Origin of the sequence: Isoptericola halotolerans, from assembly GCF_013149785.1 — a bacterium.
Lineage (GTDB): Bacteria > Actinomycetota > Actinomycetes > Actinomycetales > Cellulomonadaceae > Isoptericola > Isoptericola halotolerans.
In genome coordinates this window covers 450699-540091 of sequence record NZ_JABEZU010000003.1, presented here as the reverse complement: position 1 = coordinate 540091, position 89393 = coordinate 450699, and the positions used below count along the sequence as shown (strand labels likewise).

Annotated in this window: 94 protein-coding genes, 1 tRNA gene and 1 rRNA gene; 62 read left to right on the top strand and 34 right to left on the bottom strand. The window is 72.5% G+C overall.

Annotation, left to right across the window (positions count from 1 at the left end):
• The 13 genes from rrf to HDG69_RS14670 form a co-directional block, all read left to right on the top strand.
• Positions 1-91 (top strand): 5S ribosomal RNA (gene rrf / locus HDG69_RS14730); the annotation flags it as partial.
• Positions 92-584: 493 nt separating this feature from the next.
• Positions 585-1292 carry a tetratricopeptide repeat protein gene (locus HDG69_RS14725; RefSeq protein WP_343036454.1) on the top strand — a complete coding sequence of 236 codons (708 nt, stop codon included), beginning with the start codon at positions 585-587 and terminating at the stop codon, positions 1290-1292.
• Complete coding sequence (locus HDG69_RS14720; RefSeq protein ID WP_171784562.1) at positions 1289-2299, top strand: HAD-IIA family hydrolase; 1011 nt, start codon at positions 1289-1291, stop codon at positions 2297-2299. Before HDG69_RS14725 ends, HDG69_RS14720 begins: the two co-directional genes overlap by 4 nt.
• Positions 2300-2393: 94 nt before the next feature.
• Positions 2394-2561: a hypothetical protein gene (locus HDG69_RS14715; protein WP_171784561.1), complete on the top strand. Its 168-nt coding sequence runs from the start codon at positions 2394-2396 to the stop codon at positions 2559-2561.
• Positions 2561-3463 (top strand): TlyA family RNA methyltransferase, encoded by a 903-nt coding sequence (locus HDG69_RS14710; protein ID WP_171784560.1) that lies wholly within the window; start codon positions 2561-2563, stop codon positions 3461-3463. Before HDG69_RS14715 ends, HDG69_RS14710 begins: the two co-directional genes overlap by 1 nt.
• Positions 3460-4407 carry an NAD kinase gene (locus HDG69_RS14705; RefSeq protein WP_171784559.1) on the top strand — a complete coding sequence of 316 codons (948 nt, stop codon included), beginning with the start codon at positions 3460-3462 and terminating at the stop codon, positions 4405-4407. Before HDG69_RS14710 ends, HDG69_RS14705 begins: the two co-directional genes overlap by 4 nt.
• A 2-nt stretch (positions 4408-4409) precedes the next feature.
• A complete protein-coding gene (recN, locus tag HDG69_RS14700) occupies positions 4410-6119 on the top strand; it encodes a DNA repair protein RecN (RefSeq protein WP_171784608.1) in 1710 nt (569 codons plus the stop codon).
• 5 nt (positions 6120-6124) lie between these two features.
• The gene (gene steA, locus HDG69_RS14695) at positions 6125-7318 is read left to right on the top strand and encodes a putative cytokinetic ring protein SteA (RefSeq protein WP_171784558.1); all 1194 of its coding nucleotides are present in this window, start codon (positions 6125-6127) and stop codon (positions 7316-7318) included.
• A 42-nt stretch (positions 7319-7360) separates the two neighbouring features.
• Positions 7361-8392, top strand: coding sequence for a copper transporter (locus HDG69_RS14690; protein ID WP_171784557.1), 1032 nt, complete (start codon positions 7361-7363; stop codon positions 8390-8392).
• Positions 8392-9291, top strand: coding sequence for a hypothetical protein (locus HDG69_RS14685; protein WP_171784556.1), 900 nt, complete (start codon positions 8392-8394; stop codon positions 9289-9291). The genes HDG69_RS14690 and HDG69_RS14685 overlap by 1 nt, the downstream gene beginning before the upstream one ends.
• A complete protein-coding gene (gene murJ / locus HDG69_RS14680) occupies positions 9288-10970 on the top strand; it encodes a lipid II flippase MurJ (RefSeq protein WP_171784555.1) in 1683 nt (560 codons plus the stop codon). Before HDG69_RS14685 ends, murJ begins: the two co-directional genes overlap by 4 nt.
• Positions 10971-11052: 82 nt before the next feature.
• Complete coding sequence (pyrG, locus tag HDG69_RS14675; RefSeq protein ID WP_171784554.1) at positions 11053-12741, top strand: CTP synthase; 1689 nt, start codon at positions 11053-11055, stop codon at positions 12739-12741.
• A 56-nt stretch (positions 12742-12797) separates the two neighbouring features.
• Positions 12798-13394, top strand: a complete 597-nt coding sequence (locus tag HDG69_RS14670; RefSeq protein WP_343036453.1) for an NUDIX domain-containing protein — start codon at positions 12798-12800, stop codon at positions 13392-13394.
• A gap of 58 nt (positions 13395-13452) precedes the next feature.
• Here the strand turns inward: HDG69_RS14670 and HDG69_RS14665 are convergent, their stop codons facing one another.
• The 3 genes from HDG69_RS14665 to HDG69_RS14655 all read right to left on the bottom strand — a co-directional run bounded on the left by HDG69_RS14665 (position 13453) and on the right by HDG69_RS14655 (position 16266).
• Positions 13453-14421 carry a COX15/CtaA family protein gene (locus HDG69_RS14665; RefSeq protein WP_343036452.1) on the bottom strand — a complete coding sequence of 323 codons (969 nt, stop codon included), beginning with the start codon at positions 14419-14421 and terminating at the stop codon, positions 13453-13455.
• A 109-nt stretch (positions 14422-14530) separates the two neighbouring features.
• Entirely contained in the window at positions 14531-15307 is a 777-nt protein-coding gene (locus HDG69_RS14660) for an ABC transporter permease (RefSeq protein ID WP_171784551.1), read from the bottom strand.
• Entirely contained in the window at positions 15304-16266 is a 963-nt protein-coding gene (locus HDG69_RS14655; protein ID WP_171784550.1) for an ATP-binding cassette domain-containing protein, read from the bottom strand. The genes HDG69_RS14660 and HDG69_RS14655 overlap by 4 nt, the downstream gene beginning before the upstream one ends.
• Positions 16267-16306: 40 nt before the next feature.
• Here HDG69_RS14655 and HDG69_RS14650 point away from each other — a divergent pair, with 40 nt between their 5' ends.
• From HDG69_RS14650 to HDG69_RS14610, 9 genes are all read left to right on the top strand, one after another.
• Positions 16307-16924, top strand: coding sequence for an HdeD family acid-resistance protein (locus HDG69_RS14650; RefSeq protein WP_171784549.1), 618 nt, complete (start codon positions 16307-16309; stop codon positions 16922-16924).
• Between the two features lie 161 nt (positions 16925-17085).
• A complete protein-coding gene (locus HDG69_RS14645) occupies positions 17086-17832 on the top strand; it encodes a helix-turn-helix transcriptional regulator (RefSeq protein WP_171784548.1) in 747 nt (248 codons plus the stop codon).
• The gene (gene sufB, locus HDG69_RS14640) at positions 17829-19295 is read left to right on the top strand and encodes a Fe-S cluster assembly protein SufB (RefSeq protein WP_171784547.1); all 1467 of its coding nucleotides are present in this window, start codon (positions 17829-17831) and stop codon (positions 19293-19295) included. The genes HDG69_RS14645 and sufB overlap by 4 nt, the downstream gene beginning before the upstream one ends.
• 1 nt (position 19296) lies before the next feature.
• Positions 19297-20502 carry a Fe-S cluster assembly protein SufD gene (gene sufD / locus HDG69_RS14635; RefSeq protein ID WP_171784546.1) on the top strand — a complete coding sequence of 402 codons (1206 nt, stop codon included), beginning with the start codon at positions 19297-19299 and terminating at the stop codon, positions 20500-20502.
• 4 nt (positions 20503-20506) lie between these two features.
• Complete coding sequence (locus HDG69_RS14630) at positions 20507-20854, top strand: Rieske 2Fe-2S domain-containing protein (protein WP_171784545.1); 348 nt, start codon at positions 20507-20509, stop codon at positions 20852-20854.
• A gap of 46 nt (positions 20855-20900) precedes the next feature.
• Positions 20901-21671 carry a Fe-S cluster assembly ATPase SufC gene (gene sufC / locus HDG69_RS14625; protein WP_171784544.1) on the top strand — a complete coding sequence of 257 codons (771 nt, stop codon included), beginning with the start codon at positions 20901-20903 and terminating at the stop codon, positions 21669-21671.
• An 11-nt stretch (positions 21672-21682) separates the two neighbouring features.
• Positions 21683-22993: a cysteine desulfurase gene (locus HDG69_RS14620; RefSeq protein WP_171784543.1), complete on the top strand. Its 1311-nt coding sequence runs from the start codon at positions 21683-21685 to the stop codon at positions 22991-22993.
• Positions 22994-23006: 13 nt separating this feature from the next.
• Positions 23007-23513 (top strand): Fe-S cluster assembly sulfur transfer protein SufU, encoded by a 507-nt coding sequence (gene sufU / locus HDG69_RS14615; protein ID WP_171784542.1) that lies wholly within the window; start codon positions 23007-23009, stop codon positions 23511-23513.
• Positions 23506-23871 carry a metal-sulfur cluster assembly factor gene (locus HDG69_RS14610; RefSeq protein WP_171784541.1) on the top strand — a complete coding sequence of 122 codons (366 nt, stop codon included), beginning with the start codon at positions 23506-23508 and terminating at the stop codon, positions 23869-23871. The genes sufU and HDG69_RS14610 overlap by 8 nt, the downstream gene beginning before the upstream one ends.
• A gap of 92 nt (positions 23872-23963) precedes the next feature.
• Here the strand turns inward: HDG69_RS14610 and HDG69_RS14605 are convergent, their stop codons facing one another.
• Complete coding sequence (locus HDG69_RS14605) at positions 23964-24512, bottom strand: hypothetical protein (RefSeq protein WP_171784540.1); 549 nt, start codon at positions 24510-24512, stop codon at positions 23964-23966.
• A gap of 78 nt (positions 24513-24590) precedes the next feature.
• Here HDG69_RS14605 and HDG69_RS14600 point away from each other — a divergent pair, with 78 nt between their 5' ends.
• Complete coding sequence (locus tag HDG69_RS14600) at positions 24591-25169, top strand: 3'-5' exonuclease (protein WP_171784539.1); 579 nt, start codon at positions 24591-24593, stop codon at positions 25167-25169.
• A gap of 51 nt (positions 25170-25220) precedes the next feature.
• Here the strand turns inward: HDG69_RS14600 and HDG69_RS14595 are convergent, their stop codons facing one another.
• From HDG69_RS14595 to HDG69_RS14585, 3 genes are all read right to left on the bottom strand, one after another.
• Positions 25221-25967 carry an SAM-dependent methyltransferase gene (locus HDG69_RS14595; protein WP_171784538.1) on the bottom strand — a complete coding sequence of 249 codons (747 nt, stop codon included), beginning with the start codon at positions 25965-25967 and terminating at the stop codon, positions 25221-25223.
• Between the two features lie 90 nt (positions 25968-26057).
• The gene (locus HDG69_RS14590; RefSeq protein WP_171784537.1) at positions 26058-26591 is read right to left on the bottom strand and encodes a DUF1697 domain-containing protein; all 534 of its coding nucleotides are present in this window, start codon (positions 26589-26591) and stop codon (positions 26058-26060) included.
• A gap of 46 nt (positions 26592-26637) precedes the next feature.
• Positions 26638-28137 (bottom strand): DUF2809 domain-containing protein, encoded by a 1500-nt coding sequence (locus HDG69_RS14585; protein ID WP_171784536.1) that lies wholly within the window; start codon positions 28135-28137, stop codon positions 26638-26640.
• A gap of 123 nt (positions 28138-28260) precedes the next feature.
• Here HDG69_RS14585 and HDG69_RS14580 point away from each other — a divergent pair, with 123 nt between their 5' ends.
• Entirely contained in the window at positions 28261-29859 is a 1599-nt protein-coding gene (locus HDG69_RS14580) for an ABC-F family ATP-binding cassette domain-containing protein (RefSeq protein WP_171784535.1), read from the top strand.
• A gap of 75 nt (positions 29860-29934) precedes the next feature.
• On the opposite strand, the gene HDG69_RS14575 is transcribed toward HDG69_RS14580, so the two are convergent.
• Genes HDG69_RS14575 through HDG69_RS14565 form a run of 3 tightly spaced genes read right to left on the bottom strand, consistent with a single transcriptional unit; the run spans position 29935 to position 31441 of the window.
• Complete coding sequence (locus HDG69_RS14575) at positions 29935-30819, bottom strand: SURF1 family cytochrome oxidase biogenesis protein (protein WP_343036451.1); 885 nt, start codon at positions 30817-30819, stop codon at positions 29935-29937.
• On the bottom strand, positions 30816-31055 hold the full coding sequence (locus HDG69_RS14570) for a hypothetical protein (protein WP_171784534.1): 240 nt from the start codon (positions 31053-31055) through the stop codon (positions 30816-30818). The genes HDG69_RS14575 and HDG69_RS14570 overlap by 4 nt, the downstream gene beginning before the upstream one ends.
• Positions 31055-31441, bottom strand: a complete 387-nt coding sequence (locus HDG69_RS14565) for a DUF3099 domain-containing protein (RefSeq protein WP_171784533.1) — start codon at positions 31439-31441, stop codon at positions 31055-31057. The genes HDG69_RS14570 and HDG69_RS14565 overlap by 1 nt, the downstream gene beginning before the upstream one ends.
• A gap of 175 nt (positions 31442-31616) precedes the next feature.
• Between HDG69_RS14565 and fabG (HDG69_RS14560) the strand changes: the two genes are divergently transcribed.
• From fabG (HDG69_RS14560) to HDG69_RS14545, 4 genes are read left to right on the top strand one after another with little or no spacing between them, the layout of a single operon-like run.
• On the top strand, positions 31617-32339 hold the full coding sequence (gene fabG / locus HDG69_RS14560; RefSeq protein ID WP_171784532.1) for a 3-oxoacyl-ACP reductase FabG: 723 nt from the start codon (positions 31617-31619) through the stop codon (positions 32337-32339).
• A gap of 59 nt (positions 32340-32398) precedes the next feature.
• Complete coding sequence (fabI, locus tag HDG69_RS14555) at positions 32399-33166, top strand: enoyl-ACP reductase FabI (protein ID WP_171784531.1); 768 nt, start codon at positions 32399-32401, stop codon at positions 33164-33166.
• Between the two features lie 10 nt (positions 33167-33176).
• The gene (locus HDG69_RS14550; protein WP_171784530.1) at positions 33177-33740 is read left to right on the top strand and encodes a histidine phosphatase family protein; all 564 of its coding nucleotides are present in this window, start codon (positions 33177-33179) and stop codon (positions 33738-33740) included.
• A 43-nt stretch (positions 33741-33783) separates the two neighbouring features.
• Positions 33784-34620 (top strand): hypothetical protein, encoded by an 837-nt coding sequence (locus tag HDG69_RS14545; RefSeq protein ID WP_171784529.1) that lies wholly within the window; start codon positions 33784-33786, stop codon positions 34618-34620.
• Positions 34621-34657: 37 nt separating this feature from the next.
• Here the strand turns inward: HDG69_RS14545 and serB are convergent, their stop codons facing one another.
• Together serB and HDG69_RS14535 are read right to left on the bottom strand one after the other, a co-directional pair.
• Positions 34658-35401, bottom strand: coding sequence for a phosphoserine phosphatase SerB (serB, locus tag HDG69_RS14540; protein WP_246256623.1), 744 nt, complete (start codon positions 35399-35401; stop codon positions 34658-34660).
• Positions 35394-36638, bottom strand: coding sequence for a glucose-1-phosphate adenylyltransferase (locus tag HDG69_RS14535; RefSeq protein ID WP_171784528.1), 1245 nt, complete (start codon positions 36636-36638; stop codon positions 35394-35396). Before HDG69_RS14535 ends, serB begins: the two co-directional genes overlap by 8 nt.
• Before the next feature lie 80 nt (positions 36639-36718).
• Here HDG69_RS14535 and glgA point away from each other — a divergent pair, with 80 nt between their 5' ends.
• Positions 36719-37933, top strand: coding sequence for a glycogen synthase (gene glgA / locus HDG69_RS14530; RefSeq protein WP_216645750.1), 1215 nt, complete (start codon positions 36719-36721; stop codon positions 37931-37933).
• 4 nt (positions 37934-37937) lie between these two features.
• Here the strand turns inward: glgA and HDG69_RS14525 are convergent, their stop codons facing one another.
• Positions 37938-38705, bottom strand: a complete 768-nt coding sequence (locus tag HDG69_RS14525) for a hypothetical protein (protein ID WP_171784526.1) — start codon at positions 38703-38705, stop codon at positions 37938-37940.
• Between the two features lie 118 nt (positions 38706-38823).
• Here HDG69_RS14525 and HDG69_RS14520 point away from each other — a divergent pair, with 118 nt between their 5' ends.
• The 3 genes from HDG69_RS14520 to HDG69_RS14510 all read left to right on the top strand — a co-directional run bounded on the left by HDG69_RS14520 (position 38824) and on the right by HDG69_RS14510 (position 41487).
• Positions 38824-39621 carry an ABC transporter ATP-binding protein gene (locus tag HDG69_RS14520; protein ID WP_171784525.1) on the top strand — a complete coding sequence of 266 codons (798 nt, stop codon included), beginning with the start codon at positions 38824-38826 and terminating at the stop codon, positions 39619-39621.
• 104 nt (positions 39622-39725) lie between these two features.
• A complete protein-coding gene (locus HDG69_RS14515; protein ID WP_171784524.1) occupies positions 39726-40220 on the top strand; it encodes an NfeD family protein in 495 nt (164 codons plus the stop codon).
• 67 nt (positions 40221-40287) lie between these two features.
• Complete coding sequence (locus HDG69_RS14510; RefSeq protein WP_425484038.1) at positions 40288-41487, top strand: SPFH domain-containing protein; 1200 nt, start codon at positions 40288-40290, stop codon at positions 41485-41487.
• A gap of 70 nt (positions 41488-41557) precedes the next feature.
• Here the strand turns inward: HDG69_RS14510 and HDG69_RS14505 are convergent, their stop codons facing one another.
• Positions 41558-42082: a GNAT family N-acetyltransferase gene (locus HDG69_RS14505; protein ID WP_343036450.1), complete on the bottom strand. Its 525-nt coding sequence runs from the start codon at positions 42080-42082 to the stop codon at positions 41558-41560.
• Positions 42083-42143: 61 nt separating this feature from the next.
• On the opposite strand from HDG69_RS14505, the gene HDG69_RS14500 reads away from it, so the two are divergent.
• The 3 genes from HDG69_RS14500 to HDG69_RS14490 are packed head-to-tail and all read left to right on the top strand — an operon-like array spanning position 42144 to position 45527.
• Positions 42144-43373 (top strand): alpha/beta hydrolase fold domain-containing protein, encoded by a 1230-nt coding sequence (locus tag HDG69_RS14500; RefSeq protein ID WP_171784522.1) that lies wholly within the window; start codon positions 42144-42146, stop codon positions 43371-43373.
• 24 nt (positions 43374-43397) lie between these two features.
• A complete protein-coding gene (locus tag HDG69_RS14495) occupies positions 43398-44666 on the top strand; it encodes an endo-1,4-beta-xylanase (protein WP_171784521.1) in 1269 nt (422 codons plus the stop codon).
• A gap of 12 nt (positions 44667-44678) precedes the next feature.
• The gene (locus HDG69_RS14490; protein ID WP_171784520.1) at positions 44679-45527 is read left to right on the top strand and encodes an RNA methyltransferase; all 849 of its coding nucleotides are present in this window, start codon (positions 44679-44681) and stop codon (positions 45525-45527) included.
• Here HDG69_RS14490 and HDG69_RS14485 read toward each other — a convergent pair.
• Positions 45475-45981 carry a DUF4188 domain-containing protein gene (locus HDG69_RS14485; RefSeq protein ID WP_171784519.1) on the bottom strand — a complete coding sequence of 169 codons (507 nt, stop codon included), beginning with the start codon at positions 45979-45981 and terminating at the stop codon, positions 45475-45477. The genes HDG69_RS14490 and HDG69_RS14485 overlap by 53 nt on opposite strands.
• Positions 45982-46065: 84 nt before the next feature.
• On the opposite strand from HDG69_RS14485, the gene HDG69_RS14480 reads away from it, so the two are divergent.
• Entirely contained in the window at positions 46066-46686 is a 621-nt protein-coding gene (locus HDG69_RS14480; protein WP_171784518.1) for a MerR family transcriptional regulator, read from the top strand.
• A gap of 122 nt (positions 46687-46808) precedes the next feature.
• Positions 46809-47741 (top strand): siderophore-interacting protein, encoded by a 933-nt coding sequence (locus tag HDG69_RS14475; RefSeq protein WP_246256686.1) that lies wholly within the window; start codon positions 46809-46811, stop codon positions 47739-47741.
• A 26-nt stretch (positions 47742-47767) separates the two neighbouring features.
• On the opposite strand, the gene HDG69_RS14470 is transcribed toward HDG69_RS14475, so the two are convergent.
• Together HDG69_RS14470 and HDG69_RS14465 are read right to left on the bottom strand one after the other, a co-directional pair.
• Positions 47768-48352 carry a YbaK/EbsC family protein gene (locus HDG69_RS14470; protein ID WP_171784516.1) on the bottom strand — a complete coding sequence of 195 codons (585 nt, stop codon included), beginning with the start codon at positions 48350-48352 and terminating at the stop codon, positions 47768-47770.
• The gene (locus HDG69_RS14465; RefSeq protein WP_171784515.1) at positions 48349-48759 is read right to left on the bottom strand and encodes a YbhB/YbcL family Raf kinase inhibitor-like protein; all 411 of its coding nucleotides are present in this window, start codon (positions 48757-48759) and stop codon (positions 48349-48351) included. The genes HDG69_RS14470 and HDG69_RS14465 overlap by 4 nt, the downstream gene beginning before the upstream one ends.
• A gap of 191 nt (positions 48760-48950) precedes the next feature.
• Here HDG69_RS14465 and HDG69_RS14460 point away from each other — a divergent pair, with 191 nt between their 5' ends.
• Genes HDG69_RS14460 through HDG69_RS14445 form a run of 4 tightly spaced genes read left to right on the top strand, consistent with a single transcriptional unit; the run spans position 48951 to position 52046 of the window.
• Positions 48951-49691, top strand: a complete 741-nt coding sequence (locus HDG69_RS14460) for a glucose 1-dehydrogenase (protein ID WP_171784514.1) — start codon at positions 48951-48953, stop codon at positions 49689-49691.
• Positions 49692-49702: 11 nt separating this feature from the next.
• Entirely contained in the window at positions 49703-50287 is a 585-nt protein-coding gene (locus tag HDG69_RS14455; protein WP_171784513.1) for a TetR/AcrR family transcriptional regulator, read from the top strand.
• On the top strand, positions 50284-51279 hold the full coding sequence (locus HDG69_RS14450) for an NADPH:quinone oxidoreductase family protein (RefSeq protein ID WP_246256622.1): 996 nt from the start codon (positions 50284-50286) through the stop codon (positions 51277-51279). Before HDG69_RS14455 ends, HDG69_RS14450 begins: the two co-directional genes overlap by 4 nt.
• 20 nt (positions 51280-51299) lie before the next feature.
• The gene (locus HDG69_RS14445; RefSeq protein WP_171784512.1) at positions 51300-52046 is read left to right on the top strand and encodes an SDR family NAD(P)-dependent oxidoreductase; all 747 of its coding nucleotides are present in this window, start codon (positions 51300-51302) and stop codon (positions 52044-52046) included.
• 169 nt (positions 52047-52215) lie between these two features.
• On the opposite strand, the gene HDG69_RS14440 is transcribed toward HDG69_RS14445, so the two are convergent.
• Positions 52216-52968, bottom strand: coding sequence for an SDR family oxidoreductase (locus HDG69_RS14440; RefSeq protein ID WP_171784511.1), 753 nt, complete (start codon positions 52966-52968; stop codon positions 52216-52218).
• Between the two features lie 63 nt (positions 52969-53031).
• Here HDG69_RS14440 and HDG69_RS14435 point away from each other — a divergent pair, with 63 nt between their 5' ends.
• Entirely contained in the window at positions 53032-53505 is a 474-nt protein-coding gene (locus HDG69_RS14435; protein WP_171784510.1) for an RrF2 family transcriptional regulator, read from the top strand.
• A 19-nt stretch (positions 53506-53524) separates the two neighbouring features.
• Here the strand turns inward: HDG69_RS14435 and HDG69_RS14430 are convergent, their stop codons facing one another.
• Positions 53525-53683 carry a hypothetical protein gene (locus HDG69_RS14430; RefSeq protein ID WP_171784509.1) on the bottom strand — a complete coding sequence of 53 codons (159 nt, stop codon included), beginning with the start codon at positions 53681-53683 and terminating at the stop codon, positions 53525-53527.
• A 157-nt stretch (positions 53684-53840) separates the two neighbouring features.
• Here HDG69_RS14430 and HDG69_RS14425 point away from each other — a divergent pair, with 157 nt between their 5' ends.
• Genes HDG69_RS14425 through HDG69_RS14405 form a run of 5 tightly spaced genes read left to right on the top strand, consistent with a single transcriptional unit; the run spans position 53841 to position 58576 of the window.
• Entirely contained in the window at positions 53841-54572 is a 732-nt protein-coding gene (locus HDG69_RS14425; RefSeq protein WP_171784508.1) for an ABC transporter ATP-binding protein, read from the top strand.
• Positions 54569-55336 (top strand): ABC transporter ATP-binding protein, encoded by a 768-nt coding sequence (locus HDG69_RS14420; RefSeq protein WP_171784507.1) that lies wholly within the window; start codon positions 54569-54571, stop codon positions 55334-55336. The genes HDG69_RS14425 and HDG69_RS14420 overlap by 4 nt, the downstream gene beginning before the upstream one ends.
• Positions 55336-56214, top strand: a complete 879-nt coding sequence (locus tag HDG69_RS14415) for a branched-chain amino acid ABC transporter permease (RefSeq protein WP_171784506.1) — start codon at positions 55336-55338, stop codon at positions 56212-56214. Before HDG69_RS14420 ends, HDG69_RS14415 begins: the two co-directional genes overlap by 1 nt.
• The gene (locus HDG69_RS14410; RefSeq protein ID WP_171784505.1) at positions 56211-57287 is read left to right on the top strand and encodes a branched-chain amino acid ABC transporter permease; all 1077 of its coding nucleotides are present in this window, start codon (positions 56211-56213) and stop codon (positions 57285-57287) included. Before HDG69_RS14415 ends, HDG69_RS14410 begins: the two co-directional genes overlap by 4 nt.
• 5 nt (positions 57288-57292) lie before the next feature.
• On the top strand, positions 57293-58576 hold the full coding sequence (locus HDG69_RS14405; RefSeq protein ID WP_171784504.1) for an ABC transporter substrate-binding protein: 1284 nt from the start codon (positions 57293-57295) through the stop codon (positions 58574-58576).
• 73 nt (positions 58577-58649) lie between these two features.
• Here HDG69_RS14405 and HDG69_RS14400 read toward each other — a convergent pair whose 3' ends face one another.
• The gene (locus tag HDG69_RS14400; RefSeq protein WP_171784503.1) at positions 58650-59852 is read right to left on the bottom strand and encodes an acyl-CoA dehydrogenase family protein; all 1203 of its coding nucleotides are present in this window, start codon (positions 59850-59852) and stop codon (positions 58650-58652) included.
• The gene (locus HDG69_RS14395) at positions 59852-60913 is read right to left on the bottom strand and encodes a phosphotransferase family protein (protein ID WP_171784502.1); all 1062 of its coding nucleotides are present in this window, start codon (positions 60911-60913) and stop codon (positions 59852-59854) included. Before HDG69_RS14395 ends, HDG69_RS14400 begins: the two co-directional genes overlap by 1 nt.
• 135 nt (positions 60914-61048) lie before the next feature.
• On the opposite strand from HDG69_RS14395, the gene HDG69_RS14390 reads away from it, so the two are divergent.
• Positions 61049-62020 (top strand): squalene cyclase, encoded by a 972-nt coding sequence (locus tag HDG69_RS14390; RefSeq protein WP_171784501.1) that lies wholly within the window; start codon positions 61049-61051, stop codon positions 62018-62020.
• 7 nt (positions 62021-62027) lie between these two features.
• On the opposite strand, the gene HDG69_RS14385 is transcribed toward HDG69_RS14390, so the two are convergent.
• The gene (locus HDG69_RS14385; protein ID WP_171784500.1) at positions 62028-62441 is read right to left on the bottom strand and encodes an acyl-CoA thioesterase; all 414 of its coding nucleotides are present in this window, start codon (positions 62439-62441) and stop codon (positions 62028-62030) included.
• A gap of 34 nt (positions 62442-62475) precedes the next feature.
• Positions 62476-63129, bottom strand: coding sequence for a QsdR family transcriptional regulator (locus HDG69_RS14380; RefSeq protein WP_171784499.1), 654 nt, complete (start codon positions 63127-63129; stop codon positions 62476-62478).
• 92 nt (positions 63130-63221) lie between these two features.
• On the opposite strand from HDG69_RS14380, the gene HDG69_RS14375 reads away from it, so the two are divergent.
• Together HDG69_RS14375 and HDG69_RS14370 are read left to right on the top strand one after the other, a co-directional pair.
• On the top strand, positions 63222-64439 hold the full coding sequence (locus tag HDG69_RS14375) for an acyl-CoA dehydrogenase family protein (protein WP_171784498.1): 1218 nt from the start codon (positions 63222-63224) through the stop codon (positions 64437-64439).
• A gap of 49 nt (positions 64440-64488) precedes the next feature.
• Positions 64489-65712 carry an acetyl-CoA C-acetyltransferase gene (locus tag HDG69_RS14370; RefSeq protein WP_171784497.1) on the top strand — a complete coding sequence of 408 codons (1224 nt, stop codon included), beginning with the start codon at positions 64489-64491 and terminating at the stop codon, positions 65710-65712.
• A gap of 108 nt (positions 65713-65820) precedes the next feature.
• Here the strand turns inward: HDG69_RS14370 and HDG69_RS14365 are convergent, their stop codons facing one another.
• The 4 genes from HDG69_RS14365 to HDG69_RS14350 all read right to left on the bottom strand — a co-directional run bounded on the left by HDG69_RS14365 (position 65821) and on the right by HDG69_RS14350 (position 68956).
• A complete protein-coding gene (locus HDG69_RS14365; protein WP_171784496.1) occupies positions 65821-66300 on the bottom strand; it encodes a pyridoxamine 5'-phosphate oxidase family protein in 480 nt (159 codons plus the stop codon).
• Positions 66301-66526: 226 nt separating this feature from the next.
• Positions 66527-66988: a MaoC family dehydratase gene (locus HDG69_RS14360; protein ID WP_171784495.1), complete on the bottom strand. Its 462-nt coding sequence runs from the start codon at positions 66986-66988 to the stop codon at positions 66527-66529.
• 85 nt (positions 66989-67073) lie between these two features.
• A complete protein-coding gene (gene fabG, locus HDG69_RS14355) occupies positions 67074-67835 on the bottom strand; it encodes a 3-oxoacyl-ACP reductase FabG (RefSeq protein WP_171784494.1) in 762 nt (253 codons plus the stop codon).
• A complete protein-coding gene (locus HDG69_RS14350) occupies positions 67832-68956 on the bottom strand; it encodes a zinc-binding dehydrogenase (RefSeq protein WP_171784493.1) in 1125 nt (374 codons plus the stop codon). Before HDG69_RS14350 ends, fabG (HDG69_RS14355) begins: the two co-directional genes overlap by 4 nt.
• A 201-nt stretch (positions 68957-69157) precedes the next feature.
• Between HDG69_RS14350 and HDG69_RS19130 the strand changes: the two genes are divergently transcribed.
• Genes HDG69_RS19130 through HDG69_RS14335 form a run of 3 tightly spaced genes read left to right on the top strand, consistent with a single transcriptional unit; the run spans position 69158 to position 75178 of the window.
• Complete coding sequence (locus HDG69_RS19130; protein ID WP_246256621.1) at positions 69158-70024, top strand: hypothetical protein; 867 nt, start codon at positions 69158-69160, stop codon at positions 70022-70024.
• Entirely contained in the window at positions 70021-71658 is a 1638-nt protein-coding gene (locus HDG69_RS14340; protein ID WP_171784492.1) for a Y-family DNA polymerase, read from the top strand. The genes HDG69_RS19130 and HDG69_RS14340 overlap by 4 nt, the downstream gene beginning before the upstream one ends.
• Positions 71651-75178: an error-prone DNA polymerase gene (locus tag HDG69_RS14335; protein WP_171784491.1), complete on the top strand. Its 3528-nt coding sequence runs from the start codon at positions 71651-71653 to the stop codon at positions 75176-75178. The genes HDG69_RS14340 and HDG69_RS14335 overlap by 8 nt, the downstream gene beginning before the upstream one ends.
• Here the strand turns inward: HDG69_RS14335 and HDG69_RS14330 are convergent.
• Entirely contained in the window at positions 75108-75584 is a 477-nt protein-coding gene (locus HDG69_RS14330) for an ArsR/SmtB family transcription factor (RefSeq protein ID WP_171784490.1), read from the bottom strand. The two genes, HDG69_RS14335 and HDG69_RS14330, sit on opposite strands and share 71 nt — an antisense overlap.
• A gap of 1 nt (position 75585) precedes the next feature.
• Positions 75586-76230, bottom strand: a complete 645-nt coding sequence (locus HDG69_RS14325) for an SRPBCC family protein (RefSeq protein WP_171784489.1) — start codon at positions 76228-76230, stop codon at positions 75586-75588.
• 112 nt (positions 76231-76342) lie between these two features.
• Here HDG69_RS14325 and HDG69_RS14320 point away from each other — a divergent pair, with 112 nt between their 5' ends.
• The 3 genes from HDG69_RS14320 to thpD all read left to right on the top strand — a co-directional run bounded on the left by HDG69_RS14320 (position 76343) and on the right by thpD (position 78767).
• Complete coding sequence (locus HDG69_RS14320) at positions 76343-76942, top strand: GNAT family N-acetyltransferase (protein ID WP_171784488.1); 600 nt, start codon at positions 76343-76345, stop codon at positions 76940-76942.
• Between the two features lie 38 nt (positions 76943-76980).
• Entirely contained in the window at positions 76981-77703 is a 723-nt protein-coding gene (locus tag HDG69_RS14315; RefSeq protein ID WP_171784487.1) for a hypothetical protein, read from the top strand.
• Positions 77704-77867: 164 nt separating this feature from the next.
• A complete protein-coding gene (gene thpD, locus HDG69_RS14310) occupies positions 77868-78767 on the top strand; it encodes an ectoine hydroxylase (RefSeq protein WP_171784486.1) in 900 nt (299 codons plus the stop codon).
• Positions 78768-78878: 111 nt separating this feature from the next.
• Here the strand turns inward: thpD and HDG69_RS14305 are convergent, their stop codons facing one another.
• The 3 genes from HDG69_RS14305 to HDG69_RS14295 all read right to left on the bottom strand — a co-directional run bounded on the left by HDG69_RS14305 (position 78879) and on the right by HDG69_RS14295 (position 81376).
• On the bottom strand, positions 78879-79751 hold the full coding sequence (locus HDG69_RS14305) for an RIO1 family regulatory kinase/ATPase domain-containing protein (RefSeq protein ID WP_171784485.1): 873 nt from the start codon (positions 79749-79751) through the stop codon (positions 78879-78881).
• 246 nt (positions 79752-79997) lie between these two features.
• Positions 79998-80837 carry a metal-dependent hydrolase gene (locus HDG69_RS14300; RefSeq protein WP_171784484.1) on the bottom strand — a complete coding sequence of 280 codons (840 nt, stop codon included), beginning with the start codon at positions 80835-80837 and terminating at the stop codon, positions 79998-80000.
• Between the two features lie 62 nt (positions 80838-80899).
• Complete coding sequence (locus tag HDG69_RS14295) at positions 80900-81376, bottom strand: pyrophosphohydrolase domain-containing protein (RefSeq protein WP_171784483.1); 477 nt, start codon at positions 81374-81376, stop codon at positions 80900-80902.
• Between the two features lie 149 nt (positions 81377-81525).
• Between HDG69_RS14295 and HDG69_RS14290 the strand changes: the two genes are divergently transcribed.
• The 5 genes from HDG69_RS14290 to HDG69_RS14270 all read left to right on the top strand — a co-directional run bounded on the left by HDG69_RS14290 (position 81526) and on the right by HDG69_RS14270 (position 85408).
• Positions 81526-81610: transfer RNA gene (locus HDG69_RS14290), tRNA-Leu, on the top strand.
• Positions 81611-81807: 197 nt separating this feature from the next.
• On the top strand, positions 81808-82632 hold the full coding sequence (locus HDG69_RS14285) for a nuclear hormone receptor family protein (protein ID WP_171784482.1): 825 nt from the start codon (positions 81808-81810) through the stop codon (positions 82630-82632).
• Positions 82633-82761: 129 nt separating this feature from the next.
• Positions 82762-83541 carry an SDR family oxidoreductase gene (locus HDG69_RS14280; RefSeq protein WP_171784481.1) on the top strand — a complete coding sequence of 260 codons (780 nt, stop codon included), beginning with the start codon at positions 82762-82764 and terminating at the stop codon, positions 83539-83541.
• A 48-nt stretch (positions 83542-83589) separates the two neighbouring features.
• Complete coding sequence (locus HDG69_RS14275) at positions 83590-84762, top strand: AI-2E family transporter (protein ID WP_171784480.1); 1173 nt, start codon at positions 83590-83592, stop codon at positions 84760-84762.
• Positions 84763-84805: 43 nt separating this feature from the next.
• Positions 84806-85408 carry a GNAT family N-acetyltransferase gene (locus HDG69_RS14270; protein ID WP_171784479.1) on the top strand — a complete coding sequence of 201 codons (603 nt, stop codon included), beginning with the start codon at positions 84806-84808 and terminating at the stop codon, positions 85406-85408.
• Positions 85409-85477: 69 nt separating this feature from the next.
• On the opposite strand, the gene HDG69_RS14265 is transcribed toward HDG69_RS14270, so the two are convergent.
• Entirely contained in the window at positions 85478-86857 is a 1380-nt protein-coding gene (locus HDG69_RS14265) for a lytic polysaccharide monooxygenase (protein WP_171784478.1), read from the bottom strand.
• 395 nt (positions 86858-87252) lie between these two features.
• Between HDG69_RS14265 and HDG69_RS14260 the strand changes: the two genes are divergently transcribed.
• Positions 87253-88596 (top strand): M20/M25/M40 family metallo-hydrolase, encoded by a 1344-nt coding sequence (locus HDG69_RS14260; RefSeq protein ID WP_171784477.1) that lies wholly within the window; start codon positions 87253-87255, stop codon positions 88594-88596.
• A 3-nt stretch (positions 88597-88599) separates the two neighbouring features.
• Here HDG69_RS14260 and HDG69_RS14255 read toward each other — a convergent pair whose 3' ends face one another.
• The gene (locus HDG69_RS14255; protein ID WP_171784476.1) at positions 88600-89379 is read right to left on the bottom strand and encodes a fructosamine kinase family protein; all 780 of its coding nucleotides are present in this window, start codon (positions 89377-89379) and stop codon (positions 88600-88602) included.
• Positions 89380-89393 lie beyond the last annotated feature (14 nt).

The window sequence follows — 89393 nt, the reverse complement described above, 5'->3', positions numbered from 1 at the left end:
GCCCGGTCCCATACCGAACCCGGAAGCTCAGCCCTTCAGCGCCGATGGTACTGCCCTGGAGACGGGGTGGGAGAGTAGGACGCCGCCGGACACCCTTCACAGCCAGGCCCCCCACACCACACGGTGCGGGGGGCCTGACTGCATCCACCACACCTGCCGGCGACACGTGGGAGAATCTCTCACTGACCTGGAACGAGAGGACGACCGTGAACGACACGCCGCGCGAGGACCGTCGTGACCGCGAGGACGGCGCATCCCGGCGTCCGCAGCGCTCGAGCTCGGGTGAGGGCGGACCGCGTCGCCAGCGGGACGGCCAGCCGGGTGCTGCGAGCGGGCGAGCGCAGGGCGCGCGGCGCGAGGGGCCTCGTCGAGATGCGTCGGAGTCCCGTGGGAGTGAGCGCAGCGGCGGTCGTGCGGGCTCTGCCCGCGGTGGCAAGGGAGGTCGGGACGGTGCCCACGGTGGTGACCGGGGTCGGCGCGACGACCGGCACAGCGGGGCGCGCGGCGGAGCGTACGGCCCACGTGGCGGTCAGCAGCGAGCGTCGGGCAAGGATCGCCCGGAGCGCCCTCGTGACCCGGATCGCGTGCCGGACCCCGAGATCCCGGAGGGCGTCGACTCCCGCCAGCTCAACAAGGAGGCGCGGGCTCGTCTGCGCGGGCTCAGCAAGGACAACGCGGAGGGCGTGGGCGCACACCTGGTGATGGCCGGGCGCCTCCTCGACACTGATCCGGAGCAGGCGTACCTGCATGCGCAGGCGGCGGTCCGACGTGCCGGTCGTATCGACGTGGTACGCGAGGCTGCAGGGATCGCGGCGTATCGCACCGGCCGGTATGCGGAAGCGCTCCGTGAGCTGCGCACCGTGCGGCGTCTGAACGGCTCCTCGGAGCACCTGCCGCTCATGGCGGACGCGGAACGTGGCCTGGGGCGCCCTGAGCGCGCGATCGCGTTGGCGCAGTCCGAGGAAGCCTCCACCCTGGAGGCCGAGGCCCGGACGGAGCTCGCCATCGTGGTCAGCGGCGCACGGAGCGACCTGGGTGACCATGACGCGGCGTTGACGGCACTCGACCGCATCCCGGCATCCGAGCGCCAAGGGGATCTCGGGCTGCGAGTCCTCCAGGCGCGGGCGGTCGCGCTGGAGGCGGCCGGTCGTCCCGAGGCAGCGGCGGAGGTGCTCGCCGGTGTCGACCCCGAAGCCCTGGGACGTGCGCTCGGTGCCGGGGAGGATGACGAGGACTACGTCGTCTACGACGTCTTCGACGAGACGGCGGACACCGACGAGGACGAGGCGTGACCGCAGGCCTTCTCGGCAGCGAGATCCCGCTGGCGGACGCGCACGATCTCGCGCTCGTGGACCTGGACGGTGTTGCCTACCAGGGACACCTGCCGATCGCTCACGCAGCCGAGTCCCTCGACGAGGCGCGGCGCCGCGGGTTGCGCCTGATGTTCGTGACCAACAACGCGTCGCGTGAGCCCGAGGACGTCGCGAGCCAGCTCAGCAGCCTGTCCATCCCCACCGAACCTGACGAGGTGATGACGGCCGCACAGGCGTGTGCGCAGGTCCTCACCACTCGCCTCGCGTCCGGTGCGAGAGTCTTGGTGATCGGTGGCCGTGGCCTGGTCACGGCGGTGCGGGAGGCCGGCTTCGAGGTGGTGTCCTCGGCCGACGACGCCCCCGAGGCCGTCGCGCAGGGGTTCGCGCCCGAGCTCGGCTGGAGCGACCTCGCCGAGGCCGCCTACGCGGTCGCCGGCGGCGCATGGTTCGTGGCCAGCAACCGCGACATGTCCTTGCCGACGGCCCGCGGTTTCGCCCCGGGCAACGGAGCGTTGGTCGGTGCTGTCGTCGCGGCGACCGGCGTCCAGCCGGCGAGCGCCGGCAAGCCGTCGCCGGCGATGTACGACATGGCGGTGGCGCGGCGTGCCGCGCAGCGCCCGCTCGTGATCGGTGATCGCCTGGACACCGATCTCGCCGGTGCGCGCGCCGGGGGCTACCCGGGGCTGCACGTCCTGACCGGGGTCTCCAGCGCGCGGGACGCCGTCCTCGCTGAGCCGGGCCTGCGTCCGCACTACATCGGTGCCGACCTGAGGGCGTTGCTCGGGCCGCACCCCCGACCGTTCTCCGAGGGCGGCTGGTGGCGGTGCGGTGAGCGGGCCGCCCGTGTGGTCGACGGCACGCTCGAGCTCGACGGCTCGGAGCTGTCCGGCATCGACGGCGTGCGGGCTGCGTGCGCCGCGGCCTGGGCGGCGGCCGACGCCGGTGCTGCGCTCCACCCCTCCGGGGTACCGGACCTGGGGGCCTGAGACGTCGACCGACCGGTCGACGGCCCTGCCTCGGCGGGGCCGTCGCACCCACCAGGTAGCGTGGTCACGGACCGACGACCAGCGAGGAGGGGACATGCCGCACGACGCGCAGGAGCAGCGCGCCTCTGACTCCGTGCTGGCGCCGCTCGTCGGTCTCGACGATCTGCCGACCGACGAGCACGTCGCCCGGTTCCAGGCTGTGTACGACGGGCTCAGTGCGCAGCTCGACAGCAGGGCGACGGACGACGGGGCGGGTGACTGATGGCCCAGCGTGCCGACGCCGAGCTCGTGCGGCGCGGCTTGGCCCGGTCGCGCAAGCATGCCTCGGCTCTCGTGGCGGCCGGCCGCGTCCGCGTGGACGGCGCGGCGGTGCGCAAGCCGTCGTCGCCGGTCTCTCCCGGGCAAGACGTCACCGTCGAGGCCGACCCCGACGAACCCGGTTACGCGTCGCGCGCCGGTGAGAAGCTGGCCGGGGCGCTCGACGGGCTGGCCGGCGACCCGTACGGACGAGTGGTGAGCGATCGCGTGCCCGGCGCGGTCTGCCTCGACCTCGGTGCTTCGACCGGCGGGTTCACGGACGTGCTGCTGCGGCGCGGCGCCGCACATGTCACCGCGGTCGACGTCGGCCACGACCAGATGGTCCCCGCGCTGCGGGCGGACCCCCGGGTGACGGTGCGAGAAGGCTGCAACGTGCGGCACCTGACGCTCGACGACCTGGACGCGGCACCCGACGTGGTGGTCGGGGACCTGTCGTTCATCTCCCTGCGGCTGGTGCTGCCGGCGCTCTCGGGCGTGATGTCCGATGGTTCGCAGGCGCTGCTGCTCGTCAAACCGCAGTTCGAGGTCGGGCGAGACCGTCTCGGCAGTGGCGGCGTGGTCCGAGACCTCGCACTGCACGTCGAGTCGGTGGTGGGCGTCGGACGGGCCGCGATGGCCGCCGGGCTCTCGGTGCACGCCGTCGTACCGAGCGCGTTGCCCGGGCCGAGCGGCAACCGGGAGTACTTCTGCTGGGTGAGCAGCAGCGGCGCAGCGTCGACCGATCTCGCCGCGCACGCGACCGAGGCGCTCGAGATCGCGGCGCGGACCGCCGTGGCCTGGCGGCCGGACGCTATGCTCCCGCCCGTCGCGTTGGTCCCGACGGACATCTACGGAGGTGCCGCATGACCCGTCGCGTGCTGATCGTCACGCACGGCGGACGTCCGCAGGCCGTGGCGGCGATGTCCGAGGCCGTCGACGAGCTGGAGAGAGCCGGTTTCGAGGTGGCTCTGCACGACGACGACCTCGCGGAGACCTTCGGTGACGAGATGGCCGCCGCGCGGGCGAGGGAAGGCGTGAGCGAGTCCGAGATCGTCATGGTCCTCGGTGGAGATGGCACGATCCTGCGGGCGGCGGAACTCACCCACGGCACGGACGTGCCGCTGCTGGGCGTCAACCTGGGGCACGTGGGCTTCCTCGCCGAGTCGGAGCGCGAGAACCTGCACGACGCCGTCCGGCGGGTGGCGGCTCGTGAGTACGTGGTGGAGGAGCGCAGCGTCGTCGACGTCGTCGTGCACCGTCCGGGGGAGGACGAGCCGGTCACGGGCTGGGCGTTGAACGAGGCCACGGTGGAGAAGGCGCAGCGGGACCGGATGATCGAGGTGGCTGTCGCCGTCGACGACCGTCCCGTCAGCTCGTTCGGGTGCGACGGCGTGGTGATCGCGACGGCCACAGGATCGACGGCGCACGCGTTCTCCGCCGGAGGCCCCGTCCTGTGGCCGGACGTCGACGCGGTGCTGCTGGTCCCGTTGTCCGCGCACGCGCTGTTCTCGCGGCCGCTCGTCATCGGGCCACGGTCGGAGTACACGATCGACGTGCTCGACAGGAGCCCGCTGCCGGGCGTGCTGACGTGCGACGGGCGTCGCAGCATCGATCTCCCGGTGGGGTCACGGGTCCAGGTGCGCCGTGGCACGGACCCGTTGCGGTTCGCACGGCTGGTGCACGCCCCCTTCAGCGACCGGCTCGTCTCGAAGTTCAACCTGCCCGTCATCGGGTGGCGCGAGGCGGCGGACGACGCAGCAGCCCGCCGTGCGGCCCGGTCGGCCGCGGACGAGCACGACAAGGAGGGATGAGGGTGCTCGAGGAGATCGCGATCGAGGATCTCGGAGTCATCCGGACCGCACGGGTGCCGCTGGCCTCGGGACTGACGGTCATCACCGGAGAGACCGGTGCCGGCAAGACCATGGTGCTGACCGGTCTCGGCCTGCTGATGGGCGGCAAGGCTGACCCCGGGGCCGTCCGACCAGGTGCGGAGCGCGCCGTGGTGGAGGGCCGGTGGGACCTCACCCGCCACCCACAGGCCGCGCACCGGGTCGACGACGCCGGGGGCGCGGTCGACGACGACGGCACCGTGGTCGTGCTGCGGACCGTCGCGCAAGGTCGGTCCCGCGCCCATCTCGGCGGCCGTGGTGTCCCGCAGGGTGTCCTCGCCGAGATCGCGGCCGACCTCGTCACCGTCCACGGCCAGTCGGAGCAGCTGCGCCTGCGCACACCGGGCAAGCAGCGCACAGCCTTGGACCGGTTCGCTGGTGCCGCCCACGCAGGTCTGCTCGCCGACCATCGCGCGGCATGGGCCGAGCGAGCGGGACTGCAGTCCGAGATCGACGACCTGACCGCTCGGGCGGCCGAGCGGGCTCGGGAGGCCGAGCTCCTCCGGCTCGGGCTCGCCGAGGTGGAACGGGTCGACCCTCAGCCCGGCGAGGACGTCGAGCTCGGCGCGCTCGTGGCGCGGCTGGGCAACGCCGAGCAGCTGCGCCAGGCCGCTCAGATCGCGCACGACGCCGTCGCCGGCGAGGACATGGAGACCGAAGGGTCCGCGGTGCACGCGGTGGAGCAGGCCCGGCGTTCGCTCGAGGGGGCCGCCGCCGACGACCCGGCGCTCGGCGAGCAGGCGAAGCGCCTGGCGGAGGCGGGCTACCTGCTCGGCGACGTCGCCACGGAGCTGTCGGGGTATGTCGCCGATCTCCAGGCCGACCCTGCCGCGCTGGAGGCGGCGCACACCCGACTCGCCGAGCTCGGGGCGTTGACCCGGAGCTACGGCAGCACGGTCGACGAGGCGCTGCAGTGGGCCTCCGACGCCGGGCTCCGGCTGCTCGACCTGGACGACGGCGGTGACAGGGTCGAGGCGATGCGCGCTCGTGTCGCGGAGCTCGACGAGCAGGTCGCGAGCCTCGCCGCCCGGCTCACCGCCGGACGCCGGTCCGCCGCCGTCCGGCTTTCCGAAGCGGTCACCGCCGAGCTGTCGGGCCTGGCGATGCGCGGGGCACGACTGGAGATCGAGGTGACCGACTCCGACCCCGGCCCGGCCGGTGCCGACCACGTGGCGTTCCTGCTCGTGCCGCATCCTGGCGCGCCGGCCCGACCTCTCGGCAAGGGAGCCTCGGGCGGTGAGCTCTCGCGGGTGATGCTGGCGGTCGAGGTGGCGCTCGCCACGGCTTCCGACGACGAGGCCGGCTCGGTCCTCCCCACCTTCGTCTTCGACGAGGTCGACGCCGGGGTCGGCGGGCGGGCCGCCGTCGAGGTCGGTCGCCGGCTCGCCTCGTTGGCGCGCAGCACCCAGGTGGTCGTCGTGACGCATCTCGCACAGGTGGCCGCGTTCGGTGACACCCACCTGGTGGTGACGAAGTCCGCCGTGGACGGCGACGCCACCGTCACGGGCGTCCGCGCCGTCGACGATGACGAGCGGGTCCGGGAGCTCGCCCGCATGCTGTCCGGGCAGGACGAGTCCGAGACCGCACGTCAGCACGCGCTCGAGCTTCTCGAGTCCTCGGCCGTGGGACGATAGGGCCGATGAGACTGACCCTGCGCCGGGCCGAGCGTGCCCCTGACACCAACGACGACGCGTCCGAGTACTGCGGTCCGGCGCGTGTCGGCGCGCGGACGAAGGACCTGACCAAGCGGCTGTCCGCCGGGGACGTCGCCGTCATCGACCATGCCGACATCGACCGTGTCGCCGCCGAGGCGCTGGTGGCCGCACGGCCCTCCGCGGTGCTGAACGCCGCGGCGTCGACCACCGGCCGCTACCCGAACGCAGGTCCGGGGATCCTGCTCGAGGCGGGCATCGTGCTGGTCGACGGCCTCGGAGCTACGGTGATGGATCTGCCCGAGGGGGCCAGGGTCACGATCGACGACGCGACGGTGCTGGTCGAGGGCAAGCCGTGGGCGACCGGCGCGCGGCAGACGCCCGAGACGGTGGAGACAGCGCTTGCAGAGGCTCGCGACGGGTTGTCCGACGAGATCGAGCGGTTCGCCGAGAACACCATGACGTACCTCCGGCGCGAGCGGGACCTGCTGCTCGACGGCGTCGGTGTCCCGGACGTGCGCACCCGGTTCGCAGGACGGCACGTCCTGATCGTGGTGCGTGGCTATCACTATCGAGAGGACCTGGCGATGCTTCGGTCCTACATCCAGGAGAACCGCCCGGTGCTGGTGGGCGTCGACGGCGGTGCCGATGCGATCCTCGACGCCGGGTGGCGTCCCGACATGATCGTCGGCGACATGGACTCGGTCTCGGACAAGGCGCTGAGCTGTGGCGCGGAGATCGTGGTCCACGCCTATCGCACGGGGGACGCCCCGGGTCTCGAGCGGGTGCGGGCGCTCGGCGTCGACCCGGTGGTCTTCCCGGCGACAGGCACCAGCGAGGACATCGCCATGTTGCTCGCCGACGACAAGGACGCCGAGCTGATCGTCGCGGTCGGGACGCACGCCACGCTCGTCGAGTTCCTCGACAAGGGGCGGGCCGGCATGGCGAGCACCTTCCTCACCAGGCTGCGGGTCGGCGGCAAGCTCGTCGACGCCAAGGGCGTCTCGCGGCTGTACCGCACCCGCATCTCGAACCTGCAGCTGACGCTGCTGTCGCTGGCAGGCGTGGCCGCCGTCGTCGCGGCGTTGTGGTCGACGGCGGCCGGTCAGACCGCTTTCGGTCTGGTGGGTGCGCAGCTCGACGACATCGTCTCGTGGGTCGGTAGCCTCTTCGGCGGCTGACACCTCAGCGACCACCACTGAACCAAGGAGCACCCGCACGCCGTGATCGACTTCCGCTACCACCTCGTCTCGCTGATCTCTGTGTTCCTCGCGCTCGCGGTCGGCATCATCCTCGGAGCAGGTCCGTTGCAGAACGCGATCGGTGACCAGCTCACCGACCAGGTGGAGGCGTTGCGGGCGGAGCGCACGGAGCTGCGCGAGAGCCTCCTCGAGACCGAGTCCGAGCTGTCGGACCAGAACGCCTACGCGCTCGCCGCGGGGGCGGAGCTGGTCGACGGCTCGCTCGACGGCGTCACCGTCGCCGTCGTCGACGCCGAGGAGGTGACGGACGCTGTCGAGGCCGACATCGTCAACCAGCTGGAGGCCGCAGGTGCCCGCATCGTGGCCCAGGCGTCGTTGACGGAGTCGTGGACCTCGGTGGACGACGCGGTGCTGCGGGGCACGGTGGCCGACGGGCAGCGTGAGCAGCTCGAGGACATGATCGACGAGGAGACGACCACCGCGGGTGTGCTCGGTGCGGCCCTGGGCCTGGCGTTGACCGAGACCGGTGCGCAGGGCGACTCGGTGCGGAGCGACCGCTCGGTGGAGCTGTACGAGCTCTTGTCGCGCGTGGGTCTCGTCGAGTCGCGGTTCGAGCCCTCGGGGCCCGCTGACGTGGTGCTCCTGCTCGGTGGCGCACCGGTCACGGAGGCCGCGACGACGGGTGCGAGCGAGCAGGGCGAGGACGTCGACGTCGTCGCCCTGGTCGCGGGGCTGCAGGAGAGCGCGCACGACGTCGTGGTGGCGGGACCGACGACCGGGGACGGAGGCATCGTCGCCGACGTCCGTGCCGACGAGGACCTCGCGGCGCTCGTGACGACGATCAGCGGGACCGAGCGTGCCGTGATGCGCCTGAACGTCCCGCTGGCGGCGGCGGCACAGCTCGCCGACGAAGGGGGGCACTTCGGGTTCGAGCCGGACGCGGTCGTGGTGCCGCCGGTCGTCGAGCTGCCTGACGACGAGGACGAGGCCGGTGACAGCGGGGCCGGTGACAGCGAGGACGAGGCCGGCGTCGACGACGACGGGGACGCCTGATGGGCGTCGGGCGGTTCGCCGCTGCCGGGGTGGTCGCCGCAGCGGTGACGGCGGCTGCGCGGCGCGTCCTGCAGGCAGGCCCGCCGGGTGGCGCGGAGAGATGGACGCGGACCAACCATGGCGGTGAGCCTGTCTCGATGCTGGAGGGGCCCGCGGTGGCCGCCGGACTGGTCGCGGGGGCTGCGGTCTCGGGAGGCCCCCCTCGGGTCCGGACCGCCGTCGCGCTGGCGTGTGCCGGGGCGGGGGCGCTGGGGGTGCTCGACGATCTGGCGGAGGACACGTCCACGCGCACGAAGGGCCTGCGCGGACATCTGGGGGCGCTCGCCCGTGGCCGGCTCACCACCGGCGGGCTGAAGGTGGTGGGCATCGGTGCGTCGTCGCTGGCCGCTGCTGCCGTGGGCACGCCACGGCACGGTGGCGGGGCCGGCCGAGCGCTCGACGTCGCGGTGAACGGTGCCTTGATCGCCGGGGCAGCGAACCTCGTCAATCTGCTGGACTTGAGGCCCGGGCGGGCGCTCAAGGCTTCGGCCTTGCTCGCGGCACCCGTCGCGGCGGCCCACGGTGGTGGCGCGACAGGAGCGTTGCTCGGCGCGGCAGCTGCTGCCGCTCCCGAGGACCTCGCGGAGCGGGACATGCTCGGCGACGGTGGGGCGAACGCCCTGGGCGCCTATGTCGGGACCTGCTGGGCGCTCGGTGCCCCACGCACCGTGCGCGTCGTGGCCCTGGCCGCGGTCGTGGGGCTGACGTTGGCGTCCGAGCGGGTCAGCTTCTCGGCGGTGATCGACCGGACGCCGTGGCTGCGCACGCTGGACCAGGTAGGCCGTCGTCCCGTCCCGGCGGCCGCCGAGGTCGAGGAGGGCGGCGCCGCCCTCGCTCCTGGCGAGGATCCCGCGGGGTGAGCCGGCCCGGCGGCCGGCGGGCCGTCACCACGATCGCCGGCGCGGCGGTGCTCATCACCGTCGTGACGCTGGCGAGCAGGGTCGTCGGGTTCGGTCGGTGGCTCGCCCAGGCGCACTACGTCGGGACGGGGGGAGTGGACGGTCCCCTCAATGCCGCGAACTTCCTGCCGAACGTCCTGTTCGAGGTGGCTGCCGGCGGAGCGCTCGCCGGGTCGGTCGTGCCCCTGCTGTCAGGGTTCCTCGTGCGGGGGGACCGCGTCAACGCGTCCCGGACCGCTTCCGCGCTGCTCGGCTGGACTCTCGTGGTGCTGGTGCCCCTGGGCGGACTGGTGGCGCTGCTCGCCGACCCGCTCGTCCGTCTGACCGGGCTCAACGACCCGGTGAACGTCGCCGTCGCCGCGGACTTCCTGCGTGTCTTCGCGGTGCAGGTGCCGTTGTACGGCGTCGCCGTGGTCCTCGGCGGGATGCTCCAGGCGCACAACCGGTTCTTCTGGCCGGCCTTCTCGCCGCTGGTCTCGAGCCTCGTGGTCATCGGGGTCTACGCACGTTTCGGTGCGTTGGCCGAGGGCAACCAGCAGGACGTGGCCGAGCTCAGCTCGCAAGCGCTGGGCTGGCTGGCCTGGGGGATGACCGCAGGCGTGGCGTTCCTCGCGCTGCCGCTCGTGGTGCCCGTGCTGCGGACCGGGCTGCGTCTGCGCCCCACCTTGAGGTTCCCCGCCGGCGAGGGGCGTCGGGCGGCGCGGCTCGCCTCCGCGGGGCTCGGAGCGCTGGTCGCCCAGCAGCTCGCCCTGCTCGCCACGATGAAGGCCGGCAACGAGGCGGGCGGTGACAGCACGTGGACGATCTTCCTGTACGCCCAGAACGTCTACTTCCTGCCCTACGCGGTGCTGGCGTTCCCCATCGCGACGAGCGCCTTCCCCCGGTTCGCCGAGCTGGCCGCGCAGGGTCGCCGCGACGACCTGGCGCGGCTGGTGTCGTCCACGACCCGGGTCCTGGTGGTGGTCTCGGCGGCAGGAGCGGCCGCGCTGGTGGCCGCGGCGCCGCTCGTGCAGAACGTGTTCGACGGCGTGGCGAACGGTGACGCCGACGGCCTGGCGGCCGCTCTGACCTGGATGGCTCCCGGCCTGCTCGGGTACGCGCTGATCCTGCAGCTCTCACGGTTGCTGTACGCGGTCGGTGCGGCGAGGGCTGCCGTCGTCGCGACCGCCGGCGGGTGGCTGGTGGTCATCGTCGGGGTGATGCTCGCCATCCCCGTCTTCGCCGACCATGTCCCGGCGAGCGGTTCGACGCAGACGCAGGTCCTGGCGTGGCTCGGTGGTGCGACGACCGTGGGGATGACCGTCGCAGGAGGGGCGCTGCTGCTGGCCGTCCGTCGCGCGGTCGGTGCTGCGGCGCTGTCGGGTGTTCTTCGGACCGTCGCCGTCGCCGTCGTCGCAGGGGCGGCGGGCGCGGTGGCCGGGCGGTGGCCCGTCCCCGTCGTGGACCGGGCGGTGGCGACGGGAGCGCACGGGACACCGGTCGAGACCCCGTTCGAGGTGGGCGCCTTCGCGACCGACGTCGGCCTGGGCCTGCTCGCGGGTGCGGTCGCGATGGTCGTGGTCGTGGTCGTGGCGGGACTCACCGACACGGCGGTGCGCGCGCGCCTCGCGACCGTCGGGCGCCGGCTGCTGCGCCGCTGAGAACTGCTCTGTGCCGCATCCCACGCCGCCGCGGGCGCGCCCGGGACGCCGCGGCGTCTTCTCTCGGATAGCATGGAGTTCCGTGGCTGACACCGTGAACCGAACGTCCTCCCGCTCCTCCAGCCGCGCCGGTGCGACGCACCAGACGCGCCACATCTTCGTGACGGGTGGTGTGGCCTCCTCCCTCGGCAAGGGTCTGACGGCGTCCTCGCTCGGACGCCTCCTGCGGTCCCGTGGGCTGCGGGTCACGATGCAGAAGCTCGATCCCTACCTCAACGTGGATCCGGGCACGATGAACCCCTTCCAGCACGGCGAGGTCTTCGTCACCGAGGACGGCGCCGAGACCGACCTGGACATCGGGCACTACGAGCGGTTCCTCGACATCGAACTGCCGGCGTCCTCCAACGTCACGACCGGTCAGGTGTACTCGCGGGTCATCGCCAGGGAGCGCCGCGGCGAGTACCTCGGCGACACGGTGCAGGTCATCCCGCACATCACCGACGAGATCAAGCTGCGGATGCGCGACCAGGCGGGGCCCGAGGTCGACGTGATCATCACCGAGATCGGTGGCACCGTCGGCGACATCGAGTCCCAGCCGTTCCTCGAGGCGGCGCGCCAGGTGCGCCACGAGCTCGGCCGTGACGACTGCTTCTTCCTGCACGTGTCGCTGGTGCCGTACATCGGTCCCTCCGGTGAGCTCAAGACGAAGCCCACGCAGCACTCCGTCGCAGCCCTGCGCTCGATCGGCATCCAGCCCGACGCGATCGTGCTGCGCTCCGACAGGGTGGTGCCCGAGAGCATCAAGCGCAAGATCGCGATGTCCTGCGACGTCGACAACGAGGCCGTCGTCAACGCCGCCGACGCCCCGAGCATCTACGACATCCCGCGGGTGCTTCACTCCGAGGGCCTGGACGCCTATGTGGTCCGGCGCCTCGACCTGCCGTTCCACGACGTCGAGTGGGGTGGCTGGAACAGGTTGCTGGAGCGGGTCCACGAGCCGGAGCACAAGGTCGAGATCGCGCTGGTCGGCAAGTACATCGACCTGCCGGACGCCTACCTGTCGGTCACCGAGGCGCTGCGCGCCGGCGGGTTCGACAACGACACCCGGGTGACGATCCGTTGGGTGGCCGCCGACGACTGCAGCACGCCGGCCGGCGCGCAGGATGCGCTCGAGGGTGTCGACGCCGTCCTGGTACCCGGTGGCTTCGGGGTGCGTGGTATCGACGGCAAGATCGGCGCGCTGCGCTGGGCGCGCGAGAACCTGGTGCCGACGCTCGGCATCTGTCTCGGCCTGCAGTCGATGGTCATCGAGTACGCCCGCAACGTCCTCGGTCTGACGGAGGCGTCCTCCACGGAGTTCGAGCCCGACACGAAGACGCCCGTCATCGCGACGATGGCGGAGCAGCTCGCGATCGTGGGCGGCGACGGCGATCTCGGCGGCACGATGCGTCTGGGTGACTACCCGGCGGCGCTGGCCGAGGGGTCGGTGGTGTCGCAGGCGTACGGGGCCACGACGGTCACCGAGCGCCACCGTCACCGGTACGAGGTGAACAACGCCGTGCGTGACCAGCTCGAGGAGGCCGGGCTGCGGTTCTCCGGCACCTCGCCGGACGGCACGCTCGTCGAGTTCGTGGAGCTGCCCGCCGACGTCCACCCGTACTACGTGAGCACGCAGGCGCACCCGGAGTTCAAGTCACGCCCCACGCGCTCGCACCCGTTGTTCGCCGGGCTGGTGGCCGCGGCGCTGACCCGGCAGGGCACGACGGCGTGACGGGAAGGTCGCCGCACGAGGACCGGGTCGAGGACCGGGTCGCGTCCCGTGCCGTCGTGGGACGGAACACCGTCCACGACGGCCGGATCTTCGACCTGGTCCGTGACGACGTCGACCTCGGCGAGGCCGGCATCGTCACCAGGGAGTACCTCGACCACCCGGGTGCCGTCGCCGTCGTGGTGCTCGACGGCGACGAGCGCGTCCTGCTCCTGCGCCAGTACCGCCATCCGGTCCGGGCGGAGATGTGGGAGATCCCGGCCGGGCTGCTCGACGTCGACGGCGAGCCTGCCGTCGAGGCGGCGGTGCGCGAGCTCGCGGAGGAGGCGGACCTGGCTGCCGGCCGGTGGGACGTGCTCGTCGACTTCGCCACGACCCCCGGGGCGAGCAACGAGGCCCTGAGGGTCTTCCTGGCCCGCGACGTCCGCGAGGTCCCGCACGCGGACCGTCACACGCGTACGGGCGAGGAGTCGGAGATCGTCACGCGCTGGGTGCCGTTGGACGAGGCGGTGGGGCGCGTCCTGGCCGGCGGGCTGCACAACCCGTCGGCCGTCGTCGGCATCCTGGCGGCTGCCGCGAGCCGTGCCGACGGCTGGACGTCGCTGCGGCCCGTGGAGGCGCCGTGGCCGTACCGCCGGGGGAACCTGCCGGCCTGACACACCGCGGCGTGCCTGACACGCCGCGGCCGTGCGGGGCCGGTCGCGGTCGGGCCGGTCAGGCCCGGGTGCGCAGCCGCAGCACCGCGTTCGCCGCGGCCCACACCAGCAGCCCGGCGCCGAGCATGTGGAAGCCCACCAGCAGCGCGGGCAGGCCGGTGAAGTACTGCGTGTACCCGATCGCCCCCTGGGCGAGGGTGACCACCACGAGCAGCCAGGCGCCGCGTCGCGCCCGCAGCACGACGCCGTCGGCGGGCAGGCGGTGCAACAGCACGACCAGTGCGGCGAGCACGCCGCAGAAGACCCACACGGTCCAGGCGTGCGCGCGCGTGAAGGCGAGCGGGTCCACGGCGAGCCGGTAGCCGACGTCGGCGTCCCCGGAGTGCGGGCCGGAACCGGTGACGATCACGCCGAGCACCACGATCGGGACGGTCAGCAGGCCGAGGACGCTGCCCGCACGCCGCACCGATCGTGTCCCGACCGGTACCGGCGCACCGTCCCCCTCACCGTGGCGGTGCAAGAGGTAGGCGGAGACCCACACCAGGGCGGCCGAGAGGACGAAGTGCAGCGACACCCATCCCGGGTGCAGCTCGAGCAGGACGACGATGCCGCCGATGACGGCCTGCAGCGCGACACCGGCCAGGGGGACGATGCCCAGCGCCCGGTAGGTCTCCGACCGGCGGCGGTCGGTCAGCACGAGGAGCAGGACCGCGACGGCGATGACGGACAGCACCCCGGTCATCAGCCGGTTGCCGAACTCGACATACGGGTGGAAGGTCGCCGCGTCGTGGAAGACGGGGGTGAACTGGCCGGGCTCGCACATCGGCCACGTGGAGCACCCCAGCCCGGAGGCGGTCAGCCTGACCGCGCCCCCGGTGACGATGATGGCGATCTGGGCCACGACGTTGGCGACCAGGACGGCCCGGGTCCAGCCGCGGAACCGGGCGAGCCGGTCGGGCCGGTCGTCCGTGGTGCGGTCGTGCTCGGGCGAGGTGCCGGTGGGTTCGGCGGGCGCTGACGTGCTCACGGGACCACGGTAGCGGCCGGTGGAGCGCCACCGGCCCGCGACGACGGCCACCGGCTGTGACATTGGCCCTCGTGGAGGGGACGCGCGGCGCCCGGGACCGTCGCCGGGGTCAGTGCCAGCGGAACAGCTTGCCGGCACCGGCGCCGAACGCCGCGGTCCAGGCCAGCAGGACGACGATGCTCAGGGGCGGCACGCCGGTGCCGAGGAAGGCGCCGCGCAGTCCTTCGCCGAGCGCGCCCGAGGGCAGGAACGCGGCGAGGTGCGAGAGCGGTCCGGGCAGCTCGGAGGGCGCCATGATCAGGCCACCGCCGACGACGAGCAGCACCAGCACGAGGTTGGCCACCGCGAGGACGCCTTCGGCGCGCAGGGTGCCGGCGAGCAGCAGTGCCAGCGCGGTGAAGGCCGCAGTGCCCAGGAGGACGAGCCCGAGGGCGGGCAGGATCCCCGCGAGGGACGGCTGCCAGCCGAGGGAGAGCGCGACGGCACCGATCACCACGACCTGCACGACCTCGACGCACAGCACTCCGAGGATCTTCCCGGCCAGCAGCCCGCCGCGCCCGAGCGGTGTCGTGGCCAGCAGGCGCAGCACCCCGTTGCGCCGGTCGAACGCCGTGGCGATCGACTGGGAGGTGAACGCGGTCGTCACGCAGGCGAGGGCGAGGATCCCCGGGGTCACGAAGTCCACCCGCGCGACGCCACCGGTGTCGAGGTCGACGACGGAGGTGCGCACGAGCCCGACGAGCAGCAGCACGGGCACCACGATGGTGACGAGGAGCTGCTCGCCGTTGCGCAGGATCGCGCGGGTCTCGAACGAGGCCTGAGCGGCGATGCGGCGTCGGGCCGGAGCCGGGGCGGGTGCAGGGTCGGCCGAGGGAGAGGTGGTCATCGCAGGTGCCGTCCGGTGAGGTCGAGGAACACGTCTTCGAGCGTGCGGCGCCCCACGGTGATGCGGGTGGCCAGGACGTCGTGCCGGGCGAGCCACGTGGTCAGCGCCGTGAGCGTGGTGGGATGCACAGGTCCGGTGACGACGTACTCCCCGGGCTCGTCCTCCGTGACGGTCCATCCGCCGTCGGGCGCGGCGTCGTCGAGGTGCGTGGCGAGCACAGCGACCGGGAGACCTGGTCGCGCCCCGAAGCGCAGTCGCGGGGACCGGCCGGCGGTTCCGTCCGAGAGCAGGTCCGGCACGTTCCCCGAGGCGATGACACGACCGTGGTCGACGACGTGGACGACGTCGGCGAGATCCTCCGCCTCGTCCATCAGGTGGGTGGTCAGGACCACCGCGACGCCGTCGGCGCGCAGCTCGCGCACGAGGTCCCAGACCGCGTGGCGCGACTGGGGGTCCATCCCCGCGCTCGGTTCGTCGAGGAACACGACCTCCGGGCGGCCCACGACGGCGGCGGCCAGCGCCAGGCGCTGCCGTTGCCCGCCGGACAGGCGCCGCACCGTGGTCCGGCCGAAGGCCGGCAGCCCGAGCCGTTCGGCGAGCCCGTCGACGTCCCGCGGGGCGGCATACATGCGGGCGACGTGCCGCAGCATCTCCATCGCGCGCACGCCGGTGGGCAGCCCGCCGTCCTGCAGCATCACGCCGACCCGGGGGCGCAGGGCGGCCGCGTCCGTCACGGGGTCCAGACCCAGGACGCGGACCGTCCCGCCGTCGGGGGAGCGCAGCCCTTCACAGCACTCGACGGTGGTGGTCTTGCCGGCCCCGTTGGGCCCGAGCACCGCGGTGACCGTTCCGGCGGTAGCCTGCAGATCGAGGCCGTCGACGACGTCGCGGCCGCCGTAGGTCTTGCGCAGGCCGCGCACGTCGACGGCGCCGCCGGGTCGCGTATCGGTGGTGGGCACCAGAGGATTCTACGGACGCGTCGAGACACCAGGAGTGACGATGACCTTCTACACCTTCGCCCAGCCGTCAGATCTCGCCCAGCTCGCGCGACGTATCTGGTACTGGCCGGTGATCCGTGGGGTGCTGGCCGTGGCCTTCGGGCTGCTGGCGATCCTGCTGCCGGACAAGACGCCGGGTCTGCTGGTCCAGGTGTTCGGGGTCTTCGTGATCGTCGACGGCCTGGTCTCGCTCGTCGACGGGATGCGCCGCCGGGGGAGCCAGACCGGATCGGTGAGCGTCGGCATCGGCGTGGTGGCCATCGTCTTCGGTGCGGTGCTGCTGTTCCTGCCCGAGCTCGCCCTGGGCCTGGTCCTCGCGCTGATCGCGGTCTGGGCCCTGGTCTTCGGGCTGCTGCAGATCTTCGGGGCGTTCGCGATCCGCACGCGTGGCGGGACGTCCTGGTTGTGGACCCTGGTCTCGGGCCTGCTCTTCGTCGCCCTGGCGATCGTGTGCTTCACGAACCCCGGCGGGACCATCGAGGTGATGTCCGTGATCATCGGGATCTTCGCCGTGGTCATCGGCGTCGCGCTGGTCGCGCTCGGGGTCAAGCTGCGCGCGATGGGTTCCACGGGCCCGGGGGACGGGGACGTCATCGACGGCGAGGTCATCGAGGGCTGATCGGGCGAGCCGTCCATGAACAGCCTGTGAAACATGTGTGACGTGCGTCGCACGAGGCCCGCTGACCTGCGGCGCTGCGTGTTCGGTGAGGCATGCCTTGCTTGACATCCTCGATTACGCAACAAGGATGTTCTGTATATCGACGCACGGGAGGTGAGCACATGACGAGGACCACGGACCCCTTGAAGGCCCAGGGCGTCGTCGCGCACCCCCACGTGGAGGGCGACGGGACCCGCCGTCGTGTGCTGGAGCTCGTCGCCACCGAGGGGCCGGTCACGGCCGGTCGCCTCGCCGACGTGCTGAACCTGACCCAGGCGGCCGTCCGTCGGCACCTGGCGGGCCTGGAGCACGACGGCACGATCATGGTGCACGAGGGCGGCACGGGCGCCGTGCCCGCCCGACGGGGGCGGCCCGCACGCCACTACGTCGTGAGCACCGCAGGGCAGGCCGAGCTCGGCGACCACGACAGCGAGCTCGCCACCCAGGCGATGCGGTTCCTGCGTCGTACGGCCGGTGACGAGGCCGTCGAGGCCTTCGCCACCGAGCGCAACGACGCCGTGGTGCGTCGGTACGCCCCCCGGCTGACCGCGACCGACCCCCAGGAGCGGGCCGCGCAGCTCGCCGACCTGCTCGCCGCCGACGGCTACGCCTCGTCGGTGCGTCCCGTCGTCGGCCCGGTGGCCCCGACCGTCCAGCTGTGCCAGGGGCACTGCCCCGTGCAGCACGCCGCCGAGGACTTCCCCGAGCTGTGCGAGGCCGAGGCGCGCGCGTTCTCCGAGCTGCTCGGCACGCACGTCCAACGACTGGCCACCCTCGCAGGCGGCGCGCACGCCTGCGTCACGAACATCCCGCTGACTCCCCCCACCCCCGCCAGCCGCTCCGGCGGCACGCAGGAAGGATCACGATGAGCGCTCCTACCCAGGACGCCGCCGCCCAGGCGGCAGTGGCACCGAACGCCGACAAGCCCTCCGACGAGGAGATCATCGACTCGATCGGTGCGTACGAGTACGGCTGGCACGACACCGACGAGGCGGGCGCGATCGCCGAGCGTGGCCTCGACGAGGCGGTCGTGCGCAACATCTCGGCCCTGAAGAACGAGCCCGAGTGGATGCTCAAGGCCCGTCTCAAGGCACTGCGCCTGTTCGGCAAGAAGCCGATGCCGAGCTGGGGCGCCGACCTCACTGGGATCGACTTCGACCGGATCAAGTACTTCGTGCGGTCCACCGAGAAGCAGGCCACCAGCTGGGAGGAGCTGCCGGAGGACATCAAGGCCACCTACGACAAGCTCGGGATCCCCGAGGCGGAGAAGCAGCGCCTCGTGGCCGGCGTCGCGGCCCAGTACGAGTCCGAGGTCGTCTACCACCAGATCCGTGAGGACCTGGAGGAGCAGGGCGTCATCTTCGTCGACACCGACACCGGCCTGCGCGAGTACCCCGAGCTGTTCGCGGAGTACTTCGGCACGGTCATCCCGGCCGGCGACAACAAGTTCTCCGCGCTGAACTCGGCGGTCTGGTCGGGCGGCTCGTTCGTCTACGTCCCGCCGGGCGTGCACGTCGAGATCCCCCTGCAGGCCTACTTCCGGATCAACACCGAGAACATGGGCCAGTTCGAGCGGACGCTGATCATCGCCGACGAGGGCTCGTACGTGCACTACGTCGAGGGCTGCACGGCGCCGATCTACTCGTCGGACTCGCTGCACAGCGCCGTCGTGGAGATCATCGTCAAGAAGAACGCCCGCGTGCGCTACACGACCATCCAGAACTGGTCGAACAACGTGTACAACCTCGTGACCAAGCGCGCCACGGCCGAGGCCGGTGCCCAGATGGAGTGGGTCGACGGCAACATCGGCTCCAAGGTCACCATGAAGTACCCGGCGATCTACCTCATGGGCGAGCACGCCCGCGGCGAGACGCTGTCGATCGCCTTCGCGGGCGAGGGTCAGCACCAGGACGCCGGCGCCAAGATGGTGCACGCCGCGCCGCGCACGTCGTCTTCCATCGTCTCCAAGTCGGTGGCCCGTGGTGGTGGGCGCACGTCCTACCGCGGCCTGGTCCAGGTGCTCGAGGGCGCCGAGGCCTCCGCCTCCAACGTGCTGTGCGACGCGCTGCTCGTCGACCAGATCTCCCGGTCCGACACCTACCCGTACGTCGACGTCCGCGAGGACGACGTGTCCATGGGGCACGAGGCGACGGTGTCCAAGGTGAGCGAGGACCAGCTGTTCTACCTCATGTCCCGAGGAATGGACGAGACCGAGGCCATGGCCATGATCGTGCGCGGGTTCGTCGAGCCCATCGCGCGCGAGCTGCCCATGGAGTACGCGCTCGAGCTCAACCGCCTCATCGAGCTGCAGATGGAAGGGTCCGTCGGCTGATATGACTGCCACCACCACCGATCACTCACGCGCCGTGGCCGACGGCGCGCACTCGCACGGGCTGGTCCCGGCCGGCTCCCGTGCCGAGCGCGTCACCTCCTTCGACCTCGCGGACATCCCGGTGCCCTCCGGCCGCGAGGAGGAATGGCGCTTCTCACCGGTCGCGCGGCTGCAGCCGCTCTTCGCCGAGACGCTCGCCTCCGACGGAGTCACCGTGACCGTCGAGGCCGCGCCCGAGGTCAAGGTCGAGACGGTCGCCCGTGACGACGCCCGCCTCGGGAAGGCCGGCAAGCCCGGCGACCGCACCGCGGTCAGCGCCTGGAACGCCGTCACCGAGGCCACCGTCGTCACCGTGCCCGCCGAGGCCGTCGCGTCCGACGTCACCTCGGTGCGGATCGACGGCGTCTCGAAGGACGCCACCGCCCAGCACCTGCTGGTGCACGCCGAGCGGCACTCCGAGGCGGTCGTGGTCATCGACCACCGCGGCGACGCGCTCCTCAACCAGACGGTCGAGGTCGTCGTCGAGGACGGCGCGCAGCTGACCGTGGTCTCCGTGCAGGACTGGGCCGACGGCGCCGTCCACGCGGCCGCGCACCGTTCCACGGTCGGGCGCGACGCCAGGCTCAAGCACGTCGTGGTGACCTTCGGCGGCGACGTCGTGCGGATCACCCCGGACGCGACGTTCACCGCCCCCGGCGGCGAGGTCGAGATGGTCGGCCTGTACTTCGCCGACGCCGACCAGCACCAGGAGCACCGCCTCTTCGTGGACCACGGCGTGCCGAGCTGCAAGTCCCGGGTCACCTACAAGGGTGCGCTGCAGGGCTCAGGGGCTCACACCGTGTGGGTCGGGGACGTCCTCATCCAGGCCGAGGCCGAGGACACCGACACCTACGAGCTCAACCGCAACCTCGTCCTGACCGACGGGGCGCGCGCCGACTCGGTGCCGAACCTCGAGATCGAGACCGGCGAGATCGCGGGAGCGGGCCACGCGTCGGCGACCGGCAGGTTCGACGACGAGCAGCTCTTCTACCTCATGGCTCGCGGCATCCCCGAGACGGACGCGCGCCGCCTCGTGGTGCGGGGGTTCTTCGCGGAGCTCATCGACGAGATCGGGGTCGCGTCCGTCGAGGAGCGGCTGCTCGCCTCGATCGAGGCCGAGCTCGAGAAGTCGATGAGCGTCATCACCGGCGCCCCGGCGGCGGAGTGACGGCGTGACCCAGCAGATCGTCGCCTCGACGACCGACCTGGAGCCCGAGGAGGCCAAGCTCGTCGAGCTCCAGGCCGCCGACGGTGCCATGGTGCCGGTCGCGCTCGTCCGGGACGCCGACGGTGACTTTCACGCGATCAGCGACATCTGCTCCCACGGGGCGGTCTCGCTGTCCGACGGGGAGGTCGAGGGCTGCCGGGTCGAGTGCTGGCTGCACGGCTCGCAGTTCGACCTGCGCACCGGCAAGCCGCTGCAGCTTCCTGCGACCCGGCCGGTGCCCGTCTACCCGGTGACCGTGGACGGCGACAAGGTGCTCGTCGACATCGACGCCCCGCTCGCCGCCGTGTCCTGACCTCCCTGAACCACAGACTTTCGAACAAGACCTGGAGAACCACCTGATGCCCACCCTGGAGATCCGCGACCTGCACGTCAGCGTCGAGACCAAGGAAGGCCCGAAGCCGATCCTGCGCGGCGTCGACCTGACCATCGCCTCCGGCGAGACGCACGCCATCATGGGCCCCAACGGCTCCGGCAAGTCGACCCTCGCCTCCGCCCTCGCGGGCCACCCCAAGTACGAGGTCACCTCCGGCACCGTCACGCTCGACGGCGAGGACGTCCTCGCGATGAGCGTCGACGAGCGCGCTCGCGCCGGCCTCTTCCTCGCCATGCAGTACCCCGTGGAGGTGCCCGGTGTGTCCGTGGCCAACTTCCTGCGGACCGCCAAGACCGCCATCTCCGGCGAGGCCCCCGCCCTGCGCACCTGGGGCAAGGAGGTCAGGGGCGCGATGGAGAACCTGCGCATCGACTCCTCCTTCGCCGAGCGCTCCGTCAACGAGGGCTTCTCCGGCGGTGAGAAGAAGCGCCACGAGATCCTGCAGATGGAGCTCTTCAAGCCCCACTTCGCGATCCTCGACGAGACCGACTCCGGCCTGGACGTCGACGCGCTGCGCGTCGTCTCCGAGGGCGTGAACCGGGCCAAGGAGACCACCGACGTCGGCGTGCTGCTCATCACGCACTACACGCGCATCCTGCGCTACATCAAGCCCGACTTCGTCCACGTCTTCGTCGACGGCCGGATCGCCGAGGAGGGCGGCCCCGAGCTCGCCGAGCGTCTCGAGGCCGAGGGCTACGACCGGTACGTGGGTACCGGCGCGACGATGTCGGCCTGACGGAGACCTTCATGACCACCGACACCGTGCGCCCGGCGCCTGCCGACGACGGACTCACCGCGAGCGAGCTCGCCGCGGTGCGGGCCGACTTCCCGCTGCTCGGGCGCACGGTGCGTGGTGGTCGGCCGCTGGTCTACCTGGACTCCGCGGCGACCTCCCAGAAGCCGAACGTGGTGCTCGAGGCCGAGGTCGAGTTCTACGAGCAGCGGAACGCGGCCGTGCACCGCGGCGCCCACCAGCTCGCCGAGGAGGCCACGGAGGCGTTCGAGTCGGCGCGCTCCGCCGTGGCCTCGTTCGTCGGGGCCGACGACGGCGAGATCGTCTGGACCCCGGGCGCGACGGCGGCGCTCAACCTCGTGGCCTACGCGTTCTCGAACGCCACCGCCGGTCGTGGGGGAGCGGAGGCCGTACGGTTCCGGCTGGCACCCGGTGACGAGATCGTGGTCACCGAGGCGGAGCACCACGCCAACCTCGTGCCGTGGCAGGAGCTGTGTGCACGCACCGGCGCCGTGCTGCGTTGGCTCGGCGTGGACGACGACGGCCGGATCGACCTCTCGGACCTCGGGACCGTGATCACCGAGCGCACGCGGATCGTGGCCTTCGGCCACGTGTCGAACGTGACCGGTGCCGTGGCGCCGGTGGCGGAGCTGGTCGACGCCGCACGTCGGGTCGGCGCGTACACCGTGCTCGACGCCTGCCAGTCGGTGCCCCACCTGCCGGTGGACGTGCGTGCCCTGGGCGTCGACTTCGCGGCGTTCAGCGCCCACAAGATGCTCGGCCCGACCGGGGTCGGCGCGCTGTACGCCCGCCGCGAGCTGCTCGAGGCCATGCCTCCCGTCACCACCGGTGGGTCCATGGTCGAGGTCGTCACGATGGAGGCCACCACGTACGCCCCGCCGCCGCAGCGCTTCGAGGCGGGCACGCAGATGGTCGCCCAGGCCGTGGGCATGGGAGTGGCCGCCGAGTGGCTCGGTGAGCTCGGGATGTCGCGGGTGGCCCGGCACGAGCAGGAGCTCGCCACGGAGCTGTTGCGCATGGCGGAGATCCCCGGCGTACGGGTCGTCGGGCCGACGGACGCGGAGGACCGCCTCGCGGTCGTGTCGTTCGTCGTCGACGGTGTGCACGCCCACGACGTCTCCCAGGTGCTCGACGACTCCGGCATCGCGGTGCGCACCGGCCACCACTGCGCGCAACCGCTGCACCGGCGCTTCGGGGTGGCGGCGACGACGCGGGCCTCGGCGTCGGTCTACACGACCGTCGAGGAGATCGCGGCGTTCCGGGAAGCGTTGACGGGTGTGCGCGCGTTCTTCGGTGCAGAGTGAGTCAGGAGGACCCATGAGCAGCTCGTTGGAGCAGATGTACCAGCAGGTCATCCTCGACCATGCGAAGCACCCGCACGGCCGTGGCCTGGCCGAGCCCGTCGAGGGACATCTCGGTGGGGAGTCGCACCAGGTGAACCCGACGTGCGGGGACGAGGTCACGCTGCGCGTGGACGTCGCTCCCGGCCCCGGCCGCGACACCGTGGTGTCGGGCGTCTCCTGGGAGGGGGAGGGCTGTTCCATCTCGCAGGCGTCCGTCTCGGTGATGACCGAGCTCGTCACCGGTCGGAACCTGGCCGACGTCCGTCGCCTGGACGAGGCGTTCCACGCCCTGATGGGATCGCGCGGCAAGGGGCTGGACGACGAGGCGTCGCTCGACGCCCTCGGCGACGGCGAGGCGTTCACCGGCGTCTCGCAGTACCCCGCCCGCATCAAGTGCGCGCTGCTCGGCTGGGCAGCGCTGAAGGACTCGCTGGCGCGCAGCGGCGCGCTGGCAGACTCGACCGGAGGAACCGATGACTGAGAACACGACCGAGACGGCCACGCCGGCCCCGGCCGGCCCGACACCGGGTGCGACCACCGCGGCGGACGTCGAGGAGGCGATGCGCGACGTCATCGACCCCGAGCTCGGGATCAACGTCGTCGACCTCGGGCTGGTCTACGGCGTCGAGGTGGACCAGAACAACCACGCCACCATCGACATGACGCTGACGTCGGCGGCGTGCCCGCTGACCGACGTCCTGGAGGACCAGTCCGCGCAGGCCCTCGAGGGACTCGTCACCGGTCACCGGATCAACTGGGTGTGGATGCCGCCGTGGGGTCCGGAGAAGATCACGGACGACGGTCGTGAGCAGCTGCGGATGCTGGGCTTCAACGTCTGAGGTTGCGAGTCAGCCCCTCTGACCTGCCGCCGCAGGTCGGAGGGGCTCCTCAGGTCTGCGGAAGGTGCCGTGCCCGCCTCGAGGCGGCGAGGTCAGTCGCCGGACAGGTCGTCGCTGCCGCTCGCTGCGGCGAGTGCTGGAGCCCTGCGCTCAACCGTAAGGCGACGGAGGCGTGCTGCGGGGGCGTCGCCGTGGCCCAGATGATGCCCCGCCAGGACCCACCTCGTGCCGACCTCGTCGCGGCGGATCTCGCCGGAAATCGTGAACGCACCACAGCCCTCGAACTCGAAGCCCGCAGTGACGACGTCACCGGCGGCAAGTGTCGAGACCACGTCGCGCAGGTCGTCGACCTTGGCCACGCCGGGCCCGGCCGGGGCATCGCCCGCGTCCGTCGTGACGAGACTCTGCAGTTCCGCGACGGGCTCGGTGCCCTTGCCCGTCGTCAGATCCCACCAGCCCACCTTGAACGCGGTGTCGGTCAGGTCTCGACGTACACGACCGGAGACGTTGAACCGTCCGTGTTCAGCGGTGCGCAGTGCTGCGGTGACCAGCATGCCTTGATGAACCGCCTTGAGGGCAGTCCTCAGGCTGGCCAGGTCGCGACGAGCGGTGGGAACAGCGAAGCCAAGGTCATCACGCACGATCCGCATCGTACCGCCTGCTGACCTGCACCGGCGCCTCGACCGAGCGTCCGCGTCGATGGTGGTGGGCTGTCTATCATGTCCACCATGTCGCACATTGCTCTCGAGGGTCTGTCGTTCACCGCGATCGATTTCGAGACGGCCAACCCGAAGCGGGCGTCTGTGTGCTCGGTCGGCCTTGCCAAGGTCCGGGACGGCGTCGTCGTGGACACGCTCGAGACGCTGGTCCAGCCCCCCTCCGGGGTCCAGTCGTTCAACCACTACAACGTGGCCGTGCACGGCATCACGGCGCAAGCCGTGCTCGGAGCGCCGACCTGGGACGTCGTCTATCCGAAGGTCGCAGAGTTCGCTGGCGCGGATGCGCTGGTTGCGCACAACGCCGCCTTCGACCGCTCGGTCCTGACGCAGGCGAGCGCGGCCTGCGGCATCGTGCTTCCCCGCACCCGTTGGCTCTGCACGCGCGACACCGCCAGGTCGGTGCTGGATCTTGCCTCCTACAAGCTGCCCGATGTCTCGACAGCGCTGAACATCCCGGACCACGACCACCACGACGCCGGAGCAGATGCACGCCAGTGTGCGCTCGTTCTGATCGGACTGTGTCGCAGACTCGGCACGGACGGGCAGAGCCTGGTGCGGCAGCACTCTCGCACGTGGTGAGCGGAGATCACAGTCGGGCGGGTTCGTCGGTCGCAGTGCATCCGGAGGCAGCTATGCGGGCATCGACGTACGCCCGATCAGCCGGACCAGGGCGGCGCCGGGCTGGTGCAGCTCGACGTCGAAGCCTGCCGCCGACAGCTCGCGGCGGAGCCGGGCAGGGCTGAGCCTCTCCCACGACCCGACGAACCGCTCTGATCGCAGCAGCCTTTCGGCGTCGTGCACCTCGTACTCGCTGACGAACCGGCGCTCGTCCGTCGCCGGCAGGTAGCGCGCGACGTAGCGCAGCGAGCCGACCCAACGTTCCTGGACGAAGGCCTCGCCCGCGGGGCCTTCGTCACCCGCCGGCTCGATCGTCATGACACCGACGGCCTCGGGCGTCATGAGGGATCGCAGCCGGGCGAACGTCGCGCTGCGCTCGTCCTCCGACAGGTGGCCCACCATGTGTGCCGCGACGAACCCGTCGACGCGGCCGACGACGTCGTCGAGGGCGCCGGGCAGCAGGCCGGCGCGCACGGTCACCCGCCGCGACAGGTCCTCGTCGTCGGCGACCCTGGCGGTCAGCACGGCCCGCATGGTGCGCGAGGGCTCGATCGCCACGATCTGCGCACCGGTCACCGAGGCGAGCGTGCGCGTCCCGAGCCCGGTTCCGGCACCGAGGTCGAGGAGCGTGTGCTGGGGGCCGAGGTCCGCGAACGCCGTGGTGAGCGCGGGGCGCAGCCCGGCCCAGGGCTCGTCCATGAAGAGGTCGTGGAACTCGCCGAGGTCCTGGTAGACGTCCGTGCTGGCGTCGTTCTGCATGGTGGTTCCTCCGTCGGCTGGTGGCGGTTGATGAGAATCATTCTCACACCTTCCCGCCGTGACCGAGGTCAGAGTGCCCGTCGTCGGCGATCAGCTCGCCTCCGCCGCGAGCGCGGCCAGCCTCGTCACCGTGTTCATGTTGCGCGTCGTCGCGCGGCCGGCGCTCGGGGGGAGTCGGAGCCGGCTGCGGCCCATCCCGTCCGGGTAGTGGACGTAGATCTCCCGGGCGCCGAGCGCGATCTGCTCGCCGGTCGCCCCGGCGGCACGCTCCGCGGTGTCGGTCTCGGGCGGGGCGTCGAGGAACGTGACTCCGACCCGGCTCGGGACGGCACCGGCGAAAGGGTTGGCGTCCCGGACGCGCGCCAGCTCGCCCGGTGTCCTGATCAACGCGCCCACGGGCTTGCCCGCGTACTCCCGCAGCGCGTCCTCGAGGACGGTCCGCGCACCGTCGGCACCGAGCCTGGCCGTGAACACGACGTTCCCGCTGGCGATGTAGGTGCGGACGGCGCCGAACCCGACCGACGCGCACAGATCGCGCAGGTCGCTCATCGGCAGTCGGCCGGTGCCGCCGACGTTGACCGCGCACAGCAGCGCCACGAACGGCGAGGCAGTCGGCTCGGTCACGACTCCACCGTAGGGCGACCCGCCGACGTCGGCCGGACGGAGCCCGTCAGTACGCGACCGGTGTCTCCACGGACTCCCAGTGCCACGGTTCCGGGAGCCGTCCGCCGGGCCCGGCCCAGTCCGGGTGCGTCCAGCCGTACTGCTCCGCGTTGGCCTTCATCCAGGAGAACCGGGCGCCGTCGAACCCCTCGGGCCCCATGCTGACGTCGACGGCGGTCCCCAGCCCGTGGTTCGAGCAGCCGGGCGGCGCGGCGAGCGGGTTGGGGTTCGTCGGGTCGTGCACCGCGAGCTGGTCGTCGTAGGAGCGGTAGGCGGAGTTGACCGTGAGGTGCTGCCCGAACTCCGCCCGGTACGCCTCGTCGAGAGCCACCAGGCCGTCGACGAGATCGGCGCGCACCGCGTGCTGCGGTGCCCAGGGGATCGGGGCGAGGTCGTCGTCCGAGAGTCGGCCGCCCTCGGGGAACCAGAGCTGGTCGGGCTCCGGGCAGACGACGGCGTCCTGGGCGGTCATCAGTGCCGTGGTGGCCCCGACGACCTCCTCCCGGAGGGCGGCCAGGTCGGCAGCGAGGTGCTCCAGCTCGCCGAGCGCCATCCCGTCCAGACGGTCGGGCCCACTGCTCGCGAGCAGGTCGTCGGTGGCGCCGACGGCGTCGCGCAGGGCCGTCCGGACCCGGCGGCCTGCGCCGTGTCCCTCGTCGGCGAGCTCGTCGGTGGCCGCCAGCACCGTCGCGGCCGCCTGCCGCGCGGGTGCGAGCGGTCCTCGGGCCTCCGTCGCCGCGGTGATCGCGAACGCTCGGCGGGACTCCTGCACCGCCGCGACGGATCTCTCGACCTGTCCGCGGATCTCGACGGCGTCGCCGGGACGTCGTTCGAGGACCGGCGTCGCACTCAGCACCGACTCGGCCTCGTCGAGCGTCCCGGACAGCGCCGACCGGACGGAGTCGTCGGTGACCCGATCGGCCGAGTCGTCGAGCACGACGCGCGCGGCATCGACCTGTGCGACCAGGGCCTCGGCCTCGATCGACAACGTGCGTCCGACGCCGGCACCGGCGGCGACCACCGTGCCCACCAGGGCGAGCGGTACGAGGACCGCGGCGACGCGCCTCCCGACGGCGGGGGCCGGCTCCGCACGCACGCGCCGCAGCGCGTCGTCGACGGCCGCCGCCCGCGGGGAGACCACGACGAGAAGAGCCCCGGCCAGGAACGCACCGAGGCCGTACCACGCGAGGTCCGCCGCCCCGAAGGTCGTGCCGAGCACGTAGCGCGCGGCGGGCACACGCTCGAGGATCCCGGCGGGCACGTCGGTCAGGTGCGACACCTCGATCGCCGTGCACACCGCGAGGGCGATCGCGGACGTGAGGAGCCGCGGCGAGCGGGGGAGGAGGAGAGCGACGAGCCACACGAGCAGCATCGCGTACAGCATGTCGCCCACCGGTCCGCCGACCGGGGTGGGGAGCAGCGCTCGCGCCGCGAGGCCGGCGAGCACCGTGGCGACGGCGAGGACGGTCGACGTCGTACGCGGCACACGGGCCTCGGCGGGGGGCACGGTGGGAACCCTATCGACCCGGAGGGCCGCTCCGTCGCGCGTGTGACGTAAGTCGTCGCCAGCCAGGAACGGGACCACTAGACTCGCCGGAGCCCCCACCCTCTTTCTGAAGGACACTCTGCCTTGATCACCGCCCACGGCGTCGAGCTGCGCTTCGGCGCCCGCGTCCTGCTGCACGAGGCCACGTTCCGCGTGGCTCCGGGCGACCGCATCGGCCTCGTCGGCCGCAACGGCGCCGGCAAGACCACGCTCACCAAGACCCTCGCGGGCGACAGCCTGCCGACGGGCGGCACGATCACGCGTGGCAACGAGATCGGCTACCTGCCGCAGGACCCCCGCACCGGCGACCTCGACGTCGTCGCGATGGACCGTGTGCTCAGCGCCCGGGGCCTGGACAAGATCGTCGCGAAGATGCGGGTGGCGGAGAAGGAGATGGCCAGCGAGGACCCGGTCGTCCAGGAGGCGGCGATGGAGCGCTACCCGAAGCTCGAGACCCGCTTCCTCGCGGCCGGCGGCTACTCCGCGGAGTCGGAGGCGCACCGGATCACCAGCAACCTGGCGCTCGACGACCGCATCCTCGCCCAGCCCCTGCACACGCTCTCCGGCGGTCAGCGCCGCCGCATCGAGCTCGCGCGGATCCTGTTCTCCGGCGTCGACACGCTGCTGCTGGACGAGCCCACGAACCACCTCGACGCCGACTCGATCGTCTGGCTGCGTGAGTACCTCAGGTCGTACTCGGGCGGTTTCATCGTGATCTCCCACGACGTCGAGCTGCTGCGCGCGACGGTGAACAAGGTCTTCCACCTGGACGCCAACCGTGGCGAGCTGGACCAGTACAGCCTCGGCTGGGACGCCTACGTCGGTCAGCGCGAGCAGGACGAGCGCCGCCGTCGCCGCGAGCGCGCGAACGCCGAGAAGAAGGCCGGCACGCTGCTGGCCCAGGCCAACAAGATGCGGGCCAAGGCCACCAAGGCGACCGCCGCGCAGAACATGATCAAGCGTGCCGAGCGCATGCTCGCCGGCACCGAGGGCGAGCGGCAGAGCGACAAGGTGGCCGCCCTGCGGTTCCCGAAGCCGGCGCCCTGCGGCAAGACGCCGCTCATGGCGCGCGGGCTGTCCAAGACCTACGGGTCGCTGGAGGTCTTCGCCGGGGTGGACCTGGCGATCGACCGCGGGTCGCGTGTGGTGATCCTCGGGCTCAACGGTGCGGGCAAGACGACGATGCTGCGGATCCTGGCCGGCGTCGAGACGCCCGACACGGGCGAGGTGCTGCCCGGCCACGGGCTCAAGATGGGCTACTACGCCCAGGAGCACGACATGCTCGACATGGACGCCACCGTCGTGGAGAACCTGCGGCACAGCGCTCCCGACCTGACGGACACCCAGGTGCGCACCACGCTCGGCTCGTTCCTCTTCAGCGGGGACGACGCCGACAAGCCGGCGCACGTCCTCTCCGGTGGTGAGAAGACCCGTCTCGCGCTGGCCACGCTCGTCGTCTCCAGCGCGAACGTCCTGCTGCTGGACGAGCCGACCAACAACCTCGACCCTGCCTCGCGGGCCGAGATCCTCGGGGCCTTGAACACCTACGAGGGCGCCGTCATCATGGTCACGCACGACGACGGCGCGGTGGACGCGCTCAACCCCGAGCGGGTGCTGCTGCTCCCCGACGGCGACGAGGACCTCTGGTCGGACGACTACGCCGAGCTGGTGTCCCTCGCCTGAGCCGGAGGCGCGGCGCCGGTGAGGGCCGAGGTACGAGGTGCTCGCCGGGGGTGAAGCCGCAGGCTCGGGCGACGACTACTCGGCCTGAACCGCGTCGACGAGGGCGTCCTCGTGCTCCTCGTCCGTCCGGCGGGACGCGCGGCGCTCACGGCGGGGTCGTGACGCGCCGTCGGGCTCGTCCGCCGCGATGAGCTCACCGGCCGTGACGCTCGCGACCCGGGTCTCGCGCCGCCACAGCAGGACGAAGCCACCGACGGCGCCGAGCGCGAAGATCCCCCACTGGAACGCGTAGCTGAGGTGCGACCCCGGGTCGGTGTCCGGACGCGGTGCCGGGACCAGGGCCTCCGCGGCCGCGGGGTCCTCGGAACGCATCTGGCCGTACGCGCCGACCGTGGCGTCGTCGGCGACGACGCTCGCCCCGCCGTCCACGGCGGCGGCGAGCACCTGGTCGTTGTTGATCCGCGAGACCGTCCCGGCCTCGGCGCCACGGTCCGCGGCCGGTTCGTCCGGGCGCAGGGTGACCGTGACGGCGATCTCGCCGACCGGGGGAGCGGGGACGGACGCCGGTTGGCCGGCGTCAGCGCCGAGCGGCACGAAGCCGCGATCGACGAGGAACACCACGGACTGCCCGTCGAGCACCGTGCGCAAGGGCACGATCAGGTGGAACCCGGGCGTCCCGTTGACCGGCCGGTTGCGCAGCAGCACCGTCCCGGACGGCACGTACTCGCCGACGACGACGACGGGCCTCCACTCGTCCTCGGCAGCCAGCGTGGCGCCGGGGGATCCGACGACGCCGGCCAGCGGCACCGGCTCTGCGGTGTAGTTGGCCTCGACGAGGGCGATCTGCTCGACACGGTCGGTGTAGCGATGCCACTGCCAGAACGCTGCCAGCACGCACAGGGAGGCGAGCAGTACCGCGGCGAGCCCGAGCGTGACCCACTGACGACGGGTCCGTCTCACACGTGCTCCAGTTCCTCGACGGCGACGGTCTGGCGCCAGAACGACCGCATCCCCAGGAACTGCTCGAGGTGTTCCCGGTGGGCGTCGCAGGCGAGCCACACCTTGCGGCGTTCCGGGGTGTGGAGCTTCGGATTGTTCCACAGCAGCCCCCACCGGGCCTCGGCCCGGCAGCCCTTGGCCGAGCAGACCAGTGCGTCGGGGTCCACCGGGTCGGCGCCCAGCCCGAGCACGTCCATCAGCGGTCCTCGGGGTCGGCGGGGGAGTCGGCAGGGGTGCTGGACGGTGCGTCCACGTGGTCGACGACGCGGATGTGCGGCTCCTCGGTCGCGGGGGCGGTGGCCTCGATCTCCGGGGGCGCCAGCGGAGGCGCGCCGGAGGACTCGTGCGAGCTGCGGTCCCGACCGGCGTTGGCGAGCAGGACGGCCGAGTAGGGGAGCACGACGGCGCCCGCGAAGCAGACCCACATGAGCCAGCCCTCGACCAGCAGGGCAGCCGCGAGGATGAGCACCAGGCGCAGACCCATCTGGAACAGGTACTGGCGCAGGCGCCGGTTCTGGTCCGCGGCGAGGCTGGCCGGGACGCCCGTGATCGAGGGGACCTCGTGGGGCCGGGACGTGCTCACCCGACCAGTCTACGTCCGGCGCGGCGAGCTCCGGTCTTTGGAGGAAACCGACAAACCCGTTCGGCGACCTGTGCCTCCTCGTCAGCGCGGGACCGGTCGGGGTGCGGGGTACGGTCGCACCGGCGCACCACCGTGCACCCGGGTCGCGACGGCCCGTCGTCGAGAGGAGCATCCCGTGGGAGAACAGGCAGCAACCGGTCGAGTGGTGGTCGTGACCGGGGCCGCGCGCGGTATCGGTCGCGCGATCGCGGAGCGCTTCGTCGCGGCGGGCGACGTCGTCGCCACCGTCTATCGCGGCGGAGACCTTCCGGAGGGCGTCCACGGGTTCGTGGCGGACGTCACGGACAGTGCCGCCGTCGACACCGCCTTCGGCGAGATCGAGGCCCGGCTGGGCGCTCCGACCGTGCTCGTCGCCAACGCGGGCGTGACCCGCGACCAGCTCCTGATGCGGATGAGCGACGAGGAGTTCGAGCAGGTCGTCGACGTCAACCTCACCGGCACGTTCCGCTGCGTGCGACGGGCCTCCAAGGCGATGATCAGGGCTCGGTCCGGTCGTATCGTGCTGATCGGTTCCGTCGTCGGCCTCTACGGCGGACCGGGTCAGGTCAACTACTCCTCGACGAAGGCAGCGCTGGTCGGCATGGCGCGCTCGATCTCCCGCGAGCTCGGCGGTCGCGGCATCACGGCCAACGTCGTGGCACCGGGCTTCGTGGAGACCGACATGACCGCCGCCCTGCCGGAGGACACGCAGAAGAAGTACCGGGCATCGATCCCTGCGGGCCGCTTCGCGACTGCTGACGAGGTCGCCGGCGTCGTGGAGTTCCTCGCGTCGGACGCCGCCGGGTACGTGACCGGCGCGGTCGTCCCCGTCGACGGCGGTCTGGGCATGGGTCACTGAACTGTCCAACGGGCTCAGGGCCCGATACGCTCCCACCAGAACTTCACTGAAAGGTCACCATGGCTCTGCTCGACGGCAAGAAGTTGCTCATCACGGGCGTCCTGACGGACAGCTCGATCGCGTTCCACGCCGCCCGGCTCGCGCAGGAGGAAGGCGCGGAGGTCGTCCTGACCTCGTTCGGGCGACAGATGAAGCTCACCCAGGCGTTCGCGAAGCGACTTCCCGTGACGGCACCGGTCGTCCAGCTCGACGTGACCAGCTCGGAGGACCTGGACTCCCTCGCGGACCAGGTGCGCGAGCACACCGACCGTCTCGACGGCGTCGTCCACTCCATCGGGTTCGCGCCGCAGAGCGTGATGGGTGGCAACTTCCTGGCCGCCGAGTGGGACGACGTCGCCACCGCGGTCCAGGTCTCGACCTTCTCGTACAAGTCGCTGATCACCGCGGCCCAGCCGCTCATGGCCTCCGGCGGCGCCTACGTCGGCCTGACCTTCGACGCCGGGTTCGCCTGGCCGGTCTACGACTGGATGGGGGTGGCGAAGGCCGGTCTCGAGTCCGCCAACCGCTACCTCGCCCGCGACCTCGGGCCCTCCGGGATCCGGGCGAACCTGGTCTCGGCCGGACCGATCCGGACCACGGCGGCCAAGTCCATCCCCGGTTTCGAGGCGATGGAGGACGCGTGGCCCCGGCGCGCGCCCCTCGGGTGGGACCAGACGACGGCGGAGCCCGCCGCCCGCGCGGTGGTGGCGCTGCTGTCCGACTGGTTCCCGGCGACGACGGGCGAGATCGTGCACGTCGACGGTGGCGTGCACGCGATGGGTCAGTGAGCGAGCGATCGTGAAGCAGCCGAAGCACCCCGCCGACGTCCCGGAGAAGGGGCGTCGGCTGGTGCTGCTCCGGCATGCGAAGGCGGAACCTGCCGCGGGGCCGGTGCCGGACGTGGATCGGGCCCTGGCGCTCAACGGACGCAAGCAGGCCGGCCGGGTCGGTATGGCACTGACCTCGGTGGGCCTCGTCCCGGACCTGACGCTCGTGTCGTCCGCTCTGCGCACGCGGCAGACCTGGGAGCTGGCTCGGGCACACCTCGGCAACCACGGGGGCCGCAGCCATCTGGACTTCGAGGTGCGCGACGAGCTGTACGCGGCGAGCGTCGGCGACGTGCTCGAGCTGCTCCGCTCCGTGGCCCCCGAGGTCAAGACGTTGCTGATCATCGGTCACGAGCCCACGATGGCGGCGACCGCCGCCTATCTGGCCGACAAGTCGTCGGACGACGCCGCGCTGGCCCAGGTGCGCGTCGGGGTCCCGACGGCGACCTACTCGGTGCTGCACGCCGCCAAGCAGCCGTGGTCCGAGTGGACCAAGAAGTCCGCGACGCTGCTGCGGGTCGGCCGCCCGAGCTGAGAGCCCGCCGCGCGAACCTTCCCACGGATGGTACTCATGGTCGGTGGATGCCAGGGCGAAGCGGATCTTGTTCCGGACCTACTGGTCGAACGGGTGGATCGACGACGGTGACCGGCAGACGGCGCCGGAGGATCTCGCCTACGCCAAGGATCATGGCGTGATGTTCGATCCGGTGACCTGGACCCATGACGAGAGCGTGTCGCGCATCCAGCGGCTCCGGGACACCGGGCTCGGATCCGTGGTCGCGAACGGGTTCGTCGCCAGCCTGTCGTCACGACGGCTGGACCGGCGCTCCGCACTGGCCTCGTGGTCGATGGTCGAGCGGCTGACCCCCCACGCCTTCCAACCCGTGGTCGCGGGAGAAGGCCTCGACGACGGCGGGACGGTGACCCGCTCCGACGTCGTGTGCGAGACCTGCCGCGACGCACCCGCGGACGGGCAGCTGACGGCACGACAGGTCGACCGCGACATCGACCTCAACGTGCTCAGCTTCGAACGGTTGAAGTGGGGCGGCGTGCGGCACGACGACCTGGTGTACGCCCGGTTCGACCTCGAACAGCTCGCGCGGACTGCTGCGCACGATCCGACAGCGGAGGACCGGACCCTGCTGCAGCGGGTCCTGGCCGTGATCGAGGACCTCGACCCCGAGGCGACGGCCGGCGGGCTGGTCCGCGCGCTGAGGCCGGTCCTGCCGGGCACCGTGGCCGAGCACCGAGCGTTCGTGGAGATCCTGGGCACCGCCCGGGTGCTCCGCCCCCGCGGCGCCGAACGCCCTGAGCACCTTCGGTCGGACTGGGGCGCCGCGGGACAGTGGCGCGGTGGCGACCGCTACGACGTGCACCGCGTCCGGCAGCTGTTCCCGGGCGCGGTCCAGGTGTGATGTCCAGGGACGTGTCCGCCAACCACGTCCCTGGACATCACCTCGAGAGCGTGTCCTCCGCGCCGTCGGTCGCCGGACGTGCGTGCCGTTCGCCGAGCTCCACGTCGTCGATGATCTGCAGCACCTCGTCGAGCCGCGGTCCGTCGATGCTGTACGGCGCCTCGGCGCGCACGAGCGGCTTGGCGGCGAAGGCGATGCCGATGCCGGCGGCGCCGATCATGTCGAGGTCGTTGGCGCCGTCGCCCACCGCGACGGTGTCGGCCATGTCCAGGCCCAGCTCGGACGCCCACTCGCGCAGGGTGACCTCCTTGTAGGCCCGGTCCACGACCGGGCCGACGGTCCTGCCCGTCAGGACGCCGTCGGTCACCTCGAGCTCGTTCGCCCGCCAGCGGGTGATGCCGTGCGCCGCGGCGAGGGGGGCAAGGATCTCGGCGAAGCCGCCGGAGACGAGTCCGAACTCCCAGCCACGGCGGTGCACCTCGGCGACCAGCTCCGCGGCACCGGGCGTCAGGACGACGGCCTCGCGCACCGCGTCCAGCGCGGACACGGGGACGCCTGCCAGCGTGGCCACCCGCTCCCGCAGGGAGGCGGCGAAGTCGAGCTCGCCGCGCATGGCCCGCTCGGTCGCGGCCGCGACCTCGTCGCGGGTGCCGGCGTGCTCGGCGATGAGCTCGATGACCTCCTGGGTCAGGAACGTCGAGTCGACGTCGGTCACGACGAGCCGACGACGGCGGACGGACAGGTCGGTCGGGAGCGGCGCGGCAGGTGCGCGGTCAGGCAACGTGAGAACCCTTCGGGACGACGGTGATCCCCGACTCGGTGACGGTGAAGCCGCGCGCCCGGTCCTCCTCGTGGTCGACCCCGATCCGGGCGCGTTCGTCCACCACCACGAACTTGTCGAGGATGGCGCGGTGCACCTGGGCGTGCCGGTGCACCTGGACGCCGTCCATCACCACGGAGTCGGTGACCGTCGCCCAGGAGTGCAGGTGCACGCCCGGCGACAGGATGGACCCTGCGACGGTCGCACCGGAGACGAGGACACCAGGTGAGACGATCGAGTCTGCGGCGTGCCCCAGGCGGCCGGGCCCGGCGTGCACGAACTTCGCCGGCGGGAGCCCCGTGTACCCGGTGTAGAGAGGCCAGTCCTCGTTGTACAGGTTGAACACCGGCTGGACGGCGATGAGGTCCTTGTTGGCGTCGAAGTAGGCGTCGATGGCGCCGACGTCGCGCCAGTAGGCGCGGTCGCGGTCCGTGGAGCCGGGCACCTCGTTGCGGATGAAGTCGTAGACGCCGGCCGTCCCCTCCCGGACGAACGCCGGGACGATGTCCCCGCCCATGTCGTGCCGTGAGTCGGGGTCCGCGGCGTCCTTCGTGACGGCCTCGACCAGGGCGTCGGCGTCGAAGACGTAGTTGCCCATGGAGGCCAGGACCTCGCGGGGCGAGTCCGGCAGCCCCACCGGGGCGACCGGCTTCTCCAGGAAGTCGCGGATGCGCGTCGGGTCCTGGGGCTCGACGTCGATGACGCCGAACTGGTCGGCGAGCGCGATCGGCTGGCGGATCGCAGCGACGGTGGCGCGCGCGCCGGACTCGACGTGCGCGTCCACCATCTGCGAGAAGTCCATGCGGTAGACGTGGTCCGCGCCGACCACGACGACGATGTCGGGACGCTCGTCGTCGATGATGTTCAGGCACTGGTAGATGGCGTCGGCGGACCCGAGGTACCAGTGCTTGCCGACGCGCTGCTGTGCCGGGACCGAGGACACGTAGTTGCCGAGCAGCGGGGACATGCGCCAGGTCTTGGAGATGTGCCGGTCCAGCGAGTGCGACTTGTACTGCGTCAGCACGATGACCTGGAGGTACCGGGAGTTGATGATGTTGGACAGCGCGAAGTCCACGAGCCGGTAGATGCCGCCGAAGGGGACCGCGGGTTTGGCGCGCTGGGCAGTCAGCGGCATGAGTCGCTTGCCCTCTCCGCCGGCGAGGACGATGGCCAGGACGCGGGGGTTTGACGACGCCATGCCCTGACCCTAGGACCTCAGGGCCACGCATGCCGCGCGACGCGGCGGTGAGCGCTACGTTGGCTCTCGTGAGCTCCCCCCTGAGGATCGACCTGCTGACCCGAGAATTCCCGCCCCACGTCTACGGCGGCGCCGGCGTGCACGTCGCCGAGCTGTCGGCCGTGCTGCGTCCGCATGCCGACGTGCGCGTGCGCTGCTTCGACGGCCCCCGGCCCGACGCCGCCGGTGTCACCGGGTACGAGGAGCCCGCCACGCTGTCCGGGGCCAACGCCTCCCTGCGCACGCTCGGCGTGGACCTGGCCATGGCGGACGACGTCGCCGGCGCGGACGTCGTGCACTCGCACACCTGGTACGCGAACATGGCCGGCCATCTCGGCGGGTTGCTGCACGGCGTGCCGCACCTGGTCACGGCCCACTCGCTCGAGCCGCTGCGCCCCTGGAAGGCCGAGCAGCTGGGTGGCGGGTATGCCGTCTCGAGCTGGGCCGAACGCACCGCCTACCTGGGCGCGTCCGGGATCGTCGCCGTCTCGGCGGGGATGCGAGCGGACATCCTGCGCTGCTACCCGGAGCTGGACCCCGAGCGGGTGCACGTGGTGCACAACGGGATCGACCTGGACGGCTGGGTCAGGCCGTCCGACGAGGAGATCGCCCGGGTGGCGGTGGACCACGGGATCGACCCGGCGCGCCCGGCCGTGGTGTTCGTCGGGCGCATCACGCGCCAGAAGGGGCTTCCCGACTTCCTGCGAGCCGCGGCGCGGCTGCCGCGCGAGGTCCAGGTGATCCTGTGCGCGGGAGCCCCGGACACCCCGGAGATCATGGCGGAGGTCCGGTCCCTGGTCGACGACCTGCGCCAGGCACGTGGAGGCACGGCCGCCGGCGTGGTGTGGATCGAGGAGATGCTGCCCCGGCCGGAGCTGTGCGCCGTGCTCGCGGCCTCGACGGTCTTCGCGTGCCCGTCCGTCTACGAGCCCCTCGGGATCGTCAACCTCGAGGCGATGGCCGTGGGCCTGCCCGTCGTGGCCACGGCGACCGGCGGGATCCCCGAGGTGGTCGACGACGGCGTCACGGGGGTGCTCGTCCCCCTCGAGCAGGCGGACGACGGCACCGGGACCCCGCTCGATCGCGAGCGGTGGGTGAGCGATCTGGCCGCCGCGCTCACCGCCGTCGTCGACGATCCGCAGCGCGCCGCCACGATGGGGGCGGCAGGACGGCGCCGCGCCGAGGAGCACTTCGCCTGGACGGCGATCGCCGAGCGGACGATGGACGTGTACCGCTCGGTGCTCGCGCGCCCGTGAGGGCTCAGGGCACGGTGGCGTAGGTCGCGGCGCCGAGCGCGCGCCGGGCGGTGCGCTCGACCTCTCGCAGCGCCGTCGACCGCTGGTCGACCTGCCACAGGTTCACCGCGGCGCCGTCGTCGTCGGTCGCGAGGTCGACGATGGCGAGCAGACGGGTGGCGAGCTGCATGACCCTCGCTCGCCGCCCGTCGAGGTCCGGCACGGGCCAGCGGTCGGTGGTCGAGCTGCGCACCCGTTCGATGGCGTCCGCGGCGTCGTCGCGCCAGCGTGCCACGTCGAGGGCGTCGAGGGCCTCGGTGGCGGTCACGAGGCTGGTGCGCAGCTCGCGCTCCGCGTCCGCCAACGACCCCAGCGCCCCGGCCACCAGGGTGGACCACGGGGGGACCTCGACCACCTCCCACGTGACGAGGTGACCGGTCTCGAACGTGCTGCCGAAGGCGGTGATGCGAGGCACGGCGGCCCACGCACCGTCAGCGGTGCTGACCAGCAGGCACTCACCGGCCTCGGTGGCTGCCGCTGCGGCCGGAGCGGGGACGCCCGAGGGGTCACCCGGGGCAGGGAGCACCGCGCAGACCTCGCGAGGTCCGTCCGCGAAGGTCGCGACGAGCTCCTTGAGCGTGACCTGACCCGTCCCGGCGCCGGGCAGCCCGACGACGGTGTGCGGCTCGTCGTCGTCGGTGACGGACCGGACCGCCAGGCCGTGCGGGACGCCGAGCGACTGGAGCCACAGCGCCAGGACGACGCTGCGGGGCAGGGTGTTCGACTCGCTCACGCTTCGCACGATAGACGCCGGAGCAGGACCGGCGCCCGTCGCGCCGCTTCGTGGACCGGGTGGCCAGAGCCTCGCGGGCGGTCCGGTGGTCGTCCTCGCTCCGGTAGGGTCGGGCACCATGAGCGCGGTACTCGACCTGCAGGGCGTCACGGTCCGACGCGGAACCTCCACGATCGTCGACGCGGTCGACTGGACCGTCTCCGAGGGGGAGCGCTGGATCGTGCTCGGCCCCAACGGGGCCGGCAAGACCACCCTGCTGCAGATCCTCGCAGCGCGGTCCCACCCGACGTCGGGGACGGCCGACCTCCTGGGTGAGCGTCTCGGAAAGGTCGACGTCTTCGAGCTGCGTCCGCGCATCGGCTTCTCCTCGGCGGCCCTCGCCGACAAGATCCCGCACCACGAGAGCGTGCGCGACGTGGTGCTGACCGCCGCGTACGGGGTCACGGGACGCTGGCGCGAGGAGTACGAGGAGCTGGACACCGAGCAGGCGCTGGCGCTGCTGGGGGCGTTCGACGTCGCTGACCTCGCCGACCGGCGGTACGGCACCCTCAGCGAGGGCGAGCGCAAGCGCGTGCAGATCGCGCGGGCGCTGATGACCGATCCCGAGGTCCTGCTGCTGGACGAGCCGGCCGCCGGGCTCGACGTGGCGGGGCGCGAGGAGCTCGTCGGGGCGCTCGCGGAGCTCGCCGGGGACCCGTCCTCGCCGGTGCTCGTGGTCGTCACCCACCACGTCGAGGAGATCCCCCCGGGCTTCACGCACCTGCTGCTGCTCGGTGACGGCAAGGTCGAGGCGTCAGGACCCCTCGAGGAGGTCCTCACGTCCGAGAACCTCTCACGCGCCTTCGGCATGGATCTGCTCGTGGCCCACGGCGGCGGTCGGTGGTTGGCCAGGGCGGCGCGACCCGCCGGACGGTAGGCGTACCCGCCGTGCCGCGGAGTTGGTAAAGTTCGAGCAAAAGACCGTGCGTGCGGCCTGTTCGGGGTCGTGGGCTCCCGAGAACCTCGAGACCGGAGGAACCGATGGATGCTTGGCTCTGGTGGCTGATCGGGGCGTTCGTCCTCGCGGTGATCGAGATGTTCGCCCTGGAGCTGGTCTTCATCATGCTGGCCGGCGGAGCGCTGGCCGGCGGGGCGACGGCCGCAGCCGGGGGGCCGGTGTGGTTGCAGATCATCGTGGCCTGCACCGTCTCGCTCCTGCTGCTGGCCCTCCTGCGGCCGTGGCTGGTGCAGAACCTGCGCCAGCGCACCCCGCTCGTCGAGACGAACGCCGCCGCGCACGTCGGCCGGACCGCCGTCGTCGTCGCGGAGGTCACCGAGACCGGCGGGCGGGTCAAGCTCGCCGGCGAGGTGTGGTCCGCCCGCCTGGTGGACGACGGCCTGCCCAACAGCTCGGGCCGTGTCCCGGCGGGCGTCGAGGTCCGTGTGGTGACGATCGACGGGGCGACCGCCGTCGTCGCCCCTGCCGGCACGCCGAGCTCGAACCCTGACAGCAGCGGGACCGGCCTGCTGCCCTGATCGACCGTCCGGGGGCGACCGCTGCGCCGCGGTCCCCGGAACGATGCCTACAACGGAAAGAGAGCTCGTGGAACCAGAACCGGGAACCATCGTCCTTTACATCTTCCTGATCGCGCTGGCCATCTTCGTCATCGTGACCCTCTTCAAGGCGGTCCGGGTGGTCCCGCAGGCGACCGCCCTGATCGTGGAGCGGCTGGGTCGGTACAACAAGACCTTCGCGCCGGGCCTGAACTTCCTGTTCCCCTTCGTCGACAAGGTGCGTGCCGGCGTCGACCTGCGCGAGCAGGTCGTGTCCTTCCCGCCGCAGCCGGTGATCACCTCGGACAACCTGGTCGTCAGCATCGACACGGTGATCTACTTCCAGGTGACCGAGCCCAAGTCGGCCGTGTACGAGATCGCGAACTACATCAGCGGTATCGAGCAGCTCACCGTCACGACGCTGCGTAACGTCGTCGGTTCGATGGACCTCGAGCAGACGCTGACCAGCCGTGACCAGATCAACGGCCAGCTCCGTGGTGTGCTGGACGAGGCCACCGGGCGCTGGGGCGTCCGCGTGAACCGTGTCGAGCTCAAGTCGATCGAGCCGCCGGCCTCCGTGCAGGGCGCGATGGAGCAGCAGATGCGCGCCGAGCGTGACCGTCGCGCCGCGATCCTCACGGCCGAGGGTGTCAAGCAGTCCGCGATCCTCACGGCCGAGGGTGAGAAGCAGTCGCAGATCCTCAAGGCCGAGGGTGACGCCCAGGCACAGATCCTGACGGCCGAGGGTGAGTCGCGCGCCATCCTGCAGGTCTTCGAGGCCATCCACCGGGGCAACCCCGACCCGAAGCTGCTGGCGTACCAGTACCTGCAGATGCTGCCGGAGATCGCCAACGGGTCCTCGTCGAAGCTGTGGGTGGTCCCCACCGAGTTCACCGCGGCGCTGGGTTCGATCGCGAAGGGCTTCGGCGGCACCCCGGGCACCCCGGGCATCCCCGCCGAGCCGGGCGACGACGACAGCGACGGCGGGGTGAGCAGTGCGCTGCAGTCCGCGCTCGGCCAGTCCGGCCTGCAGGACCCGGGCGAGGCTCTCGCCGAGGCCCGCCGTCAGGCCCAGGCCGCCACGGCCGACGCGACGAGCTCGGGCACCCGCTCCGGGTCACCGTTCGAGCCCGGTGCAGAACGTGGTCAGCGGCCCGCCGGCGAGCAGCCGCCGGCACCGCCGGTGCCGCCGCAGCCCCGCACGCTCGGCACCGACGACCAGGGAACGCCTCCGCCGCCGCAGCCGTGAGCTGAGCACCCGCTGTCACCTCGAGGCCCCGCCGTCCGCTCCGGACGGCGGGGCCTCGTCGTGCGTGGGGTCAGGGGTCGGGCAGCACCATGAGCCGAGCGGGCGGGGCGTCCTCGCGTTGCCAGTCGAACCGTGCCTCTGCCACGACCTGCCACCCCCGGCGCAGATAGACGGCGTGCGCCACGCCGTCGCGATCGTCGACGTCGAGCACGGGGGTACGTCCGGTGCGGTGGATCCACCCGGTAGCGGCGTCCAGCAGGCGACCGCCGACCCCGTGGCCCTGGGCCTCGGGATGGACGAAGAGCACCGAGACGCACCCGAGCTCGGCCACGGGACGTCCGGCGCCGGCCGACCACAGGGCACCGTGCTCGTCGTCCGGCACCGTCGTGACGCTGACGTGCCCGCGCGCCCGGCCGTCGAGCTCGGCGACCCAGGCGCGCTCCTCCGCAGGGCGGGTGATGAACTCCTCGGCGGCGAACGGCAGCGGCCACCGGTGCGGGTAGCCCGAGGTGGGTTGCTGCGCGCCGAGGGCCTCGACGAGGTCGGGCAGGTCGCTGTCGGAGCGGTCGCGGATCGTGACGGTGTGTCGCAGCACGCCCGGAAGCGTAGGCGACGACGGGTGCGCTCGGGCGGACCTCCGTGCCAGAGTGGCCCCCGTGACCGCCCACCGACCTCATCACGCCGCAGGTCCGGCCGCCGGAACCACGGACGGCGGCGGCGCGACCCGTCGCCGCCCGAACGTCGTCGTCGGCCTCCTCGCCGTCCTGGCGGTGCTGCTCGCCGTGGTGTCGGCCGGCGCCTTCCTGCCGTCCGTGCCCTGGTGGGGGCACGTCGGTGGCTACGCGGCAGCCTGGGCGCCGTGGATGGTCGTCCTCGGGCTCGCGGTGACCGTGGCGGCGGCCGTCGCGCTGATGCGCCGTGGCTCCGTGACCCGGGTCGTGGCCGTCGCCGGCGGGCTGCTGGCCGCCGGGCTGTCTTTCGCGGTGGTGACCCAGCAGCTCCGGGTGGCGCAGGAGCACGCCGTCGGGATCCGGATCGTCGAGCTCTTCCGGGTCACGCCGGGGGACGTCGCGCCGGACGTCGACGCCCAGTACGGCGACGACGAGGGCGACCCCCAGAACCTCTCTCTCTGGCTGCCGGAGGGAGGGCCGGACGGCCCTGCGCCGGTCGTGGTCCTCGTCCACGGCGGCGGCTGGGTCTCGGGGGAGCGGACGCAGCGCACGACGGCGTCGCACGCGGCCTGGTTCGCCGGTCAGGGCTATCTGGCCGTCAGCATCGACTACCCGCTCTCGAGCGACGAGCGGCACCGCTGGGACGCCGTCGAACCGCAGGTGGCCTGCGCCCTGGCCTGGGTGGGCGAGCACGCCGCCGATCACGGCGGCGACCCGGGCCGTGTCTTCCTGGCCGGTGACTCCGCGGGTGGCAACCTGGCGCTCGAGGTCGCGTACCGCACCGCGTCGGGCGACCTCGACCCGGAGTGCGAGGGCTCGGTGCCTCCGGTCTCGGCGGTGAGCACGCTGTACCCGGTGGCCTCGCCGGTGGGCGCCTACGACAACGACGACCCCGTGATGGGGGACGTCGGGCGGTCGCTGGCCGAGCAGTACACGGGCGGTTCCCCGGAGCAGCACCCGGACCGGTACGCCGCGATCACCCCGGCCGGGCACGTCACCCCCGGTGCACCTCCGACGCTGATGGTGGTCGGCGCGTCGGACCACCTGGTGCCACCCGCCGGGGCCGAGGAGCTGGCCGGGGTGCTGACCGGCGCGGGCGTCGCCCACGAGCTCGTGGTCCTCCCCGCGGCGACCCACGTGTTCGACGCGGCGCCCGGTGGTGTGGGGACGCAGCTGTGGCGTGAGCTCACGGTGCGGATGTTCGACCACTCCTGACGCCGGGTGGGGCACGATGGGTCTGTGACTCTCTTCACTGCACCGACCGACCACGTCCCCGACCCCACGCTCGCGCACCGGCGCGCCGATGAGCTGGTGACCGTCCTCGCGCCGGACGGCACGCCGCTCGCCGACACCGACGTCGTCGTCGCCCAGACCGCGCACGCCTTCGGGTTCGGCTGCATCGGCTTCGAGCTGGTGGACCACGCGAACGACCGATCCTCCGACGCGACGTACGACAACGATTTCGCGAACCGCTGGCTCGACGTCTTCAACATCGCCACCCTGCCCTTCTACTGGGGCACGTTCGAACCCGAGGAAGGCGCTCCCCGCACCGAGGAGATGCTGGCCGCGGCCCGGTGGTTCGCCGATCGCGGCGTCTCGGTGAAGGGCCACCCGCTGGTGTGGCACACGGTCCAGCCGCGCTGGCTGCTCGGCCGGGCCCCCGAGGAGGTCGAGCGGCTGCAGCGCGAACGTATCCGGCGCGACGTCGGCGGCTTCGCCGGGCTCGTGGACACCTGGGACGCGATCAACGAGGCCGTGATCATGCCCGTCTTCACTGCCGAGGACAACGCGATCACCCCGCTGGCACGGCTCAAGGGTCGGGTGGAGATGATCCGCCTGGCCGTCGAGGAGGCACGGGCCACCAACCCGGACGTCACCCTGCTGCTCAACGACTTCGACATGTCGACGGCGTACGAGTGCCTCGTCGAGGCGGTGCTCGAGGCGGGCATCCGCATCGACCGGCTCGGCCTGCAGTCCCACATGCACCAGGGCTACTGGGGCGAGGAGAAGACGCTGCGCATCCTGGACAGGTTCGCGCGGTACGGCATCCCGATCCACTTCACCGAGACCACCCTGCTGTCCGGCGAGATCATGCCCGCCCACGTCGTGGACCTCAACGACTGGCAGGTGGAGTCCTGGCCGTCGACGCCCGAGGGGGAGGAGCGCCAGGCCGACGAGGTCGAGCGGCACTACCGCACGCTGCTCAGCCACCCGGCCGTGGAGGTCGTCAACTACTGGGGGCTGGGTGACCGCGGGATGTGGCTCGGGGCTCCGGGCGGTCTGCTGCGCGCCGACGGCTCGCCGAAGCCGGCCTACGACCGGCTGCGCTCGCTGGTCAAGGGCGAGTGGTGGCACGCCCCCACGACCCTGCGCACCGACGACGCCGGGCAGGTGCGGGTCGGCGGGTTCCTCGGGGACTACGAGGTGCGCCTGCCCGACGGGGCCACGGGCTCCTTCGCGCTCACGGAGCCGGGGGAGCAGGCGACGCGGGTGCGGCTCGCGGGCTGAGAGAATCCCCGGGTGAGCTCGCCCGCCGAACCCCGCCCCGCCGTCGTCCGCGTCGCCGACCCGTCCGACCCGCGCCTGCACGACTACACCGGCCTGACCGACGTCAAGCTGCGCACCGTGCGCGAGCCTGCCGAGGGCCTGTTCATGGCCGAGTCCTCGAACGTCATCCGGCGGGCGCTGGCGGCGGGGCACCGGCCCCGGTCGTTCCTCATGGCCGACAAGTGGCTCGACTCGATGGCCGACGTGCTCGATGCCCACCCCGAGGCGCCCGTGTTCGTCGCCGACGAGCAGGTGCTGGAGGCGATCACGGGGTTCCACCTGCACCGTGGGGCGCTCGCGGCCATGCACCGCCCGGTGCTGCCCAGCGTGCACGACCTCGTCGCCGGCGCGCGGGGCGGTGCTGGTGCTCGTCGTGTCGCGGTGCTCGAGGACATCGTCGACCATACGAACGTCGGGGCGATCTTCCGTTCGGCCGCCGCCCTGGGTGTCGACGCGGTGCTGGTCTCGCCGCGGTGCGCGGACCCGCTCTACCGGCGCAGCGTGCGCGTCTCCATGGGGGCGGTGTTCCAGGTGCCGTGGACCCGGTTGGAGACCTGGCCCGAGGGTCTGGACGGGCTGCGTGCGGACGGGTTCACCGTCGGGGCGCTGGCCCTGGCCGACGACGCCGTCTCGCTCGACGACCTGGTTGCGGACGCTCCCACGCGGCTGGCCCTGGTTCTCGGCACCGAGGGGCACGGTCTGTCCCGCGGTGCGGTCGCCGCTGCCGACATGGTGGTGAAGATCCCGATGGCCGACGGCGTCGACTCGCTCAACGTGGCTGCGGCGTCGGCGGTGGCGTTCTGGGCGACCCGGACGCCCTGAGGCGTTCCCGTGCCGTCCGTCCCTTGTGCTGGGCGGGGACGGGTGTGGTGGCCCGGGCGAGCCCGAACGGGGGCATGTCCCCGTACAGGGACTCGTGCCCTCCCGCGCCGACGGCGTAGGTCTCGTGCCAGATCCCGACCGCGCCGGGCGCCTTCCTGGCGCGCCGGTGGAACTCGATCCAGGCGGGCCGATGGGCAAGGTCGTCGTCGTTCGCGTACCGGTAGATGTCCTCGACGCTGCGCCAGTACTGGATGACCGTGGGCCCGCGCAGGCCGAAGGTCGTGCGGGCGCCCAGGAACCCGGTCTCCGGGGTGCGGTGCAGCTCGGCGAGCATCGGCCCCATGGCGGCGTAGGTCGGGACCCAGGCGTCGGGCCGCCAGAACTTGTTGATCCGTGCACCGATGAGGAACACGGCGAGGGCGCCGTCGTGGTGGTGCGTCATCAGGGTGGTCATGGGGTTCCTCCTGCATGTTCTGGATAGTGCCACTACCCATTATTGGGGAGTGTTAGTCTCCAATGTCAAGAGCGGAGGGAACGGATGCGGATCTCAGGGTTGGCGGCAGCCACGGGAGTCTCGGTGGCGACGCTGAAGTACTACCTGCGCGAAGGGCTCCTGCCGCCGGGGCGGGCTACGTCACGCACCCAGGCGAGCTACGACGACACCCACGTGTCGCGGGTGCGGCTCGTGCGGGCGCTCACGGAGTCGGCCGGGCTGAGCCTCGGCGCCGTGCGGGATGTTCTCGCCGCGCTGGACGACCCGCCGGCATCGCGCCACGACCTGCTCGGGTCCGCTCACCGTGCGCTGGTCGCGGCGGAGGGCGGGGTCCCGTCCGAGGACGAGGAGTGGGACGCGGCCCGGCATCGGGCCGTCGAGCTCGTGGCGGAACGCGGTTGGTGCGACGACCCGCTGCTCGTCGACCGGCTGGCCGAGCAGCTCCGGGCCGCAGGCGCCGCGGGCGTGGACCTGCCGGGCGACTACCTCCGCTCGCTCGCGGCGGCGGCGGACGTCGTCGCGGCTGCCGACCTGACCACGGCCGGTCCCGAACCGGAGGCCGCGCTGCGGCAGGTCGTGCTCGGGACCCTGCTCACGGACCCGATCGTGCTCACGCTGCGGCGCATGGCTCAGGTGCGGGCCAGCCAGGAGGCTTCCGGGGTGTGACCCCGGTCACGGAGGTTGCCCTGACCATGCCAGGTGAGGTTAGGCTGACCTGCGTGACCGAGACTGCTGCTGCCGCCACCGAGACCGAACCGACCGGCGTCGTCGCGCCGCAGCCGTGGCGCATGTTCGACGTCGAGGTCCAGCGGGTCACGCGGCTCTGTCCCTCGTTCATCCGGATCACCTTCACCGGTGCGGACCTGCACGAGTTCGCCGACAACGGGTGCGACCAGCGGATCAAGTTCCTGCTGCCCGCACCCTGCGGTGGTTGGGAGTACCTCGACCGGCAGAACCCTGACTGGTTCACGTCGTGGCGAGCCCTTCCCGAGGAGCGTCGCAACCCGCTGCGCACCTACACGGTGCGGGCGGTGCGCCCGGAGCGGCGCGAGGTCGACGTCGACATCGTCCTGCACGGCGACACCGGACCCGCGTCGCGGTGGGCGAACGGAGCCCGACCGGGTTCGCCCCTGGTGATCATGGGTCCGAACGCCGCCTACGACGGCGCTCACGGCGGCCTGGAGTTCGCCCCGCCGCGGTCCAGCCACGCCCTGCTGCTCGCCGGTGACGAGACGGCGGTGCCCGCGATCGCGTCGATCTGCGAGGCGCTGCCCGCCGATGCGGTCGGTGAGGTCTTCCTCGAGGTCCCGCACCGGGAGGACCGTTGGACGCTCGCTGCACCCGCCGGCGTCCGGGTCACCTGGCTGGCCCGCGAGGACGGCGAGCACGGTGATCGCCTCGTGCCGGCCGTCCAGGAGGCGGCCGACCGGATGCTCGCGATGGGTGTGCGGGCATCGATCGACGACGAGCCCGTCGCCCTCGGCGCCCGCGAGCCGGCCGGGGAGCTGGAGGATGTCGACATCGACAACGAGATCCTCTGGGAGGTCCCGGTCGACGCCTCGGGCAAGCCGCTGGCGCAGGACACCGTGCTGTACGCCTGGTTCGCCGGCGAGGCCGGCGTCATCAAGACGCTCCGCCGCTACCTGGTCGGGACCAAGGGCGTGGACCGCAAGTCGGTGGCCTTCATGGGCTACTGGCGGCGCGGCCGCGCCGAGTGCTGAGCTGAGGCGGCAGGACTTCGCCGGGGTCAACCGCGCACGACGCCGAGCCCTGGCACGACCTCGACCCACGGCGCCGAGCACAGCAGGTCGCCCGGCATCAGCAGCTTGGAGCGCCGCACCCCTGAGCCCATGAGCGCGAGGGCGTCGGGCGTCGCGAAGCGCTCGTCGACCAGCACCCGCCAGCCGGCAGGGAGCCCGACCGGGGTGATGCCGCCGTACTCCATGCCGGACTCGCTGGTGGCGCGGTCCGTCGGCAGGAACGACGCCTTGCGGGCGTCCAGCAGCTTGCGCACCCGGGTGTTGACGTCCGCGGAGGTCGTGGCGGGCACGACGCAGGCCGCCACGCGCTCGACGTCGCCGCGCCGTCCGGCGACCACCACGCAGTTGGCAGAGGCCTCGGGCGGCAGGCCGTGGACGTCGTTGAGCGTGGCGGTGTCCGCGTGGTCGGGGTCGATGGGCGCCACCGCCACCTGGGTGCGCACCCGGTCGTCGCTGGCGGCCCAGTCGTGCAAGGCTGCGGCCACCGGTGCGGCCAGCAGGTCGGTGCGGTCCAGCGCGGGGTGCCACGCGAGGTCCCCGAGGGTGGGCAGCTCGTCCGTCGTCCCGCTCATCGCTGGTACGTCCCGGTCAGCGTGGCGCGTGCGATCGTGTGGAAGTAGGCGTTGAACGCGGCCTGCGCGTTGGTGCTGTCCGTGGTCAGGCCGAGCGAGTCGACGTCCAGGGCGTGCACGGCGAAGACGTAGCGGTGCGCGTGGTCCCCGGGTGGTGGTCCGGCGCCCTCGAAGCCGACCTGACCGCCGTCGGAGGTGAGCTGGAACGCTCCGTCGGGCAGTGCGGCTCCGTCGTGCGCGCCGGCGCCGCGGGCGAAGCTCGTCACCGAGGCCGGGACGTCGAGCGCGTGCCCGTGCCAGTAGCCGGACGGCGCCGGAGCGTCGGGGTCGAAGCAGCTCACCACGAACGTCGCCGGGACGGGCGGGAGCGAGTAGGGGTCCGGGGGCAACGGGCGCGTGAGGTCCATGGCCCCACTCTGCTGCGGACGACGGCTCGGGGCAACGTCGCCGTCGGGCGGGTCCCCTGGGCGCGGAGGGTGCCGAGAAACCCCGGTGCGTGGTAGCGTGCGGACAACAAACCGACCGGGCGGTACGTCCTGCGGCGCGAGGACGCGTCGCGGTGCCGGGTCGAGGACGACGACGTTCGAGAGGTGGCGCGGTGCGCAGGTTCGCGGGGCAGGTCACGGTCATCACCGGGGCGAGCCGGGGCATCGGTCTGGCGGTCGCGCACCGCTTGGTCGCCGAGGGAGGCCGGGTCGTGCTGACGGGCCGCAAGCAGGAGGCCCTCGACGAGGCCGTGGAGTCCCTGGGCGCGGAGCACGCCTCCGCCGTCGCCGGGAAGGTCGACGACGCCGCGCACCGCGAGCACGTCTTCGCGCACGTCGCCGAGCGCCACGGTCGGCTGGACCACCTGGTCAACAACGCCGGCATCAACCCGGCCTGGGGGCCGGTGCTGGAGATCGAGCCGTCGGTGGTGCGCAAGATCGTCGACGTCAACGTGGTGGCAGCCCTGGAGTGGACGCGGGACGCCGTCGCGGCCGGCCTGACGACCTCGATCGTCAACACCGCCTCGATCTCCGGAACCTCCACGAGCCCGAACATCGCCTTCTACGGCGTCTCCAAGGCGGCGCTGATCAACCTCACCGCCCAGCTCGCCCACGAGCTCGCGCCCCGGCTGCGCGTCAACGCCGTGGCGCCGGCGGTGGTCAAGACGAAGCTCTCGCGGGCGTTGTACGAGTCGCGCGAGGAGGAGGTCGCGGCCGGCTACCCGCTCGGCCGCCTCGGGGTGCCCGACGACGTCGCCGGGCCGATCGCGTTCCTGCTGTCCGACGATGCCGCGTGGGTCACCGGGCAGACACTCCGGATCGACGGTGGCGCGTCCGTCGCGCCCGTCGGGTGAAGGATGGGGCCATGAAGACCACCAACGTCGCCGACTCGGTCCTGAAGGCAGCACTCGACCTCTTCTCGACCCAGGGCTATGCCACCACCAGCGTCCAGCAGATCGTCGAGGCCGCCGGCGTCACCAAGGGCGCCATGTACCACTACTTCCAGTCCAAGGACGATCTGCTCTTCGCGATCTACGACCGGATGCTGTCGCTCCAGAAGCGTCGCCTCGAGGAGATCGTCGCGCGCGGCGGTGCCACGACGGACGTCCTGCGGGCGGTGTGCACCGATGTCGTGGAGACGTCGATCGACCTGCTGCCCGAGGGCACGGTGTTCTTCCGCAGCATGCACATGCTGACCGAGCCGCGCCGCAAGGAGGTCACGCGTCGACGGCGCGAGTACCACGACGAGTTCGCCGCGCTCGTCGCCCGCGGCCAGGACGAGGGAGCCCTGCGGACCGACGTCCCGCGGTCGGTGCTGATCGCGCACTTCTTCTCCGACGTCCACTACCTGTCCTACTGGTACTCGCCGGCAGGACCCGAGACCAAGACCGAGGTCGCGCAGCAGCTGACCGACCTCTTCCTACGCAGCATCACCGTGGAGGACCGATGACCCGGACCATGCGCGCCTGGCGCGTCACCGATCACGGCGAGCCGACCGAGGTCATGCGCCTCGACGAGGTCGCCCGCCCCGAGCCCGGAGCGGGCGAGGTGCTCCTGCGCACCCGTGCCGTGGCCGTGAACTTCCCCGACGTCCTGCTCGCCCGCGGCCAGTACCAGGTGCGTCCGGAGCTCCCGTTCGTCCCCGGCATCGAGCTGTGCGGCGACGTGGTCGCGGTGGGCGAGGGGGTCGACGACGACCGGCTCGCCGTCGGCACGCGCGTCGTGGGCTCGGCCATCGGGGTGCTGTCCGAGTACGCCGTGCTCCCGGCGGCGTCGTGCCGCCCCGCACCCGTGCCACTCGACGACGCCCAGGCTGCTGCCCTGACCATCGCCTACCAGACTGCCTGGTTCGGGCTGCACCGTCGTGCCGGTCTCGCGGCCGGGGAGAGCCTTCTCGTGCACGCTGCGGCCGGGGGTGTGGGCACCGCCGCCTGTCAGCTCGGTGCTGCCGCGGGCGCCACGGTGATCGGGGTCGTCGGCAGCGAGGCCAAGGCGGACGTCGCCCGGGCTGCCGGCGCGAAGCACGTGCTGCTGCGGTCGCAGGACGTCGCCGCGCAGGTCAAGGAGCTCACGGGCGGCGTGGGGGCCGACGTGGTCTTCGACCCGGTCGGGGGCCCCTCCTTCGAGGCCTCGACCAAGTGCATCGCCTTCGAAGGGCGGATCGTGGTCGTCGGGTTCGCCAGCGGCGAGATCCCCCCGGTCCGGGCGAACCACGCCCTGGTGAAGAACTACGGGGTGCTGGGCCTGCACTGGGCGCTCTACCAGCAGCGGGACCCGGGGCTGGTCGACGCCGCGCACGACGAGCTCACCCGGCTCGCCGAGGCGGGCGCGGTGCGTCCCGTGGTGGCGGACGTCGTGCCGTTCGACCGGGCCCCCGAGGCCGTCGCGCTGCTCGCCGAGGGTTCGACGACGGGACGCCTGGTCGTCCACGTCGCCGACTGAGCGCTGTGCGGAGGAGAGCCATGGTCAGTCGTCTCGCCGATCTCACCGACCGGGTCGCCGTCGTCACGGGCGGGGCCCGGGGGATCGGTGCTGCCTACGTCCGCGCGCTGCACGACGCCGGTGCGCGCGTGGTCGTCGCCGACCTGCTCGAGGACGCCGGTTCCGCCCTGGCCGCCGAGCTGGGTGAGCGGGCGCGTTTCGTCGCGCTCGACGTCACCGACGAGGACCGGTGGCAGGAGGTCGTCGCGGACACGGTGGAGGCCTGGGGTGGTGTGGACGTGCTGGTCAACAACGCCGGGATCGCGAACGCCGGCCCGATCGAGCACTACCCGCGCGCCAAGTGGGACGCCGTGATCGCCGTGAACCTCACCGGCACGTACCTCGGGTGCCGCGCGGTCGTGCCGGCGATGAAGGCCGGCGGGGGAGGATCGATCATCAACATCTCCTCGGTCGAGGGGATGCGGGGCAGCACCCACCTGCACGGCTACGTCGCGTCGAAGTTCGGGGTACGGGGCCTGACCAAGTCGCTCGCGGTCGAGCTCGGCGAGGCGGGCATCCGGGTCAACTCGGTGCACCCCGGGTTCATCGACACGGAGATGACCGCCAAGATCGACCCGTCCGGGCTGCCCATCCCGCTGCGCCGCGGTGGACGCGCGGAGGACCTCACCGGGACGGTGCTCTACCTCGCCGGGGAGTCCTCGGCGTACGTCACCGGGGCCGAGATCGTCGTCGACGGCGGCATGATCAACGGCGTCGGGCACCTCTGAGCGATCACACTCAGGTCGCGGCTCCCCGCGGACCACCGCTGTCACCTGTCCGCGCAGCAGTCCCAGGTCGAGTGCAGCGCCTCGTCGACGTCGTAGCGGATCGCCCCGTGGCCACCTGGGGTAGGGCGAAACTGCGACAATGCTCCGGGGCGTCGCGGGGGGCGTCCGCTCACGTGCGGCTGATGCCCGCGAGCCAGGCGTCGAACGACGTGGGGGCGATGTGGGCGCTCTCGGACGGGAGGAGGGCGTCGCCAGCCATCTCCACTCCGAAGATCCCCGTGTGCCAGCTCGGGATCAGCTGGACATCACGACCGCGAGCGGCGACGGTGCGCCGCGCCATGTCGACGAGGTCCTCGGGCCCGGGCCCGGCCACCTCGACGTGCCGCCCCCGGGGATCGGTGGTGGCTACGCGGGCGAGGATCTCCGCTACGTCGGATGGGGCCACCGGCTGGACGAGCAACGGGGGGACCAGAGCCACGCCGTTCTCCTCGGTCCATGAGGCGACCATCTCGGCGAAGTCGTGGAACTGTGTCGCGGGCACGATCGTCCACGGAACGTCGCCCGCCACGACGGCGGCTTCTTGCGCTCGCTTGCCCGCGTAGTGAGCGTTGCCCCTGACCCGGGACAGCCCGGCGATCGACAGGATGACGTGGTGCCTGACGCCTGCCGAACGCTCGGCGGTGAGCAGGTGCTCCGTGGCGGTGCGGAAGAAGTCCTCGGCTGCCCGCTCGTCCGTGACGGTCGTGTTGGTCACGTCGACGACGACCTCGACGCCGGTGAGCGCGTCGTTCAGGCCCTGCCCGGTCACGACATCGACGCCGCGCGCACGGCTGACCGGTACGACATCGTGGTGATGGCGCTCCAGCGCGCTGTGGACCAGGCGCCCGATCCGCCCCGTCGCACCGACGACGGCTACTCGCATGGCTCTCCTCCTCAAATACGGATATCCAGGGTCGATGATAGTGGCAATAGGTAGGATGGCACGATGAAGCTGCCAGAGAGTGCGGAGTGGGCCTTGCACAGCGTGACCGCGTTGGCCCAGGTGCCGAGCGAGGCGGTCAGCGCCCGCCGGCTCGCCGAACACTTCGGGCTTCCCGCGCCCTACCTCTCGAAACAGCTCGCCCTCCTCGTGCGCGCGGGTGTGCTGTCTGCGTCGACCGGACCCCGCGGCGGTTTCAGGCTGGCTCGCTCCGCCTCGAGCCTCACGCTCCTGGACGTGGTCGAGGCCATCGGCGGGTCGGCCGACCCCTACACCTGCCACGAGATCCGCCAGCAGGGCCGCGGAGCAGCGCCTCCCGAGGAGTGCATCGAGCCATGCCTCCTGGCGCAGAAGATGCGCGAGGCCTACCTCGCCTGGCGGGAGAGCCTGCGTGCCGTCGTCATCTCCGAGCTCGTGGGATCGCTGTCCGACGAGGTCGTGGCGCGCACTCGGGCGTCTCTGACTCGGACCGCGGGCTGATCGAGTCGGCTCGATGTCGTCAGGGTGGGGGCCACCTCGCCTCGAGGAAGGCGCGGACGGTGGTGTCGGCCGTCGTCCGGTCCCCGGTCAGGCGCAGCTCCCACAGCGCGTCCAGCATCACGGCGACACACGTGCGGGAGGTGGGGAGCGCCTCCTCGTGCGGTTCCCCGACAGCCATGAGGCGCGCCCAACCGTCGAGCGCGGACCTGCCTGGCCCTGCGCTGGTGCGTCGTCCAGCGACTCCACGTCACGTCCGTGCAACAACTGGCGAGATGACATACCGGCCAGTCGGTTTATGCGCTAGGGTTTGACGCACCCGACACGAAGAGGTGCCGATGTCCAGCACGATCCCCCGACTCGAGATCGACGGCCTGACGGTCGCCTTCGGCGGCCTCACCGCTCTCGACGATGTCAGCTTCACCGTGGGCGAGGCCGAGACGGTCGCCCTGATCGGCCCCAACGGCGCCGGCAAGACGACGGTGTTCAACGCCGTCTGCGCACTGCTGCGGCCCCGCTCCGGAACCATCCGGATCAACGGTGAGCCGGCGCCGTCGTCGACCACTGGGCTGTCCGCCCGCAAGGTCTCACGCACCCTGCAGGGACTGGGTCTGTTCGAGTCCATGAGCGTCGTCGAGAACCTTCTCGTGCCGCTGTCGAGCCTCGACCTCGGTGCCGAGCAGAGGCTCGGCAAGGCGCGACGGACGCTGGCCCGGCTCGGGCTCGCCGAGCACGCGCGCAGCCCTGTGGCCTCCCTGCCCTATCCCGAGCGCAAGCGCGTCGCGCTGGCGAGGGCCCTTGTCACCGACCCTCGCCTGCTCCTGCTCGACGAGCCTGCCGGCGGGCTGGGCAGCGAGGACATCGACGCCCTGGCCGAGACCGTCCGCGGGCTGGCCGGTCAGGGGTGCTCCGTGCTCCTGGTCGAGCACCACGTCGACTTCGTGATGGAGGTGGCGGACCGCGTGGTGGTCCTGGACTTCGGCCGGGTCGTGGCGTGCGGGACCCCCGACGAGGTGCGTCACGACCCGGCCGTCGAAGCCGCGTACCTGGGGCTGGAGGCAGCCGCATGACCGCCGACGCACGCGCCGCCGAGGCTGTGACCTCGCACGGGACGACACCAGCGATGCTGGCCGTCGAAGGTCTCGTCGTCGGGTACTCCGGGGCCCCGGTCATCGACGGCATGCAGCTCAGGCTGCCCCCCGGCCAGGTCGTCGCCCTGCTGGGCGCCAACGGTGCCGGCAAGACGACCCTTCTGCGGACCGTCTCCGGTCTGGTCGCGCCGCGCAGCGGTCGGGTCCGGCTCGATGGCGAGGACGTCACGCAGACCACCGTCGAGGACCGCGCACGCCGTGGTCTCGCCCAGGTCCCCGAAGGTCACAGCATCGTCACCGAGCTGACCGTGGACGAGAACCTGCATCTCGGCGGCCTCTGGCGGTTGCCGGGGACCAAGGCGCGCAGGGCCGCCGTGGACGAGATGTACCAGACGTTCGAACCGCTGGCGCGCCGGCGGGCCAGTCTGGGGCACCAGCTATCGGGCGGGGAACGACAGATGCTCGCGCTGGCCCGGGCGCTCATCGCCCGCCCTCGCGTGCTGCTGCTCGACGAGCCGTCGCTCGGCCTCGCCCCGCGGGTGGTGGCCCAGCTGTTCGCCATCCTGCGGGACGCGGCCGAACGGACCGGCCTGACGGTGCTGCTCGCCGAGCAGAACGTCACCAGCGCGCTGTCGATCGCCGACCGCGGCGTCGTCGTCTCCCTCGGGGCGATCGTCGCCGACGCCCCGGCGGAGAAGATCGCCGCCGACCCTGCCCTCCGGCACGCCTACCTGGGGTTCTGATGGACCGTCTCGCCTTCCTCCTCGCCACCGGCCTCGCGCGCGGTCTCGTCATCGCGCTCTTCGCCCTGTCCCTCGTCATCATCTGGCGTGCCGCCCGCATCGTGAACTTCGCACAGGCCGCCATGGCGACCGTGGCGGTGTACGTCGCCTACGCCGTCGTCACGTGGACCGGCTCGTACTGGCTCGCCCTGGTCGCGGCCGTCGTGACCGGCATGCTCGTCGGGTTCGCCGTCGAACGGTGGCTGATCCGGCGCGTGCCGCGCGACAACCCGCTGCCCGGCATGATCGTCGCGATCGGGCTGGTCATGATCCTGCACTCCGTGATCGGCATCCTCTTCGGCCCGCGGCACGTGCCCATGCGGGCGCCGTTCAGCCGTGAGCCGCTGTACGTCGGTGACGTCGCGGTGCTCTCGCCGTACGACCTGTTCGTGCTGCTGCTCGCCCTCGGCATCGTCGTGGCCCTGGCCGTGCTGTTCAACCGCACCACGCTGGGCCTGCAGCTGCGCGCTGCGGCGACCGCACCGGAGGTGTCCCGGCTGCTCGGGATCCGGGTACCGCGGATGGTGACGATCGGCTGGATGCTGTCGTCGGCCGTCGCGGCCGTCGCAGTGCTGCTGCTGATCCCCACCGAGCTCGGTCTCAACGCCCACAGCGCCGACATCCTGTTCGTCCACGCCTTCACCGTCGCCGTCCTGGGCGGGCTCGACTCGCCGGTCGGCGCGATCGTCGGGGGAGTGGCCGTCGGCGTCCTCATCACTCTCGTGACCGGGTTCCTCGGAGCAGGGATGGCGCCGATCGCCGTGCTCGCGCTGCTCACGCTCGTCCTGCTGGTGCGACCCGGCGGCATCTTCGCGGTCAAGGAGGCCCGAGCGGCATGACCATCAAGAACCTGTCCAGGATCCAGAAGATCGCCCTGCGCGGCATCGGTCTGGCCGCGGTCGCGGTCGCCGTCACCTTCGTCCTGAGCCCTTACCAGAACTATCAGCTGGCCTTCGTCGCGGCCGTCTTCTGCGCGACGGCGGGCCTGACGCTGCTCATCGGGCTGACCGGTCAGCTCTCGCTCGGCCACGCCGTCCTGATGGCGGCCGGCGGCTACGGGTATGCGCTGGTCGCCGGACCGATGTCCGCCGCCGGGATCGGCGGGCCTCTCCCGCTGCTCGCCGGCCTCCTCGGGGCGCTCGCCCTGGCCGGGGTGGTCGGCGGCCTGCTGGGACTGGCCGGCGCCAGGCTCAAGGGGCCCTACCTCGCGGGACTGACGCTGGCGCTGGTCATCGCGCTGCCGGCCTTCACCTCGCAGATCCCCGGCCTGGGCGGCGACCAGGGCATGCGGGTGCCGTTCGTGGGTGTGCCCGACGGGCTGCGGCCACTGGTCGGCGTCGAGCAGTGGCACGCCTGGATCGCGGTCGTCATCGCGCTGCTGGCGGTCACGCCGCTGGCGATCATCCGCACCGGGCGCACCGGCATGCGCATGCGGGCCGTGCACGGCGACGAGGTGGCGGCGAAGCTCGCCGGTGTCTCACCGGCACGGGTCAAGACCGGTGCCTTCGTCGTCGGCGCGCTCTCGGCGGGCCTGGGAGGCGCCGTGCTGGCCGTCCTCACCCAGAACGTCAGCCCGGGCGCCTACGACCTCAACTTCTCCCTGCTGCTGCTCGTGGCCGTCGTCGTCGGTGGTCTCGGCAGCCTGGTGGGGGCGGCGGTGGGAGCCTTCCTCGTCGTCCTGCTGCCCTGGCTCATCGACACGGCCACCGGGGCCATGGGCCTGTCCACCGAGCTTGAGCAGCGACTGTCCGGAGACCTGGTCGTCCTCGTCTTCGGCGCGCTGCTCGTCCTCGTGACGATCGTCTGGCCGGGCGGGCTCTCGAACGCCCTCTCCGGCCGCTTCTCCTCACTGGTCGACCGCTTCCGACCCCGGGTCGACCAGCCCGCACCGCAATCGCTCACAGAGAGGTGACTCCCATGCGGACCACTCCCACCCCTGCACGCCACCGCGTGCGCACCGTCGCGGCGGCATCGAGTGCCGTCGCCGTCGGGTTCGTCCTGTCCGCCTGCGGCGGAGCCGACGAGGCCGCCCCCGGCGTCGCGGAGGACTCGATCACCATCGGGACCCATCAGCCGCTGACCGGCCCGGCCGCGTCGGGGTACGCCGGCATCTCCGCCGCGACGAAGGCGTACTTCGACTACCTCAACGACAACGGCGGCATCCACGGGCGCACCATCGAGTACCTCGTCAAGGACGACGGGTACAACCCGGCGAACACGCAGACCGTGGTGCGCGAGCTCGTCCAGCAGGACGAGGTCTTCGCGCTCCTCAACGGGCTGGGGACCCCCCCGCACTCCTCGGTGCTGGACTTCCTCAACCAGAACGAGGTACCCGACCTGTTCGTCGCCTCGGGCGCGGAGCTGTGGAACCAGCCCGAGGAGTACCCGTACACCTTCGCCTTCAACGTCGACTACGTCGTCGAGGGTGCGGCACTCGCACAGCACTTCCTCGACGCCGACCCCGACGCCGTGGTCTGCGTGCTCGGCCAGGACGACGACTTCGGCGAGTCCTTCCTCGCCGGCGTGAAGATCGCGACCGGCGAGGACGGCGTCAGCGAGTACCAGACCTACTCGACGTCGAACCAGGACGTCACGGCGCAGCTCGGTGCCATGCAGGCCGCGGGCTGCGAGGTGAACCTGCTCGCCACCATCAACGGCTTCACAGCGCTGTCGGTGGGGACCGCGGCCCAGATGGGCTACTTCCCGCAGTGGGGTGCGTCGTCGTCGGGCGGGGACTACCCGACCCTGGTGGAGCTCCTGGGTGAGGACGTCGCACCGCAGCTGCTGCAGGGCTTCGTGTCGCTCAACTACCTGCAGAACGCGCCGGGCAACGAGTGGACCGAGCTGTTCGAGGAGATCAACGCCGAGTACAACGGCGGCGCGATCTTCGACGGCAACGTCGTCTACGGCATGAGCGTCGGCTACACCTTCGCCGAGGCCCTGCTCAAGGCGGGCGAGGACCCCACCCGGGAGGCGCTGCTCGAGGTGATCGAGTCCGGCGAGCTCGTCGGCAACGGGAGCTTCCCGCTGACCTACTCGGCGGACAACCACGCCGCGTACGACAGCGTGCAGATCGCCGTCGTCGACGCCGGCGTGCAGGACTTCGTCGAGGGCGCGGCCTACCGTGTGGCGGACGGTGCCGTGACGCCTGTCGAGCCGCAGCACGTGCCGCTGACCAACGACGGTGTGCCCTCCGAGTGACCTGAACCGCACGGCACGACGGCCCGCCTCCCGATCGGGGAGGCGGGCCGTCGTGCCGTACGGCGGTGGCTGTTCAGGCGCGCAGCTGACGTCGGCCCAGCGAGGCCAGATGCACCTCGTCCGGGCCGTCCGCGATCCGCAGGGCGCGGGCGCCGGCGAACATCTCGGCCAGCGGCTGGTCGCCGGAGAGGCCGGCGGCGCCGAAGACCTGCATCACCCGGTCGAGGATCTGCTGGACGGCACGGGGCACTGCGATCTTGATGGCCTGGATCTCCGTCATGGCCCGGCGGTTGCCCACGGTGTCCATCAGCCAGGCGGTCTTGAGCACGAGCAGGCGCAGCGCCTCCAGCTCGACGCGCGCCTCGGCGACCCACTGGCGGACCACGCCCTGCTCGGACAGCGGCACACCGAACGTGGAGCGGCTCCGCGCGCGCTCGCCCGCGAGCGCGAGCGCCCGCTCGGCCGTGCCGAGGGCGCGCATGCAGTGGTGGATCCGGCCGGGGCCCAGCCGGGCCTGGGCCATCGCGAAGCCGCCGCCCTCGGTGCCGAGCAGGTTCTCGGCGGGCACGCGGACGTCGTCGAACTCGATCTCGGCATGGCCGCCGTGGTCGCGGTCGTCGTACCCGAAGACCGTCAACGGGCGGACGATCCGGACGCCGGGGGTCTCCCGCGGCACGAGCATCATCGACTGCTGCTGGTGCTTCGCCGCCGCCGGGTCGGTCTTGCCCATGACGATGAGCAGCCGGCAGTCGGGGCTCATGGCGCCGGTCGACCACCACTTGCGGCCGTCGATCACGTACTCGTCGCCGTCGCGACGGATGCGCGTGCCGATCTGGGAGGCGTCCGAGGAGGCGACGTCGGGCTCGGTCATGCAGAACGCGGAGCGGATCTCGGCCTCGAGCAGCGGGGCGAGCCAGCGCTCCTGCTGCGCCGCGGTGCCGAACTCCGTGAGGAGCTCCATGTTCCCGGTGTCCGGGGCGGCGCAGTTGAGCGCAACCGGTGCCAGGCGGGTGCTCCAGCCGGTGAGCTCGGCCAGCGGTGCGTACTGCAGGTTGGTCAGGCCCGCGCCGCGCTGCGACGGCAGGAAGAGGTTCCACAGGCCCTCGGCGCGGGCCTTCGCGCGGAGCTCGTCGACCACGGGCCGGAAGGACCACTGGTCGGGGGTCGCGGCGAGCTGGGCGTCCAGGACGGGCTCGGCGGGCAGGACGTGGTCGTGCAGGAACGCACGGACCTGGTCGGTCAGCTCGCTCGTGCGGTCGTCGGGGGAGAAGTCCATCAGGTGCTCCTGGGTCGGGCCGCCGCCCGGGCGAGACCGTCGGCGGCGAGCGGGGCGACGAGGTCGCCGATGGTGTCGAACCCGTCGCCGACGGTCTCGCCGGCACGGTAGCGGTAGTGGATCCCCTCGAGGATCACCGCGAGCTTGTAGGCGGCGAAGGCCCGGTACCACCACAGGTCGGGCGTCGTCGTCCCGGTGCGGGCGGCGTAGGTGTCGACGAGCTCGTCGAACGTCGGGTAGCCGACGTCGGGGACGACGGCGCTCGCGGCGACGGCTCCCGCCGAGAGCGAGCGGATGTCCCAGTAGAGACCCAGCAGGCCGAGGTCGACGAGGGGGTCGCCGAGCGTGGCCATCTCCCAGTCGAGGACGGCCGCGATCGTGGGCCGCTGCCGGGTGCCGGCGACGAGCACGTTGTCGAGGCGGTAGTCACCGTGCACGATGCCCGTCCGGCCCGAGTCCGGGACATGGCTGGTGAGCCGTTCCTGCAGCTCGTCCAGGGCGGGGAGCCCGCGCGAGCGCGACGCGTCGTACTGGCGCCGCCAGGTGGTGAGCTGACGGTCGAGGTAGCCGTCGGGGCGGCCGAAGTCGGCCAGGCCGACGTCGGCGGGTTCCACCCGGTGCAGGTCCGCGAGGGTCCGGGCGAGGGTGAGGCCGAGGTGGTGCAGCCCCGAGGTGGTGAAGCCGGCGTTCTGCTCGGGCCGTGAGAGCACGGTGCCCTCCACGCGCTCCATGACGAAGAACGTGGTCCCGGTGACCTCGCCGCGCGTGGTGTCGTCGACGACGTCGACGGTCGCCGGTACGGGGACGTCACTGGCTCCCAGCGCGGAGATCACGCGGTGCTCGCGGCGCATGTCGTGGGCGCTCGACAGCACGTGACCCAACGGGGGGCGGCGCAGCACCAGGGGCAGGGACGCACCGTCGACGCGGTACGTCAGGTTGCTGCGACCCCCGGCGATGACCTCGGCGGACAGCGGGGTGTCCGGGTGCGGGGCCAGCTCCGGGTGCTCGCGCGCCATCCAGGCTGACAGGCCCGCGGTGTCCAGGCCGGGCACGTCGGTCATCGACGACCTCATCTCTCGCTCGGACCCGGCCTCGGTGCCGGGGCTCCTGGCAGCATACCGCGCGGTCGGTATGTGGTCGAGCGCGCCGGCATCCTCCCCGGAGCGTGCGGCCTGACGTCGCCGTACGCTCGCCGCATGACCGGTACGACGGAGTGGTTGCTGGACTCCGACCCCGCGCTGCGGTGGCAGGTGGAACGCGACCTGCTGTCCCTCCCGGAGGCGACATGGCGTGCGACGCGGGCGCGCGTCGCGACCGAGGGCTTCGGGGCGCGGCTCCTGGCGCTGCAGGACGACGACGGCCGGTGGGCGGGTGGCGCGTACTTCCCGGGCGGCCGGGCGTACTTCGACGTCCAGCTCGCCGAGGTGGACCCGCCCCAGCCGTGGACGGCGACCACCTGGTCCCTCGTGGCGCTGCGCGAGTGGGGTCTGGACGCCGCCGTCCTCCGCGACAACGACACCCCGGCGATGCTCGCTCGGGACTGCCGCTGGGAGTACGACGACCTGCCCTACTGGGACGGCGAGGTCGACTGCTGCATCAACGCCTTCACCCTGGCCAACGGCGCCTGGCTCGGGGTGGACGTGACCGGCATCCTGGACCGCCTGGTCGACGGGCGGATGGCCGACGGCGGCTGGAACTGCGAGTGGGTCGCGGGCGCGACGGTCTCGTCGTTCTGGTCCACGCTCAACGTGCTCGACGGCCTGCTGGACTACGAGCAGAGGGTCGGCGGTGACGCCCGAGCCCGCGAGGCGCGTCGGACAGGTCAGGAGTACCTGCTCGCCCGTGGACTGATGCGGCGGCGGTCCACGGGGGAGCTGTTCGCGCCCTGGGTGCTGCGGTTCGAGCACCCCTCCCACGGGCACTACAGCATCCTGCGCGCCGCCGACTACGTCCGCCGCGCCGCGTCCTACGACGGTGAGGCGCCGGACGAGCGGTTGTCGGAGGCGGTCGAGCGGGTCCGTGCGGCGCGACGTGCGGACGGCACCTGGGCCCGCGACCACCGCCATCCCGGCGAGGTCTGGTTCGAGGTCGACGTGCCGGTGGGGGAGCCCTCGCCGTGGCTCACGCTCGCAGGGACTCTCCTGCTGCGATGGTGGGACGGCCGCTGACCGGGAGTCAGGTGACCTTCTCGAGCAGGTGCTCCTCGACCGCGGCCCGGATCGGCGCCGGCACGGGCACCGGACGCTGGGTGGCGGCGTCGACGAACACGTGCGTGAAACGCCCCTCGGCGACCGGGGTGTCGTCGCCGGCGCGCAGGATCTGCAGGTCCCACGTCAGGCTGGTCGTGCCGAGGCGCCCGACACCGATGCCCACCTCGAGGTCGTCGGGATAGGCGACGGGGGAACGGAAGTCGCACGAGGACGCCACGCAGTAGCCGCGCACGTCTCCCGCGGGGTCGAGGCCGGCCTCGCGGATCATCCAGGTGTTCACGGCGGTGTCCATGGCCTGGTAGTAGACGGTGTTGTTGACGTGGCCGTACTGGTCGTTGTCGTTCCAGCGCAGGGCGAAGGGGTGGCGGACGATGGGCATAGGGGTCCTCTCTGTGCTCTCGAACGGAGGGCGCTCAGACGCGCAGCAGGTGGCGGAAGGCGGAGCGCGCGGCGTCGGTGCTGGGCGGCTCGCCGGCGATGAGGTCGGCGTAGGTGAAGGACTCCGAGACCCGGACGAGCAGGTAGGCGAGCGCATGCCGGTCGATGGCGCCGTCGAACGGCCGGGTGCCGAGGTGCTCGCGCACGAGCGGCTCGACCGTGGCGACGTAGCGCTGCTGGATGGGGCTCGCCGAGGTGGTCAGCAGGCGCAGCGCCCGGGCGGGCTCGCGGCTCAGGAACGTGCGGAAGTAGTCCGCCTCGATGAGGTCGGTGGCGAAGTGGCTGAGGAGAGCGGCCAGGTACGCCGCGCCGACCGGGGTTGCGCCGTCGGGCCCTGGTTCCGACGCTGCCCGCTCGGCCTGCACCAGCGTGGGCACGGCGAGCGACCAGAGCACCTCCGACAGCAGGGCGTCGCGGTTGCCGACCCAGCGGAAGACGGACGTGCGGTCCACGCCGAGCTCGGTCGCGAGCCCGCCCATGTCGATGCGGTGACCTGAGACGAAGGTCTCACGTGCCTGCTCGAAGGCGCGCAGCGCATCGGCGTGGACGCCGGGCACGAGCCGCGCGGACAGACGGGTCGGCGCGGCCCGCAGGCCCACGGTGGCGATGTCGCTCGACGGGGAGAGCATGCGCAGCAGCCTAGCCGGATGTTGCGCGAGGTGTGCAACATCTCGCAGAATGATGCACACTGACGCCACGGATCGACGACGATCGGAGCACCATGACTCTCACCACCCCGGCGACCCCCGCCGCCGCTCTTGCGGTACCCGAGCAGCTGGAGGTCGACTTCTACGGCTTCCAGCACCAGCTCACCCCTGTCGAGCAGGAAGCCGTCGGCCGCGTCCGCGACTTCATGGAGCGCGAGGTGCGCCCGCTCGCGGACGACTACTGGGACCGCGCCGAGTGCCCCGTCCACCTCTTCAAGCCGTTCGCGGAGCTCGGCTCCGTCGGCGCCGCCTGGGAGGAGACCGCCCAGTTCGAGAACTCAGCGGTCTTCCGGGGCTGGGTCGGCATGGAGCTGGCCCGCGTGGACTCCTCCTTCTGCACCTTCATCGGTGTCTCCAGCGGCCTGGCGATGAGCTCGATCGGCCTCGGCGGCTCGCCCGAGCAGCGCGCCCAGTGGCTCCCGCCCATGGCGCGCGGCGACCTCATCGGCGCCTTCGGCCTCACCGAACCGCTGTCCGGGTCCGACACCGCCCGCGGTCTGCGCACCACCGCCACCCGCCACGGCGACACCTGGGTGCTGAACGGCGCCAAGCGCTGGATCGGCAACGCGACGTTCGCCGACGTCGTCGTCGTCTGGGCCAAGGACACCGCCGACGACCAGGTCAAGGGCTTCATCGTGCGCAAGGGCACGCCCGGCTTCACCGCCACGAAGATCGAGCGCAAGCAGTCGCTGCGCATCGTGCAGAACGCCGACATCACGCTCGAGAACGTCGAGATCGCCGAGTCGGACCGCCTGCAGGGGATCAACGGCTTCAAGGACCTGGCCAACGTGCTGCGCGTGACCCGTGACGGCGTCTCCTGGCAGGCGCTCGGCACCATGATCGGCGCCTACGAGGCCGCCGTGCGGTACACCAAGGAACGCGAGCAGTTCGGCAACCCGATCGCGTCCTACCAGCTCGTCCAGGACAAGCTCGCCACCTCGCTCGGCAACATCACCGCCAGCCTCGCGATGTGCGTCCGCCTCGCCCAGATGCAGGACGAGGGTGCGCAGCGCGACCAGCACGCCGCCCTGGCCAAGGCGTTCGTCACCACCCGGATGCGCGAGACCGTCGCCCTGAGCCGCGAGGTCTGCGGCGGCAACGGGATCACGCTCGACACCGGGGTGGCGCGGTACTTCGCCGACGCCGAGGCCGTCTACACCTTCGAGGGCACCCGGGACATGAACCAGCTCATCGTGGGCCGCTCGATCACCGGCCACGCGGCCTTCGTGTGAAGACTCGCGCGACACGAACTCGTGTGAGACCCGAGAAAGGACCCAGATCATGACCGAGGCCTACATCGTGGCCACCGCCCGTTCGCCGATCGGGCGGGCCTACAAGGGATCGCTGCGCGAGATGCGCGCCGACGACCTCGCCGCGCAGATGGTCGAGGCGGCGCTCGCCAAGGTGCCCGCCCTCGACCCGGACCGTATCGACGACCTGATCCTCGGCTGCGGCCTGCCCGGCGGCGAGCAGGGGATGAACATGGGGCGGATCGTCGCCGTCCTGCTCGGGCTGGACGGCGTCCCCGGCACCACCGTGACGCGCTACTGCTCGTCCAGCGTGCAGTCCACCCGCATGGCGTTCCACGCCATCAAGGCCGGTGAGGGTGACGTCTTCGTCTCCGCCGGGGCCGAGTCCGTGAGCCGTATGGTCAAGGGCTCGTCGGACTACATCGAGGGACAGGACCTGGAGAACCCTCGGTTCGCCGGGGCCACGGAGCGCACCGCCAAGCGTGCCGTCGGGGGAGCGCCGGTCTGGGCCGACCCGCGCGGCGACGGCGAGCTCCCCGACGCGTACATCGCCATGGGGCAGACGGCGGAGAACCTCGCCTCGGTGCACGGCATCGGCCGCGACGAGCAGGACGCGTTCGCCGCCCGCTCCCAGCAGCGTGCCGAGCAGGCGATCGCGGACGGCTTCTGGTCGCGCGAGATCACGCCCGTGACGCTGCCGGACGGCACCGTCGTCGCCGCCGACGACGGCCCGCGCCCGGGCACCACCGTCGAGAAGCTGGCCGGCCTCGACCCGGTGTTCCGGCCCGACGGCACCGTGACGGCCGGCAACGCCTGCCCGCTCAACGACGGCGCGGCGGCGCTCGTCATCGTCTCGGACCGGGTGGTCGACGAGCTCGGTCTGCAGCCGTTGGCCCGCATCGTGTCCACCGGTGTCACCGGTCTGTCCCCGGAGATCATGGGGCTCGGCCCCGTGGAGGCCAGCCGCCAGGCCCTCGATCGCGCGGGCCTGGCGATCGAGGACATGGACCTGGTGGAGATCAACGAGGCGTTCGCCGCCCAGGTGATCCCGTCGGCCCGCGAGCTGGGCATCGACGAGGACAAGCTCAACGTGCACGGCGGGGCCATCGCCGTCGGGCACCCGTTCGGCATGACCGGCGCTCGGATCACCACGACGCTGCTCAACGGGCTCGAGACGACCGGCGGTCGCTACGGACTGGAGACCATGTGCGTCGGCGGTGGCCAGGGCATGGCGATGGTGCTCGAGCGGCTCTGAGCCCAGCCCCTGCCCCGGCCGACCATGCCGTCTGCCCCGCCGAGCATGCGATGAGGGCCCGTCCGGATCACCGGACGGGCCCTCATCGCATGCTCGGCGAACCTGGGGTCAGGTGACCCACGCGCCGTCGCGCATGACGGTCCGCCCGGGCATCTCGTCCACCTCACGCCACGCCTGGATGCGCAGGGGCCGCAGGACCAGGTAGACGTAGCCCTCCGGATCGCTGCGCGGATCCCAGTCGGCCTGGTCGGCGTATCCCTCGGCGAGGTCCGCCGGCGCGTCCGCCACGGGCACGGTCTGCTCGGCGACGGCGTCGACCAGCACCACGTCCCGGGTGTGCCCCAGGGCGAGTCGTGTCGTCGACGTGGCGGCGATGCTGCGTGCTGTGCGGGACGCCGCCGGGAGCGCGAGCAGGATCCGCTCGTCCCACCAGACCAGGGACAGCGGGATCAGGTACGGGTGCGCCGCGCCGTCGTCGTCCGACGACGCCGAGGCGACCCAGGCGTCCCGGGCCGGGCTCTGCAGCATGGCCAGCGTGTCGGTGATGCGCTGGGCGCGGGAACGGGGCTGCGACGTCGCATCAGGCATGAGGCCATCCTGCCGGACAGGAGTCGGGCGGCGCCGACCACGCCGTGTGTACCGCCGAGTACGTTCGGCGCTCAGGGTGAGGGCTGCGGGACGTGCAGCGACCGGGGACCCCGGGTCGACCCGATCAGCGTGTCGACCATGCCCTCAGGACGGTCGAGCATGCGATGGCGGCCCGTCAGGCGTTCCTGACGGGCCGCCATCGCATGCTCGGCGGGGGACTGCCTGGCTATGCCGGGACGTACAGCGACAGGCTCTCGGCGACGAGCGCAGGCTTCCCGGCCCCCTCGATCTCGATGGTCACCGTCGCGGCGAGCCGCACGCCCTGGGCGGTGGGCTCCGCCCCGGTGACCTCGGTGGTCGCGCGTACCCGGGCGCCGGACGGTACCGGTGTGAGGAACCGGACCCGGTCCAGCCCGTAGTTGACCGCCATCGCGACGGCGCCGACCTCGATCAGCTCGCCGGTGAGGCGCGGCAGCAGCGACAGCGTGAGGAAGCCGTGCGCGATCGTCGTGCCGAACGGTCCCTCCTTCGCGCGTTCGGTGTCCAGGTGGATCCACTGGTGGTCCTCGGTGGCGTCGGCGAACGCGGCGATCCGGTCCTGGTCGATCGTGAACCACTCGCCGGTCGCCTGCTGCCCGACGGCGTCGGCAAGCGCTGCGGGGCTCTCGACGCGGATGACACCGCTCATGCCGTTCTCCTTTCGCGTGACCGCTGCGGTGCCTCGCTGCGGTACACCTCGTTCCTCGGCGTCCCTTGGCAGGGGCTCCCCGCGCTCACGCCTTCGGCCCACCGGCGACGTACAGCACCTGGCCGCTGGTGAAGGACGCCTCCTCCGAGCAGAAGAACGACGCCGCGGCGGCGATGTCCTGCGGCTGTCCGACGCGGCCCACCGGGACCTCCTTGGCCATGTGCGCCAGGAAGTCCTCCAGGGGGACGCCGACGCGCTCGGCGGTCTCGGCGATCATGTCGGTGGCGATCACCCCGGGCGCGATGGCGTTGGCGGTGACGCCGAACTTGCCGAGCTCGATCGCGAGGGTCTTGGTGAACCCCTGCATGCCGGCCTTGGCCGCGGCGTAGTTGGCCTGCCCGCGGTTGCCGAGCGCCGAGGTGCTGGACAGGTTGACGATCCGGCCCCAGCCGGCGTCGATCATGTGCTTCTGCACGGCGCGGGTGACCAGGAACGCCCCGCGCAGGTGCACGCCGAGCACGGCGTCCCAGTCGTCGGTGGACATCTTGAACAGCAGGTTGTCGCGCAGGATGCCGGCGTTGTTGACCAGGATGGTCGGCGCACCGAGCTCAGCGACCACGCGCCCGACGGCGGCGGTGACGGACTCCTCGTCGGCGACGTCGACGCCGACGCCGATCGCGCGGTGGCCGTCCGCGGTGAGCTTCGCGGCGGTCTCGGCGGCGACGTCCTCGAGCAGGTCGAGCACGGCCACGGCGTGCCCGTCGGCCGCGAGCCGGGCTGCGGTCGCGGCGCCGATGCCGCGGGCGCCGCCGGTGACGACGGCGACGCGGGGGGTGGTGCTGGTCATGCGGGGTTCCTCTCGTCGAAGGTGATCAGCTGGCGCAGCTCCTCGCCGGCGGCGAGGCGGTCCAGTGCGCGGGGCAGCTCGTCCAGCCCGATGCGGGCCGAGACGAGTCGTTCCAGCGGCAGGCGTCCTGCTCGCCAGAGTTCCACGTATCGGGGGATGTCGCGGCTCGGCACGGCCGAGCCGAGGTAGGAGCCGATGACGGTGCGTGCCTCCGCGGTGAGGCTCAGCGGGGAGATGCTCGCTCGCGCGTCCGGCCCGGGCAGCCCGACGGTGACGGTCGTCCCGCCGGGAGCGGTGAGGGCGTAGGCGGTCTCGAAGGCTCGTGCGTTCCCGGCCGCCTCCACCACGACGGGGGCGCGCAGACCGGCGTCGAGAGCCTCGGCAGGGGTCAGAGCGCGGGCGCCGAGCTCATGGGCGAGGTCGAGCTTGGCGGGCATCGTGTCGATGCCGATCACCTCGTGGCCGAGCGCCCGGGCGACCAGCAGCGCGGCCATCCCGACGCCCCCGAGCCCGACGACGGTGACCGCCTGGCCCGGGGCGGGCCGGCCCGCGTTGAGCACCGCTCCGCCGCCGGTGAGCACGGCGCAGCCGAGCAGCGCCGCGACGTCTGCGGGGACGTCGTCGGGCACGGGGACCACGGACGTGGCCGACACGACGGCGTGGGTGGCGAAGGCGCTCACGCCCAGGTGGTGGTGGACGTCGGCGCCGTCGCGGTGCAGCCGTCGCACGCCGCCGACGAGCTCGCCGGCCGCGTTGGCCGCCGACCCGACCGAGCAGGGCAGGCGACCGTCGGTGCCGCAGGCCTCGCACCGCCCGCAGCGCGGGAGGAAGGTCATGACCACGCGGGTGCCGACATCGGTCCCCGCGTCGTCAGGGACGCCGTCACCGACAGCCTCGACGATGCCGGCGGCCTCGTGGCCGAGCAGCATCGGGGTGGGGCGCACGCGGTTGCCGTCCACGACGGACAGGTCGGAGTGGCACAACCCGGCGGCCTCGATGCGGACGGCGATCTCGCCGGGGCCGGGTGGGTCGAGCTCGAGCGGTCCGACGGTCAGCGGGCGTGAGTCGGCCCAGGGTGCGGGTGCCCCGCAGCGTTCGAGCACGGCGCCGGTGATCTGCACGGTACGACCTCCTCGTCGTGGACTGTGCGCCTAGCATACCGACCGCGCGGTATGCAGGGAAACGGACGGCGTCGCAGGTGCTGCGAGGCGCTGAGCAGCGCGGTTGACACGAGCCGCGGGCGAGCGTGTACTGAACCCATGTTCGAACAAGTGTTCGAACATGCGGTCCGACCGACTGCTCGACCGCCGGGAGGGGGCCGCATGAGCGTCGTCCCCGGGACCCGTCCCGAGGTGCGTGAGCCCCGGGCGGCCCACGACGACCGGCACTCGCGAGCGCTGGCCGCGTTGCGCGCCGCGGAGCAGGAGCCGCCCCGCAGCATGCGGCCAGCCATCCCTGCGCCGGCCATCCCTGCGCCGGCCATCCCTGCGCCGGCCATCCCTGCGCCGGCCGGCCCACCGCTCGGGACGGTACGGACCGAATCGCCGAAGACGCGGGTGGTGCCAGAGATCCCCGCGGAGACCCCGGCACGTACGGTGCACCCCGCCCTCGCCCCTCTGCTGCCCGGAGGGCTGCCGAGCGGCGGCATCCTCACCGTGCAGGGCTCCACGAGCCTGCTGCTCGCCCTGCTCGCCACCGCCTCGCGTGACGGCGCCTGGGTAGCCTTCGTCGGGGCTCCCGCCGTCGGGATGCTCGCCGCCGCCGACGTCGGCATCTCGCTGGAGCGCACCGCCGTCGTCCCCGCCCCGGGCCCGGACGCCCCCGCCGTGCTCGCCGCGCTGCTCGACGGCATGGACGTGCTCGTCGTCGGGCCGCGGGCCGCGCTGGCCGACGTCGACCGCCGGCGGCTCGCCGCCCGCACCCGTCAGCGCGACGCCGTCCTGGTCACCACCGAGCGGTGGCCCGGCGCGCACGTCGTGCTCGACGCCCGCGGCGGGGCCTGGTCGGGTGCCGACGCCGGTGCCGGGTGGCTGCGTCGGCGCACCCTGTCGGTGCTGCGTACCGGGCGCGGCGCGGCGGCCCGGCCCGTGGAGATCGACGTCGAGGTGCCCGTCTGCGGGGATCTCCCGTCACCGGCCGAGGATGTCGGCCCACGCCTCGCCGTGGGTCGCGACCTGAGGGTCGCATGAGCACGCGGAGCAGCACCCGGAGCACCCGCACCGCCGTGCTCTGGGTGCCGGACTGGCCGGTCGTCGCCGCGCTCGCGGAGGCCGGCCTCGACGCGCACGTGCCCGCCGCCGTCCTCGGTGCGCCGTCGCGTGGCGGGACGACGGCGGGGCGCAGCGTCGTCGCGACCTCCGCCGTCGCGCGCAGCGCCGGGGTGCGCCGCGGCATGCGCCGCCGGCAGGCGCAGGAGGCATGTCCCGGGCTGGTCCTGCTGGAGGCCGACGACGAACGCGACGCCCGGGCCTTCGAGCCCGTGGCGGCCGGGGCCGAGACCGTCGTGGCCGGGCTCGAGGTCGCCCGCCCCGGCCTGCTGCTCCTGCCCGCCGAGGGTGCGGCGAGGTACCACGGCACCGAGCGGGTGCTGGCCGAACGGCTCGTCGCCGCGACGGCCGAGGCGGGCCACGAGTGCCAGGTGGGAGTGGCCGACGGCCTGCTCGCCGCGGTGCTCGCGGCCCGCGAGGACGCCGTCGTCCCTCCCGGAGGATCCGCAGCAGCCCTTGCCGGGCGCCCGGTGGGCGAGCTCGTGCACGCCGTGTGCGACCCGGGCGCGGTCGCCGCCGTCCGGGACGCCGTCGGGCTGTGGTGGCGCCTCGGGCTGCGCACCCTCGGGGATCTGGCTGCCCTGCCCGCGGCGAGCGTGTCGGCCCGGTTCGGTGACCTCGGCGTCTGGGCGCACCGCCTGGCCCGTGGGGAGGACGAGCGTCCGCCCGCCCGACGGCGCCCCGAGGTCGACCTGGCCGTCGGCACCGCGCTCGACCCGCCCGCCGGCCGGGTCGACGTCGCCGCGTTCGCGGCCCGCCGGCTCGCCGAGGAGCTGCACACGCTGCTCGTCGCCCACGGGGTGGCCTGCGGACGACTGCGCATCACCGCCCGCACCACCGAGGGCGAGCTGGAGCGGCTCTGGCGCACCGACACTGCGGCCGGGGGGCTGCCCGCCGCACGGATCACCGACCGGGTGCGCTGGCAGCTCGAGGGCTGGCTGACCGACGGCGCGCGCCGGCGTACCGGGACCGACGGGTCGCCCGAGGTCGCACCCCTGGTCCATCTCGCGCTCGCCGCGGAGGACGTCGCCCCCGCCGGCACGCACCAGCCCGCCCTGTGGGGCGCTGACGCCGGGCAGGACGCCCGGGCCCGCCAGGCCCTGGACCGCGTGCAAGGTCTGCTCGGCGGCGACGGGGTGCTCGCCGTCCGGCGGGCCGGCGGGCGTGACCCGCGCAGCCGCGTCCGGCTCGTGCCCTACGGCGAGGACGCCGTGGTCGAGCGGCCCCCCGACCGGCCGTGGCCGGGGGCCCTGCCCAGCCCGGCCCCGGCCACCGTGCTGCCCGAACCCACCGCCGCCCGTCTGCTCGACGCGACCGGTGATGACGTCGTCGTCGACGCCCGCCTCGCCCGCAGCGGCGACCCGGCCTGGGTGCGCTGGGACGACGGCGAGCACGCGGTCGTCGGCTGGGCCGGACCGTGGCCGCTCGCCGAACGATGGTGGGCCCCTGACGGCGGCACCCGACGGGTGCACCTGCAGGCGGTGCTCGACGACGGGCGCGGGCTGCTGCTGGCCCAGGTCGCCGGGGCCTGGCAGGTGGAGGCCGTCTATGACTGAGACGGAGCGGTACGCCGAGCTGCACGCCCACTCGGCCTTCAGCTTCCTCGACGGCGCCAGCCACCCGGCCGAGCTCGCCGCCGAGGCCGACCGGCTCGGCCTGGAGGCCCTGGCCCTGACCGACCACGACGGGCTGTACGGCGTCGTCCGCTTCGCCGAGGCGGCGCGGGCCGTCGGCCTGCCCACCGTGTTCGGCGCCGAGCTGCACCTGCCGGCCCCCACGCCCGGCGGCGCGCCGGTGCTCGACGAACCCACCGGCGTCCCGGACCCGCGGGCCACGCACCTGCTCGTGCTGGCCCGCGGCCCGGACGGCTACCGGAACCTGTCGCGCGCCATCGCCACCGCCCACCTCGAGGCCGGGGTCAAGGGGGCGGCGCGCTACGACCTCGACCGTCTCGGGGCCGAGGCCGACGGGCAGTGGCTGGTGCTCACCGGCTGCCGCAAGGGGGCCGTGCGGCGAGCCCTGGAAGGAGGTGTCGGAGCTGCTGGCCCCGACCCGTGGTCCGCCGCGCGCCGCGAGCTCGACCGGCTCGCCGCCGTCTTCGGGCACGACAACGTCGCCGTGGAGATCACCGCCACCGGCGACCCCCGGGACGCCGACCGCCACGCCGCGCTCGCCGCGTTGTCGCAAGATGCCGGGCTGCCGCTGGTGGCCACCACGGCCGCGCACTACGCCCGCCCGCGCGACGCGGACCTCGCCGGGGCGCTCGCGGCCGTGCGGGCCCGGTCCTCCCTCGACGACCAGGACGGCTGGCTGCCCGGGGCCCCGACCGCGCACCTGCGCTCGGGTGCGGAGATGGCCCGGCTGCACCACCGGCACCCGCGGTCGGTGCCGACGGCCGCCGAGCTCGCCGCCGAGTGCGCGTTCGACCTGCACCTGGTGGCCCCTGAGCTGCCGCCGTACCCGGTGCCGTCGGGGCACGACGAGGCGAGCTGGTTGCGTGAGCTGGTGCGTCGCGGGGCCACCGAGAGGTACGGCCCGCGCCCCGGGCCCGGCAGCACGGGGCGGGAGCCGAAGGCGTGGGCGCAGATCGACCACGAGCTGCGCGTCATCACCGACCTGAACTTCCCGGGGTACTTCCTCGTGGTCTACGACCTGGTCGAGTTCTGCCGGCGCGAGGGCATCCTGTGCCAGGGGCGGGGGAGCGCCGCCAACTCCGCGGTCTGCTATGCCCTGGGGATCACCGCCGTCGACGCCGTGCATCACGGCCTGCTGTTCGAACGGTTCCTCGCCCCCGAGCGGGACGGACCCCCGGACATCGACATCGACATCGAGTCGGGGCGCCGTGAGGAGGTCATCCAGCACGTCTACGCCCGGTTCGGGCGCACGCACGCCGCGCAGGTGGCCAACGTCATCTCCTACCGGCCGCGCTCGGCGGTGCGCGACGCCGCCCGCGCGCTCGGGTACGACGTCGGGCAGCAGGACGCCTGGTCCAAGTCCATCGAGCGCTGGGGGTCGTTGCGGGGACCTGACCCGGTCAGCCCGGCCGCGGACGCGGCGGCTCGTGACGCCCGAGCGGCCGGTGGTGCGCCGGTCACCCGGCGGGACGAGAAGAAGGCCCGGGTGGCCGCCCAGTGGGGCTCCGCGGCCGGCCGGGTCGTCGACCCGCTCGCCGGCCAGGACCGGCCGGACGGCGGACTGCGACGGGCGGACGACTCCCACGACGTCGTGCCCGCGCAGGTGCCGCCGTCGGCCGAGCAGGAGGGGCAGATCCCGGCGCCCGTGCTGGATCTCGCGGAGCGCCTGCTGCGTCTTCCCAGGCACCTGGGCATCCACTCCGGGGGCATGGTGATGTGCGACCGGCCCGTCATCGAGGTGTGCCCGGTCGAGTGGGCCCGGATGGAGGGCCGCACGGTGCTGCAGTGGGACAAGGAGGACTGCGCGGACGCCGGCCTGGTGAAGTTCGACCTGCTGGGCCTGGGCATGCTCACGGCGATCCGCTACGCCTTCGAGGCGGTCGAGCAGCGCACGGGGGAGCGGCTGGAGCTGCACACCCTGCCGCAGGACGACCCGAGGGTCTACGACCTGCTCTGCACGGCCGACACCGTCGGGGTGTTCCAGGTGGAGTCCCGTGCGCAGATGGCGACCCTGCCGAGGCTGCGGCCCCGGACGTTCTACGACATCGTCGTCGAGGTCGCCCTCATCCGGCCCGGTCCGATCCAGGGGAACTCCGTGCACCCGTACATCGAACGCTCCCGGGGCCGTCAGGAGGTGACCTACCTGCACCCCCTGCTGGAGCCGTCGCTCCGGCGCACCCTGGGGGTGCCGCTGTTCCAGGAGCAGCTCATGCAGATGGCGATCGACGTCGCGGGGTTCAGCCCGGCCGAGTCCGACCAGCTCCGGCGTGCCATGGGGTCCAAACGGTCGGTGGAACGCATGGAGGCGCTGCGCGGGCGGCTGTTCGCCGGGATGGCCGAGCGCGGGGTGCCGCCCGAGGTCCGCGAGGAGGTCTACGACAAGCTCAAGGCGTTCGCCGACTTCGGTTTCCCCGAGTCGCACGCGTACTCCTTCGCGTTCCTGGTCTACGCCAGCTCGTGGCTCAAGGTGCACCATCCCGAGGCGTTCTTCGCGGGGCTGCTGGCCGCGCAGCCGATGGGGTTCTACTCCCCGGCTTCCCTGGTGGCCGACGCCCGTCGCCACGGGGTGCGGGTGCTGGGTCCGGACGTCAACGCCTCGGCGGCGCTCGCCGGCGTGTTCCCGGCCGACCATGCCGTGAGCGCCCGTCCGGAGGGCGGGACGGGCGCTCACGGCATGGTCGACGGTGCGGAGGGCATGCTCGGCAGCGGGGCGACACCGCTCGACGTCGACGCCCGGCTGGCGGTGCGGCTCGGGCTGGCGGCCGTGCGAGGACTGGGCACCGACGTCGCCGAACGGGTGGTCGCCGAGCGGGACACCCACGGACCGTTCAGGGACCTGCGCGACCTGGTGCGCCGGGTGGAGCTGTCCACCGCGCGCCTGGAGGCGCTCGCCACCGCCGGCGCGCTGACCTCGCTCGGGGTGACCCGGCGCGAGGGGCTGTGGGCCGCGGGTGCGCTCGGCCAGGAGGGGCCGGACACGCTCGAGGGGGTCAGTGTCGGGGTGTCGGCCCCGGCGCTGCCGGGCATGACCCCCCTCGAGATCGACGTCGCCGACACCTGGGCCACCGGGATCACCCCGGGTTCGACCTCCCCGCTGGAGCACGTGCGGGACGGGCTGGACCGTCAGGGGGTGCTCACGGTCGCAGCAGCCATGCGGACCGAGCCGGGGCGTCGCGTCGCCGTCGGTGGGGTCGTCACCCACCGCCAGCGGCCCGGCACTGCCGGCGGGGTGACGTTCCTGTCCCTGGAGGACGAGACCGGGCTGCTCAACGTCATCTGCACCCCCGGGCTGTGGCGACGGTTCCGGACCGTGGCCCGGGGAGCGGCGGCCATGGTGGTGCGCGGGCAGGTGGAACGGTCCGACGGCGCCGTCAACCTGCTCGCCGAGCACCTCGCCCCGCTGCACCTCCCGGTAGCGACCCGGTCGAGGGACTTCCGCTGACCGGAGCGGTCCCTGCTGTGTCACTCGAGGTGCCACCCGAGTCGCTCGCCGCAGCGGCACGACGGCGGTCGCGGCGGCCGCGGGCGAGCTCGGTGTCCAGCGCGTCGAGAGGCTGCGAGAACGGGTCGGCGAAGGTGACGAGCCAGCTCCGGGCGGCGTCGATCCCGACAGGATCGACGGCGTACAGCCGCCGGGTGCCTTCGGCACGCGCCTGCACCAGCCGGGCCTCCCGCAGCACCCGCAGGTGCTGGGAGACCGCCGGCTGCGAGATGTCGCGCTCGGACCGCAGCGCGTCGACCAGTGCGCCCGCGGGCTGCTCGCCGGCACGGTGCACGAGCTCCAGCAGCCGTCGGCGCACCGGGTCGCCGAGGGCGGCGAAGACCGGGTCCGACGCCGGTCGGGTCATCTCACGCCTCGGGTGCGGTGGTGTAGAAGGCGACGGTGCGCTCGGCCGCCGCCCGCGCGGACTCGGGGTCGTCCCCGTCGGCGGCGGCCGCCTCGCCCCACGCCGTGGCCGCTGCTCGCACGAATGCCACGCCGTCGGGCGAGACGCTCCAGGCGTCGGCCTCGCGCGGGTCGCCGGCAGCCCCCGTGGCGAGGTGCAGACCGAGGCCCATGAGTGCGAGGTCCCAGCCGACGCCGCCGGCCCCCGGGCCGTACTGCTCCCAGAACTCGGGCTGCACCGGTGACTCGTGGACCAGCTCGAGGAGCGTGCCGGCGTCGTGCGGGCGCAGCGTGACCGTCACCCAGGACGTGCCGCCACCGAACTCCCACGTGACGGAGAACGACTCGGGTGCCTCGCACCGCTCGATGGTGCCACCCGCGTTGCCCTCGAGCTGGTAGCGCCCGCCGGGTGCCAGGTCGCCGTCCACGGGCAGGAACCAGCGCGGGAGCCGTTCCGCGGAGGTGACGGCGTCCCAGACGTCGTCACGCTCAGCGGCGTAGGTGCGTCGGGCGACCGTGATGCGGGTGGGTTCGCCACCGCGCTCGCCGCTGCGGACCTCGCGGGCGACGAGTCCTGCCGTGGCGACAGGGTCGATGGTGATGCTCATGAGGTTCCTTCCATAAGTAGGTGCTTATATTGAACCACGAGATGCCCACCGGTGCACCCGCGGCGTGACACCTCGCTCTGTCGGTGTCGGCGTCCCGTCGTAGTGTCGAGGCATGGTCGAGGTGAGGGTGGAACCCGCGACCGCGAGCCGGTTCGACGACGTGGCGACCTTGCTCAACTCGCGGGGACGCGAACAGGCCTGCTGGTGCCTGCACTGGCGCATGCCACGCGGCCTGTCGGTCGACGGGCGCGAGGGACACCTGCGTGAGCTGTGCGCGCACGAGCCCCCGGGGCTCCTCGCCTACCTGGAGGACACCGGCGGCGGGACCGGGACGACCCCCGTCGGTTGGGTCGGGCTCGCTCCTCGCTCGGCCGCCGGGTCGTTGCAGCGCTCGCGCGTCCTGCCCCGCGGCGAACCCGAGGGCTGGCCGACGACCTGGGTCGTCATGTGTTTCGTGGTGCGGGTCGGGTACCGGCGCCGCGGCGTGGCCCGCGCGCTGCTGCGCGGAGCGGTCGATCACGCGCGTTCCCGGGGGGCGCGGGCCGTCGAGGGGTTCCCGGTGGAGGTCACGCCCGGTGCGCGGGTCCCGGTGAGCGCGGCGTTCGTCGGGACCGTCCCGCTCTTCGAGTCCGAGGGCTTCGAGCAGGTCGGGGAGACCGCCGCCACCAGCGGAAGGCTGCCGCGGTGGTGGCTGCGACGCGCGCTCGACTGACGGGGCGCGCGCCCGCCGACCTGTCAGGATGGCGGACCATGAGCTCACGACGGACCGCCTGGACGAGCTGTACGGCGGCCGCCGTCCTGGCGCTGACGGGCTGCGCGAACCTGATCGGCGGGTCGTCGGCCGACCCGACCGCCTCGACGGGACCGGCCGCCTCGACGGGACCGGCCGACCCGGCGACGATCGCCGAGCGTGCGGCGTACCACGGCGTGGTGCCCGAGTACGTGCTGACGATCGACGTCGACGGCCTGGAGGCGATCTCGCACGCCGGCGGTGCGTACGGCGCCGACGGGTACTCCGCAGTCCTCTCCGACGCCTCGACAGGGGACGCGGTCATGATCTCCACCCTCAGGGGCGAGATCTCGGCGGAGACCTGTCCCGACCTGCCGGTGCTCACCACCGGCGGGGAGGAGGCGGACGGCCCGGTCGAGTGCACGGCGGAGGGCGAGGCGTTCCACCGCACGGCCGGCGACGCGCAGGAGTACGCCGTCGAGCGGGACGGCGCGATCGTGCGGGTCTCCGGCACAGGGGTGGAGCCCGAGGTGCTGCGCACGGCGCTGGAGTCCGTGCGCGTCCCCACCGCCGAGGAGCTGGACACGCTGCTGCCCCCCGCGCCGTCGAGCACCGGCGACGGCGGCCCCGGGACTGGTCCGGGGGACGGAGGCCCCGGGCTCGGCACGGACGGCCCGGTCGAGCGCGGTGACCTGCCGCCCGGCGACGGCGCTCCGGACAACAGCGTGGGCGTCGGCGGCTGACCGGTCGACGCGCCCGCCCGGCCCGCCGACTTGCTACCGGGTGCCCTTCCGCGTTCCGATGGGTCACGTGCGCGTGCTCGGGTCCTGATCGACCGACGGGCGACGAGCACGCCGCGAGCATGAGACGCCGCGACCCCGGGACGATCCGGGAGAAGGGATGACCCATGACCGCCACGACGGAAACCATGACGGACCTCTACCCGAGCAGGCTGACCCGCCCGGGCGAGATCATCGAACGTCAGCACCCCACGGTGTGGGGGACGGACGACGACGGCCCGTTCGACGCCGCCGCGCTGGAGGCGCACTCCGAGCGCGGGTTCACCATCCTGCCGGACTTCATCACCCCCGGTGAGGTGACGCAGTACAGCGCCGAGCTGGAACGGCTCGCCTCCGACGAATCCCTGCAGGGCGACCCCCGGGTCGTGCGGGAGAAGGTGTCGGGGGAGGTCCGCTCCATCTTCGAGGTGACGAGGATCAGCGAGCAGATCGAGGCGCTGAGCCGGGACCCGCGCCTCCTGGACCGGGCTCGCCAGCTCCTCGGCTCGGACGTCTACCTGCACCAGACCCGGGTGAACTACATGCCGGGCTACAAGGGCACCGGGTTCTACTGGCACTCGGACTTCGAGACATGGCACGCCGAGGACGGCATGCCCGCCCCGCGTGCGGTGAGCTGCTCGATCGCCCTGACGCCGAACTATCCCTACAACGGCGGGCTGATGGTGATGCCCGGCTCGCACCGCAGCTACGTGCCGTGCGTGGGCGAGACCCCGGAGAACTACCACCAGGACTCGCTCAAGGAGCAGAAGATCGGCGTCCCGAGCGAGGAGGCCATCACCGAGCTCGCCTGGAAGTACGGCGTGGACCAGTTCACGGGTCCGGCGGGGTCGGCGCTGTGGTTCGACTGCAACATCATGCACGGGTCGGGCAACAACATCACGCCGTTCCCGCGCTCGAACATCTTCCTGGTGTTCAACAGCGTCGAGAACACGCTGGCCGAGCCGTACGCGGCACCCGCGCCTCGTCCGACGCGCATCGCCGACCGCGACTTCACGCCGCTGCGGTAGCCCGGGAGCGGGGCTGGTCCGGGCACGCGCTGCCCTGACCAGGTCCGCCGCCGGCCCCTCACCGGTGCCCGACGCCGGCACGACCGCCCCGGTCGCGCCGGCGTCGGGGCCTCACCACGCCTGGGAGAAGACGTCGGCGAACAGCTCGTCCGCGTCGACCTCCAGCCCGCGCGCGGCGAACCATGCGCAGACGTTGCGGCAGTCGCGGTGCAGCAGCTCGGCCCCGAACGGGTTCGCCACCAGGTCCACGACCTGGGGCAGGTCGATGACGACCAGCCGTCCGCCGTCGAGGGCGCCGGACGTGCCCGCCGTGTCGACGAGGATGTTGTACGGCGACAGGTCGCCGTGCGCCCAACCGAGCCGAGCGAGCACGCTCATCGCCCGGCGCAGCTGGTCGAACCAGTCGGCCAGGACATCGCGGCCCGGCCGCAGCCGGGCCAGCCGTGGGGCGGCCTCGTACGCGCCGTCGGACGCTCGGTGGCCGACGAACTCCAGCAACAGCTCGGTGCCGTCGACCTGCACGGGGTAGGGGACCGGGGCTCTCGCGTCCCACAGCCGGCACAGCGCCGAGAACTCGGCGTCCGCCCACTGGGTGGCCGCGACGGTGCGTCCCCACGCCGATCGACGGTCCTCGACGGCTCGCTGGTCGCGGGTGCGTCGCGCACGGCGTCCCTCGGTGTAGGTGGAGTCCCGGTGGAACTGCCGGTTCTCGCGCCCGCGGTACCGCTTGGCGGCCAGGACGCTGTGCTGACGGGCGTCGTCGGGCACGGCTCGTTCGACGAGAAAGACGTCGGCCTCCTTGCCCGTCTTCAGGACGCCGAGCTCGGTGTCGAGCGCGGCGTCGGCCGTGACGACCCAGCCGGGTCGGGGCTCAGGGCCACGCTGGCCCTTGGTGACGGAGGTCCAGGTGGACCAGCGTTGGTCGGGACCCGGACCGACCACGGGGGTGGAGGTCAGGGGTGTATCAGGGAGGTGCTGGTGCACGGGTGGGCTCCTCGCAGAGGGGAGGAGCGGCCGTCGGCGGCTCCTCAACAGGCGGTGGTGGCGGCCCGTGCCGAGGTGTGCGGCAGGGCGTGCATGACGACGTCGTCCATGCTTCGGCCCTCCCTTCCTGCGGGCGCACCTGCTGCGCCGTTCACGACGAGGGTTCCACGGCCTCGGGTGCCGGTCCAGGGTTTTTCCCTCCGCCGTGTCCGGGGTTCTGTGCCCGGCGCCGTGTCCGGTCGCGGCTCAGGAGGCGAGCAGCGACTCGCCGGTCGACAGGACGATCTCGGTGGCGGAGTCCCAGGCGCCGGCCGTGTCGAAACCCATCTGGTTCAGCATCGCCCAGGCGACGCCGAGCACGGCGTACGCGCTCACCGGCGTCATGATCGCCCACTCGCGCCACGACCCGGCGTTGCCCAGCAGCGGCATCGAGAAGTTCCCGCGCGGACTCCACATGTCGTCGAACGGCAACCACCGGTGCCGCCGCACCCAGCGGGGGGACCTGATCCTCAGCGGCCACAGGAGCGGCACGCCCCGGGTGGTGACGAGGTCGCCGAGGACGTGCACGGCGCAGCCGAGCCCGACGCAGAACGGCATCCAGTACCACTCCTCGGGCGCGAAGACGGCGACGAACGCCGCCAGGGAGACCGACAGGCTCCAGGTCCACCACCGGCGCTGGCCGGTCAGCTTCAGCGCCCGGACCGCGAACGCGATGAGGAGCACGGCCATGATCCCGGGGCCGATCAGCACCTCCCCGAACCGTTCGGTCTCCACGGTGACGAAGCTCACCAGCCAGGCGACCGCGGTGAACACCGCGATGCCGACGATCGAGTGCGTCGCGTTGCGGTGGCCGCCGGCGACCGTCGAGACGAACTTCGTCACGCCTTCGGACACCGGTGGCAACGAGTGCGAGATGGTCCCGTTGTGGTGGTCGGCGTCCGGCAGCAGCGCGGCGCCGGCGCACACCAGGGCGCCGGTCATGACGCCGACGTCCGAGACCGGGTACCAGCCGAACGCGATCGGTGTGGTGGCGGTGACGGCCACCCAGGCGGCTGCTCCCGAGGCGGCGTGGTGCCCACCCATCATGGTGCGCGTGCTCCTTCGTCCGGTCTGCACCCGATGACCGTTTGGTCCGGGCCGGAGGAACGCTACACGGGGCCGCCGACGTCGTCCGGCTGGTGGGCCGCGAGGACGCCGGCGACGTCGGGTGGCCGCCACCCGGTCGGCTTGAGGATCTTGCCGTCGCCCCGTCGCTCCGGCACGCCGTCCGGGCCGAGCTTGGCCATGTTGGAGGCGTGGATCGCGGCGAAGACCTCCTCGCCGGGGATCCCGCACTCCAGCTCGAGACCGTGCAGCACGTACCGCAGGTCGCCGGTGGCGTCGGCGGTCGCGACCAGATCGGCGTCGTCGGTCGGCCCGTCGACCACCGCCTCGACGGCCCGTTCGACGACGGCGCGGGCGTCCGGGCCCAGGACGGCCCCGGTGAGCTCGGCGAACTCCTCGGCCACCAGGCGGTAGCGCAGCCGGAGGCGGTCGTCGGGCAGCGCCAGTTCGGGTCGGCCGTCGTTGACCGGGATGTCGAAGGCCTGGTGAAAGGCGCGGACCATCTCTCGTTCGTCGACCATGCCAGGACGCTAGCCGATCCACCGGCCGGTCCGTCGTCGTCGGCCGGACGTGACCCGTGCCACCGTGACCCGTTTGCAGGTGGGGCCGCCTGCCGTGCTATGTTTTTCACCGCACCGAAACGAGCCGACGGGCTCGGGGCGGTCCACCTGTCCGGGTGGCGGAATGGCAGACGCGCTAGCTTGAGGTGCTAGTGCCCTTTATCGGGCGTGGGGGTTCAAGTCCCCCTCCGGACACTCGTTGAGACAGCGACGACGAAGGCCTCCCGGGTCCACAACCGGGGGGCCTTCTGTCGTGTCGCGAGTCGGTGCGTGCGGGTTTCACGTCCCCCTCCGGACACTCGTCGAGGCAGCGGCGTCGTGTCTCCCGGGTCCACCGCCGTGGGTCTTCGACGTTGGCGAACCGGGGGAGTGCACACGGGGGACACGTCGCGGTGCGTGTGCGCTGGACCGGCCGTGCCGCTGAGGACCGCCCGACGACAGCGACGAAGACCCCCCAGGGTCTACACCCACCGAGGCGTTTTCGCTGCCGCTGGACAAGGTGGGAGAGTTTCCCCGTGGATACTCGGAAGGTCATCGCGACCGCTCGGCACTGGGCCATCAGCTATTCGCAGGTCGACGCGCGCCGCACCGTGGTGCGTCTCGACGCCGAGCACGCCCTCGACGCGCTGAAGGGGAAACTCGTTGCCGTGAACCTCGGGGGTGAGATCGGGTGGCGCGTGCTCCCCCTCGGTGCGGACGACGCCTCGGCGCTGCGCGCCGTGTCCCGTGCGGTGACGCTCGCGCCGATCGAGGCAGAAGACCACGAGGCAGTGCGGCAGCTCGCCGACGAGGTGCCCGAAGCGCTGGCCGAGGCGGAGGCGGTGTCCGGCGCGCGCCGGCTGCTGGCGACGTCAGCGGTGCGGCAGGCTGGTGCAGAGGCCGTGGAGTTTCTCACCGAGTACGTCACCTGGGGGCTGGAGTCCGGGCTTCCCGGGGTTCTGCGTCGCCTGGAGCCTGGCTCCGAGCCGGAGGACATCACGGTCACCGACGCGCTGTCCCCGCGGGTGGGACTGGGTTCGATCTGGCGCGGCCTGGGCGCCGCCGAGCTGATCGATACGAGCGCGCTTCCTGCCGCGGACGGCATGTCGGTGTCGGCAGCCGACGCCGATCTCACACAGCTCCACCCCGTGCTCGCCACCGGTACCGCGACCCATCTCGTCGTCTTCAGCACGGCGCCGCACCGCGCGGCCGATCTGATGACCGCCCTGCAGCGCTGACGAGGCTGTGTCGGCAACGCGTGTTCCGGGCTGACGACTTCACCTGGGCGCTGCGGCCCGCCGGCCGTGGAAGGATCGTGGTGTGAGATCGCAGACATCACCTCCTCCCTGGACCAGGGCGGTACGCGCGTGACCGGCCAGAGCTCTCTCGGTGACCTGTTCTCGTTGGAGGGTCGCACCGCCGTGGTGACCGGCGGCAGCTCCGGGATCGGCCGCGCGATCGCCACAGCGCTGGCCAACGCGGGTGCCGCCGTCGTCGTTCTCGCTCGCGGCCGCCAGGCGCTGGACGCCACCGTCACCGACCTCACCGACGCCGGGTGCCGCGCCGCCGCGGTGGTCGGGGACCTGTCGACGAGAGCCGGGATCCGCTCCGCCTGCGACGACGTGGTCGAGCCCTTCGGTGAGCCGGACGTCGTGGTCTCCAGCGCCGGGATCAACCTGCGTCCGCCGATGGCCGAGATCGACGAGGCCGTCTGGGACGCCACGATGACCGTCAACCTCGAGGCGCCCTTCTGGCTGGGACAACGGTTCGGACCCGGCATGGCGGAGCGAGGCTACGGCCGTCTGATCCACGTCAGCTCCCAGCAGGCACACCGCGCCTTCGTCACCAGCGGCGCCTACGGCGTGTCCAAGGGCGGGCTCGAGTCGCTGGCCCGCTCCCAGGCCGAGGCCTGGTCGCCGCACGGCGTCACCGCGAACACGCTCGTGCCCGGGTTCGTCCTCACGCCGCTCAACCGGCGGCTGCAGGACGACCCTGCTCGGGTCGCCGCGCTCGCGGACCGGACGCTCGTGGGCCGCAACGGGCTGCCCGCAGACTTCGCAGGCCCCGCCGTCTTCCTGGCGAGCGCGGCGTCGTCGTACGTGACGGGCCAGTCGATCCACGTCGACGGCGGGTTCTCCGTGCACTGAGACCTCCGGGGCAGCACACTGGCAGCACCCGAGGCAGAGGGAGTGGTCGTGAGCGAGTCCACGGAGGACGTCCCGCAGTGGTTGCGCACGACGGGTGGCTGGTCGTGGCGGCTCGTCGCCGTGGTCGTGGCCGTCGCGCTGGTCGTGTACGCGACCGCTCAGGTTCAGGTCATCTTCGTCGCGATCTTCCTTGCCCTGGTGCTGACGTCAGTCTTCCGGCCGTTGGCCGACCTGTACGCCCGGGTCATGCCCCGGGCCCTGGCGACCCTGCTGGCGCTGCTCAGCGGCGTCATCGTCTTCGGCGGTCTGCTGACCTATGTCGTCGCGTCCGTGGCGGGGCAGTGGACCCGTTTGGCCGGTGAGTTCGACACCGGGGTGGACCAGATCCTCGACTCCCTGCAGAACCTGCCCTTCGGCCTGTCGATCACGGGCGCGCAGCTCAACGAGTGGGTCGACGCAGGGCAGCAGTGGCTCGCCGACAACGCCCAGAACATCGCCGGACAGGCCGCGGAGCGCGCCGGGTCGGTCGTCGAGGGCTTCATGGTGATCGCCCTGGCGATCTTCTGCACCGTGTTCTTCGTGCACTCGGGCGACCGCATGTGGAGATGGTTCGTCGGACAGGTGCCTGAACGGCAGCGTCGCCGGTGGCGGGACGCCGCGGGTGCCGGGTGGTACACGTTCTCCGGGTTCGCCCGTGGCACCGTCATCATCGCGTTCATCGACGGCGTCCTCGCCTTCGTCCTGCTGCAGATCCTGGGCGTGCCGCTCGCTGCTCCGCTGGCCGTCCTCGTGCTGATCGGGGCGTTCATCCCGATCATCGGTGCGCCGCTGGCGATGATCATCGCCGCCGTGGTGGCCCTCGCAGCCCAGGGCTTCGTCACGGCTCTGATCGTGACGCTCGGCATCGCGGCCATCGGGCAGCTCGAGGGGCACGTGCTGCAGCCACTGATCATGGGCAAGCAGGTCGCGCTGCACCCCGTGGTCGTGGCGGTGGCCGTGCTGTCGGGCACGGTGCTCGCCGGGATCCTCGGCGCCGTCGTCGCGGTGCCGCTGGTGGCGGTGGTGTGGACCGTCTTCTCCACGCTGCGCGGGGACTCCCCGGTCCCGCTGCCCACCGGGGCGGCCGCGACCAGCCCTGACCCACCCACCACGGCCGACTCGGCAGAGAGCCCCGCGGAGCAGGAGTCGACCGACCCTCGCCCGTCCTCGCCGCGCGCCTGATATCCGCTCGTCCCGGCGCACGGCGTCCTGGCAGGATGCGCGCATGGAACCCTTCGTCCTGCGCGGCCCCGAGGCCACGCTGTCCACCCCGACCCCTGCTGATGTCGACCGCGTCGCCGAGGTGTGCGCCGACCCGGAGATCGCCACGTGGACCACCGTCCCGTCGCCCTACTCCCGGGCCGATGCCGAGGGGTTCGTCACGCAGATGGTGGCCGACGGCTGGGCGAACGACATGATGTTCACCTGGGCGGTCCGGCCGCCGGGCGAGGTCGACGGACCGGTCCTGGCCATGATGGGCATCTCCCGGACCGTCGGAGCACCGGGGGAGGACCAGGCGGGCGAGATCGGGTACTGGACCGCGCCCGACGCCCGGGGCCGTGGACTGACCACGGCAGCCGCGCGCCTGGCCGCCGACTGGGCGCTCGATCCGGAGGGCCTGGGTCTCGTACGCCTGCAGTGGCAGGCGTACGTCGGCAACTGGCCCTCGCGCCGCGTGGCGTGGAAGCTCGGGTTCCGGTCCGAGGGGACGTTGCGCCAGTTCGGCCTCCAGCGCGGTGTGCTGCGCGACTCGTGGATGGCGTCGTTGCTGCCCGAGGACCCGCGGGAACCGGTGGAGCCGTGGCCCGCGGAGGCGCCGCGCCCGTGACCCGGTCGGTCCGGGTCACGACGACGCCGGCCCGGTCGTGGGTGGACCGGGCCGGCGTGGTCAGCCGGTTCAGCTCGTGCAGGCCGTCCCGTTCAGCGTGAAGTCGCTCGGCGCCGGGTGCTCGCCGGCGGTGGCCGTGGCACCGTTGAAGCCGAACGTCACCGACTGCCCGGCGCCGATCGAGCTGGACCACGCGGGGTGGACCGCTGTGACCGCCGTGCCGTCCTGGGCGAGGGAAGCGCCCCAGCCGGGCACGTCCACGGTCTGTCCGCCCGGGTACTCGAAGGTGACCTCCCAGCCGTTGACGGGAGCGTCCGAGCTGTTCGTGATCGTCACCGAGGCGGTGTAGCCCCGTTGGCCCGCGCCCCATGCCTGCGCGGAGTAGTCCACCTCGCAGTCCCCGGCGGGCGGCGGGTCCACGGGCTCCGAGTCCGTGGCGAGGGTCGTGAACTCGACCGCGTCGGTCAGTGCCGAGGTGGTCCCCAGGTGGTCGTTGCGCGAGCGCACGGCCACCTCGTACGAGGTTTCCGGTTCGAGGTCGATCAGGTCGATCATCGGTGACCCGTCGGTGGCGGCCACGACGTCCCCGGTGGTGGAGTCAAGAACGTCGAAGCCGGTGACGCAGCCTGGCGCCAGGCCCCACATGATGTGGGCGGACGTGTCGGTGATCGACGAGGCCATGGGCGGCGTGGGCACACCCGGTGCGGTGTCAGGGCAGACCTCGGGCTGCGGGTCGACGGGCCCGGGGTCGTCACCGATGCCGACGACCTCACCGTTGCCGCCGTCGAACACGACGTCCGAGCAGCTGTAGAAGTTCTCAGGGCTGTCGGAACGCACCCAGTGGGTGAAGATCAGGTGCTGGCCGCTGCGGTCGGCGGGCAGGGTGATGTCCCAGAAGTAGTACTCCAGACCACCGGGCCCACCGGACTGCGGTGGGTCGTTCTCGGTGTGGACCAGCTCCAGGTCGTCCCAGGACAGCGGGGCGCTCGGGTCCCATCCTTCGACGGTCACGTACACGTCGAAGTGCCCGGGATGGTGTGCCCAGTTGTTGTGCTGGAACTGGTAGGTGTCACCGGCGGTGAGGTGGGTGCGCGGCCAGTCGTCGCGCATCGCGTTGTAGGGGGAGAAGTCGTAGGGTCCGTTGTCCCCGCCGGAGCAGATCTGGCCGTCCGGGATGTAGCCGGTGGTCCGCCCGGCACCGGCCGGGTCGAGGTTGCCGAACCAGTTGTACAAGGGCGTGGTGCCGCTGGCCGCGACGGCGTCGGCGCACGCCGGGTTCTGCGGGACGATGTTGCCGGTCTGGTCGGTGCCGTCCAGCCAGCAGAAGTACTGCCGGCTGCCGGGGAACACCTGCGCGCCGTGGGCCTGGGCCTCGGGCGGGTCGGTCACCACCACCAGACCGGCGGCGCCGACGAGCGCTGCGACGGCCAGGGCTACGAGTCTTCGCATGTCGAGCTCCTTCACTCGGTGCGGACGAGGTCGCCTCGACAGTGCCCGACGGCAGCCGCTGCGGACAGGCGCGTAAACGTTTCAGGCCCTGACCCGGATCCACTGGCTCAGGCTCAGCGCGTCGCCCAGACTCCCAGCTCGTTGCCGGCAGGGTCGGTGAAGTGGAAGCGTCGGCCACCGGGGAACTCGTACGGTCCGGCAACGACCTGGCCACCGGCTCGCGTGACTGCCGATGCCGTCGCGTTCAGGTCGTCCGAGAACAGCAGGACGAGGGGACCGGTGCGTCCAGGCTCCCGGTCCTCGTCGAGCCCACCGACCTCGCCCTCGCCGTCGGGCGCGACGATGCCTGCGTAGCCGCGGCTCCTGCCCTTCCGTGGCCTGGGTACCGTAGGCCCGTGACCTCTCCACGAACCGACCCGCCCCACCTCACCGCGGAGGACGAGGTCGTCGGCATCTGTCAGGACCTGCTGCGGATCGACACCTCGAACTACGGGCAGAACGAGGGCCCGGGGGAGCGCAAGGCCGCCGAGCTCGTCGCCGGGTTGCTCGCCGACGTCGGCCTCGAGCCGGTGCTGCACGAGTCGTCGCCGGGCAGGACCTCCGTCGTCGCTCGGCTCGCCGGTGCCGACCCGAGCCGTCCGGCCCTGGTGCTCCACGGGCACACCGACGTCGTGCCTGCTGCGGCGACGGACTGGTCCGTCGACCCGTTCGCGGGGGAGGAGATCGACGGGATGCTGTGGGGCCGTGGCGCGGTCGACATGAAGGACATGGACGCGATGATCCTGGCGGTCGTGCGGCAGATGGTCCGCGAGGGACGGCGTCCTGCGCGTGACGTCGTCATCGGGATGTTCGCGGACGAGGAGGCCGGCGGGGTGCTCGGTGCCCGCTGGCTGGTCGACCACCACCCGGAGCTCTTCGAGGGCGCCACGGAGGCGATCAGCGAGGTGGGTGGGTTCTCCGTGGACGTGGGCGGTCGGCGCGCGTATCTGGTCCAGACCGCAGAGAAGGGCCTGTCCTGGTTGCGGCTGGTGGCCGACGGCCGGGCCGGGCACGGCTCTCAGGTGAACCAGGACAACGCCGTCACCGAGCTCGCCGCGGCCGTCGCGCGGATCGGCAAGCACGCCTGGCCGTACACGCTCACCCCCACGGTGGAGCGGCTGCTGCGGGGGGTGGCCGACCTCACGGGCCTGCCCTTCGACCCCGCCGGTGGCGCCGACCCGGAGCAGGTGGACGCGCTCGTCGCCGCCCTCGGGCCGGCCGCCAAGTTCGTCGGAGCCACCGTGCGTCACACGACCAACCCGACTCAGCTCGACGCCGGGTACAAGGCCAACGTCATCCCGGGCACGGCGTCGGCGACGCTCGACATGCGCACCGTGCCCGGCCATGACGCCGAGGCGATGGGTGTCCTGCGCGAGCTGGCCGGTCCGCGTGTGCGGATCGAGCCGATCCACACCGACCGTTCGCTCGAGGTGCCGTTCAGCGGCGGACTGGTCGACGCGATGGTCGACGCCCTGCATGCCGAGGACCCGGGAGCAGCGGTGCTGCCCTACACGCTCTCGGGCGGCACCGACAACAAGTCCCTGGCCCGGTTGGGGATCACCGGCTACGGCTTCGCGCCGCTCCAGCTGCCCGGCGACCTCGACTTCGCCGGGATGTTCCACGGTGTCGACGAGCGCGTCCCCACCGACGCCCTCCGGTTCGGTACCCGGGTCCTGGACCGGCTGTTGTCCACCTGTTGACCGTCAGGCCCCCAGGTCGGCCAGGAGCCTGCGGGTCGTCTCCACGTACCCACCGCCGAACAGCACCGCGTGCACTGCCAGCGGATAGAGCTGGTGCAGTCCCAGGCGGCCCCGCCACCCGGGTGCCAGCGAGCGTGCCTCGGTGTACCCGTCGAGGATCTGGTCCAGGTGCGGCGCGCCGAACATCGCCAGCATCGCCAGGTCCGCCTCGCGGTGTCCACCGTGCGCGGCCGGGTCGATGAGCACGGCCTCCCCACCACCCTCCGCGCCGGGTGCCCAGAGCACGTTGCCCGACCACAGGTCCCCGTGCAGCCGCGCGGGAGCTTCGGCGGGGCCGGCGAGCTCGGGGAGGCGCTCGCAGACCTTCGCGAACGCGTGGGCGTCGTCGTCGTCGAAGACCCCGCGGCGTCGCCCCTGCCCGAGGACCGGCCGGAGCCGTGCCTCGGCGTAGAACGTGGGCCAGTCGGACCAGGACCCGGCGACCATTTCCAAGGGATCGTCCAGCGGGCCGAAGAAGCCGGTCGCGGCCCCCGGCGGGAGGGCACCGAACGCCGGTGCTCCGGCGTCGTGCATCGCGGACAACGACCGGCCGAGAGCCCGGGCGGCCGACGGCGTGGCGCTCGCGGGGGCGAGCCGTTCCAGGCCGAGGTGGTCCGGACCGACGTCGAGCACCCGCGCGACCCGGGGTCCGCCGTCGACGGCGAGCCAGCGCAGACCGGCCGCCTCGGTCTCGAAGAACCCGGGCGGGGCGTCCTCCCGGGACTTGCGGAAGGTCTCCGTCACGACGTGTCCGTCAC

Excerpts from the sequence above, each read along its gene's own strand:
- HDG69_RS14620 (WP_171784543.1), top strand. The coding sequence starts at position 21,683 with ATGACCACCGACACCGTGCGCCCGGCGCCTGCCGACGACGGACTCACC.
- HDG69_RS14570 (WP_171784534.1), bottom strand. The coding sequence starts at position 31,055 with ATGGACGTGCTCGGGCTGGGCGCCGACCCGGTGGACCCCGACGCACTG.
- HDG69_RS14395 (WP_171784502.1), bottom strand. The coding sequence starts at position 60,913 with ATGACCGACGTGCCCGGCCTGGACACCGCGGGCCTGTCAGCCTGGATG.
- HDG69_RS14415 (WP_171784506.1), top strand. The coding sequence starts at position 55,336 with ATGGACCGTCTCGCCTTCCTCCTCGCCACCGGCCTCGCGCGCGGTCTC.
- HDG69_RS14600 (WP_171784539.1), top strand. The coding sequence starts at position 24,591 with ATGTCCACCATGTCGCACATTGCTCTCGAGGGTCTGTCGTTCACCGCG.
- fabG (WP_171784494.1), bottom strand. The coding sequence starts at position 67,835 with ATGACCAGCACCACCCCCCGCGTCGCCGTCGTCACCGGCGGCGCCCGC.
- HDG69_RS14470 (WP_171784516.1), bottom strand. The coding sequence starts at position 48,352 with ATGAGCGGGACGACGGACGAGCTGCCCACCCTCGGGGACCTCGCGTGG.
- HDG69_RS14660 (WP_171784551.1), bottom strand. The coding sequence starts at position 15,307 with ATGACCACCTCTCCCTCGGCCGACCCTGCACCCGCCCCGGCTCCGGCC.
- HDG69_RS14455 (WP_171784513.1), top strand. The coding sequence starts at position 49,703 with ATGAAGACCACCAACGTCGCCGACTCGGTCCTGAAGGCAGCACTCGAC.
- HDG69_RS14295 (WP_171784483.1), bottom strand. The coding sequence starts at position 81,376 with ATGGTCGACGAACGAGAGATGGTCCGCGCCTTTCACCAGGCCTTCGAC.
- HDG69_RS14270 (WP_171784479.1), top strand. The coding sequence starts at position 84,806 with ATGGAACCCTTCGTCCTGCGCGGCCCCGAGGCCACGCTGTCCACCCCG.
- HDG69_RS14385 (WP_171784500.1), bottom strand. The coding sequence starts at position 62,441 with ATGCCCATCGTCCGCCACCCCTTCGCCCTGCGCTGGAACGACAACGAC.
- HDG69_RS14710 (WP_171784560.1), top strand. The coding sequence starts at position 2,561 with ATGGCCCAGCGTGCCGACGCCGAGCTCGTGCGGCGCGGCTTGGCCCGG.
- HDG69_RS14440 (WP_171784511.1), bottom strand. The coding sequence starts at position 52,968 with ATGCGAGTAGCCGTCGTCGGTGCGACGGGGCGGATCGGGCGCCTGGTC.
- HDG69_RS14715 (WP_171784561.1), top strand. The coding sequence starts at position 2,394 with ATGCCGCACGACGCGCAGGAGCAGCGCGCCTCTGACTCCGTGCTGGCG.
- fabI (WP_171784531.1), top strand. The coding sequence starts at position 32,399 with ATGGCTCTGCTCGACGGCAAGAAGTTGCTCATCACGGGCGTCCTGACG.
- HDG69_RS14365 (WP_171784496.1), bottom strand. The coding sequence starts at position 66,300 with ATGCCTGATGCGACGTCGCAGCCCCGTTCCCGCGCCCAGCGCATCACC.
- HDG69_RS14425 (WP_171784508.1), top strand. The coding sequence starts at position 53,841 with ATGTCCAGCACGATCCCCCGACTCGAGATCGACGGCCTGACGGTCGCC.
- HDG69_RS14360 (WP_171784495.1), bottom strand. The coding sequence starts at position 66,988 with ATGAGCGGTGTCATCCGCGTCGAGAGCCCCGCAGCGCTTGCCGACGCC.
- HDG69_RS14485 (WP_171784519.1), bottom strand. The coding sequence starts at position 45,981 with ATGACCACCCTGATGACGCACCACCACGACGGCGCCCTCGCCGTGTTC.
- HDG69_RS14480 (WP_171784518.1), top strand. The coding sequence starts at position 46,066 with ATGCGGATCTCAGGGTTGGCGGCAGCCACGGGAGTCTCGGTGGCGACG.
- HDG69_RS14515 (WP_171784524.1), top strand. The coding sequence starts at position 39,726 with ATGGATGCTTGGCTCTGGTGGCTGATCGGGGCGTTCGTCCTCGCGGTG.
- HDG69_RS14375 (WP_171784498.1), top strand. The coding sequence starts at position 63,222 with ATGACTCTCACCACCCCGGCGACCCCCGCCGCCGCTCTTGCGGTACCC.
- sufB (WP_171784547.1), top strand. The coding sequence starts at position 17,829 with ATGAGCGCTCCTACCCAGGACGCCGCCGCCCAGGCGGCAGTGGCACCG.
- steA (WP_171784558.1), top strand. The coding sequence starts at position 6,125 with ATGAGACTGACCCTGCGCCGGGCCGAGCGTGCCCCTGACACCAACGAC.
- HDG69_RS14340 (WP_171784492.1), top strand. The coding sequence starts at position 70,021 with ATGAGCACGCGGAGCAGCACCCGGAGCACCCGCACCGCCGTGCTCTGG.
- HDG69_RS14405 (WP_171784504.1), top strand. The coding sequence starts at position 57,293 with ATGCGGACCACTCCCACCCCTGCACGCCACCGCGTGCGCACCGTCGCG.
- HDG69_RS14410 (WP_171784505.1), top strand. The coding sequence starts at position 56,211 with ATGACCATCAAGAACCTGTCCAGGATCCAGAAGATCGCCCTGCGCGGC.
- HDG69_RS14650 (WP_171784549.1), top strand. The coding sequence starts at position 16,307 with ATGACCTTCTACACCTTCGCCCAGCCGTCAGATCTCGCCCAGCTCGCG.
- HDG69_RS14535 (WP_171784528.1), bottom strand. The coding sequence starts at position 36,638 with ATGGCGTCGTCAAACCCCCGCGTCCTGGCCATCGTCCTCGCCGGCGGA.
- HDG69_RS14450 (WP_246256622.1), top strand. The coding sequence starts at position 50,284 with ATGACCCGGACCATGCGCGCCTGGCGCGTCACCGATCACGGCGAGCCG.
- HDG69_RS14300 (WP_171784484.1), bottom strand. The coding sequence starts at position 80,837 with ATGATGGGTGGGCACCACGCCGCCTCGGGAGCAGCCGCCTGGGTGGCC.
- sufU (WP_171784542.1), top strand. The coding sequence starts at position 23,007 with ATGAGCAGCTCGTTGGAGCAGATGTACCAGCAGGTCATCCTCGACCAT.
- HDG69_RS14610 (WP_171784541.1), top strand. The coding sequence starts at position 23,506 with ATGACTGAGAACACGACCGAGACGGCCACGCCGGCCCCGGCCGGCCCG.
- HDG69_RS14645 (WP_171784548.1), top strand. The coding sequence starts at position 17,086 with ATGACGAGGACCACGGACCCCTTGAAGGCCCAGGGCGTCGTCGCGCAC.
- HDG69_RS14435 (WP_171784510.1), top strand. The coding sequence starts at position 53,032 with ATGAAGCTGCCAGAGAGTGCGGAGTGGGCCTTGCACAGCGTGACCGCG.
- HDG69_RS14685 (WP_171784556.1), top strand. The coding sequence starts at position 8,392 with ATGGGCGTCGGGCGGTTCGCCGCTGCCGGGGTGGTCGCCGCAGCGGTG.
- HDG69_RS14320 (WP_171784488.1), top strand. The coding sequence starts at position 76,343 with ATGGTCGAGGTGAGGGTGGAACCCGCGACCGCGAGCCGGTTCGACGAC.
- sufC (WP_171784544.1), top strand. The coding sequence starts at position 20,901 with ATGCCCACCCTGGAGATCCGCGACCTGCACGTCAGCGTCGAGACCAAG.
- HDG69_RS14335 (WP_171784491.1), top strand. The coding sequence starts at position 71,651 with ATGACTGAGACGGAGCGGTACGCCGAGCTGCACGCCCACTCGGCCTTC.
- HDG69_RS14465 (WP_171784515.1), bottom strand. The coding sequence starts at position 48,759 with ATGGACCTCACGCGCCCGTTGCCCCCGGACCCCTACTCGCTCCCGCCC.
- HDG69_RS14315 (WP_171784487.1), top strand. The coding sequence starts at position 76,981 with ATGAGCTCACGACGGACCGCCTGGACGAGCTGTACGGCGGCCGCCGTC.
- HDG69_RS14420 (WP_171784507.1), top strand. The coding sequence starts at position 54,569 with ATGACCGCCGACGCACGCGCCGCCGAGGCTGTGACCTCGCACGGGACG.
- HDG69_RS14475 (WP_246256686.1), top strand. The coding sequence starts at position 46,809 with ATGTTCGACGTCGAGGTCCAGCGGGTCACGCGGCTCTGTCCCTCGTTC.
- HDG69_RS14705 (WP_171784559.1), top strand. The coding sequence starts at position 3,460 with ATGACCCGTCGCGTGCTGATCGTCACGCACGGCGGACGTCCGCAGGCC.
- HDG69_RS14520 (WP_171784525.1), top strand. The coding sequence starts at position 38,824 with ATGAGCGCGGTACTCGACCTGCAGGGCGTCACGGTCCGACGCGGAACC.
- thpD (WP_171784486.1), top strand. The coding sequence starts at position 77,868 with ATGACCGCCACGACGGAAACCATGACGGACCTCTACCCGAGCAGGCTG.
- HDG69_RS14265 (WP_171784478.1), bottom strand. The coding sequence starts at position 86,857 with ATGCGAAGACTCGTAGCCCTGGCCGTCGCAGCGCTCGTCGGCGCCGCC.
- HDG69_RS14595 (WP_171784538.1), bottom strand. The coding sequence starts at position 25,967 with ATGCAGAACGACGCCAGCACGGACGTCTACCAGGACCTCGGCGAGTTC.
- HDG69_RS14330 (WP_171784490.1), bottom strand. The coding sequence starts at position 75,584 with ATGACCCGACCGGCGTCGGACCCGGTCTTCGCCGCCCTCGGCGACCCG.
- HDG69_RS14445 (WP_171784512.1), top strand. The coding sequence starts at position 51,300 with ATGGTCAGTCGTCTCGCCGATCTCACCGACCGGGTCGCCGTCGTCACG.
- HDG69_RS14325 (WP_171784489.1), bottom strand. The coding sequence starts at position 76,230 with ATGAGCATCACCATCGACCCTGTCGCCACGGCAGGACTCGTCGCCCGC.
- HDG69_RS19130 (WP_246256621.1), top strand. The coding sequence starts at position 69,158 with ATGAGCGTCGTCCCCGGGACCCGTCCCGAGGTGCGTGAGCCCCGGGCG.
- HDG69_RS14380 (WP_171784499.1), bottom strand. The coding sequence starts at position 63,129 with ATGCTCTCCCCGTCGAGCGACATCGCCACCGTGGGCCTGCGGGCCGCG.
- HDG69_RS14430 (WP_171784509.1), bottom strand. The coding sequence starts at position 53,683 with ATGGCTGTCGGGGAACCGCACGAGGAGGCGCTCCCCACCTCCCGCACG.
- HDG69_RS14400 (WP_171784503.1), bottom strand. The coding sequence starts at position 59,852 with ATGGACTTCTCCCCCGACGACCGCACGAGCGAGCTGACCGACCAGGTC.
- HDG69_RS14390 (WP_171784501.1), top strand. The coding sequence starts at position 61,049 with ATGACCGGTACGACGGAGTGGTTGCTGGACTCCGACCCCGCGCTGCGG.
- sufD (WP_171784546.1), top strand. The coding sequence starts at position 19,297 with ATGACTGCCACCACCACCGATCACTCACGCGCCGTGGCCGACGGCGCG.
- HDG69_RS14370 (WP_171784497.1), top strand. The coding sequence starts at position 64,489 with ATGACCGAGGCCTACATCGTGGCCACCGCCCGTTCGCCGATCGGGCGG.